Raw genomic sequence first — 112,771 nt, forward strand, 5'->3', positions numbered from 1 at the left:
GATCAGACAGGCATTCTCCGCTTAACGCGCCGACACCACCCCACGCTCAATCGGTGGATCCAGGCTAAGCGTCGCCCGCCCGTTCCGGATGGTGAACGCCGCTCAATATCGACCACGGAGCGATCAAATTCGGCACCGCGCGTGCGCTCCCGTGCGCGCGTCGTCGAAACGTTCAGGTGGGAAGCGCGTGAGTGGCGGCGAACACCCATGGCCAGTGCGCCTACCGGGTGAAGGTGTTCAACCAGTCGAGGACCACGTCCGGATGGCGCTGGAATTGGAGGTACCCGTCCCAGCGCCGCGTCGTGCCGTCGATCCACACCAGCTTCTTCTTCGTGTCGGGTTGAGGAATGGCGTCGAAGATTGCCTGCACGTCCACGGGCCGCGTCATGAGGTCATCGCGCACCTGATAGACCAGGGCGGGCACCTGAACGATACTGGCGGCGCGAAGTGGCGACATGTCGTCAAGACCGAAACTGGTCCGAAGGCGGATCTGCTGGTCCACCGCGTGGATGACCGAACGGGGGACGCCGGTGCGTTCGAGGCTCCGCTCGAGGACGTAGCGCGGTGACAGCGGCTGGCACGCCACCAGGCACCGCACGGCCTCGAATTCACGCGGCGCCCGTTCCATGGCGAAAAGGGTTGCGTTCGCTCCGAGGCACCGGCTGAAGAGCGCGATTTTCAGCTCGTGAAGGTCGGGCCGAGAGTCGACGTAACGCAGTGAGCCGATGACGTCGCGGGCCTCGTGGATACCGCCGCTAGTCAGACCACCGTTGGCGCCGGAGCTGAGGCCGAAGTTTCGGAGGTCGTAGGCGAGAACGTGGTAGCCGGCGTCATGGAGAAGGACAATGTCCGGAGTGAGGTCGACATCGATGTTGTTGCCCGTGTCGATTGTCATCGATCTCCACGGTTCGACGCTGGCGGGCAGTCCGGATCGGCTGAACCACCGCGGGTGGTTGACGATGACGATGGTGTCGGCGGATTCGGCCGGGACGAACCACCCCTCGAGAGGGAGTCCGTCCTCGGAGGCAAACGTGACGTTCTCGAAGGCGAGACCATGGTCCGCAGGCGTTCGGAGCACAGGTGATCTCGGCGACGTGCTGAAGTTGTCTGCGATCCTGGCAACACTGTCGGAGTTGTCTTCACGACCCGCGTGCGAGTCGGAAGCCTTCTCGGTCGAGACGGCCACGCTCAGGCTCCCGTTCTGGTCAGGCCGCCGTCGACATGAAGGATTTGGCCGGTAATGAAGCCGGCCTGGTCGGAGACAAGGAATCCGAGCATATGAGCGAGATCCTCTGGAGCGGACGGACGCTTTATCGTCTGCATCGAGGTGACGCGCGAGAAGATCTCCTCTGCGGTAGGGCCGCTCGTGCGAGCCCGGTCGATGAAACCGCCTGTGGCCACGACGCTCGGGGCGATCGCGTTGACGGTGATGCCACCGTCTCCGAGTTCGTTCGCGAGAGCCCGGGTCAAACCGTGGACCGCGGCCTTGCTGGTCAGGTAGGCAAGGTCCTTTTGACCGAGGAGTGTGTTCGCGGAACCAGTGTTGACGATACGACCCCATCCGTTTTCGGCCATCCCGGGCGCAAACTCTTGAGAAAACCGGAGGATCGGTTCGACGTTGACCGCCTGAACTCGCCGCCAGACGTCGAGGGTCACGGAATCAAGAGTTCCGGTGGGGAAGATTCCGGCATTGTTGACCAGGATGTCAACGCGGCCGAAGCGGTCGAGGACCTTTGCGACGGTGCGGCCGACTTGGTCGGGATCGCTGATGTCGCAACTGAGGCCCAATCGCTCTGCTTCTCCGGGAAGGTCAGCGAGAGCCTCACTCGGATCGTGCAGATCGACTCCGACGACGGTGGCGCCATCGGCGAGGAGCCGTTCGACGTACGCCAGCCCGATGCCGCGCGCGGCCCCGGTGACAAAGGCCGTTTTCCCATTCAGACTCATGAATCGGTCCGCCCAGTCTCGGTGGCATCCGGCGAAAGTGCCGGGGCGAAAGACAGTCCCAACTGAAGAGCGATGCCGAAATAGTCCTCAAGGTGCCACGTCTGAACGATGAGGCCATCCTCGAAGCGGTGCACGTCGGACGCGCGGAACTCGATCAGCTTTCCGGTCGCGGCCACCCCGAGGAGTTCCCCGGCATGTGTGCCGCGATTGGTTGTTCGAACGGCCACGAGATCCCCCGAGGCGACGACGTCGTCAATGGTGACGGTGAGACCGGTGAAGACTCCGCGGAGATGGCTGATGCTTGCCTTCCACCCGTCCGGGCCACCACCGGTTCGCAAAGCAGGAATCGATTCCCACTGAGCACCGAGGGTAACGTCGACAAGGGACAGGTCCCCGGTACCGAGGGCGTCGTAGAACCTGCGAGCGACTGCCGCAGGATCGGAGCAAGTTTTGTCGGACATACAGTGCCTCTTTCATCTGGTTAGAAATCCGGTGTCTCACAGCGGCAATGGCATGCAAGATCATTCGCAATACATCTAAATATACTCTACCGTACCGTTTACTTAGGAGGTTGCCGGTGCCGGACCCATCCGCCACCGTCGTTGCGGAGCCGCGGAACTCTCGGCAGCGCCGCGGCGATGAGCTTCGGCTGCACATCCTGCTGTCAGCGAAAGACGTGTTCCTCGATGCGGGTTACGAGCGCGCTTCGATGGATGCGGTCGCGCTGAAAGCCAGCACTTCGAAAAGGTCCCTCTACGCGCATTTCGAGAGCAAGGATGTGCTCTTCGGCGCGGTTCTGGAGGTCATCCGAGGCCTGTTTCTTTCCAAACTCGGCACGCCCGAGGACTACGCGCCGGAGAGCGCCGACGCGGTCACGCTGTTCTGCGCACGGTTCCTGCAACTGATGACCTGGGAGGCGCAGGTGCGAACCTGTCGTCTCTGCGTCGCCGAGGCTGATCGGGCTCCAGAAATCGCGACGACGTACTTCGACGCCATGTTCACGACCACCGCCCGTCGGCTCGCCTCCTTCCTTCGCGCCCGCTACGGATTCGATTTCGAACGAGCAGACGCAGTCGCACTCGACCTCCTCGGCCGAACCGCGCTGCCACGCATCATGAGGACACTTCTCCGAGTCGATCCGCCGATCGCCGGTCACGACTCTCCCCGGCCCGACGCCATCAGTTCGGATGTCGACATCCAAATCGTCAGGAGTGTCGTCGAAAGCGCACTCCCGAACTGAAGCCGGCACAGGGTCCGCCCGCAACGACATCGCCCCCGCGAACTTCACCTTCGATGACGGCGGCGGGCGGTCAGGCCGGTCGGCAAATGGTGAGGATCTGCTCCGGCTGGTAGCCACGCGGAAGGAGGCGTAGGTGAGCGGTTGTTCCCGGCCCGAGGGAGAGCGCACCCGTTTGGCGCCCGCCTGGCTGGTGGCGATGTCGTACCGGGGCCACCGCGCCACGGCTTTGGTGCTGACGGTGCGTAGCTCGTGTTCGAGATGCTGGAATCGTGGTGAGCCGGGGTGATTGCCGGCGTTGGTTCGAAGGCGTGCGAGCAGCCCTTGCGCCACGACAGCCCAGTCGGGCAGTGCGTCGCGCGCGGCTGGATCGGCGGACAACCCCGAACGCCTCGGCACCCGGGCCAGCTTCGTTGCTCCCTCCGGCGTCGCACCGATCCCCGCCTCGTCAGGGCAACGCACCCGGCACCGACTCTCCCGCGGTGGAAACCGGCACGCGAACGCCGTCACCCTCGGTGAGGCTGATCGGTAGCGGCCGTGTCAGGGTCACGTCGATGCCGTGGTTGATAGACCTCGTTTGGCTCGATGCACGAATGCGCTGCGTATCGGGGAAACCCCTCGATGGTGATCAGCACGGAGGTAGAGCAATGAGCGGAACAGAGAACGCCGATATCGTCGGCGAGTACATGGTGCCGATCGAACCGACGTCCGATCTAGAGTGTCGCAGCTTCCAGTAGGGCGGCTCGGGCGTGACCGGCAAATAGTTGGGTGTTCAGCTGGGCGTGTTGAACGTGCTGCACCACACCTGAAGCCGGTGAAGGCACTCCGCGCCTACGCAGAGCCAGCATGACCCTTCCTGCCGCCCAGCGCCAAGGGTCGTGGACTTCCTGCTGATGCATGAGGCGCAGGAGTGCATCGATATAGTGCTTTGCGAGTTCACTCGAGGCGGTTGTCGCGGCCGATAGAGCAACCGGAGCGAGGAGTCCCTGGATCGACCGCACGACTCGGGCAAGGCTATGGGGCTGTTGGTCGGGGTCGTTGGCGAGTTCAACGGCATGCTCGACCTCGCTCGCCAGGGTCGTCGCTTCATCGTCCGCGAGGCCAAGCTCATCCTTCGTGGCGACGATCTCACTCAACACGCGGAGCAACTCCGAGTTGTCAGTTCCAGGGGATAGGGACTGCTTCTGCCTCACGTCGCCAGTAGCGCTCGCGGCGACCATGTTCCCGTGGCCGCTGACATGCTGAGTGACGCTGTTGTCGTTGTAGACCACGGGATTTCCTCCACTAAGACCCTTGTGCCAGTTGGATTCGCCTCGAGATTTCGCTGTGGATCCGAGTGTCCGCCACTTGTGTGCAATCCGCCATCTTCGATAAGAAGTTGCAGCGGGTCCATGAATGCCGGACCCGCATTATGCGACAGCTGAACACGTGACCGAGCCTGGCACCCCGCGCGGGACCGGCCGCGGCAGGATCGCGCATGCCGCCATCCAGAGGGTGCCAGCACGGTCGGCCGTCACGGTGGCGGAACGCCCGTGCGACCGAGCACCGCGATCAGCTGGCCGTACGCCTGATGCGGATCGAGTCCACTCGTATCGAGACGGATCGTGGCCGGGCGATCGGCCAGATACATTTCAAGGTGCAGCCGGATTCGATCGAGCAGCTCGCCATCGGATGCGGAGACGGTCTGCTGCGTGTACGCGTCGACCGCATGTTCCGGATGCTTCGCTCTCAGCCTGCGTTCGTACTCGTCGCGGTCGACTAGCAGGGCCACCTCGATGTACTCCGCTCCGGCTTCGACAGCGACATCGTCGGCCCACGCATGCTCGTCAAGACACCACTCCACGCTGCTGAGCTGCACCCGTAACGCGGCCCGGGCCGGGCATCCGCTCCATTTAGGATGGAACGCATGTCCGACGGCGCCTCGTTCTACATCACCACGCCCATTTTCTACGTGAATGATGTTCCGCACATCGGGCACGCCTACACCGAGGTCGCCGCGGATGTTCTCGCCCGCTGGCACCGTCAGGCCGGCGACGACACGTGGCTGCTGACCGGCACTGACGAGCACGGTCAGAAGATTCTGCGCACGGCCACGGCGAACGGGCTGGAGCCACGGGAGTGGGCTGACCGGCTCGTGGCATCCGCTTGGAAGCCACTGCTGGAGACCGTCGACATCGCCAACGACGACTTCATCCGCACCACCGACGAGCGGCACGAAGAGGCCGTGACCCGGTTCCTGCAGAAGCTGCACGACGACGGCCACATCTATGCCGGCGAGTACGAGGGCTACTACTGCGTCGGCTGCGAGGAGTACAAGCAGCGTGACGAGCTCGACGAGCCGCTCAGCGGTGAGTACCAGGGGCAGCTGGTGTGCAAGATCCATTCGCGGCCGATCGAGATTCTCAAGGAGAAGAACTACTTCTTCCGTATGAGTGCGTTCGCTCAGCAGCTGCTCGACCTGTACGAGTCGCGTCCCGATTTCGTGCAGCCGGAGAGCGTGCGCAACGAGATCGTGCAGTTCGTGCGGCAGGGGCTCTCCGACCTCTCCATCTCGCGGTCGAGCTTCGACTGGGGCATCAAGGTGCCGTGGGATGAATCGCACGTCGTCTACGTCTGGTTCGACGCCCTGCTCAACTACACCACCGCGGTCGGTTACGGCACAGACCAGGAGCTGTTCGACCGCCGCTGGCCCGCATACCACCTGGTCGGCAAAGACATCGCGCGGTTCCACGCCGTCATCTGGCCGGCCATGCTGATGGCCGCCGGCGTCGACGTGCCGCACAAGGTGTTCGGCCACGGCTGGCTGCTCGTCGGCGGCGAGAAGATGTCGAAGTCCAAGCTGACCGGTATCGCGCCGTCGCAGATCACCGACACGTTCGGGTCGGATGCCTTCCGCTACTACTTCATGCGCGCCATCACCTTCGGACAAGACGGCTCGTTCAGCTGGGAAGACCTTTCGGCCCGCTACCAGTCGGAACTCGCCAACGGCTTCGGCAACCTCGCCTCGCGCGTAGTCGCCATGCTGCAGCGCTACTTCGACGGCGAGGTGCCCGAGTCGCTGGAGAGCGCCGCGACGGATGCCGACCGCATGATTCGGCGCACGGTCGCGGATGCCGCAGCGAATGCCGATGCCGCCATCGCGCGCTTCGCGATCCACGACGCGCTCGCCGCGATCTGGACCATCGTCGATGAGTTGAACGGCTACATCACGGAGCAGGAGCCGTGGGCTCTGGCCAAGGACGATGCCGACCGTGAACGCCTTCAGACCGTGCTCTACACGGCCGTGGAGGGGCTGCGCGCGCTCTCCGTGCTGCTGTCGCCCGTGATTCCGAAGGCGACGGAGCTGCTGTGGCGTGCGCTCGGTGCCGAAGAGGCGCTGGGCGAGTTGACCGCGCAACCGCTTCGCGACGCGGGGAGGTGGGGGCAGTTGCCTGCCGGCATCCGCGTCTCCGCGCTCGATGCCCTTTTCCCGCGCATCGAGCAGGCCGTGGTCGCGTAGCGGATCGGCGCCAGCCTCATGCCCAGCGATCCGACGTATCCGCCGCTGCCGACGCCCCTGACGGTGCCGGTGTACGACAACCACACGCACATCGATCCGTCGGCGCGCCCCGGGCGTATCGAGGAGGGCCACGCGCTGGACTATCGCGAACAGCTCGACCGAGCGTCGTCGGTAGGCGTTCGCGGCGTCGTGCAGGTGGGAACAGACGTGGCCTCCTCCATCTGGGCTGCGGAGACCGCTGCGATCGAGCCGCGCATGCTGGCCGCGGTGGCCATCCACCCGAATGATGCCCCCGAGTTGGATGCCGCGGGCGAGCTTGACGACGCCCTGGCCGTGATCGACTCACTCGCCTCGCGCCCTCGGGTGCGCGCCATCGGCGAGACCGGCCTCGACTTCTTCCGAACGGATGAGAATGGTCGGGCCGCGCAGTTCCGGTCGTTCGAGGCCCACATCGAGATGGCCAAGCGTCACGATCTCGCGCTGCAGATCCACGACCGTGACGCTCACGACGACGTGATCGCGGCACTGAGGCGGGTCGGAGCACCCGAGCGGGTGGTTTTCCACTGCTTCTCCGGCGACACCGGGCTGGCGGAGATCTGCGCAGACAACGGCTGGTATCTCTCGTTCGCAGGCACCGTCACGTTCAAGAATGCGCAGAATCTGCGCGACGCGCTTGAGATCGTGCCGCGTTCGCTGCTGCTGGTGGAGACGGATGCCCCCTACCTCACGCCGTCCCCGTTCCGCGGGCGCCCGAATGCGCCGTACCTCATTCCGCACACCGTTCGCGGCATGGCCTCGGTGACCGGCACCGATGTGTCCGTGCTCGCGGCGCAGCTCGTGTCGAACACGGAACTCGTCTACGGCAAGTGGGACTCGGAACCGGTGGCTGCGCCCCCGACGACGCCGATCGGAATCATCGCGTGATCAAGCACGGGCCATGCAACTCCTAGGACCGGCGGAGATCCGCAACCTCGCCGAGCTGCTCGATGTGACGCCGACGAAGAAGCTCGGGCAGAACTTCGTGATCGACGCGAACACCGTGCGGCGCATCGTGCGGGTCGCGCACGTGCAGCCGCACGACGTTGTGATCGAGGTCGGACCGGGGCTCGGGTCGCTGACACTGGGGCTGCTGGAGGCAGAGGCATCCGTCGTCGCGGTCGAGATCGATGGAAGGCTGGCGCGGCAGCTGCCGGTGACGGTCGGCCAGCTCGCACCGGAGGCATCCGATCAGCTGCATGTTCTGCATCAGGACGCCCTTGCGCTCGAGGGCGCGGCCCTGACCGCGCTGCCCGCCCCACCGCTGCGCCTTGTGGCGAACCTGCCGTACAACGTGTCGGTGCCCGTGCTGCTGCACCTTCTGCAGACCGTGCCCACGCTGGAATCGGGCGTGGTGATGGTGCAGGCCGAGGTGGGGCAGCGGCTGGCCGCTCATCCTGGGTCGAAGGTGTACGGCTCACCGAGTGTGAAGGCCGCATGGTACGGCTCATGGCGCACTGCGGGGCACGTCTCCCGGCAGGTGTTCTGGCCGGTTCCCAACGTGGACTCGATCCTGGTCGCGTTCGAACGGCACGAGCATCCGGGCGACGAGGAGTTGCGGCAACGGATGTTCGCCATCGTGGATGCCGCCTTCGGCCAGCGCCGCAAGATGCTGCGGCAGTCGCTGGCCGGCGTCTTCGGCGACTCGGCGACCGCTTCCGCCACATTGGAGGCGGCGGGACTTGCTCCGACGGCCCGTGGCGAGGAACTGACGGCCGACCAGTTCGTAGCCCTCGCGCAAATACCGCGCATTCCGCCGGGCTGAGTAGCCGGCGCAGCCGGCGTATCGAAACCAGCCCCGCGATACCGCGCATACCGCCCGGATAGTGGCGGCCGGACGCCCCGCCCTTTCCGCTGGTTGAGTAGCGGCCGGAGGCCGCGCCCTTTCCGCTGGTTGAGTAGCGGCCGGAGGCCGCGTATCGAAACCAGACCTGTCGACGCGATCGGGTTTCGATAAGCCCGCTGCGCGGGCTACTCAACCAGCGGGACCGGCTGGTGTCGTGGCTACCGCCGGAGTAGCCGGTCGCAGCCGGCATATCGAAATCAGCCCCCGCCATTAGGTTGGAACCATGATGTCCGCCGGCCTGGGTCTGCCTGTCCACGCTCGCGCCCCTGGCAAGGTGAACCTCTACCTCGGTGTGGGCGCTGTCGGCGACGACGGATACCACGACGTCGCGAGCGTCTACCAGGCCGTCTCGCTCTATGAGGACGTGCGCGTCTGGGCGGCCGACGACATCACCCTGAGCTTCAGCGGCCCGATCGACGGCTCCGGCCTGCCGACGGATGAGCGCAACATCGCCGTGCGGGCCGCCCAACTCGTGGCAGACGTGGCCGGCGTGAGCGCCGGGGTGCGGATCGAGATCGAGAAGAACGTTCCCATCGCAGGCGGCATGGGCGGGGGGTCGGCGGATGCGGCGGCCACGCTGGTCGCGTGCGACACGCTGTGGAACGCCGGGCTTCCGCGGGAGCAGCTCCACGATCTGGCGGCGCAGCTCGGGGCAGACGTGCCGTTCGCTCTCGCCGGCGGTACAGCCATCGGGCTGGGTCGCGGCGACGAATTGAGTCCCGTGCTCACACAGGGGCGATTCGACTGGGTACTCGTGCTGCCACGCGGCGAACTCTCCACTCCGGCCGTCTACCGAGAGCTGGATGCTCATCGCAAGCGCCACGCGAGCGAGCTCGGGTCGGTGGGCGAGCATCCGTCGGTGAGTACCGAGCTCCTTCAGGCATTGCGCGCAGGCGATCCGACACTGCTCGCCGAGAACCTCGCGAACGACCTGCAGGCGCCGGCCATTCACCTCTCCGACGAACTCGCCGGTGTGCTGGAGCTGGGGGAGAACAACGGAGCGCTTGCCGGCCTCGTCTCCGGGTCGGGGCCGACGGTCGCCTTCCTCGCGGAGGATCGGGAGTCGGCGATCGACCTGCAGATCGCTCTCAGTGCGGGGCAGCTGCGGGCAGTGCGTGTCTCCGCTCCGGTGCACGGCGCCCGCGTGATGCAGCTCGGAGAATGATCGCCGGCAGCCTTCTTCCAGCCGGGCGGCATCGCAGTGAGGCTCCCGTGCGGATTCGGCGTCCCGCGCGGCGCGACAGCGCGCTCCGAGCGTCGCAGCGGCGTGAGGAAGAGCGAGCGGATGCTCAGCCGATCGCCTCGGTCACTTCGAACCAGCGTGCTTCGAGTGCTTCGGCCTCCCGCTCGAGCTCGCCGATGGCATGCGTCTTCGCGGTCAGTCCTGTGTAGTCGGATTGGTCGTGCTCGGCAAGCGCCGTGCGTTCGGCGTCGATGCGGCCGGTCAGCTTTCCGAGGCGCCGCTCGATCGACGCCACCTCCTTCTGCGCGTCGCGCAGCGCCGCACCGGTCAGCCCGCCAGTCCGACCCGTCCCGCCGGCTCCGCCCGTCCCGCCGGCTCCGCCCGTCCCGCCGGCTCCGCCCGTCCCGCCGGCTCCGCCCGTCCCGCCGGTTGAGCTTGTCGAAACCGAGCTGCTCCCGCCGGCCCCGCCCCTACCGCCGGTTGAGCTTGTCGAAACCGTCCCGCCCGCACCGGCATCCCGCCGTTCCTCCAGCGCTCGCAGCCGCAGGTACTCGTCCACCCCTCCCGGAAGGTGCCGCAACCGGCGGTCGAGAATCGCGAACTGCTGATCGGTGACCCGCTCGATGAAGTACCTGTCGTGCGATACGACGAGCAGGGTGCCGGGCCAGGAGTCCAGCAGGTCTTCGATCGCGGCGAGCATGTCGGTGTCGAGGTCGTTGGTCGGCTCGTCGAGGATGAGCACGTTCGGCGCGTCGAGCAGGATGAGCAGCAGCTGGAGCCGCCGTTTCTGCCCTCCGGAGAGGTCCTTCACCGGCGTCGACAGCTGGGCGGACGAGAAGCCGAGTCGCTCGAGCATCTGACCGGGCGTGAGCTCCTGCGCCTTCGGCCCGCTGCCGATGGTGTACGTCGTGCGCAGCCTTCCGAGAACGATCCGCACCGGGTCGTTCAGGTGCTCGTCGAGCTCGTCCATGCGCTGCGTGAGGGAGGCGACCTTGACCGTCTTGCCGTGTTTGACCCGGCCGCGGGTCGGTTCGACCGTGCCGGCGATCAGGCCGAGCAGGGTCGACTTTCCCGCGCCGTTGACGCCGAGGATGCCCGTTCGCTCACCCGGCGCGATCCGCCACTCCACACCGTGCAGCACCTCGTGGTCGCCTTCGGCGCTCGAGTCGCCCTCGCGTGCCGGGTACGACACCGAAGCACCGACGAGATCGACCACCTCCTTGCCGAGCCGTGCCACTGCGAGCGACTTCAGCGACACCGCGTCGCGGATCGGCGGCACGTCCTCGATCAGCACGTTGGCCGCATCGATGCGGAACTTCGGCTTCGACGTTCTCGCAGGCGCGCCGCGCCGCAACCAGGCGAGTTCCTTGCGGGCTAGATTCTGCCGTTTCGCCTCGGATGCCGCGGCCATCCGATCGCGCTCGACCCTCTGCAGGATGTATGCCGCATATCCGCCCTCGAACGGTTCCACGACGCGGTCGTGCACCTCCCAGGTCGCTGTGCACACCTCGTCGAGGAACCAGCGATCGTGTGTCACCACCAGAAGGCCGGCCGCGTTCGCCGACCACCGCCGCTTCAGGTGCTCGGCGAGCCACGTGATCGCTTCGACGTCGAGGTGGTTCGTGGGCTCGTCGAGTGCGAGCACGTCCCATTCGTCGGCGAGAAGCGCCGCCAGTGCCACACGCCGACGCTGGCCTCCGCTCAGAGAGCCGATCATGGCATCCCACTGGATGTCCCGCAGCAGCCCCGAGATCACGTCGCGCACGCGCGCATCGCCCGCCCATTCGTGCTCGGGCGTATCGCCGACGACGACGTGCGACACGGTGTGCGCATCCTCGAGCGTGTCGGCCTGATCGAGCACCCCGATCCGGATTCCTCGCCGCACCGTGACTCGCCCGCTGTCCGGACGCAGACGGCCGGACAGCATCGCCAGGAGCGACGATTTGCCGTCGCCGTTGCGGCCGACGATGCCGATGCGATCGCCCTCGTTGACGCCGAGCGAGACGGAGTCGAAGACGACCTTGGTGGGGAACTCGAGATGCAGGGCCTCGGCCCCGAGAAGATGCGCCATGTCGCGTTCCAGGGTACGGGAGGGCCCGCCCTCCAACGTCCCGGGTGGCTCAATTCCCCATGCTCGGACTCCGCCCGGCCGCGAACGGTAAGAGTGTCCGGGCGACCCGTTCCGGGTCCTCGAGATTCGGCGAGTGTCCGAGCCCGTCCAGCAACTCGATGCGAGCGTCGGGAACGATTCGAAAGTCGTTGGCCGATGCCGGGTTCCAGCGAGAATCCTGCTCCCCGAAGATCACCATGAGAGGCTTGCCGATCGGCGCCAGACGGTCGGGCAGAGAGCGATCGCCGAGGTAACGACGGATCGCGACCGATACTGCGCCGAAAACGGCGAAGTCGAGCTGCCGGAACTGGTCGACATAGTCCTGCGGGATGGCGAAGCCGGGATGGAAGCCATCGCTCATTGCCTGCCGCAGTTGGTCGTCTGTCAGCTGAGCCCAGGAGGCGCCGCGTAGATCGACAACCTCGGCGATGTAGGAACCCATGCTCGGTCCCGTGTCGATCAGTGCCAGCGCCGAGACCGCATCGGGGCGTTCCTCGGCCAGACCGGTGGCGAAGACCCCGCCGCTGGAGTGTCCGACCGCCGTGACGGGACCGACACCAAGTCGGTCGAGCACCGTGCCGATCTGCCGGGCCACGGTGGCGACTTCATAGTCCAGCGTCTCTGGCATGGCCGAGCGACCACAGCCCGGAAGATCGATGCGGATGACCCGATGGGCCGACGCCGCGAGCGGGAGTAACGGCTCCCACGATCGTGACGACGCTGCCGTCCCGTGAATGAGGAGCAGGGGGTCACCGTCGCGCGGTCCGTCTTCGAACACGGCGAACCCGACACCGTCAGCGGTCATGATGCGGTCCTCGGCGGGTACCGAGGGTCCGAAGTGATGAACGGTTGCGGGAGAGCCGGGCCGAACGGCAGCGGAAGATGTCATACCGGGAGCCTGGCTTCCTGCGGCGGCCCTGGCTTGTACGAATGTTCCCGCATACGCTTTTCGGTATGGCGGGCGTTCGAGCCGACTCGAAGCGCGGGGGTGGCAGCGGTGACAGCCGCCGGCCCGCAGACGGATTCTTGTGGGACGTCAGCTCCCCGTCGCGGCCGATCTCACTCCCGGGCGTACGGGCGGCGGGCTTCACGGATCGCGGTCTCACGCCGCCGCAGTTGCGGCTGATCCCGCATCCCGCTCTGACGTTGATCCTCGTGTTCGATGGCAGCATCTCCGTGGAGAACGAAGCCGGGCAGCGGTTGCGTGGCAGTCTCGTGTTGGCGCCGGGGTTCGGCCAGGTGCTCCGCTCTGCCCAACTGCAGACGTTCGGATGCTTGCAGCTACGACTGTCTCCCCCTGTGGCCAGAGCTGTCCTGGGTGGTGTGGCTGCCGAGATCGACGGCGTTCTCGAACTCGAGGACCTGTGGGGGCGACACGCTGCAGGGCTCATCGACGAACTCGCCGGTCACACGTCATGGGCTTCCCGGTTCGCTCTCACCGAGCGATGGCTGATCGAGCGGCTCTCGGCAGGCGGCCCCATGACCCCCGAGATCGCCTGGGCGTGGAAACGTGTCACGCAGTCCCGTGGCACCATCCGGATCGAACAGTTGGCTGCCGACCTGGGGTGGAGTCGTCGCCGGCTATGGGAGCGCTTCCGGTCGGAGGTCGGAATGACGCCGAAGCGTGCGACGAAGCTCGTGCGCTTCGACCACGCAGTACATCGGCTGGCTGTCGGGCAACCACCGGCAAGCGTGGCTGCCGAGGTCGGTTTCAGCGATCAGTCCCATCTCCATCGCGATGTCGCAGCGTTCACCGGGCGGACGCCGTCGACCGTCGGAGCTGAACCGTTCCTGGCCGTTGACGGCATCGCCTGGGGTTGGCCAGGTCGGGCCTCCGGTGGGAGGGACTCGAATCGATGATGCGTGCACCCGCCCGCAGGCGGGGACCAGGCATCGGTGGCGTCCGGCCCTACGTGAGCGCGCGCTCGATGCGCACGACCACCGACTTCGACGCGGGAGTGTTGCTCACCTCCGCCGTCGCATCCAGTGGAACAAGCGGGTTCGCCTCCGGGAAGTATGCGGCGGCGCAGCCCCGAGCGGTCGGATACGAGACCAGCCGGAATCCCCGGATCACCCGGTCGACACCGTCGTCGTACTCGCTGTGCACATCGACGCGCTGCCCGTCCTGCAGCCCCAGCTCGGCGATGTCGAGCGGGTTCACGAAAACCACGTCCCGACCCTTCTTCACGCCGCGGTACCTGTCGTTCAGGCTGTAGATCGTCGTGTTGAACTGGTCGTGGGCCCTGATGGTCTGCAGCAGCAGACGGCCGGCGGGGCACTGCACGTACCGCAGTTCGTTGGTCGTGAACTTCGCCTTGCCGGTGTCGGTGGGGAACGTGCGCGAGTCGCGCGGCCCGTGCGGAAGCACGAATCCGCCCTCTCGCCGGATCTTCACGTTGTAGTCGTCACATCCGCTGCAGACGTTCGCGATGTGGTCGCGGATGCGGTCGTAGTCGCTCTCGAACCCGGCCCAGTCGACCTCCACCTTGTCGCCGAGTGTCGCGCGGGCCAGCCGCGTGATGATCGAGATCTCCGACAGCAGGTTCGACGACACCGGGTCGACCTTGCCCCACGACGGATGCACGGCGCACACCGTGTCTTCCACGGAGACGAACTGTTCGCCGGATGCCTGCAGGTCGATCTCGGTGCGCCCCATCGTCGGCAGGATGATCGCCTCGCGCCCCACGACGGCGTGCGACCGGTTGAGTTTGGTCGAAACCTGCACGGTCAGTTCCGCCTTCTGCACGGCGGATTCGGCGGCATCCGTGTCGGAGATCGCGGCGACCAGGTTGCCGCCGAGCGCGAACCACACCTTGATGCGCCCGTCGGCGAGCGCACGGATGCCGTCGACACTGTCGACACCGTTCTCTCGCGGCGGCTCGAAATGGAACTCATTCTGCAGCTTGTCGAGGAACGCGGGCGGCATCTTCTCCCAGATGCCCATCGTGCGGTCGCCCTGCACGTTGCTGTGACCGCGGATCGGGGAGGCCCCCGCCCCGGGCTTGCCGATGTTCCCGCGCAGGAACAGCAGGTTCATGATGTCCTTGATCGTCGCCACGGCGCGCTTGTGCTGCGTGAGGCCCATGGCCCAGGTGATGATCACGCGATCGGCGTGAATGTAGCGATCGGCGAGCCCGCCGATCTCGCCCGAGGTGAGCCCCGTCGCGCGCAGCACCTCCACCTCGTCGAGCGAGCGCAGGCTCTCGGCGAACTCCTCGTACCCCTGGCAGTAGCGGTCGATGAAGTCGTGGTCGAGCACGGTGCCCGGGGCGGCATCCTCCGCCTCTATGACGCGCTTGGCCACGGCCTGCGCGAGTGCCTGATCGCCGCTCAGCCTGATCTGCAGGAAGTCGTCGGCCAGACCGGTGCCCTCGCCGATCCATCCGCTGACCTTCTGCGGGTTCTTGTACCGCATCAGACCCGCCTCCGGCAGGGGGTTCACGGCGACGATCTTCGCGCCCGCGTCCTTCGCCTCCTCGAGGGCGGTCAGCATCCGCGGATGATTCGTGCCAGGGTTCTGCCCCATGATCACGATCAGGTCGGCCTTGGCGAAGTCGTCATAGGTCACCGTGCACTTTCCGACACCGATCACCTCGCCGAGCGCGGCACCGGTGGACTCGTGGCACATGTTCGAGCAGTCCGGCAGGTTGTTGGTGCCATATGCCCGGGCGAACAGCTGGTACGCGAATGCCGCCTCGTTCGAGGTGCGCCCGCTGGTGTAGAACGCCGCCTGGTCGGGGCTTTCGAGCGAGTTCAGCTTCTGAGCGATCTTCCGGAACGCGTCGTCCCAGCCGATCGGCACATAGTGATCGCTGTCGGCCGCCTTGTAGACGGGTTCGACCAGACGCCCCTGCATCCCCAGCCAGTACTCCGACTTCTGCAGCAGTACGGGAATCGGATGCTCCTGCCAGAACGAGCTCGGAACGGTGACGGGTGTCGCCTCCCAGGTGACCGCCTTCGCCCCGTTCTCGCAGAACTCGGCGATCTTGCGGTGCGAGGGATCCGGCCACGCACAGCTCATGCAGTCGAAGCCGTCCTTGTGGTTCATCGACGTCAGCAGCTTCGCGGCGCGCGACGGGCCCATCTCGCGAACGGCGGGTCCGACCGAGTGCATGATGCCGGGGATGCCCGCCGCCCAGTGTTTGGGATGCGAGATCTCCAGGTGCTCGGAGTCGTCGACCTTGCGCTCGCTGGGCTCGTCCTTGTGCGCCGTCTTGCGCTCACTGGGGGCTTCGTGGATCGTCATGCCGCACTTCCTTCCGCCTGCATCGGCCCTGTTTCCTGCGCCGGCCCTGTTTCCTGCACTGGCATGATCCGCTGGGCGCCGGCGTAGACCACCATGGACTCCCCGCGCAAAAATCCGACCACGCTCATGCCCGTTTCGAGCGCGAGCTCGACGGCGAGTGACGAAGGTGCCGACACAGCTGCAAGCATCGGGATGCCCGCCATGAGGGCCTTCTGCGTCAGCTCGAAGCTCGCGCGGCCGGAGACCATGAGCACGGTTCCGGTCAGCGGGAGCAGGTCGTGGGTGAGCGCCCAGCCGACGACCTTGTCGACGGCGTTGTGCCTGCCGACGTCTTCACGCACCACGACCAGTTCGTCGTCGGTCACCCGATACAACCCTGCGGCGTGCAGCCCTCCGGTCTTCTCGAACACATCCTGCGCGGCTCGCAACCGACCGGGCAGCCCCGCGAGTGTCTCCGCGGTGATGCGGAGCGGGTCATCCTGCACCGAAAAGGCGGATGTCGTTCGCACCGCATCGATGCTCGCCTTGCCGCAGAGTCCGCACGAACTCGTCGTGAAGAACTCTCTGGCCAGTTCGGGAGCGGGGGGCGCGACGCCCGGCGCGAGCGTCACGTCGAGCACGTTGTACGTGTTGTCGACACCCGCGTCGCCCGCGCAGAATCTCGCTGAGGCGAACTGCTCGCCACGGCTGACGACGCCTTCCGAGACGAGGAATCCGGCGGCCAGTTCGACATCGTGCCCTGGCGTGCGCATCGTGACCGCGAGCGAGCGTCCGCCCACGCGGATCTCGAGCGGCTCCTCGACCACGAGTGTGTCTTCGCGCCTTGTGATGCCGGCGCCGAGCGTCAGCCGGGCGACTGGACGTCGGGTCGTGACTCTGCCCATCTTTCAGGAATACGCCCGTGCCCCCGGTATCGCAACAGAGCACAACGTGACGAGGGCACACCGTGTCGAGGGGACACCGTGTCGAGGGCTCAGCGTCCCCGGCGCTCATCGTGTCGGGGCCCGCGTCGGACGCCAGATGGTCAGCCGCCGATGTACGACATCTCGACCTTGCGGCCGTGCCCCGCGATGCCCGGGGTGGAGGACGAGCGCAATTGCGAGTACCGGTCGTCACGGGTCGACCAGATGCCGGCCAGTGCAGAGGTCAGTTCGCCGTCGTCCGCTCCGCTTCGCAGCAGGGCGCGCAGATCCGTGCCCTCGCTGGCGAAAAGGCAGGTGTAAAGCCGTCCGTCGGCGGAGATCCGTGCCCGGTTGCACGTCGAGCAGAACGGCTGCGTCACCGAGGAGATCACGCCGAACTCGCCCGACCCGTCGAGGTAGCGCCAGCGTGCCGCGGTCTCCCCTGGTGCGGTCGGCGCCAAGGGTTCGATCGGATGCGCAGCGCCGATGCGCTCCACGATCTCGCGCGAGGGGACCACCTCGTCGAGCCGCCAGCCGTTCGTCGCGCCCACATCCATGTACTCGATGAAGCGCAGCACGTAACCGGTTCCACGGAAGTGCTCCGCCATCGGCAGCACGTCTTCATCGTTCTGACCCCGTTTGACGACCATGTTGATCTTGATCGGGCCCAGCCCGACCTCATGCGCCGCCTCGAGGCCGTGCAGCACCCGTTCGAGCGGGAAGTCGACGTCGTTCATGCGCCGGAACGTCGCGTCGTCGAGCGAGTCGAGCGAGACCGTGATCCGGTGCAGGCCGGCATCCTTCAGCGACTGCGCCTTCACCGCCAGTGCCGAGCCGTTCGTTGTCATGGCGATGTCGAGCGGCGCGTCGTCTCTCGTGCGCAGCTCGGAGAGCATGCCGATCAGATCCTCGATGCCCCGACGCAGCAGCGGCTCGCCGCCGGTGAGACGCACCTTGCGAACGCCGAGCCGTGTGCCGATCCGCGTGATGCGTACGATCTCCTCGAACGTGAGCAGTTCTGCGCGGGGCATGAACACGTAGTCGCGGCCGAAGATCTCGCGCGGCATGCAGTACACGCAACGGAAGTTGCAGCGATCGGTGACGGAGATGCGCAAGTCGGTGAGGGGACGGCCGAGGCGATCGGCGGGAAGCCCTGTCGAGGCGAGGCGCAGCGCGCGCGGAGCGCCGTCGCGATGAAGCGTGTTCGTCACGGCCTGCTCCTTCGCGTCGAACGTGTCCCGATCTGCATGAACGATCCGGGGTCCGGATCCTCCGATTCGAGATTAGCCGTGCCGCCGCGTGCCGAGACGCCGATGGCTCGTCTTCGTCGGGCCGGCTGATCGCCGAACGCGTCCCGTGCGCTCGCATACGCACGCATGAACCGAACCCTTGAAGTTGTCTGGGAACAGGGTCACTATGAGATCGAGGGGAACTGAGTAGAAGAAGGTTCACCATGCATTTCGCAGTGTCGATGTTCCCACCTCTGGCACTCGGATTCTTCGGCCTCGGCACCGGCTACCTGATCTACGGACCACAGGAGCTGTTCGGATGGCCCAAGCGCGACGAACGCGTCGACCGAGCGACAGGCGTGTGGGGAATCTGGATGCCCGGCTTCTGTCAGCTCGTGACCGGGATCATCCTCTTCATCGGATTGAGCTGGTTCCAAGTGTTCAAGGGCGCGCCGCTCTACATGGCCGCGCTCGCGTTCTCCGCATACGGCATCCACTGGTTCGCGATCGGCTACAACCGCTACCGCGGAAACGACCCGAGGCCGAACGCCGGTATGTGCGTGGCGTTCTTCATCATCTCGGTCACCGGCCTGATCGTGTTCTTCGCCGCCGGTGACTGGGCCGTCGGCCTGCTGTTCGTCGGCCTTGCACTGATCTACGCGTCGGACTTCTTCGCGGCGATCGGCGTGAAGCTGGGCGAGCGCGCGCTCGGGTTCTGGCACCTTGCTACGGGGCTGTGGCTGATGTACCTGATGATCTCGGTGGCGCTCGACCTCTCTCTGGGCTGGCACCTCGTCAACTGAACAACGACTTTACGAACCCGGTCACCCGAAACGGGTCAACCCGAACGGGCCGTCCGAACAGGGCCACCGTCCGCCGTCGGCACAGATTCCCCTCGTGCCGACGACGGCGGCGCGCCATGTCGTGGAGGCCCGCCGGGGCGATGCAGGTCGGCGACGCGGATCGGCGCCGCAGATACGCCCGATTCAGATGAGTCCGAGCGCCAGCATCGCGTCGGCCACCTGGGTGAAGCCGGCGATGTTCGCCCCCACCACGTAGTTGCCCGGTGCGCCGTATTCGTCGGCCGTCGCCAGGCACCTGTCGTGGATGGATCGCATGATCTCGGCGAGCCGTTCCTCCGTGTAGTCGAACGTCCACGAGTCCCGCGACGCGTTCTGCTGCATCTCGAGCGCGCTGGTTGCGACACCGCCCGCGTTTGCGGCCTTGCCGGGGGCGAACGCGACGCCGGCCTCGCGCAGCAAGCGGATGGCATCCGGAGTCGTGGGCATGTTGGCGCCCTCGGCGACGATACGGCATCCACCGGCGATCAGGCTCGCTGCTGCGGCGGCGTCGAGTTCGTTCTGCGTGGCGCACGGCAGCGCGATGTCGCAGGCGACGTCCCAGATCGAGCCGCCCGCAACGTAGTGCACCGAAGAACCACGCCGCTGCGCGTATTCGCTCACCCTGCCCCGGTGGCCGTTCTTGATCTCCTTGAGCAGGTCGAGATCGATTCCGGCCGCGTCGACGATGTAACCGTCGGAGTCCGAGCAGGCGATCGCGATGCCGCCGAGCTCGTGCACCTTCTCGATGGCGTAGATGGCCACGTTGCCTGAGCCGGAGACGACGACCCGCTTGCCCTCGAAGGAGTCGCCGGATGCCTTCAGCATCTCGTCGACGAAGAACACGGCACCGTAGCCGGTCGCCTCGGTGCGCACCTGCGATCCGCCCCACGTGAGGCCCTTACCGGTCAGCGTGCCGGACTCGTATCTGTTGGTGATGCGCTTGTACTGGCCGAACAGGTAGCCGAGCTCGCGTCCGCCGACGCCGATGTCGCCGGCCGGAACATCCGTGTGCTCGCCGATGTGGCGGTACAGCTCGGTCATGAACGACTGGCAGAACCGCATCACCTCGGCGTCGGACTTGCCCTTCGGATCGAAGTCGCTGCCGCCCTTTCCGCCGCCGATCGGCAGCCCGGTGAGCGAGTTCTTGAAGATCTGCTCGAAACCGAGGAACTTCACGATGCCGAGGTAGACGCTCGGATGGAAGCGCAGGCCGCCCTTGTACGGCCCGAGCGCCGAGTTGAACTCGACACGGAACCCGCGGTTGAGTTGCACGTGACCGGCGTCGTCGGTCCACGGCACGCGGAAGATGATCTGGCGCTCCGGTTCGCAGAGCCGTCGGATGACCTCGGCGTCGGCGTACTCGGAATGCTTCGCCACCACCGGCCCCAGGCTCTCGAGCACTTCGCGCACTGCCTGGTGGAACTCGCGCTCTCCGGGGTTGCGGCGCGCGACCTCGTCGAAGACCGTCAGCAGGTTCGGGTCGAGTTCGGGCACGGGTGTCTCCAATCAACGTGGGAGCGGGATACGACCGACGCGGGCGAGTGCCGGCGCGGGGACGACGTCGGTGGCGACCACGACAGCCTACCGCGGCCTGTGAAGGCTCTCAGATTACGATCAGGCTACGCGGCTCGTTCCGCCCGTGCCCTGGCGACGACGCGCCCTCTGGCCGAGTCGGGGAAGGTCGAGAGCAGGTAGCGCACCTGGTCGGCGTCGACATCCGCTCCGAAGAGCTCGGTGTTGGGCTCCATGCGGATGCCCTCGGCGAGCGGCCCCGCCACGACGGCGTCGAACCCGAGGGCGTCGACGATCGCGACGACGGCGGAGACGTCCTCCTCGCGGTCGCCGGCGACGGCGATCGCCTTGCGTCCCTCTGCGCCGCGGGGGCGCGTCTCCTCCTCGAGGTCGTGGTAGCCCATATGGTTGAACGCCTTCACCACCCGCGAGCCGGGCATGAACCGCTGCACGATCTCGCTCGTCGAGGTGAGCGGATCGTTGAGGTCGTCGCGGATGCCGTCGACCTCCCACCAGTAGTTCATGGCGTCGATGACGAGCTTGCCGTTCAAGGCCTCGACCGGCAGCGACTCGTGCTTGCCCAGCGGCAGGGCCAGGATGACGGCATCCGCTCGTTCCGCAGCCTCCGCCGCACTGGCGGCACGTGCGCCCGGCACGAGAACGTCGACGATGAGGGTGATCTTCGACGGGTCGCCGGAACCGGCTACCAGCACGTCGTATCCGGCAGCCACGGCGAGCCGTGCCAGCACGGTGCCGAGCTTGCCTGCACCGACGACGCCGATCGTGCGGATGCCGGTGTTCGTCTCCTCGCCCTCGCTCACGCCCCCTATTGTCGCTCGCCGTGCACTGTCGCGCGGTCGGTGGCCGCGGCGTCGGCCGTCATCGTCACGCGGCGTTTGCGCATCCGGTCCACGCACGCGCCGACCAGCAGCCGGTCAGAGGGAGCGCGACGCGACGGCTTCATCGGCGGAGTAGTGCCGACCCCGCGGGGTCGCACATCCGATCACTCGAACGGCGTGCCCGGGTCGCCCGAGGGCGGGGACGCCGTGGCGAACGCCTGGGTTCCCAGCACGGAGAGCAGTCGCAGCTTCTCCTCGGCTTCGGCACCCGACGCCGTGAGCACGAGCAGTGCCTGCCCCTGGTCTTCGGTGAAGAGCACCTGGCAGTCCAGCTCGATCGCACCCACCTCGGGATGCACCAGTACCTTGCGGTCCTCGAATCGCTTCGCGACCTCGTGGCGGTCCCACAGTTCGGCGAACTCGTCGCTCATCCGCTGCAACTCCCGCACGAGCTCGCCCGCCCTCGATCGCGTGCCCATCGCGCCGTACGCCGCTCGCAGGTTGGCGACCAGAGCACGGCTCTGCCGGTCCCGGTCATCGGCGGGGTAGAGCATCCGCTCCGTCTCCGGATGCGCGAACCACCGGAACACGTCGCTGCGCTCCCAGCCGGTGAGCGCGCTGCGATCGCCGAAGAGGGCATCGGCCATGCGGTTCTGCGCCAGCGTCTCGCCCACGGCGGAGATGACGAGTGCGGGGGAGTCGTCGAGCCGATCGAGTACCCGCAGCAGCGCCGGAGCAACGCGAGCTCCGGTGGAGATCTGATCCGGGATGCCGTGCCCCGACAGGCGGTACAGGTAGTCCCGTTCGTCGCGGCTGAGTCGCAGCGCACGGGTCAGGGATGCCAGGATCTGCTCGCTCGGCTGCGGCCCGCGATGCTGCTCGAGGCGGGTGTAGTAGTCCACCGACATCGCGGCCAGCTGAGCGACCTCCTCGCGGCGAAGCCCGGGCGTGCGCCTCCTGGGACCGAGCGGGAGGCCGACGTCGCCAGGCGTCAGCTCACCGCGACGGCGGCGGAGGAATTCGGCGAGTGCTGCGGCATCCATGCGTCCATCTTGCTCGGCGGTGCGCACGGGCAACCAGGGATCGGGGATCCCCCGATAACCGCTCTCTGCCGCCCGGGGCGTCACAACCGCACGCTGGAGCCATGAACATCTCAGGGAACACCGTCTTCATCCCCGGCGCGACCAGCGGCATCGGGCTCGCGCTCGCGCTCGCCCTGCACGAGCGCGGCAACGCGGTCATCGTCGGCGGCCGCAGAGTCGAGCTGCTGGAGCGCATCCGTGCGGAGCATCCCGGAATCGACACCGTCCAACTGGACACCGCCGACCCCCAGAGCATCCTGGCAGCCGCCGATCAGGTCCTGAGCGCGCACCCCGACCTGAACGTTCTCGTCATGATGGCGGGCATCATGCGCACCGAGGACTGGCACTCGCCCGCAGCCCTCCTCGCTACCGCGGAGGCTACGGTCACGACGAACCTGCTCGGGCCGATCCGGCTGATCGGGGCCTTCGTCGAACACCTGCAGACCAGGCCGGATGCCGTCATCATGACCGTCTCGTCGGGCCTCGCGTTCGTGCCCCTCATGGCCACACCGACCTACAACGCCACCAAGGCGGCGATCCACAGTCTCAGCGAGGGCATCAGGCTGCAGCTGGCCGACACCAGCGTGCAGATCATGGAACTGGTGCCTCCGGCCGTGCGCACGGCGCTGATGCCGGGGCAGGAGACGAGCGAGTTCGCCATGCCGCTCGACGCATACGTCGCCGAGGTGATGCAGCTCATCGAATCGCAGCCGGATGCCCGTGAGGTCCTGGTGCGGAACGTCGAGTTCCTGCGCAACGCGGAGGCGCGCGGCGAGTACGACGAGGTCGTCGCGACGCTGAATCGTCTCGATCCGCACGCAAAACCCGAGGCGGCCTAGCCTTCTGCGGTTCAGCGCGGCGCTTCCACGTCCGCGAGCGGCCCAGCCGGCCGCCAGCGGCACGTCAGGGGCCAGCGGCACGGCGGGGGCGTGCGGCGTCTCGGGAGCCAGCGTCGCGTCGGCGTTCGCACCACGCATCCGTTCACCTCATCCGCCTCCCGTCGCCTAGACGGTCGACTTGGCGGCCCGAACTGTCGCTTCAGCGAGGAATAGCGACACTTCGGGCCATGATTTCCGGGCTTCGGTCCACGTGGCGACCCAACCACCTCGCAGCGTCACACGCGCCCGGCCGCGATTGGTATACCGCGGCCGGGGGTGATACGGTGACCGGCATGAGAACCCGCTGGTATGCGTATTTCGCGTTGGCTCTGGAGGAGCCGACGGTCGGAATGCACTGACCAGCACACTTCTCCAGAGCCAACGGGCAGGATCCTTCAGGATCCTGCCTTTCGTCTTAACCGGCGAGTTGGCCTGGCAGGGGCCTCTCGCTGAGAACCGGGAGGACCAGCCATGAATCCGCCAGTATCGACAGCACCTCCGACGGTCGACAGGCACGAGCCCGACAGGCACGAGCCCGACAGGCACGAGCCCGACGGACACGAGCCGCCGGCGGCGGTCACGACGCAGACGCACATTGCTCCGACGCAGACGCACATTGCTCCGACGCAGACGCACACCGCCGCGCCGGAGTCCGCACCGAGCACCTCGAACACGAGGGTCGCCGCACTGGAACCGTTGCCCACACCCGCTGAGGTTCGCGCCGAGGCGCCGCTGAGTGCGGATGCCGCGGCCCTCGTCGCACGGAGCCGTCGCGAGATCGAGGCCGTGCTGCGCGGCGATGATCCGCGGCTGCTCGCAGTCGTCGGCCCGTGCTCTGTGCACGACCCCGATGCCGCTATCGACTACGCGCGCCGGCTCGCGTCCGTCGCCCGCGAGCACCGCGACGACCTCGTCGTCGTCATGCGCGTCTACTTCGAGAAGCCGCGGTCGACCGGCGGCTGGAAGGGCCTCATCAACGACCCCCACCTCGACGGCACGCACCGTGTCGCCGACGGGCTGCGCATGGCACGGCGGCTGCTCATCGACATCCTCGAACTCGGGCTGCCCGTCGGCTGCGAGTTCCTGGAGCCCACGAGCCCGCAATACATCGCGGATGCCGTCAGCTGGGGAGCCATCGGCGCCCGCACGACCGAAAGCCAGATCCACCGGCAGCTCGCCAGCGGCCTCTCCATGCCGATCGGTTTCAAGAACGCGACCGACGGCGACGTCCAGGTCGCGGTCGACGGATGCACGGTCGCCGCCCAGCGGCACGTGTTCTTCGGGGTCGACGACGACGGGCGTGCCGCCCTCGTGTCCACGAGTGGCAACGACGCGGGACACGTCATCCTGCGCGGCGGCCGCGGCGCCCCCAACTACGACAGGCAGAGCGTGGAGCATGCCGCAGCCCTGCTCGCAGGGGCCGGGCACACGCCGCGCGTGGTCGTCGACGCCAGTCACGGCAACAGCGGCAAGAGCCATGTGCGGCAGGCATCCGTGCTGCGCGAGCTCGCCGACCAGGTTCGCACCGGCGACACGATCGCCGGCGTCATGGCGGAGAGCTTCCTCGTACCCGGCAAGCAGCCGCTCACCGAGGCGGGACGTGAGGGGCTCGTCTACGGGCAGAGCGTCACGGATGCCTGCATCGGCTGGCCCGAGACCGCTGAACTGCTCGAGGTGCTCGCGCTCGCCTCACGCGACCGTCGCCGAACAGGAGCCGTCGCCTGAGGAGGACCAGGTCGGAGGGGAAAGCGGTCAGATCGCGACGGCAGGCCCCGGCGGCTGATAGCCGCGCACCTGAAGGTGCAGCCGCTCCATCGTCGCGTCGAGATGTGCGGCGGTCTCGGCCGCCTCGGTGAGTCCGTCGATCAGCTGCTGAGGCACCTGCGCGTCGTACTTGTAGTAGGTCTTGTGTTCGAGGCTGGCCCAGAAGTCCATCGCGATGGTGCGGAACTGCACCTCCACGCGCACCTGCTCGGGCCCGCCGGAGAGGAACACGGGCACTTCGAGGATGACGTGCAGGCTGCGGTACCCGTTCGGTTTCGGATGGGCGATGTAGTCCTTCACCTCGAGCACGGTGATGTCGTCCTGCGAGGTCAGCAGCTCGACGATGCGGTACACGTCGCTGACGAAGCTGCAGATCACACGCACACCCGCGATGTCGGAGAGGCCATCGCGAATGGAGTCGAGGTCGAAGTCGACGCCCTTGCGGGCGGCCTTCTCCAGTACGCCCTCCATCGTCTTGACCCGACACGAGATGCTCTCGATCGGGTTGTAGCCGGCGGTGAGGTTGAACTCCTCGCGCAGGATGTCGAGCTTGGTCTCCACCTCCGAGACGCCGAACTTGTACCGCATCAGGAACCGGGTGATCTCATCGCGCAGGGCGGTGAGGTCGGAGAGCGTCCCGCTGTCGGCGCGTTCGAGCAGCTCCAGCGTGCGAGGGCTGAGCAACGGGCGCGCGACGTGCTGTGGTTCCACGGCGGTCATGCATCCGACGTTATCCGCGCCGACTTGGGGAGTCGTGTGAACCGCGTCGTCGCAGGCTGTGTCGGCGGCCGTGTGACGGCGCGCTTCACGAGCGGCGGTGCGAAGCGATCGACGGAACAGGTGGCGGCGATCACCCGCGTCGGCATCAATCGAAGTCGAGGCTGAGCTTGCGCAGCAGACCGGCCAACCGCGTCTGCTCGTTCGCCGGCAGCGTTCGCAGCAGCTCCGCCTCGGCGTCCACGAGCCGGGTGATGGCGGCATCCACCCTCGTCAATCCCTGCGGCGACATCCGCACGAGAATGCCGCGGCCGTCATGCGGGTCGGTCTGCCTCTCCACGAGACCGCGCTCGACGAGTCGGTCGATGCGGTTCGTCATGGTGCCCGACGAGACCAGCGTCTGGGTCAGTAGCGATTTCGGGCTCAGCTGGTACGGCGAACCGGCTCTACGCAGAGCGGAGAGCACGTCGAACTCCCACAGCTGCAGCTCGGAACGGCCGAAGGTGCCACGGCGGGCACGATCCAGGTGTTTCGAGAGTCGATCCACACGAGACAGCACTTGAAGCGGAGCGAAGTCGAGATCAGGGCGCTCACGCTCCCAGGCATCCACGATCCGGTCGACCTCGTCAGCGTTCTCCGCCATCTCTCCATTATCGAGCGCACGGATGCCGGCCATCGCACGCTGAGCCGCGTCCCGAACGTGACACCCACCGAAATCGTGGACGCGCGATGCCGCTGTTCGCCGGCGCAACGACATCTCGGGTCCACGAGTTCGCGGCCCGTCGTGCATCGGGCAGTTTCGGAGAAGCCCGTGCCGACCGTCGCTGCCTAGCATGAGGGCATCCGCGGTTCCCAAGAGGACCGGAAACAGGTGCATCGAGGAGCGTAGGCGACATGGCCACACAGAAGACGACGACCACGAAGACATCGTCGAAACCGCAGTTCAGCGCGGAGGAGCGCGCGGCGATGAAGGAGTACGCCGAGGAGCTGAAGACCAGCGCCCGCCGGGGCGGTAAGGCGACCCAGGAGGACGGCGAGCGCGACCTGCTGGAGAAGATCGCCGCGATGCCCGAGCCCGACCGATCGGTCGCGACCAGGGTGCATGAGATCATCACCGAGGCGGCGCCGGAGCTCATCCTGAAGACCTGGTACGGCATGCCGGCGTATGCGATCGGCAAGGACACGATCTGCTTCTTCCAGCCGGCGAGCAAGTTCAAAGCGCGGTTCTCCACGCTCGGCTTCAGCGACAAGGCGAAGCTCGACGACGGCGACATGTGGCCGATCTACTACGCGCTGAACGAGCTGACGCCCGAGGTGGAGCAGCGTATCGCCGAGCTCGTGCGCAAGGCGGCAGGATGAGCCGTCGCGGCCTGCGGAACCCCACGTCTCTGGCAGACTGGAGGTCGCGATCCGCCGTGGTGTAATGGCAGCACGACAGCCTTTGGAGCTGTTAAGTCTAGGTTCGAGTCCTGGCGGCGGAGCTCGCGAGCCCCTCTTCTCCGTCTCTGCCGCATCCAGCTCGGCCGGCACGACCAGCCCTACTCGTGTTGCCGCACGGCCACCGCCACCCCTGACCCGAAAACAGGCAGGGAACCGCTTACCGCGCGGCAACAGGCAAGATCTGCCTGTTGCCGCGTGATTTGCCTGTACTCGTGAGGGTGTCGGTTGCCCGCCGCGCCGCAGCGTGGCGGATCCCGCCCGGTATACAGCGTGGCGGAGCCCGGTACGCAGAGCCGCGGAGCGGAGTCGGGAATACTTGTACGGTGACTGATCCGAACCTCGCCATCATCGTGCTCGCCGCAGGGCAGGGCACGCGCATGAAGTCCGCGACGCCGAAACTGCTGCACGAACTGGCAGGGGTGCCCATCGTCAGCCACGTGCTCGCCACCGCGGGCGCTCTCGACCCGGCCGTGGTGCTCGCCGTGGTTCGGCACGAGCGCGACCGCATCGCCGGGGTGATCTCCGCCGACCTGCCCTCCGCCGTCATCGTCGACCAGGACGAGACCCCGGGCACCGGCCGTGCCGTGGAGCAGGCGATCGCAGCCCTTCCTGCCGACTTCTCCGGTGAGGTGCTGGTGCTGAACGGCGACGTTCCGCTCCTGGATGCCGACACCCTTCACGACCTCGTCGCCCGCCACCGTACGAGCGGCGCAGGCGCCACGGTGCTCAGCAGCATCGTTCCGGATGCCGCCGGCTACGGCCGCATCGTGCGCACGGGCGGCGGCTCGCTCGACCGCATCGTGGAGCACAAGGATGCCACGCCCGAGGAGCACGCGATCGGCGAGATCAACGCGGGCATCTACGTGTTCGGGCTGAACGCGCTACGCGATCAACTGGCGAACCTCAGCACCGACAACGCGCAGGGCGAGAAGTACCTCACCGACGTGATCGAGTTGCTGCGCACCGCCGGCAGCGAGGTGGAGGCCGTGCCAGTCGACGAGTCGTGGAAGGCCGAGGGCATCAACGACCGCGCCCAGCTGAGCGAGGCTGCGGCGCGCCTGAACGCGCTGATCGTGCGCGGATGGCAGCTGAACGGCGTGACCGTGCAAGACCCGGCGACGACGTGGATCGACCTGAAGGTGAAGCTCGAGAACGACGTCACCATTCTGCCGGGAACCCAGCTCAAGGGCGCGACGACCGTGGCCAGCGGTGCCGTCGTCGGACCGGACACGACACTCGTGGACTGCGAGGTCGGCGAAGGGGCGACTGTGAAGCGCGCGGACGCGACGCTTGCGGTGATCGGAGAACGGGCATCCGTCGGTCCCTTCGCCTATCTGCGGCCGGGCACCGTGCTCGATGAGAACGGCAAGATCGGCACCTTCGTCGAGACGAAGAACACGCGGATCGGTGCCGGCAGCAAGGTGCCGCACCTCAGCTATGTCGGCGACGCGACTGTGGGCAGCGGGGTGAACCTCGGCGCGGGGACCATCACGGCGAACTACGACGACATCCTCAAGCATCACACCGAGTTCGGCGACCACGTGCACACCGGTGCTCACAACGTGTTCGTGGCGCCCGTTAGGATCGGAGACGGCGCGAAGACCGGTGCGGGGGCCGTCGTCCGTAAGGATGTCCCGGCCGGAGCACTGGCCTTGAGCGTCGCCCCTCAGCGCAACATCGAGGGGTGGGTCGAGAGGAACCGATCGGGCACGGCCGCCGCGGAGGTGGCGCAGAGTGCTCGATCCGCACAGGAAGCGGACGATGGGTCGCAAAGACAAGACGGTTGATCTCGACCGGGAACGCGGAATAGCGCCAGGCATCGTCGCCAAGACGAAGAAGCGTCTCGTCGTGGCATCGGGCAGGTCGCACCGCAAGCTCGCGCACGACGTGGCGGTCGCGCTCGGAACAGAACTGGTTCCCACCGAGTACCGCACGTTCGCCTCGGGGGAGATCCTGACCCGGTTCGAGGTGTCGATCCGGGGTTGCGACGTCTTCCTCATCCAGTCGTTCGGGCCGCCTGTGAACGAGTGGCTCATGGAGCTCCTGATCATGCTGGATGCCGCCAAGCGGGCATCCGCCAAGCGCATCACGGTAGTGGCGCCCTACTACCCGTACTCGAGACAAGACAAGAAGGGTCGCGGTCGCGAGCCGATCAGCGCCAGGCTCGTCGCCGATCTGCTGAAGACCGCGGGCGCCGACCGGGTGATGAGCGTCGACCTGCACGCCGCGCAGATCCAGGGCTTCTTCGACGGACCCGTCGACCACCTGTTCGCCAAGCCGGTACTGTTGGATCACTTCAAGCAGAACCTGTCGCCCGAAGACCGTGAGCAGCTCACTGTCGTCTCACCCGACACCGGACGTGTGCGAGTGGCCGACCAGTGGTCGGACAGTCTCGGGGCGCCGCTGGCGATCATCCACAAGCGCCGCGACCCCAACGTGGCCAACCAGGTCACCGTGAACGAGATCGTCGGACGTGTCAACGGGCGGGTGTGCCTGATCGTCGATGACATGATCGACACCGGCGGCACCATCGTGAAGGCCGCGCAAGCGCTGAAGGAGAGCGGTGCCGAGCGCGTCATCGTCGCCGCCACGCACGCCGTGTTCAGCCACCCGGCGTCCGAGCGGCTTCAAGATGCCTCGATCGACGAGGTCGTCGTCACCGACACCATTCCGGTGCCGGAGGAGAAGCACTTCCCCGGGTTGACCATCCTTCCGATCGCTCCGCTGCTGGCGCGAGCGATCCACGAGGTCTTCGAGGACGGCTCCGTCACCTCGATGTTCGACGGTGCTGCCTGAGACGCGAGGGCACGCAGCACAGGTGAGGCTGTGGTGAGCGCAGCACGGGTCACGCGGTGGTGAGCCCGTTCTGGGCGACCACGCGCGGGTGGCTGCTGAAGCTGTCGGTGGTGACCGTGCTCGCCGGAATCGGTGCGGGACTCGGCGGTGCCTTCCTGACGCTCGTGCTGCACGTTACAGAGCATCTCGCCTTCGGGTACGAAGAGGGCACACTGCTGGCGGCATCCTCCCGCCTCGAACCGTGGCAGCGGTTCCTTCCGCTCGTGATCGCCGGCTTCGTGGGCGCAGCAGGGTGGTACAGCCTGCGGCGCTGGGGCCCGAAGGTGCGCTCCGTCGTCGAAGCCGTCAAGGGCAAGCGGATGCCCGGGCTGGTCACCGTGCTCAACACCGTGCTGCAGATGGTGGTGGTCGGACTCGGCGCGTCGGTCGGCCGCGAGGTTGCGCCACGCGAGCTCGCCGCTCTGATCTCGCAATGGATCAGCGACGCGGCTCGTCTGAGTCCGCGCGAGCGACGGGTCATCATCGCCTGCGGCGCGGGCGCCGGACTCGCCGCCGTGTACAACGTGCCTTTGGGAGGCGCGCTCTTCGCCGTCGAGGTGCTGTTGTCCGAACTCAGCATCGGCACGGTCATACCGGCGCTGGTCGCCTCAGGGGTGGCGACACTCGTGGCGAGTCCGTTCGTGCAGCAGACGCCGTGGTACCGGGTGCCGGACTTCGGAACCACCTGGTCCATCGTGGTGTGGTCCATCATCTGCGGGCCGATCATCGGGCTCGCCGGCGCCGGGTTCACGTGGCTGGTGAAACGGGCGAAGACGCTTCGTCCGAAGGGGTGGACGATCTTCATCGTGATGCCCGTCGCCTTCGCGATCGTCGGGCTGCTCGCCGCCTACACACCGACCGTGTTGGGGAACGGACGTGCGCTCGCTCAGACCGCGTTCGATGGAACACTCGGACTCGGCATCCTCGCCCTGCTCACTCTGATCAAGGTGTATGCCACGACATCGACCATCGGATCGGGCGCAGCGGGCGGAACGCTCACTCCGTCGATCGCGATCGGCGCCGGCCTCGGAGCGGTGACCGGTGGCCTCTGGCTGATGCTCTGGCCGGACGGGCACCTCGGCGCTTTCGCCTTGATCGGTGCGGCGGCATTCCTCGCGAGCACCATGCGTGCGCCGTTCACCGGGCTCGTTCTCGTGCTCGAGTTCACGAGATCGGGAACAGGGCTCATGATCCCGCTCGTGATCGCCGTAGCCGGCGCGGTCGCCATCGAGTACGTCCTCGGCCGTCGTCGGGTGATCGGAATTCCCTGAGCAGCCGGTCGTCGGTGCACCGCGTCGCCGGTCCACGGCCGATGTCACCCGGTCTCGCTACGCTGTCCCGATGACTGCACAACCTGCGGCCGTTCCCGACGACGACACGACTCAGCGCGCCACCTCACAGCGAGACACCTCACAGCGAGACGGTCCGCGCGGCGACGGCCGGCGCGCCGGCGACAGCGTGCTCTGGCTCCTGCTCGTGGCGACCTTCGTCGTCATCCTCAACGAGACGATCATGTCGGTCGCGATCACCGACATCATGCGCGACTTCCACGTGGATGCCAGAGCCGGCCAGTGGCTGACCACGGCCTTCATGCTCACGCTCGCCATCGTCATCCCGATCACCGGCATCCTGCTGCAGAGGTTCAGCACGCGAGCGATGTTCATCGCCGCCATGACGCTGTTCAGCGCTGGCACGCTCATCGCGGCAACGGCTCCCGTGTTCGGGGTGCTGCTTGCAGCCCGGGTGGTGCAGGCATCCGGAACCGCGATCATGATGCCGCTCCTGATGACAACGATCATGACGGTCGTCGCGCCCTCCAAACGCGGCCGCACGATGGGCAATGTGTCGATCGTGATCTCGGTCGCCCCCGCCATCGGGCCGACGATCGCCGGCGTCATCCTCAGCGCGCTCGCCTGGCGCTGGATCTTCTGGTTCGTGCTGCCCATCGCGGTCGTCATGCTGCTGGTCGGCGCGTGGCGGGTGCGCAACGTGTCCGCGACGGGCCAGGTGCCCATCGACGTGCTCTCCGTCATATTGTCGGTCTTCGGATTCGGCGGAATCGTCTACGGGTTGAGCCGAATCGGCGCAACGGATCAGTCGGCGTCGGGCGGTTCCATGCCGATGGTCGCCGCATTCGTCGTAGGCGGAGTCGCGCTGATCGGCTTCGTGCTTCGCCAGCTCTTCCTGCAGAAGCACGATCGCGCCCTCCTCGATCTGCGCACGTTCGGCTCGTCCGTCTTCTCGGTGGCCGTCGTGCTGATGGCGGTGAGCATGGCGGCGCTGCTGGGCACGGTCATCCTTCTCCCCATCTTCATGCAGCAGGTTCTGGGGCTCGATCCGCTCTACATCGGCCTGCTGCTGCTGCCCGGCGGCCTGATCATGGGATTGCTCGCCCCCATCGTCGGCCGGTTGTACGACCGGTTCGGTGCCAAGTGGCTCGTGGTGCCCGGCGCCGTTCTGATGAGTGCAGCACTCTGGATGCTCGCCTTCGTCGGAGCGCACACCTCGCCCTGGTATCTGCTCGCGGCGCACATCGTGCTCAGCGTCGGGCTGGCATTCCTGTTCACACCGCTCTTCACCGCGGGGCTCGGGGCTGTGCCCGAGAGGTTCTACTCGCACGGAAGCGCGATCATCGGAACGATCCAGCAGGTGGCGGGCGCTGCAGGCACAGCCCTGTTCGTGGCCGTCATGTCGGTGCGTGCCGCGTCGCTGACCAGCGCGGGATCGAGCACGACAGATGCGACGGCATCCGGGATCGGGCTCGCGTTCCTCGTCGGCGCGGCCATCTCATTGGGCGCGGTCGTGGTGGCGTTCTTCGTGCGCACCCCACCGGCGGCTGCCGCGTCTCCTGCCAGTTGACTCGGGTGCGAGTTGATTCGGGTGCCGGATGACTCGGGTGCCGGATGCCTCCGTCCGAAGGCACTCTCCGCCCGGTCGAGTAGCAGCCGCGGGCGGCGTATCGAACCTCCGGCCTCAGTGCGAAGACGGCTGCGTCGCCACCTCGCTGCGGTCGCCCGACCACAGCGTGTGGAACACGCCTTCCTTGTCGACGCGCTTGTAGGTGTGCGCGCCGAAGAAGTCGCGCTGTCCCTGCACGAGGGCCGCGGGCAGCCGGTCGGCGCGCAGGCCGTCGTAGTAGGCCAGGCTCGAGCTGAACGCGGGGGAGGGGATGCCGCCTTGCGCCGCCGCGACGACCACGCGCCGCCATGCCTCCTGGGTGCGCTCGAGCGCGTCGCGGAAGTACGGCGCTGTGAGCAGCGCGACCAGGCCGGAGTCGTCGGCATACGCCTCGGTGATGCGGTTCAGGAACTGGGCACGAATGATGCATCCGCCCCGCCAGATGGCGGCGATGTCGCCCTTCTTGATGTCCCAGCCGTACTGTTCCGCTCCGGCGACGATCTCGTCGAAACCTTGGGAGTAGGCGATGATCTTCGACGCGTAGAGCGCCTTGCGCACGTCTTCGACGAACGCGTCCGGGTCGGCGACCGTCCACGCCTGCGACGGCCCCGGCAGGTCGTCGGCCGCCTTCCGCTGCGCCGGCTTGCTCGACAGCGAGCGGGCGAACACCGCCTCGGCGATGCCCGAGACCGGGATGCCGAGGTCGAGCGCCGTCTGCACCGTCCAGGCTCCCGTGCCCTTTGCGCCGGCCTGGTCGAGGATGACGTCGACGAGCGGCTTCCCCGTCTCCGCGTCGACCTGTCGCAGCACCTCGGCCGTGATCTCGATGAGGTAGCTCTCCAGCTCGCCCTTGTTCCACTGCGCGAAGATGTCGGCGATCTCGGCGGGGGACTTGCCCGTGCCGCGGCGGATGAGGTCGTAGCCTTCGGCGATCAGCTGCATGTCGGCGTACTCGATGCCGTTGTGCACCATCTTCACGAAGTGCCCGGCGCCGTCGTGCCCGACGTGCGTCACGCACGGCTCGCCCTCGGCGACGGCGGCGATGGACCGCAGGATCGGGCCGAGCGTCACCCACGATTCGTCCGAGCCGCCCGGCATGATCGAGGGCCCGAGCAGTGCGCCCTCCTCACCGCCGGAGATGCCGGCGCCGACGAAGTTGATACCGGTGGAGCGCACCGCCTTCTCACGGCGGATCGTGTCGGTGAACAGCGCGTTCCCGCCGTCGACGATGATGTCGCCCGGCTCGAACACCTTGACGAGTTCGTCGATCACTGCGTCCGTTCCGCGGCCGGCCTGCACCATGATGATCGCCGTGCGCGGCTTCGACAGCGTCGCGGCGAATTCCTCGTAGCTGGATGCAGGCAGGAAGCCCGCCTCCGGGTGCTCGTCGAGCAGCGTCTGAGTCTTCTCGTACGTGCGGTTGAACACCGCCACCGTGTTGCCCTCGCGGCTGGCGAGGTTGCGGGCGAGGTTGGAACCCATCACCGCCAGGCCGACGACACCGATGTTCGCCACGGACTTCTCTGCGTTCGACTCGTCGGACACGGCAATTCTCCTAGAAGGGCTCGGGGTGGGTGCGTGATCCGGTGGTATCCCGCGCACCGGATCTCTCACTCTATTGGAATGCCTGTTCTCGGCGCGGTTCGTGACGTCACGTGATGGGCGTCTGGGCGACCCGGGAGAACGTGAGGGACATCCGGAAGAATAGGCGCCATGAGCGTCGTGCCTCCCGTCCAGCTTCCCGCCATCGTGCTGATGGGGGTGTCGGGTGCGGGCAAGAGCGTGGTCGGCAACGCGCTCGCCGATGTCTCGGGCCGAGTATTCATCGACGGCGACGACCTGCATCCTGCCGCGAACAAGGAGAAGATGCGGGCGGGCATCCCACTGACGGATGCCGACCGTGAACCCTGGTTGCGGATCATCGGCGAACGTCTCGCGGTGGGAGACGGCGTGATCGTCGCGTGCAGCGCACTGCGGCGCCGTTACCGCGACCTGCTACGGTCGTACGCTCCCGACACGTTCTTCGCCCACCTCGATCCGCAGCCCGAGACGCTGCAACAACGGCTTGCGGTGCGGGTGCATGAGTACATGCCCGCCGACCTGCTCGGTTCGCAGCTGGCAACACTCGAGCCGCTGCAGCCGGACGAATTCGGTGCCGTGTTCCGCTCCGACGAGTCGATCGACGCGACGGTCGCAGACATCCGTGGGGCCCTCGCGTCCGATCTCGAGGAGCCGCCCACCGCTCGCTAGGCGCGCGGCAGGCGGACGGCACCGCGATCAGGCCGGCTCCATCGAGGCGTCCTGGTCGGGCTCGAGCGGAAAGACGCCGATGAACTCGACGTCCTCGTCGAGCGCGTCGAAGTGCAGTATGCGCGCACCCTCGGGCTCGTAGAACACGTCGCCCGACTGCAGAGTGCGCTCCGGTTCGCCGTCGACCTGGAACAGCACACGGCCGCGCAGAATCGTGCCGAAGACGGGACCGTTGTGCGAATGCGCGCTGGAGCCTGGAGCGGAGGCCATTTCCGGCCTCCGCCGCGACGCCAGCGCCGACGTCCGTCCCGGGCGTCGGTCGTGTGAAGACCGTTCGATTCGAATGCGCCGCACCTCGACGCGGCCCACGGTCTTCGCTCGAGGAAGGGTGATGTCGGACTCGATAACGCGCGTCACGCGCTGCGAAAGGTCTGCCATGGCATCCAGCTCTATCAGGACATGGATGCTCGGCCCGGTATCCCGGCACCGGCGCATGCCCAGCCGCGCCCTGAGAGAATGGCCGGGTGAGTGAGACGACCCTGCCCGAGAGACGCACCGCGGAGGTGGAGGCCGAGGCCGCGAGCACAGGCGTGCGCGCAGCAGGGCGACGCCAGGTGCGTCCGGCGACCGAGGGCTGGAAGCAGCAGCTCGCCGCAGACGGCCGGCCGGCGCTGCAGTTCGCCTCGCCGCGACGCAAGCAGCCCGAGACGCACCTCGCCGATCTGACTCCGGCCGAGCGCAAGACGAGGGTCGAGGAACTCGGCCTGCCCGGTTTCCGCGCCAGGCAGCTGTCGACCCACTACTTCACCCACTGCACGACGGATGCCTCGACCATGACCGACCTGCCGGCATCCGGTCGCGAGGAACTCGTGTCGAGCCTGCTGCCGCCGCTGCTCACGGAGGTCCGGCGCTTCCGCACCGACGACGGACGCACGATCAAGTTCCTCTGGCGTCTGTTCGACGGCGCCCTGGTCGAGTCGGTTCTCATGCGGTACCCGGGTCGAATCACCCTGTGCATCTCATCGCAGGCCGGCTGCGGCATGAACTGCCCGTTCTGCGCCACCGGGCAGCAGGGGCTCACACGCAACCTGTCGGCGGCGGAGATCGTCGATCAGGTGGTGGCGGCCAACCGTGCGATCGCTCAGGGCGAGCTCGGGCACCGGGCTTCGGGCGCAGCGGAACGAGTCCACAACATCGTGTTCATGGGCATGGGGGAGCCGCTGGCGAACTACAAGCGTCTGATGAGCGCCGTGCGCACGCTGCTGGCCCCGCAGCCCGACGGCCTCGGAATGTCGGCGCGCGGCATCACCGTGTCGTCGGTCGGGCTCGTGCCGGCCATCCGCAAGCTGGCCGATGAAGACATCCCGCTGACGTTCGCGCTGTCGCTGCACGCGCCGGACGACGGCCTGCGTGACGAACTGATCCCGGTGAACTCCCGGTGGAAGGTCGACGAGGCGCTGGATGCCGCCCGCTACTACTTCGAGAAGACCGGCCGCCGCGTCTCCATCGAGTACGCGTTGATCAAAGACATGAACGACCACGGCTGGCGGGCCGACCTGCTGGCGGCCAAGCTCAATGAGCGGGGCCGCGGCTGGGTGCACGTGAACCCGATCCCTCTGAACCCGACGCCAGGCTCCATCTGGACCGCGAGCGAGGCTGATGTCACGGCGGAGTTCGTGCACCGCCTCGAGTCGGCGGGCATTCCGACCACGCTCCGCGACACGCGCGGCAAGGAGATCGACGGCGCTTGCGGCCAGCTCGCCGCGGCGGAGTAGCGGGTAGCATCCCGTATCGAACCTGCCCGGAACGACCCTGAGGAGACTCATGCCCCATTTCGACGTCGTCGTGCTCGGTGCCGGCCCTGGCGGCTACGTTGCCGCTGTGCGTGCCGCGCAACTCGGCCTGCAGGTGGCCATCGTCGAGCAGCAGTACTGGGGCGGGGTGTGCCTGAACATCGGCTGTGTTCCCGCGAAGACGCTCATCCGCAACGCCGAGGTGCTCGGGCTGGTCACGCGTGAAGGCGCGGAGTTCGGCATTTCGGGCGACATCCACGCCGATTACGGTGTCGGCTGGGATCGCAGTCGCAAGGTGGCGGATGCCCGCGCCAAAGGCGTCAACTTTCTCATGCGCAAGAACAAGATCACCCAGTTCGACGGGCACGGGTTCTTCACCGGTCCGAAGTCGATGGATGTCGCGCTCGCCGAAGGCGGTACCGAGCAGCTCACGTTCGAGAACGCGATCATCGCGACCGGATCCACTGTGCGTCTGTTGCCGGGCGTGGAGCTCAGCGACAACGTGATGACATACAAGGAGCTCATCCTCTCCCGCGATCTGCCGAAGTCGATGGTGATCGTCGGCGCCGGTGCGATCGGTCTGGAGTTCGCGTACGTGCTGGCGAACTACGGCGTGCAGGCCACCGTCGTGGAATTCCTGGATCGTGCGCTCCCGAACGAAGACGTCGACGTCTCGAAGGAGATCACGAAGCATTTCAAGGCACTGGGTGTGCCGATCCTGACCTCGACGAAGGTGCAGTCCGTCGTCGACGATGGCAACCAGGTCACGGTCACCTACACGGGAGCGGACGGCGCACAGGGCAGCATCACGGCCGACAAGGCGCTCATCTCGGTCGGCTTCGCCGCGAACGTCACCGGTTACGGGCTGGAGAACACCGGCGTGGAACTCACCGATCGCGGTGCGATCGCCATCGACGAGTACATGCGCACGAACGTTGAAGGCATCTACGCCATCGGCGACGTCACCGCCAAGCTGCAGTTGGCGCACGTCGCTGAGGCGCAGGGGGTCGTCGCCGCCGAGACGATCGGCGGAGCCGAGACCATGACGCTCGGCGACTATCGAAACATGCCCCGAGCGACATATATGCAGCCGCAGGTGGCGAGCTTCGGCCTCACCGAGCAGCAGGCGCGCGACGAGGGCTACGACGTCGAGGTGTCGACGTTCCCGATGCTGGCGAACGCGAAGGCGCATGCGCTCGGCGACGCCCGCGGCTTCGTGAAGCTCGTGGCCGACAAGAAGTACCACGAACTACTCGGTGGTCACCTGGTCGGATTGGACGTCTCCGAGCTGCTGCCCGAACTCACTCTGGCGCAGAAGTGGGATCTCGGAGCGCTCGAGCTGGCACGCAATGTTCATCCTCATCCGTCGCTCTCCGAATCGATGCAGGATGCCTTCCACGGCCTCGTCGGCCACATGATCAACCTGTAGGCCGCGCGGACCGCGGAGACGCGGCATCCGGCAACCCGTACGTGAGCATCGTCAAGCACGCGCCGTGCCGGGAGCCGCACCCGTCGAGTCGCGCACCGTGAGGTGCGTGGCGAGCACGATCTCATGGCTCAGCGCCGCATCGGCGGAATCCTCGGCGATGGCGGCCGGGCCGGCCTCGATGCGCTGCAGAAGCGAACGAATCGCCACTCGCCCGGCCTGCTCGATGGGAGAAGTCAGGGTGGTGAGCGGGGGATGGCAGAATGCCGCGCCGAAGATGTCGTCACAGCCGACGACGCTCATGTCTTGCGGCACCCGCACGCCGCGTTCCCGGAACCGCTCGAGCATTCCGATGGCGAGCAGGTCGTTGAACGCGACGCATGCTGTGGCGTTCGTGTTCAGTGCCGCGTCGGCCGCTGCCGCGCCGGAATCGACGAACGGCACGTGAGGGCCGATCCTGGTCAGGTTGAGGCGGAGCCGCTTGGCCGCAGTGTTCAGGGCGCCGTACCGCCGTTCGTTCGACCATGAGCTGTCTGGACCGGCCACATAGACGATGCTCCTGTGCCCGAGCGAGACCAGATGCTGCAATGCCTGCTCCATGCCTCCCGGGGTGTCGATGAGCACAGAGGGCACACCGTCTGGTTTCCGGTTGATCACGACGAGCGGAAGGGTCTCAGCGATCTCGGCGATCCGCTGATCCGACAGCCGCGATGCGGAGATCACCACACCGTCGACACGCCCGGCAATGGCGTTGAGCGCTTGCAACTCGCTACTGGCCGACTCCTCGGTGTCCACGAGCAGCTGTATCCATCCCGCTGCGGTGAGCTGATGCTGCGTGCCCCTGATGATCCCGAAGTAGAACGGATTGGTGACATCGGAGACGACGACGGCGACGGCGTGCTTGCGATGTGCCTGTGGTTCCGACCGCGAGCGCTGGTATCCGAGTTGCGCTGCTATGCGTTCGATGTGCTGGCGGGTCGCCTGGTTCACACGCTGCGGCATCGAGAGCGCGCGCGAGACCGTGGAAGGTGCCACACCTGCTTCCCGTGCGACATCTCGGATCGACACCCGTTTGTAGGATTCCTCGGCGCTCGTTGTCGTGTCTCCCGTTCAGGTCGTCTACCTGGACCTCGGTCTTGAATCTAAGCCTGGATGGCAACCGGCGACAACATGTTGCCGCAGGTTGTCGCAGGCTGCTGCGGCACGGATACGGGGATGAAGCTCGACTTCTTCACGAATGCGTTGCACTTGATGGCAACGAAAGGCAACAGCTTGCCGTCGGTGCGTCGCGCATCTAGCTTGCGATTACCAGCAAATCGAGTACTCAACGGAGAGGACCGACCTATGCACAGAAGACGCGCGATCGGCGCGATTGCCGGCCTGCTCGTGGCAGGGCTCGCTCTGGCGGGTTGCAGCGCAGGCGGCGGCAGTCCATCCGCCAGCAGCAGCGGTGGCGCCATCAATGGGAAAGGCAAGACCATCACGGTCTTCACCCTCGCGAACACGCAGTACCCCCAGCAGCAGAAGCAGTTCAACGACTCGGTGGCGGCCGCCTTCCAGAAGCAGACGGGCGCCAAGCTCGTCTGGGACGTGGGCGCAACCGCAAACGATGAACAGACGAAGATCCAGACATCGGCCGTGTCCGGCCAGGGCCCGGATATCTACGACATCGGTACGACCTTCACCCCGACGGCGTACTCGACCGGCAACTTCGTCACGATGACCACCGCCGACTGGAACGCGATCGGAGGAAAGGCCAAGTTCGTTCCGGCATCGTTGGGCATCTCCGGGCCGAATTCCAGCAGCCAGGTCGGCATCCCTTACGAGTCTCGGCCGTTCGTGATGGTGTACAACACCAAGCTCTTCCAGCAGGCGGGCCTCACCGCACCGGCCACGACGTGGGACGGCCTGATCGCCCAGGCGAAGAAGCTCACCGGCAACGGTGTCTACGGCATGGCGATGGACTACAAAGACAGCTTCAGCCCGTGGAAGTACATCTGGATGTACGACATGCAGATGGGCAACCCTCTGCTTTCGGGCAAGAAGGCCACCCTGAACGACCCGAAGACGCTCAAGGCGTATCAGGACTACTTCGGCCTGTTGACGCAGGACCATGTGATCGACCCGGCCTCGGTCGGCTGGACGAACGTCCAAGCCTTGGCGGCATTCGCCGAAGGCAAGGCGGCCATGCTGAACTGGACCACCGCGACGGCGCAGAACACGCTGAACGCCTCGCCGGTGAAGGGCGACTACAAGTTCGCGGTGATGCCGACGGTGCCGCCGGGCTATTCGTCGCTCCCGAAGGGCGGGAACGCCGCGGCGAGCATCATCTCCGGCGACAACCTCGTCATCGCGAAATACTCGAAGAACCAGGCGCTCGACCTGGCGCTGGTCAAGTACCTCACGAGTGACGAGGTGCAGGCCAATCTCTACACCAACTTCGGCGATCTGCCGGTGACGGCTTCGGAGTCGAAGAAGCTGGAGAGCAATCAGGCCGCGCTGGCCCCGCTCCTTCAGGCCGGGGCCAAGTCGGTGACCACACCGTTCTCCGGCGCGTGGGGCGCAACGGAGGTGGGGCTGCTGAACGTGGTGACGCAGGCCATCCCCTCGCTGAACAACGGTGCCGTCAGCACGAGTCAGTTGCAGGGCTGGCTCAACACGCTGCAGAACACCGCGACGCAGGCGCTGCAGTCTCAGTAATGGCCGAGCCGACCATCGCGAGCCATCCGGCGGCCATCCGGCCGGGTGGCTCGCCGTCCGGGCAGCGCAGGAGATCCGTGTCCAAGCGCGACAGACCGCTCTGGATGCTGATCCCCGGGGGCGTGCTCCTTGTGGTGATCATCCTCATCCCGTTGGCCATCGGGATCTGGATGTCGCTGCTCGACCTGAGCCAGTACACGATTCGGCAGTGGCTCGCGGCACCGTTCGTGGCACTCGAGAACTACGTCGTCGTGATCACGCAGACCCAGTTCTTCCAGTCGCTCGCCGTCAGTATCGGATTCGCGGTCATCGCCACAGTGTGCAGCATTCCGCTCGGAGTCGCGGCCGCGGTGGTCACCCATAACGCGTTCCGGGGTCGGGCGGCTGTGCGCTCGCTGTTCCTCGTTCCCTACGTGATCCCGTCGTTCGTGGTGGCCACGATCTGGCGCACGATCATGCAGCCAGGCGGGGTCTGGACCGGCATGCTTTCCAGCTTCGGCATCAAGTCGAGCCTGTGGCTGAACGGGCCCAACGCGTTCTGGACGCTCGTGATCGTGGAGATCTGGGCGTCATGGCCATTCATCTACCTCTTGACGTTGGCAGGCATGCAGACCATCGAGCACCAGGTGTTCGAAGCGGCCGCGATCGACGGCGTCACGTGGCGAAGACAGCTGTGGTCCATCGTCTTCCCGAACATCGGCGGTCCGCTGGCCTTGGCGTGTGTCGTATCCGTGCTCAACCACATCAACAACTTCACGCTTCCGTACGTGCTGTTCGGGATCCCGGCGCCCGACAACGTTCAGACGCTTCCGTTCCTGACCTACATCCAGAGCTTCACGATCTTCCGCTTCGGCCTCGGCGCGGCGACCGCCGTGCTCTCCCTCGTTCTGCTGGCGATCCCTCTGATCGTGTACCTGCGTATGGTGCGGCTCGACGTCGGCAAGGAGGCATGACGATGACATCGACCGTCTCTGGGAGGAAGCGACGACGCGCTACCGCCGGGATCGGCGTGCTCGTGCCGATCTGGCTCCGCACCGTCGTCATCGTGGTGATCCTGGGCATCATCGCGCTGCCCATGATGTTCGTGGTGTTCGGATCGGTCAATTCCGATCTCGGCGTGGCGAGCGGCGAGTACTTTCCCTCCTCATTCACGCTCGTCAACTACGCGAAGATCTGGACGACCGTCGGCCTGGCCAATGGAATGGTCAACAGCATCATCGTCGCGGGATCGACGGCGGTCGTCGCAACTGCCATTGCCACGGTCTCCGCCTACGTGCTCGTCCGGTTCACGTTCCTCGGTCGTCGAACGGTTCTGCGATCCATGCTGATCCTGCAGTCGATCCCCGGTACTCTGCTCGTGCTTCCGCTCTTCGTGGTGTTCTCGTCGTTCACCACCTACGTGGGGGTTCAGGTGATCGGTACCAGGTGGGGCCTGTTCGTGACCTACCTCACGTTTGCTCTGCCGTTCGCCACCTGGGTGATGGTGACATATCTGCGAGGGCTTCCTCGAGAACTGGAAGAGGCTGCCCGCATGGACGGTGCATCCAACGTGCGTGTCGTGCGTCAGATCGTCGTGCCTTTGAGCTGGCCGGGGATCGTGGTCGCCGGCATCTTCTCGTTCCTGCTGGGCTGGAACGATGTGCTCTTCGCCTCGGTGATGACCAACTCAGACACGCAGACCGTCTCGATTGCGCTCAACATCTTCAGTGCTTCGCAGGCGGGAGGCTCCTTGCCGCTGTATGGACAGCTCATGGCCGCGTCGTTGATCTGCGCGGCTCCCGTCGTGATCCTCTACTTGTGTCTGCAGCGCTGGCTGGTCGGTGGCCTCACCGCGGGAAGCGTGAAGTGAAATCGGGTCTCGTGCGTGTGTCGAGCAGGGCATCCGCTGCCGCACCTGCCGCGCTGTAGCCCGCGAGACTGCACGCCCGCTCCGAGACATCGGGCGACACCCGCTGGCTCGGGGTGGCCGTGCAGTCTCGCGAGAACGCCTGCGGCGGTCAGTGCTGAACAGGGCCCGCGACCGACTCGACGATCGCGAGGGCCGTGCGCTCGAGGAAGGTCACGAACGCGGCTGCGTCGTCATCGTGCTCCGGCCCGGCGCCCAGCTCCCCATCGACCAGCGCCTGTTCGGCGAAGGCGACCCATGCGCGCAGAGCCACGGTGAGCAGCGGCGACTGCGGCACGCCCAACTCGGAGAAGACGGCGATGACACGCTGTGTCTGAATCTGCTCCGCCTCATCGACGACCGCGCGCACCTCCTTGTCGCCGCTGGCGACGCCGTGCACGAGCGAGACGAACGTGCTGCGATGCTCGCGCACGAACGCCACGATCTTCTCCAGCGTCGTGTGCAGCCGCTCGAGCGGAGGAAGGTCGAGCTGCGGCTCGGTCGCATTGAGCATGCCATCGCGTGCGGCGCGCACGACCTCGCGGTGGAATCCCTGCTTCGAGTCGAAGTAATAGAACAGCAGGCCGCGTGAGACGCCCGCCTTCGCCGAGAGGTCTTCGACGTTCAGCTGATCCAGTGGCCGGTCGGCCAGTGCGGCCACCCCGAGAGCGACGAGCTGCGCGCGGCGTTCGTCGGGCGTCATGCGAATGCGGCGCTCGGGGGGCATGGTTTCGAGGATATGGGCGATCGTGGGCCGCTGGCGCGAGCTCGGCCGGAACGGCGGCTCCACCGAGCCCGTGAGTGGCGGTGCCGCGATATGGGGCAGCGGCGGCAGCCGACTGGGCGGTCTCGATTCCCGTCGGGTGAATCCGCTGATCTGCCGTGTGCCCCGTCCGCGGGTCGACAACTTCGACTGGCGAATGCTGTTGACTCATGGTAAATAGTTACTGACACGGCGTCAGTAAGCGTCGGCATCCAGGCGCCGCACGGATCGAGGAGGATCTATGAAGCTACGTTCCCTGACGGCGAAGCGTGCTGGGCGCGTCGCTCTTGCCGCCATACCGGTCGGCATCGCCGCGAGCCTTCTGATGACAGGTGTTGCCAACGGTGCGGTTCCTGTCGCGTTCACGGTCTCGGGTTCGACGTTCCAGGTCGCGGCCTCGCAGCTGGACGGCACGGGCTTCTCGCAGTACGCCGGAACGGTGACGCAGAAGGATGGCACGTCGCATCCGGTCTCGGTCGCCAACATCGCCACAGCGAAGTTGTACGACCTGTGCCAGTCGGTGGTGGTTCCGGGCATGCCGGTGGGCTTGAAGATCACCGCGGGCGGTGGCGGCACACCGGCCACAGCGACGAACATGCAGATCGGCATGACCGACCTGCAGGGCGACGCGACGTTCAACAACATCCGCATCGGCGTTGACGCATCGACCGTGAACACCAGCGCCAAGGGATCGGTAGGCGACTTCGCGCAGGATGCCGACTCGGTGGAGATCAAGAACCTCAAGCAGACGGCGTGGAGCACTCAGGCATCCGTCTTCAATCTCGCCGGGCTGCACCTGCAATTGACCGACGGCAAGACGACCTGCTTCTGAACGAGCACGAGACGATGCAGAGACTCGACGATGGGTGGCACGCGTTCGTCGCGTGGTCCCGGCAGCGGACGTTCATCGGCGGATTGCTGACGGTGCTCGGCGGCGTCGAGATGTTCTTCTCCGGTCAGCTGTCGGTGGGCGCGATGCGTGTGCAGGTCGGGATCGAGGGATTCCAGGCCATGCTCATCCCGATCGTGCTCGTGGTTCTCGGCGTGCTCGCGGTGCTCATGCCGCAGCACCGCATCTTCTATGGCGTCATCGCGCTCGTAGTGGCGGTGTACTCACTCGTCGGTGTGAACCTCGGCGGCTTCTTCGTCGGCATGATCCTCGCCAGTGTCGGGGGCGTGCTGATCGTCTCGTGGATGCCCAAGGGTGCTGACGGCGCCGCGAACGCAGTTGCCGACGACCGCGACCGCGGTGACGATGATGCCGCGCCGTCGGCGGAGGTGGCGAAGACGCGTCCCGAGAATTCAGCTGCCCCTGGCGCATCCTCGCAGCCAGCCTCTGGACCTTCCGCGAAGCGGGGGCGACGTCGGCGAGGCGGTGACACCACGCGACGGGCCGCCGGCGGAGCACTCGCCGTGGCGCTCGCAGCCGTGATGAGCCTCGGGCTTGTCGCGGAGCATCCGCAGTCTGCCGCCGCCGCCGAGGCGAGCGGCGTCTGCATCCTCGGCGTCATCGGGGACTGCTCGAAGCCGGCGCCCGCCCCGTCGCCGACGCCCACATCGACGGCCACGCCCGGCTCGCCATCGACTCCCGCCCCGTTGCCGACCTCTGGCAATGGTGGCGGCAACGGCGACGTCGCCACGCCTTCCACTCCGACCGGACCGACGCTGATCGCACCGGCATCCCAGTCGCCGGTCTTCACCGGAAAGCCCGCACTCCTGCAGGGCTCGTCGCTGTCGTTCTCAGGGTTGCGCTACCTCGGTCTCGCCACTGTGCGGTTTTCCGACGGCGGCACGGCGACCGTGCTGAAGCTGTCGATGAGCAGCGTGACCATCCCGGGATTCCGGCTCGACACACGCGATGCGAACGGGGCGGGCACCGACACCGTGGCGACATCCATGGCGTTCAGCGGCGGTGTGAATACGTACCTCGCGTCGTTCAAGGCTGTGCTCGACAACGGGAAGGCCGTGCAATACGACATTCAGCATCCGCCGTCGTCGGACGGTTCGGTGCCGGTGTCGCGCATCCTCTCGCTCGAGGTCTTCGGCATCACCGGCGGCAGTTCGGTGCTGACCGGATTTCACGAGATGATCAGCTGACAACTCTCTCGAGACCCGACCATCTCCGCCGCCGATGTCGCCTCGCCAGGCCCCGTCTTGGCAACGACTGGCAAACGATTGCAACGTTTCGCGGGTGCTGCCTAATGTCGAAGACATGAGTTCTTCCTCCCCGGGCGACGACATCACCTGGAGCCTTTCCGGATTCGGCGACGAGATCGACGAGTCGCCACAGGTGCAACTGGCCGTGCTGGAAGCGCTCGGCGCCCGGCACATCGAGGTGCGCAGCGCCTGGGGCGTGAACATCGTCGAGCTCGACGACGAGAGGCTCACGGCCCTCAAAGCGACGATCGACGCCGCGGGCTTCGGCGTCTCCGCCATCGCATCGCCGATCGGCAAAGTGGATGTCTCGCTGCCCGTCGAGCACGAGGTGGAACGCCTCTCGCGAGCGATCGGCGCAGCCCACGTGCTCGGCGCGCGCTACGTGCGCATCTTCTCGTTCTACCGGGGCGAGGGCATTCCGGCGGAGGCGATCCGCGACGACGTGATCGTGCGAATTCGTGCGCTCGCCGACCTCGCCGAACGGGAGGGTGTCGTGCTGCTGCACGAGAACGAGAAGGAGATCTACGGCGACGTGCCCGAACGGGTGCTCGACATCGTCGAGTCGGTGGGATCCGACGCTCTGCGCCTGGCCTGGGACAACGCCAACTTCGTGCAGTGCGGCGTACGACCGTTCACGGATGCCTGGCCCCTGCTTCACGAGCACGTCGAGTACCTGCAGGTGAAGGATGCGTTGTTCGCCGACGGCACGGTTGTGCCGGCCGGCCAGGGTGACGGTGAGCTTCTGGAAACAGTGACAGCGTTGCGGGATGAGGGTTACCGCGGCTTCGCCTCCCTCGAGCCGCACCTCGCAGATGGGTTCGCGCTCGGCGGCTTCTCCGGTCCACGTGCATTCGGTACTGCCGCCCGGGCATTCGACCGTCTGCTCACCGAGATCGGGGTCAACCCAGCATGAACGTCGAAGCAGGTCAGGGCGCCACAGCCATGCTCACCGCCATGATCGTCGGCTGCGGCGTCATCGCCGAGAACCACGTGCGAGCCTTCGCGACCCGTGACGACGTGACGATCGTCGCGCTCGTCGACCCCGTCACGCCCGCCGTCGAACGCGTCGCCACCCTCGTCGAAGAGGTCGGGATGCCCCGGCCCGCGCTGTTCGCCGATCTCGAGGAGGCGCTGGCGGAACATGCGGTCGACATCGTCGTCGTGCTCACGCCGAGCGGGCTGCACGTTCGCCTGGCGGAAATCGCGCTGCGCGCCGGAAGCAACGTCGTCATCGAGAAACCGCTCGACGTCTCCGTGCCGCGCGCCAGGCGCTTCTGCGATCTCGCCGAGGAGGCCGCGAAGCGCGGACTCGTCGCCACCGTGATCAGCCAGCACCGGTTCGACCCGGCCTCGGTGATCGTGGCGCGCGCGGCGCACTCCGGCGGACTCGGCGTGCTGACCAGTGCCGTGGCATCCGTCGCGTGGTGGCGCACCCAGGAGTACTACGACTCCGGCCAGTGGCGCGGCACGTGGGAGCTCGACGGCGGCGGGGCCGTCATGAATCAGGGTGTGCACACCGTCGATCTGCTGGTGTGGTTCATGGGTCGACCGGTGGCCGTCTACGCGCACACCGCCCGTCTCGCCCACGAGCGCATCGAGGTGGAAGACACCGCCGTGGCCACCGTGCGCTTCGAGAACGGCGCCATCGCGGTGCTGCACGCCACGACGGCCGCGTATCCAGGACTGACCGTCCGGGTGCAGGTGCACGGCTCGAGCGGCTCTGCGGTGATCGAGAACGACCAGCTCGCCTACTTCGCATCCGGGGGCATGGCAGACGCGCACAGCAACGCCGACCCCACCCGCGACGCGGGCGAGAACCGGGCCGCCGAGCTGGTGGAGGCATCCGAACTGTACGGCAGTCCGCGCGGAGCGGACGCTTTCGTCGTGGGACACCGCAGGCAGTACGACGACATCGTCGACGCCATCCGCAACCGTCGTGCGCCGGGTGTCACCGTCGCCGACGCGCTGCTGTCGCTCGCCGTCGTGCGCGCGGTGTACCTCTCGGCAACGCTCGGCCGCGAGGTGCTCGTCGACGACGTGCTCGAGGGGACATACGACGATGAGGACGTGCACACCGAGACGACGATTGCCGAAGTCATCGCATGAAATCCTCGGTCTTCGCCGCCTCGACTCCGCGGTGGACTCCCGCTGAGGTGGCCGCGACGCTCGCCTCCCCGAGCTGGGACGATCGGGCGATGGCCGAAGTTGCAGACGGGCGCACCATTTCAGACGCCGAGGCGGAAGGCGCGGATGCCGTCCGTCGCTGAGGCGCGCACATTCCGACCCCCCGTGCGTCTCGCACACCTGGGGCTGGGGCACTTCCATCGCGCGCATCAGGCCTGGTACACGCAGCACGTGAACGCGCTGCCCGACACCGATTCCGGTGCTTCCGACGGCTGGGGCATCGCGGCTTTCACGGGTCGTTCGCCGCGCGCGGCAGAAATGCTCGCCGCGCAGGACTGCGTCTACGGCCTCATCACCAGGGCTGCAGACGGCGACACCGCCGAAATCGTGCAGTCGATCGTGCGCGCCCACGACGGTGCGAGCGCCGAGTGGGAAGCCACGCTGGCAGAGTCGGCCGTGGCCGTGCTCACCGTGACTGTGACGGAACGCGGGTACGAGACTGCTCACGACACCGGCGCCGTGACCGTCGGCGAGAGCGCGGGCGCGCGGATCGTGCGCGGCCTCGCCGCCCGGGCGCGGGCATCCGCCGGCCCGATCGCGCTCGTCAGCTGCGACAACCTGAGTGGCAACGGCGAGGCGCTGCGTCGCGCCGTGCTGACCGAGGTCGATGACGAGGAGTTGGCGAGCTGGATCGGCGACAACGTCTCGTTCGTCTCCACCATGGTCGACCGCATCACCCCCGACACCACGGATGCCGACCGCGCGATGATGCGCGACCTCACGGGATACGACGACACGGCTCCGGTCGTCGCGGAGCCGTTCAGCGAGTGGATGGTCAGCGGTGCCTTCCCCGCCGGCCGCCCGGAATGGGAGCGCGTCGGAACGCATTTCGTCGACGACATCGAGCCGTACGAGCGTCGCAAGCTCTGGCTGCTCAACGCAGGCCACACGATGCTGGCCGCCATGGGGATCCCGCGCGGCCATGAGACCGTGGCCGAGGCCTTCGCCGACCCTGAGTGCCGCATGCTTCTCGAAGCCCTGTGGGCCGAAGCAAGGGTTGTACTCCCGTTCGACGACGAGACGACGGATGCCTTCCTCTGCGCCCTGCGCACCCGGTTCTCCAACCCGCGGATCGCGCACCGGCTGACCCAGATCGATGACGGGAGCCTGCAGAAGCTGCGCCAGCGGCAGGCGGCGATCGTGGCCGCCAGGCTGGCGGTCGGGAACGACCCGGGGCGAGCCTGCCTCGCCACGGTCGAGTCGTGGGGGAGCGCTCGCGGCCTCGACCTGGCCGAGGCACTCGATGCGCTGCAACCGGGCCTCGCCTGGCGAGTTGCCGCAAGTTGAAGCCCCGCATCCGTTGGTCGAGCCTGTCGCAACGAGACCACGAATGCCCTCGGATAGCCTGCGAAAGACCTTCGAGTAGGAGTTCTCAATGCTGATCCAGTCCGCCGAGGTGCTCGTCGCGAGCCCTGGCCGCAACTTCGTCACCCTCCGCATCACCACCGACGACGGGCTCACGGGACTCGGCGATGCCACGCTGAACGGCCGCGAACTCGCGGTGGACGCTTACCTGAAAGAGCATGTCGTCCCGCTCCTCATCGGGCGCGACGCGAGTCGCATCGAAGACACCTGGCAGTACCTCTACCGCGGCGCGTACTGGCGCCGAGGACCGGTCACGATGGCCGCCATCGCCGCCGTCGACACCGCTCTCTGGGACATCAAGGCGAAGACTGCGGGAATGCCGCTCTACCAACTGCTCGGCGGGCGGAGCCGCGACGGACTACTGGTGTACGGGCACGCATCCGGGCTCGAGCTGCCCGAGTTGTTCGACTCGATCCGCGAGCATCTCGATGAGGGATATCGCGCGATACGCATCCAGACCGGCGTCCCTGGCCTGCCTTCGGTGTACGGCGTCGCGCACAGTCGCAACGCCCAAGCGGGTACTGAAGCCGGTACGGATGCCCGCTACGACTACGAGCCGGCGCGGCGAAGCGCCCTGCCTGTCGAGGAGACCTGGGACACGCGCGCCTACCTCCGGCACATTCCAGGTGTGTTCGAGGCGGTGCGGAGCGAGTTCGGGCCCGAGCTCCCTCTGCTGCACGATGCGCATCATCGGCTCACGCCCATCCAGGCGGCGAAGCTCGGCAAGTCGCTGGAACCGTATGACCTGTTCTGGCTCGAAGATGTCACACCCGCCGAGAACCAGGCGGTGCTGCGCCGGGTGCGCGAGCACACCACGACGCCGCTCGCGATCGGCGAGGTCTTCAACACCATCTGGGACTACCGCGAGCTGTTCGAGGAGCAGCTCATCGACTACGTGCGCAGCCCCGTCACTCACGCGGGCGGCATCACCGGCCTGCGTCGCATCTTCGACTACGCCGCGGTCTACCAGATCAAGTCCGGTGCGCACGGTCCGACCGACATCTCACCGGTCGGGCTGGCGGCAGCGATCCATCTGGGTCTGGCGATCCCGAACTTCGGCATCCAGGAGTACATGCGGCATGCACCCGTCACGCACGAGGTGTTCCGCACCACCTACTCCTTCCAGAATGGCATGCTGAACCCATCGGATGCCCCGGGGCTCGGCGTCGACTACGACGACGAGGTCGCGGTGGCGTATCCCTATTCCGGTGCATACCTCCCGGTGAACCGTCTGCTCGACGGCTCGATGCACGACTGGTGATCCGCGTTTTCCGACGCGACGTGCGGAACGTGTGCACCTGGTTCGCGCGGCGCGGGCTCGACAGCGGCCCTGAGGCGATCCTCCCCGAACTCTGCGCGGATGCCTTCGGCCCAAAGAGTACCGCCGGCTGAGCTCGTCGAAACCCGTTCCTCGCCGCGACGGCTTCGACACGCTCGACGAGCGGCATGTAGACTGGTGCACCGAACTTCGGCGAGGGATTCCCGCGGCCTTAGGCGCAGGAATCCGTGATCGACGCGGTGGACCAGGCTCACGTCTGTCCTCACGCTGACATGCAGCACGAGTTGACAACGAATCCCTTCAAATTGATGTGGGCCGCTGTAGCCCACCGAAAGCGAGACATCACCATGGCTGACGACAGCAACAAGGTGGTCGCGGAAGCCCGCGACCGATTCGGCAAGGGCGCAGCGCGCAAGATCCGTGCGGCGGGCAAGATCCCCGCCGTGCTGTACGGGCACGGCAGCGACCCTCAGCACCTCACCCTGCCCGCGCACCAGCTCGGGCTGATCCTGCGCAAGGCGAACGCCGTGCTCGATCTCGACATCGCAGGCACGTCCCAGCTCGCCCTCGTGAAGGACGTGCAGAAGGACCCGGTGCACCAGATCATCGAGCACATCGACCTCATCATCGTGCGTCGCGGCGAGAAGGTCCAGGTCGAGGTTCCGGTGCACGTGGAGGGCGAGCCGTTCTCCGGCACCATCGTCGTGCAAGACCTCTCGACCATCCACATCGAGGCCGAGGCGACGCACATTCCCGAGCGCCTGGTCGTCGACGTCGAGGGTCTTGAAGAGGGCACGCACATCACCGCGGGTGATGTCACGCTCCCCAGCGGTGCCACGCTGCTGACCGACGCCGAAGTTCTCGTCGTGGCGATCACGGTGCCGTCCGCGCCGGCCGCGGAGGCGACGGAGGAGGCCGCCGCGGCCGCCGAGGCCGGGGCCGCCGAGACCGAGGCATCCGCCGAGTCCGCAGAGTAGTTCAGGCCGGACAGAACACGCATGGCGGAACAGCCTTGGCTCGTCGTCGGCCTCGGCAACCCCGGCGCGCAGTACGAGCACACCCGCCACAACATCGGAGCGATGGTGGTGGACGAGCTCGCACGCCGCGCATCCGCCGTGTTCAAGTCGCACAAGACCAACTCGAGGGTCGCCGAGGGGCGCATCGTCCCCGGCGGCCCTCGCCTGGTTCTGGCCAAGCCGAACACGTTCATGAACGTGTCGGGCGGGCCGGTCGCACAGCTCGTGCGGTTCTACTCCCTTGAGCCGGATCGGTTGATCGTGGTGCACGACGAGCTCGACATCCCGTTCGACACGATCAAGCTGAAGTCCGGCGGCGGTCATGGCGGCCACAACGGGGTGCGCGACATCGCGAGTGCGTTGCGCAGTGTCGACTTCACCCGGGTGCGGGTCGGTGTCGGCCGGCCGCCGGGACGCACCGATGCCGCAGACCACGTGCTCAGCCCCTTCACGAGCACCCAACGGCAGGTGCTGCCGAGCCTCATCTCCGATGCTGCGGATGCTGTCGAGCTCGTGGCGACTGACGGCCTGATCGTGGCGCAGCAGAAGTTCCATTCGCCGGCCTGACACCGGCTCTTTCGGGAGCGCACCGCGTTCAAGCGCCGCAGCAACCGCGTTCACGGCGAGCTCCTAGCGCGCGTCATGCTATTCCGCGGCATCCGCACAATACAGTGGCATAGCTTCTTGAGTCATGCAGCTCTTCACGCGCGAGTGGGGCACGGGCGACCGGGTCGCGGTTCTCGTGCACGGACTGTTCAGCAGTTCGCGCACCTGGCACAGGCTCGGACCCGCTCTCGCCGATGAGGGGTACCGTGTGGTGGCAGTCGATCTTGCCGGACACGGCCAGAGCCCGCGATCGGAGACCTATTCGCTCGCCGGCCTCGTGCGGAGCATCGCCGAAAGCGTGCCGTTGAAGCCGGAGCTCGCGATCGGGCACTCGCTGGGCGGGCTCACATTGTCGCGTCTGATCCGGCGGCTGCAGCCCGGTCGCGCCGTCTACATCGACCCGGCCTTCCTCGGCACTCGACTGCCGTGGTGGCAGCGTGCGGGGGCGCCGGTGCTGTTCCACGGCCTTCTCAACCGGCCTGCGAAAGCCGTGGCACGCAGCAATCCGCGTTGGCACAAGGACGACGTCGAGATCGAGGTGTCGGACTACGCCGCCTTCGATCGACGCTTCTTCCGCAGGTTCGGTGACGGTCGGGCGATGCCGTTGAACGCACCCGACCGCATGAGCGTGCCGTCGTTGATGATGCTCGCCGACCGCTCGCGCCTCGTCAGTGAGACCGTGGCCGAGCGGATGCGTCTGCTCGGCTTCGAAGTGCGCGTCGTCGCCGGCGCCGGGCACACCGTGCACCGGGACGACTTCGACGGGTTCCGGCGCGCGCTGAACGGCTGGGTCTGACGCTCGATCGCCTCTATCACGGCTTCGCCGTTCAGAGACTCAATCGGGCCGCCCGTGCGAGCAAGCTCGCCCGTGCGACCCTCAATCGCCTCTATCACGGCTTCGCCGTTCAGAGACTCGATCGGGCCGCCCGTTCGAGCAAGCTCGCCCGTGCGACCCTCAATCGCCTCTAGGCTTTCTCAATGGTGACGATCACGCCCGTACGCGCTGAAGACCGTGCCGAGTGGCTCGAACTGCTGCACGGCTACCTCGTGTTCTACGAAGAAGATCTGGATGAGGCAACGATCGACTCGCTGTTCAGCCGGGTGCTCGAGTCCGAGATCCACGGTGCACTGGCTCGCGATGCGGAAGGGCGGGCGATCGGACTGGTGCACTGGCTGACCCACGCCGCGACCTGGACGAGAAGGGACTACTGCTATCTCGAGGATCTCTTCGTCGCGCCGGGCGCTCGTCGCATGGGAGCGGGTGCTGCCTTGATCGAGCATGTGCGGGCGTGGGCGGAGGAACACGGCTCGGCGAAGGTGTACTGGCTGACGGCCGAAACGAACGCGACCGCCCGCTCCCTCTACGACCGGGTGGCACAGCGGAGCGGATTCATCCACTACGAGGTCGCCCTCTGAACCGTCGGCCGGGCTGATTCGACGACGAAAGTGCAGCGTGTGCACAGTCGACTCGGGTACCGTGTCCGAGGATCGGCGCCCTCGTCGCCCCCCGGACGAGATGCGCCGTACCCGGACCCGACGACGACGCTCGGGAGAGCATCGTGGGAATCCTCATCCAGGTCGTCGGCTCGCTACTCGTGCTGGCCGGATTCGCACTCGCCCAATGGGGTGTTCTGAATCCGAAGTCGGCGACCTATCTCGTGCTGAACGTGGTGGGCTCTAGCATCCTCGCCGCCGACGCTGTGGTCGAAGCGCAGTGGGGGTTCTTGCTGCTGGAAGGCGTGTGGGCGATCGTCTCGCTCGTGTCGCTCGTGGGCGTGATGCGGGCGCGGCGGAACGTTGTCAGCGGCGTCGGAGCAGACGACGATGCCGAGCACCGCTCACCGCGACGATGACCATCGTGGTGTTCGTCTCTTTCGTGGGCGGTGTCGGCCGACAAGGATCGTGTTGCCACTCCCCATTCACGGAGCAGGTCGGTGAGCTCAGGCGGGGCCCGTCGTCGCAACGGCGACAAGCGCGGTTTCAGCGCCCGTGGGCGGCGAGAATCTGGTCGAGGTCGATGTGGCCGAGAAGCTGGGTCCAGTCGAGCTCGCGGGCGACACCCTCGACGTCCTTCTCCGCGTACACCCTGCCATTGCGCTGCACGACGACGCCCTCGGGGACGATCGCGTTCAGCTCCGCCAGCACGGCGTCGTTCACTGCTTCGGTATCGAAGTCGGCTCCGTAGCGCGCGTACACGTCGGCAGGAACGGTGTAGTCGATGGTCGTGATCTCGGTCGCCATGTGCCGAGCCTAATCACGCCGCCTCGCACCCACACCGGGGTTGCGCACCTCGGTTCGGGTGCGAGACGTGTGCCCGAGTCAGGCCTGGAGGGCTGCCTGCAGGTCGATCGTGATGGTCACGGTGTCGCCGAGCAGCATGCCGCCGGTCTCCAGTGCCGCGTTCCAGGTGAGGCCGAAGTCCTCGCGGTTGACGACCGTCTTGGCGCTCGCGCCGGCCTTGTAGTTGCCGTAGGCATCCGCCCCGAAACCGCCGAAGTCGAACTCGAACGTGACCGGCTTGGTGACGCCCTTGATGGTCAGGTCGCCGTCGACGAGGAAGTCGCCGTTCTCCACGCGCACCCCGGTGGAGACGAAGTCGATCGTCGGGTGCGTGTCGGCCTCGAAGAAGTCGCCGGTGCGCAGGTGGCCGTCGCGGTTCGGGTCGCCGGTGGAGATGGATGCCACCTCGGCACTGGCGCTCACGCTCGCCTCGAACGGGTCGGCCGGCGTGACGAACGTCGCCTGGAACCTCTCGAACTTGCCCTTCACCTTGCTGATCATCAGGTGACGGATGCTGAAACCCACCTCGCTGTGGGCGGGGTCGATCACCCAGGTGCCTTCGCGGTAGCCGGGAATCTCGAGTGCGGTCGTGGCGGTGTCGGTCATGGTTCTCCTCGTGAACGGATGAAGGAAGTGTGCGAGCCGGTGCCGCACACGTATGCAAACGCATTGGATCGGGAGGTATTCCCGTGCCGCCGAGGAAGTTCGTCGGGCCCTGTCTCTACACTGGGCCGAGTGATCCTCGAGGGCTTGACCGGGGCGCTTTCGCGCGCCCAGACATTCGCTGACGCGCTCGCCTACGCGAATCGCGATGCGGACTTCTCGGTGACGAGCGGCCTCCGGGTTCCCCTCGTGGCCGCGCTGCTCGGCACTCGTTCCGTCGACAGGCAGGTGCTGCTCGTCGTCACCGCAACGGGGCGTGAATCGGAGGCACTGCGTTCGGCGCTCGGTTCCGTGGCGCCACACGCCGAGGTGGTGGAGTTCCCGTCGTGGGAGACGCTGCCGCACGAGCGATTGAGCCCGAGCGCCGAGATCGTGGGCAGACGACTGGCTGCGCTGCGCAGGCTGGCGACGTGGAGTGCGGATGCCGGGCATCCGCTCGTCGTCGTCGCCTCCGTTCGCGCCGCGCTGCAGCCGCTCGCCGCAGGCCTCGACCAGTTGGAGCCCATCGTGCTCGCCGAAGGCAGCAGGGGCAACGATCTCACCGGCATCGTCGTGCGGCTCGTCGACCTCGCGTACGCCCGCGTCGACATGGTCACCCGGCGCGGTGAGTTCGCCGTGCGGGGCGGCATCCTCGACGTGTTCCCGCCGACGGCGGAGCATCCGTTGCGGGCGGACTTCTTCGGCGACGAGGTCGAGCAGATCCGCGCGTTCTCGGTCGCCGACCAGCGGTCGCTGCCGCACGACGTGACCGAGGTGCAGCTGGCGCCGGCGCGTGAACTGCTGCTGACCGACGCCGTTCGGCAGCGCGCCGCGGAGATGGCGCACGAGTTCCCCGGGCTTGAGCAGCTGCTGACGAAGGTGGCGGAGGGCATTCCGGTCGAGGGCATGGAGTCACTTGCCCCCGCCCTCGTGGACCGGCTGGTGCCCCTCACCGACTACCTGCCCGACGGTGCCGCGGTGGCCGTGATGGGGCCGGAGCGCGTGGCCGCGCGTGCCGTGAGCCTGGCGGAGACGAACCGTGAGTTCCTCGAGGCGGCGTGGAGTGCGGCCACCGTGGGTGCGGCGACGCCGATCGACCTGGCTTCTGGCGACTTTCTCTCGCTGCGGCAGCTGAGAGACGCCGCGCAGCTCAGCCGACCGGGGGAGCAGGCGCTCGATCACCCGTGGTGGACGTTCTCCAGCTTCGACACGGGCAGAGCGGAATCCGTCGTGTCCACATCGTCGGTTGAGCCCGTCGAAACCCCGTCCATCCATGACCTCGTCGAGTCGGCCGGCGACTACGTGCGCGTGGCGGCCGAAGCCGTGCCGAGCTTCGCCGGGAACGTGGACGGCGCGCTCAGCCACGTGGCGCGGCGGCTGTCAGAGGGCTGGCGGGTTGCCATCGTGGCCGAGGGCCACGGCCTGGTAGAGCGTGCCGTCGACGTGCTCTCCGAGCACGGTGTGGCGGCGCGGCAGGTCGAGGACTACCCGGCAGATGCTGAAAGCGGCGTCGCGTACGTGCTGGCGGCATCCGTCGAGCAGGGCTTCGAGCTGCCGTCGGCGAAGCTCGCGCTGATCGGCGAGACCGAGTTCTACGGTCGCACGATCGGCTATGACTCCAGGCAGGTCAAGAAGCTCGGCGTTCGGCGTAAGAACGTGGTGGACCCGCTGCAGCTCAAGGCGGGCGACTTCGTTGTGCACGAGACGCACGGCATCGGCAAGTTCGTGGAGCTCGTGCAGCGCGAGGTCTCATCCGGTGGCCGGAACGCGGTGAAATCGAAGCGCGAATACCTGGTGCTGGAGTACGCGCCGTCGAAGCGCGGGTACCCGGGCGACAAGTTGTATGTTCCGACCGATCAGCTCGACCTGCTCAGTCGTTACGTCGGCGGCGAGGCGCCGCAGCTTTCGAAGATGGGCGGCAGCGACTGGTCGCAGGCGAAGGGTCGCGCCCGCAAGGCGGTGCGCGACATCGCGGTCGAGCTCGTCAAGCTGTATTCGGCGCGCATGGCCTCGAAGGGTCACGCGTTCGGGGCGGATACGCCGTGGCAGCGCGAACTGGAGGAGGCGTTCCCGTTCGTGGAGACGCCCGATCAGTTGCAGACCATCGACGAGGTCAAGGCCGACATGGAGCGGCCGATCCCGATGGATCGACTGATCTCCGGCGATGTCGGCTTCGGCAAGACCGAGATCGCGGTGCGCGCGGCGTTCAAGGCTGTGCAGGACGGCAAACAGGTGCTCATGCTCGTGCCCACGACGCTGCTCGTGCGACAGCATTTCGAGACGTTCCAGGAGAGATTCGCCGGTTTTCCGGTTCATCTGCGAGCGTTGAGCCGGTTCCAGACCGACCGCGAGGCGAAGGAAGTCATGGACGGCCTTGCCGACGGAACCGTCGACGTGGTGATCGGCACCCACAGGCTGCTGTCGAAGAACCTGTCCATGAAAGACCTCGGCCTGGTCGTGATCGACGAGGAGCAGCGCTTCGGCGTCGAGCACAAGGATGCCCTCAAGAAGCTGAAGACGAACGTCGACGTGCTCGCGATGAGTGCGACGCCCATTCCGCGAACGCTGGAGATGGCGGTGACCGGAATCCGCGAGATGTCGACGCTGGCGACGCCGCCGGAAGACAGGCATCCGATCCTCACGTTCGTCGGGCCCTACTCCGACAAGCAGGTGGCGGCCGCCATTCGACGCGAGCTGCTGCGCGAGGGACAGGTGTTCTTCGTGCACAACCGGGTGTCGAGCATCCAGCGCGTCGCTTCACAGCTTGCGGAGCTCGTGCCGGAAGCGCGGATCGCGGTGGCGCACGGGCAGATGAACGAGCACGTGCTGGAGCAGATGGTCGTCGACTTCTGGGAGCGCAAGTTCGACGTGCTCGTCTCGACCACGATCATCGAGACCGGACTCGACATCGCCAACGCCAACACGATCATCATCGACCGTGCCGACAAGTACGGCCTGTCGCAGCTGCACCAGCTGCGCGGCCGTGTGGGCCGCGGTCGTGAGCGCGCGTACGCGTACTTTCTGTGGGATGCCGACAAGCCGCTGTCCGAGACCGCGCACGATCGGCTCTCCACCATTGCGGCCAACAACGAGCTGGGCAGCGGCATGCAGGTGGCGTTGAAAGACCTCGAGATCCGCGGTGCGGGGAATCTTCTGGGCGGCGAGCAGTCAGGGCACATCGCCGGCGTCGGCTTCGACCTCTACCTGCGCATGATCGGTGAGGCGGTCGGCACGTTCCGCGGTGAGGTGGCAGAGGGCCAGACCGAGCTGCGACTGGAGTTGCCGGTGGATGCACACATCCCCGAGGAGTACGTCGACTCCGAGCGGCTGAGGCTCGAGGCGTACCAGAAGCTGTCGGCGGCATCCGGTCCGAACGCGAAGCCGGATGCCGTCGATCTCGTGCTCGAGGAGCTGACGGATCGTTACGGCGAACCGCCCGCTGCCGTGACGAACCTCATGTCGGTGTCGCGCCTTCGTCGTCGTGCACAGCAGGCCGGACTCTCGGATGTCGTCGCCATGGGGTCGAACCTGCGCATCGCGCCCGCCGAACTGCTGGACTCGCTGCAGGTGCGGCTGCAGCGCCTGTACCCGAAGTCCCGCATCGTGGCGGCGCAGAAGGTGCTTCTGGTGCCACTGCCGGTCGTGGACGGGGAGCCGCTGCCGGATTCCGACCTGATCGCCTGGGTGCGCGGGCTGCTCGACGCGATCTTCCCGCAGCCCGAGGCCGCCAAGACGGAGGACGCCGCCGCGCGCTAGCCGCCGCGCACGGCGCGCCGATCGCTATCGCGACAGCGATCGGCATCCGCTACTGAAAGTTCTGGTGGCTGATGCCGATCCCTGTAGCGCGTTCGGTTTCGGTTCGAGCATCCGCTTGTCGACGGAACACGATGGCGAACACTACTGCTGCGGCGTATCCGACCATGAGGGGCGCCAATAGCGTCAGCTCGCCGACGTAGGCGCCTTCGGTGAGGCTCACGACGCGTGTGACGCTGATGAAAGACCACGGAATGGTGGCAAGCACGATGACTGCGCCTGTAGTGGGCCGTCGTGCGAGCGCGAACGCGAGTGCAGCGACAAGGGCGATGACGGAGCCGGCGTTCGCCAGCATGGGCTGCACGACTCCGGAGAAGAATTCCCTTACAGGAACCTCACCGGTGAAGAAATGCGCCGGTGTCCACGGACCGAAGGCGATGCTTGACGTGCAGAACGCGGCGATCCAGATAGCGGCGGATGCCAGAGAGCGAGGTGGTCGCGGACGGCGCGCCGGCAAAGCCATCAGTGCGATTAGCGCAGTGAACGCGCACGTCGGACTACTCAGCCACGGCTGGTCGCCGAGTAATCCGGAATGCCCGACGCCGGCGATTGTGATGCCGGCGATTGCCGTCGCCGCGAGGAGGCAGCGGTAGAGCCACGTCGGTCCGAACAGAGACGACACCCACGTGGCCATCGCGAAGCCCACGACGATGGCGAACGCGCTGAGGAAGGGCCCGAATGCGGGCGGTTCTGAATTGCCGAATGGATCCAGCCACTGTGTCCGAGCCGCCGTCGCCCACGGGGCCCACTCGAAGATCACCCCCGTGATCAGTCCGAATGCGCCGAGCAGCCCGATCATCACGGCGGCAAGATGATCGCGCACGGCACCCGGCACAGTCCGGTCCAGATGCGCCGCGAGTCCTCCGGCGACCATCGCGATCTTCTCCGTGCCGGTCAGTCGTTCCCGACCTTCGGCATCCGCGAGATCGAGATACGTGCCGAGCATGGCGGCTGCATTCTGCTCCCGCCATCGAACCGGATACCACGCGGACCAGCGATGCACGTCGCGCTTCAACTGAAGGCTCATGCGGCGCCTCCTGCCAGACGAGCGGCCCCTCGAGAGGCCAGGCGCTCGCGCGCAACCCGAGCCTGCGCCTCGAGGTGATCCGCTTCCGATCGGAGTTCCGCCTCGCCGGCATCCGTCAGGGCGAAGTAACGGCGTAGCCGGCCGTCCACGGTCTCGTCGCCGGCGCGGCACACCAGCCCGTCGGTGGAGAGACGGTCGAGCGCCGCATAGAGCGAGCTCACTTTCAGCCGCACGCGTCCGTCACTCAATCGCTCAGCCTCCCGGATGATCGCGTAGCCGTGCCGCCGTCCGCCGGCGAGAACGGTCAGGATCGACAGTGCCGGATCTCGCAGTTGGTTCGGGCTCATGCTTCGGACAATAGTCCGTAGAGTGGAATATGACAAAGAATGGAATGACATTCGTGGACCATGGCGGCTGGTTCGGCTGGGCGGATGCGCTGTGATCGAAAGGTCCGTGCGTTCCGCCGGTCACCGTCGCTACCGTTGACCGCGTGACCTTCCCGTCCGCCCCCGCGTTCAGCACTCGTCCGACGCTGCGCGGCACCTTCGGCATGTCGGCCTCCACGCATTGGCTCGCCACGGCGACCGCGCAGTCGGTGCTCGAACGTGGTGGCAACGCATTCGACGCGGCAGTGGCCGCCGGGTTCGTGCTGCATATCGTCGAGCCGCACCTGAACGGGCCAGGCGGTGACCTCACGGGCTTGTTCCGTGCGGCGGGCGGCGAGGTTCGGGTGCTCATGGGGCAGGGGCCGGCGCCGGCCGGCGCCACGCTCGAGTACTACCGCGATGTAAGGGGCTCGCCGAGGTGCCGGGCGCTGGTGCGCTCGCCGCGGCCGTTCCAGGATCCGTGGATGCCTGGCTATGGCTGCTCGCCGAGCACGGCTCCTGGGAACTGCCAGACGTGCTCTCGTACGCGATCGACTATGCCGAGCACGGGCATCCGGTGCACCAGAACGTGGTGACGACGATCGAGCGAGTCCGGGAACACTTCGTTCAGCACTGGCCGACGTCCGCCGCGCTCTGGCTCGACGCCGAAGGCAGGGCGCCGGCCGCGGGCGCGCTGATCGTGAACCCGGTGTACGCCGGAGTGCTGCGGCGGCTGGTCGCGGCGGCCGAGCAAGCGGGGGAGCGCGGCGCAGCCCGCACCGATCGGATCTCGGCCGCGCGGCGGGAGTGGAAGACCGGCTTCGTCGCGCAGGCCGTCGAACAATTCGTGCGGCAACCCCACCGCCACAGCGACGACCGCGATCATGCCGGGGTGATGCGGGCATCCGATCTTGCGGCCTTCGATGCGGGAGACGAGGATGCCGTGACGTACGACTTCCGCGGATGGCGCGTGCACAAGACCGGGCCGTGGGGTCAGGGCCCGGTGCTGTTGCAGATGCTCGCGATTCTCGACGCCTACGGACGGCTGCACGGCCTCGATGACGAGCACCTCGACCCATCGACAGCGTTCGGCATCCATGTGATCGCGGAGGCGGAGAAGCTGGCGCTCGCCGATCGTGACGCCTGGTACGGCGATCCGGCGTTCGTCGACGTGCCGTTGCCGACGTTGCTCTCGGCGCAGTACGCGGAGTCCCGTGCAGCCCTGATCGGAGAGTCCGCCGGCGCCGAGCTGCGGCCCGGGTCACCCGGCGGCCGCCTGCCGCACCTGCCGCCCCTCGCGACCGGCGCCGGCAAAGGCGGGCTCGAGGAGTCCGATGCTGTGGTGAGCGAGACTGACGACCACACCACAGGCATCGGCGAGCCGACCGTCGACCGGCATGGTCAGACCCGCGGCGACACGTGCCACCTCGACGTGCTCGACCGATGGGGCAACATCGTCACTGTGACGCCGTCCGGCGGATGGCTGCAGTCATCCCCGACGATCCCCGGACTCGGGTTCTGCCTCGGCACCCGGTTGCAGATGGCGTGGCTCGACGAAAGCGTCCCCACGGTCCTGCGGCCCGGGGCGCGTCCGCGCACGACGCTCTCGGCGACGCTGATCACGTCACGCGCGCCGGGAGAGGATCAGCGCGTGTCGACCCTCGGCACACCCGGCGGCGACCAGCAGGATCAGTGGCAGCTGCCCGCACTGCTCCGGATGCTCGTGGGCGGCTGGAGCGCACAAGCCGCCATCGACGCTCCCATGTTTCACACCACCAGTCACATCTCCAGCTTCTGGCCGCGGGACTGGGAGCCTGCCGGCCTCGTCGTGGAGGAGCGGCTCGGGGAGAGCGTGATCGACGAGTTGCGGCGGCGCGGACACCGGGTCACCGTCTCGGGCTCGTGGACGCTGGGTCGGCTGAGCGCGGTCGGCATGGAACTGGCGACTGCCGATTCAGTGCCGTCGGGGGTTCTCTGGGCGGCCGCGAACCCTCGTGGCATGCAGGGCTACGCCGCCGGTCGCTGAACCGTACCCGCTGATCGACTTGGATCCCGGTGCCGGAGGCTCCGAGCGCCGCGCAGCGGTGTGTGGAGGCGTGGCAGGGAGCGAAGTCGGCATCGACCGGGGCCGGGCTTCGACGAGCTCGCCGCGCAGTGCCCGTACCCGTCTCGCGGCGTAGCGTCGTAGCATGCCAGACATCGAATACCGCGCTCTCGGGCCCTCCGGCCTCATCGTCTCCACGGTCGGCCTCGGCTGTAACAACTTCGGCCGTGCCGACACGCGCACCGAGACGCAGGAGGGCACCAACGCGGTGATCGACGCCGCGATCGACGCAGGCATCACATTCTTCGATACGGCGGATATCTACGGCAGGGAACCGGGGCTCAGCGAGGTGCTGATGGGCAACGCCTTGCGCGGCCGGCGCGACCGCGTCGTGGTCGCCACGAAGTTCGGCATGGACATGCGCGGCGCGAACGGCCCGGACTGGAGCGCGCGCGGCTCTCGGCGCTATGTGCGGCTCGCGGTGGAGGCATCCCTCACGCGACTGAAGACCGACTGGATCGACCTCTACCAGCTTCACGCTCCCGACCCCGTGACACCGATCGAGGAGACTCTCGACGTGCTCGACGACCTCATCGCCGAGGGCAAGGTGCGCTACATCGGGCACTCGAACCTCGCGGGCTGGCAGGTGGCCGACGCGGAGTACCAGGCCGTGCTTCACGGGCATCCGCGATTCGTCTCCGCCCAGAACGAGTACAACCTGCTGCACCGCGGTGTGGAGGGCGAGGTGCTCCCCGCGGTACGGCACTTCGGACTCGGATTCCTGCCGTTCTTTCCGCTCTACAACGGACTCTTCACGGGCAAGTTCGCCCGGACGGGTGGTCCGGACGACAGTCGCATCATGCGGCAGAGGCGGCACATCCTCGACGAGGCGCCGTGGGATGCCCTGGATGCCTACCAGAGGTTCTGCGACGAGCGCGGCGTCACGATGCTGCAGTCCACGTTCGGGTGGCTGCTCGCACAGCCCGCGCTGACGAGCGTGATCGCCGGTGCGACCACCCCGGAACAGGTGATCGCGAACGTGGGAGCCGGCGCCTGGCATCCGTCCGAGGACGATGTGGCGGCGATCGCGGAGCTGTTCCCGGCCTAGCCCCCTCGACTCCGACATGACAGATCGCGCTCTCCTGCCGAGAGCATGCCGTTCTGGCATGTTCCGGGACCGATGTCCTGTTGACGCCGCTGCCGATGTCCTGTTGACGCCTCTGCAATGCCCCGTTGACCTCGGCGTAAACTGTACTATTATGTGTGATACAGCTGGTACAGATCGGGCGTGAACGGAGGCGCGGATGATGCAGATCGCTATCGATCCGCTGTCGGACGTGCCGCTCTACCAGCAGTTGCGCGACCGCATCGTCGAGGGCATCGCCACGCGAGAACTCGAACCCGGCGCCCCGCTGGCCTCGGTTCGTCAACTCGCCGTGGAGTTCGGCATCAACCCGGCGACCGTGGCCAAGGGATACGACCTGCTGCGCGCCGAGGGACTGCTCACCACGCATCGCAGTTCCGGGTCCATCGTCGCCCCCGACGCGCTCGAAGGCTGGAACGACGACCTCGAGCAGGCCTGGCGCTCGCGTCTGCGCACTCTCGTGGCCGAGGCGATCGCCCATGGCGCACGCACCGCCGGCCTGTCCGTGCTGGTCGAGGCGGTGCTGGGCGAGTTCGAGCATCCTGGACGCCCGCGGAACGACACCGAAAGGGGCGCGTCATCGTGACGGTCTTCGCCATTGTGTTCACCATCGCCGTCACGGCGGTGATCGGCGCGCTCCTGTTGGCGATGCCGTCGATCGTGCGTCCCACGCTGCCGCTCGGCGTGAGCGTACCGACCGATCGGGTCTCCGATCCCGCGGTGCGATCGGCGGTGCGCCTCTACCGATGGTTCATCGTGATCGCGTGGCTGATCTGCATCATCGTCGGTGTGCCCGGCGCACTCGTCATCCCCGCTCTCGTCGTGGCGCTCCTGCCGCTGCTGTTCCTGGCGCTCGCGTTCGTCGCCTACGTCACGATGAGACGGCGGATCGTCACAGCCAAACGCGACGGCTCGTGGTATCAGGGCAAGCCCACGCGGCTGGTGGCGGATGCCTCGCCGCGCGCCCCCGGGCATCCGCCGACCGGCTGGCTGCTCGCCTCGCTTGCCGTGGTCTGCGCCGTCGTCGCGCTCGGCATCACGGTCTACGCGTCGTTGCCCGACACAGTGGCCGTGCACTGGGGAGCCGGCGGGCACGTCGACCGCACCGCGCCGAAGTCCGTCTGGACCGTTTTCAGCCTCCCGATCGTCGCAGGCGCACTCTCGATCGGGCTGTACGGGATGTCGTGGATCACGAGGTCGAACGGCGGGCGCCGGGTCGCGTCCGACACCCCCGAGCAGGCGACGATGCGGGCGGATGCCCAGCGGCACCTGGCGTCCACCGGTCTCGGGATCCTGTCGTTGGCTCTCACGCTCGGGCTCGGCGTCTTGGCCGCGACGTCGTGGCTCGCCCCATCGTCTCCCGGCATCATGCTCGCATCGATCGGACTGACTCTGGTGCTCACGCTCGGTGCGACCGTCGTCGTCGTCGCCACCTATGCCAGGGCCGTGTCACGTGCGAACGCCGTGGTGACGTCTGCCGCGACGGCCGGCGGAGGAGCCGTGGCAGTGAACGGATCACACGGCGTGCATCCGTCGTCGCCGAGCGCGCACCCGTCGTCGCCGAGGGCGGAGGCCCCCGATGACGATCGCTACTGGAAGCTCGGTGTGCTCTACGTCAACCGGGACGACCCGGCTACCTTCGTGCCCAAACGCTTCGGTGTGGGCTGGACCATCAACCTGGGCAGCCCTGGTGGCATCGCGTTCGGCGTCATCGCTGTCGTCGTCGTGGTGGGATCGCTGGTCGCATCCATGGTCGCCGGCGCAACGCACTGAGCTCGAAACCCCCGAACCGAATCCCGCGCAGCGAAAGGTCGTTCGTCGTGAGTTCTCCCCTCCCATCCTCTCCGTTCCCCGCGCGCGTGCCGTGGGCCTCCGTCGCGGCGTTCGTCGTGATCGCGTTCGGGCTCGCCTGGCTGATCGCGCTGCCGCTGTGGCTGAGCGGAAGGGGCCTGGCGACACCGGGCGCGACCCTCTTCATCGGTGGCATGATGTACGCGCCGGCCGCTGCAGCATTGGTCGTCGCATTCTTCATTCAACGGCCCAGACCGCGCCCGCTCCCCGAATACCTCGGCCTGTGGCCGTTGCGGCCGGCGAAACGAGTGATCGGCATGACCCTCATCGGGCTGTTCGGCAGCATTCTGCTGGTCATCGTGGGCGTTTTCGTCTCCGCGGCATTCGGCCTGGTGCACCTGGACCTCGTGCACTTCTCCGGGTTCCAGCGACTGCTCGAAGTCTCCGCCCATGGCCAATCGATCCCGCTGCCGGTCGGTCTGCTGGTGCTGATCCAACTCGTCGCGCTCCCGTTCGGAGCGCTCTTCAACGCGTTCGCGACCATAGGTGAGGAGCTCGGCTGGCGCGGCTGGCTGTTGCCCAGTCTGAGACCGCTCGGCACGTGGCCTGCGCTCGTCATCACGGGTGCCGTGTGGGGACTGTGGCATTCACCGGTCATCCTGCTCGGCTACAACTTCGCTCAGCCGAACATCATCGGCGTGCTGATGATGATCGGTGGATGCGTGTTCACCGGCATCCTGTTCGGCTGGCTGCGTCTGCGCAGCGGGTCGATCTGGCCCTCCGTCTTCGCGCATGCGGGGTTCAACGCGGCCGGCGGATTCCTCGCCCTCGTCGCCGCGGCGGGCACCACCGCGAGCCCGCTGATCGTCGGCCCGCTCGGATTCGTACCGTGGGCCGTGATGGCCGTGATTATCGTCGTGCTCGCTCTCACCGGGCAGTTCCGCAAACAACCGCATCTGAGCCGGAAGACGCCGCTCCCCGAGTGGGCGCCGCCGACCGGGGCACCCACTGCTCGCTGAGCCGGCCGCGGCGCTGATGCGTGCCTCAGGCGTGCGGATGCAGCCGTCGGTAGCGTCGGGCCAGGGCGGCAACGGCGATACCGCCGGCGATGATCGAGACGGATGACCCGAGCAGCACCGCGAGCACACCCTCGTCGCGCACTTCTGGGGCGTTCTCGAACGCGAGCTCGTTCATCAGCAGCGACACAGTGAATCCGATCCCGCCGAGCGCGGCCACCACCAGGCCGTCCACGATCCCTGTGGATTGCCGGTTGGCGCGTGGGCCGATTCGCGCTCCGATCCAATCGCCGATCGTGATGCCGACGAGTTTTCCGACCGGGAGCGCAACGAGGATGCCCCAGAACGCAGGCGACAGCTGGTCGACGGGTACGGCGGGAACCGCCACCAGCGCCGCCGAGAACGCGAACAGCGGGAGCACCAGTCCGTTCGACCACGGTTCCAATGCGTGCGCTGTTCGGCGCGCCGGCTCTCGCGACATGACGAGGCCGAGCGCGACGCCCGCGATCGTGGCGTGTACTCCTGACGCGTGCACGAGCATCCAGGTCAGGATGCCCACGAGCACCATCAGTACCGCCACCGGGCGTCTCAGGCGGCCTCGGAGCAGCCGGCTCAAGAGACCGAACGCGACGATGCACACGACGGCGAGTCCGAGGTCGGCGAGGTTGGGGTCGGATGTGAAGAACACGGCGATGATCACGATCGCGATCAGGTCGTCGAGCACGGCGAGCGCGAGCAGAAAGACCCGGATGCGACGGGGAAGTCCGCGCCCGAAGACCGCGAGCACTCCGAGAGCGAACGCGATGTCGGTCGCCGTCGGCACCGGCCATCCGGCCTCGTATCCGCTGCCAGCGGTGAACGCGAGGTACACGAGGGCCGGCGCTATCACGCCGAAGACGGCCGCGATGGCCGGATGCAACGCCTTCTGCCACGAGCTCAACTCGCCGACGGTCAGCTCGTGCCGCAGCTCGATCGCGACGATGAAGAAGAACACGGCGAGCAGACCGTCGCTGATCCATCCGCCGACGCTCAGGTCGAGATGCAACGAAGCCGGTCCGAATGAAGCGGTTTTCACCTCCTGCAGCACCGGGCCGAACGCCGTGTTGGCGAGCACGAGCCCGAGCACGGCGGCGCCGAGCAGCATGCCTGCTGCGGCACGCTCCGACCGGATCAGGCTCATGCCGCGCTGATCGGCGTGACGAGGCAGAACACGTGGCCGTCCGGATCGTGCAGCACCGTCTGACGTTCGCCCCACGGCTCGTCGTTCGGACCGTGCACGACCCGCGATCCCGCAGCCACCGCGGCGGCGGTCGCCGCGTCGACGTCGTCGACGGCGAACGTCGCCGCCACGCCGAACTCGGACGGCGCCGGGGTGCGCTTGTGCAGCATGAGCTCGACGTCGCCCCCGCTGAGCCGTGCGACCTCGTCGTTCGACCAGAGCCGCGACAGCCCGAGGGCGTGCTCGTACACGGCCAGCGATCGCTGAAGATCCGACACCGACACGATGATGCGCCGCACGGTCGTTCCAGGCTGCACAGTCGTCCCAAGCTGAGCAGTCGTCCCGTCAAGAGCAGTGGTCACACGAATAGCGTAGGGGGCGCCGGCGGGTTGGCCGCAGCCGGAACGACGACAGGAGAGCCGATGACCTACGCGCAGTCGCGACTGGACACGTTCGCGGATGCCATGGCATCCGTTCTCGACAAGTGCGTCTGGTCGCAGACCATGACTCACGAGACGCTCGTGCCCTACCTCATCGAGGAGACATACGAACTCGTGGACGCGATCGAGGCGGGAACCACTGATGAGATCGTCGAGGAACTCGGCGACGTGCTGTGGCAGGTGGCTTTCCACTCCGAGATCGCGTCGCGAGCGGCCGGCGAGCGGTTCGACATTCAGGATGTCGCAGCTCATGTCACCGAGAAGATGGTGCGACGGCATCCCCACGTGTTCGGCGACGAGGTGGCGGAGACCCCCGAGGAGGTGCTCCGGCTCTGGACCGCGGCGAAGGCGGCGGAGAAGCGTCAGCGCGACAGTGTGCTCGACGGCATCCCGCAGGGGATGCCCGCCCTCGCGCTGGCGGACAAGGTGATCGGCCGTGCCGCCGGGATCGGCGTCGAGGTGGTGGCCGCGACCGACGAGGCGATGAAGGGCATCGACGATGAGCCGGGGCTCGGGGATCTGCTCCTCGGCGTAGCTGCCGCAGCCCGCGCCCGTGGACTCGATGGGGAGCGCGCCCTCCGCATGGCGATCAGGTCGCTGCAGGACGACATCCGCGCCGCCGAGCGTTCAGCCCGCTGAGCGAGTCGTGCCCTGTCAGAGCACGAACGACGGCAGCATGGGCCCGCCCTCCGAGCCGCCGCTCTGCAGAGCTTCCTTCCCGAGTCATGAACGGCGCGAGGCGCCGAGGGCCCTGAAAGAATGGATGCCATGGCCCAACCCGTGAACCCGCCGCGCGGCATGCGCGACTTCCTCCCCGCCGACAAGGCGCGCCGCGAACACGCGCTGGGGGTCATCCGTTCCAGTTACGCCGCACAAGGCTTCGACGAGATCGAGACGCCCGTCATGGAGGATTCCACGCGACTGCACTCGGGACTCGGCGGCGACAACGAGAAGCTTGCGTTCGGCATCCTGCGACGTGGTCTCACGGCCGAGGCCGTGGTCGAGCTTGCCACCGTGGGCGACCTCGACGCGCTCACCGACCTCGGGCTGCGGTTCGACCTCACCGTGCCGCTCGCCCGGTTCTATGCCAGCCACCGGGCGGCGCTGCCGAGCGTCTTCAAGGCCATCCAGATCGCACCGGTGTGGCGGGCCGAACGCCCCCAGAAGGGCAGGTACCGGCAGTTCGTGCAGTGCGACATCGACATCATCGGCGAGCAGAGCGTGATCGCCGAGATCGAGCTGATCACGGCGACGATCGCCACGCTCGACGCGCTCGGGCTCACCGGATTCGCCATCCGCATCAACCACCGTGCCATCCTGCGCGGGCTGATCGCGTCGTGGGGCGTTGCAGAGGCCGACTACGAGCGCGCCATGATCACGATCGACAAGGAGGACAAGATCGGCGTCGACGGCGTGGTCGCCGAGCTGGTCGGCCTCGGTCTGGTGCCGGCATCGGCGTCGGACGCGGTCGCCGAAAGCCTCTCAGGTCTCCCGGACGACGGCTGGAACCTCGATCGTGGCGTGGTGCCGCCGCCCGCCTGGCTCGACACGGATTCCTACCGCGGACTGCATGAGATCCGCGACGCGGTCGCCGCCCTCTCGCCCGGCACGCCGTTGGTCTTCTCGCACAACCTGGTGCGCGGTATGGGCTATTACACGGGCGCGATCTTCGAGATCCAGCACCCCGAGTTCGGGTACTCACTGGGCGGGGGAGGTCGCTACGACGGGATGATAGGCCGATTCCTCGGCACCGACGTGCCGGCGGTGGGCTTCTCGCTGGGGTTCGAGCGCATTGTCGACCTCGTGGCCGTGCCGGAGCAGAACGCGGGCGATGCGGTGGTGCTCGTCTACGATCGCGACGTCGACGCGCGGACACTCTTCGGGCTCAAGGCGCAACTGGTCGGCTCCGGCGCCCGAGTGCGTGTGGAGCGCCGCGTGAAGAACCTCAAACCGCTGCTGGCCCGGTTGGCGGATGCCGGCTACTCACGATTCGCCCCCGTCACCCTCGCGACGACCGAGGCCGCCGACCTGCAGTTCCGCGACCTCGTCTGAGTCCCGCCGGTTGGGCGTCCCGCTGGTCGAGCGTCCCGCTGGTTGAGCCTCCCGCTGGTTGAGCCTCCCGCTGGTTGAGCCTCCCGCCGGTTGAGCCTCCCGCCGGTTGAGCCTCCCGCTGGTTGAGTCTGTCGAAACCAGGAGTCCGTTGGTTTCGGCAAGCTCTCTCGGTGTTTCCTATCCGCGCAGCCCGCCCAGAGTCTCCCGCACGCGCTCGAACACCGAGCGACCGACCATGACGCCATTGTTCCGCAGTGCGAGCACTGCACCGCCAACGGCGCCGTCGGTCACGGAACGCACTTCAGTCACCCCGAAGAGTCCCTCGACGGGCAGCCCGAGCGCCCCGAGCACTCCTCCGCCGCACACGACGGGTCCGCGTACGGCGGCCGTGTCGATCGCAGCGAGCGTCGTGTGCAGGGCGGCACGGGCATCCGTCACGATCCGTGTCGCCACCTCGTCGTCGCCTGCGCGGAACACGAGCGGCGCGAACCCCGCGAGCTCGATCGGCCGCAGCGCGTACACGGCGTCCAGAAGCAGTCGAAGCGACTCCGGTCGACCGTCGTAGCCGGGCGTGTTCGACGCGTCAGCAGGCACATTCAGCACCCCCAATAGTAGGGGAGTCAGAGATGTATCAGGACCGCGTCCGTCCAGCTGCGCGGCGACCGAGCGAACCACCTGCTGGCCCAGCCAGAACCCGGAGCCGTCGTCGCCCAGCAGCCACCCCAGCCCGTCCGCCGAGAGCTCCTGCTGTCCGGCCCGTACGCGGATCGCGGCCGCGCCCGTGCCGGCGACGACGGCGTACCCGTCCGGCTCCCAGGCGCCGGAGCAGAACGTCGCCAGCAGGTCGGACTCCAGCACCACACGGCCCCGTACATCCACGGCGTTCAGCGCCGTGGTGATCCAGTCCGTGGAGACGTAGGTGCGCGACCCGGCCATGGCCAGCACGGCGGTGTCGTCGATGCCGGGCACGGCCGCCTGTGCCAGCGCTGACCGCACGGCGGCCACCACTTCTCGTGCGGCGTGTTCGGTGCCCGACGAGATCGGATTCCCCGATCCCGCAGCGCCGTAGCCGAGGCATTCGCCTGTGGTCGTGAGAACCACCGCACGGGTGGAGGTGCCGCCTGCGTCGACGGCCAAGAGATTTCCCATTGGTTGCATTTCGATTTCGGAACTTGATAAGCGGGCCAGATGTCCTGATAATACTTTTCAGCCAACCCCCGACGAAGTGAGACGGATTTTCACATGACAACTTCCCCCGGAGTCACCGGCGACCAGGGTGCCGTCCCGGCCGCCGCGGGCCCGGGAGTCGGCATGCGCATCCAGTCTCGCCTTCCCCAGATGTCGCAGGCAATGGCGAAGATCGCCGCTCTGCTGCTGGAGTCTCCGGATGCCCCGTTGCGGCTCTCGATCACCGAGCTCGCCGAATCGGCGGGTACCTCGCCCGCCACGGTGACACGGTTCTGCCGCACCATCGGGTTCTCCGGCTACGTGCCGCTGCGCGTCGCCGTCGCATCGGATGTCGGCCGTGAGCGCGCGCGCGAGACCTGGAGCGAAGACATCGGCAGGGCGTTCGGCCCGGACGACTCGCCCACGCAGGTGATGAGCACGCTGCTGACCGCGCACATGCGCTCGCTGCACGAGACCGCCGAACTGATCGACCTCGCCCGCCTGCAGCGCGTCGCCACCCGCATCGCAGCCAGCCACCACGTCGACCTCTACGGCATCGGCGGAAGCGCGGTCATGGCCGAGGAGATGCAGTCCAGGCTCTATCGCATCGGCATCGACTCGCACTACTGGCCGGAGGTGCACTCCGGACTGACGAGCGCGGCGCTGCAAGACGAGCACTCCGTCGCGATCGGCATCTCGAACACCGGTCTCACCGAAGAGACCATCCAGATGCTCGAGTGCGCCAAGTCGACCGGCGCGCTCACGATCGCCATCACGAATTCTCCGGACTCCCCCCTGGCCCAGTTGGCCCACGAACACATCGTCACGCTTGCGCACGAGCAGTTCCTGCAGCCCGACGACCTTTCGGCCAAGCACTCCCAGCTGTTCGTGCTCGACCTGCTCTACCTGCTCGTCGCGCAGCGCAACTTCGGACGCACGACGACCACGCTGGCGGCGTCCGCGCTGGCGGTGTCCCCCCATCGCCGCTCGGCACGGGGGCGCAGGCCGCGTGACCTGGAGAAGTCCGGCCTCACCACCTCCGAACGCCGCGAGGACTCACACGACAAGGAGCACGCATGACCCGCCTCTTCGACGACTTCCGACACGAGGCCGACACGCGCATCGCCGCGTTGACGGCCGAGGCGGATGCCGGCGCCCTCGACCCCGCGATCGACCTGCTGGTCGAGGCGGTGGCGGCCGGCGGCGTGCTCCAGGCCTTCGGCACGGGGCATTCGGAGGCGTTCGCGATGGAGATCGCGGGCCGGGCGGGCGGACTCATCCCGACGAACCGCATCGCTCTGCGCGACGTCGTGCTGCGCGGTTCGCGCGAGGTGGAGATCCTGAGTGGGAGCAGCCTGGAACGCGATCCGGCAATCGTCGAGGAACTCTTCGAACTGACACCGGTGGGGGAGCACGACGTCTTCCTCATCGCGTCGAACTCCGGAGTGAACGGCTCCATCGTCGGGATGGCGTTGAAGGCGAAGGAGACCGGCCACAAGCTGATCGCCGTCACCAGCCTGCAGCACACAGACGCGGTCGAGCCCAAGCACCCGAGCGGCAAGAAGCTGCGCGACATCGCGGATGTCGTCATCGACAACAAGGCTCCTTACGGCGACGCCACGCTCGAGCTGTCCGGCGGCATCAAGGCGGGCGCGATCTCGTCGATCACGGCGGCGTTCATCGCTCAGCTGCTCACCATCGCCGTCGCCGAACGTATCGCCGAATCCGGGCAGACCCCGCCCGTCTACATCTCGGCGAACATCCCGGGCGGGGACGAGCACAACCAGGCATTGGAGGACCTCTATCGAGACCGAATCAGCCGGACCGCCTAGCAGCCCGACGATCCGGTCGTACCTGACGCACCACCTACACATTCGAGAACACGGAAAGGCAACATACCTACCATGACCACAGAAAACAGAGGACTGGACCGGCGCATGTTCCTGCGCGGCGCGCTTGCCGCCGCGGTCGCCGTCCCGATCACTGTCTCGCTCGCGTCCTGCTCCAGCAGCGGTGGCAGTGGCGGTGGCAGCACGGGCGCGGCGTCGTCGTCGAACCCGTTCGGCATCAAGGAGAGCTCGAGCATCGAAGCCGTGATCTTCAACGGCGGCTACGGCTACGACTACGTCACCTTCGCGGCGAACCTCGTCGACAAGAAGTGGAAGACGAAGTCGAAGGTCACCCCGCAGACGAACATCGCGCAGTCGCTGCAGCCTCGCTTCGTCGGTGGCACCCCGCCGGACCTGATCGACAACTCGGGTGCGAACCAGATCGGCTTCAACACGATCCTGAAGAGCCTCGAGACCCTCGATGACGTGTTCGCTGCGAACAACTACGAGGGCAAGAAGATCTCCGACACGCTGTACCCGAACGTGAAGACGCCGGGTACGTTCAGCAACAAGTTCGTCGCGATGAACTACGTGATGACCGTGTACGCCATCTGGTACTCGGCCACCCTGTTCGAGGAGAACGGCTGGACCCCGCCGAAGACGTGGGACGAGGCCACCGAGCTGGGCGCCAAGGCGAAGGCGAAGGGCAAGTACCTCTTCGTCTGGGGCAAGGAGGCTGCGACCTACTGGCTGACGCTCGCTCTGGACTCGGCCATCAAGGAGGGCGGCATGGACGTGCTGAACTCGGTCAACAACCTGGAGAAGAACGCCTGGTCGCAGAAGCCGATCCAGGATGTCTTCAACGCGCTGGGTAAGATCGTCTCGCTGGGCTACTTCATCCCCGGTGGCGCCGGAACGCAGTTCACGGCGGCGCAGGCGAAGTGGAGCAACGACCAGCAGGCCATCCTGTACGCATCCGGCGGCTGGATCGAGAACGAGATGAAGAAGGCGACCGCGCCGAACTTCAAGATGACGGGTGCTCCGGCCCCGACGGTGACGTCGAGCCCGAAGATGCCGTACGAGGCGCTGCGCGCCGCGGCCGGCGAGCCGTACATCGTTCCCTCGCAGGGCAAGAACGTCGCGGGCGGCAAGGAGATCATGCGTGCCATGCTCTCCAAGGACGCTGCGACGAACTTCTCCAAGACGCGTCTCGCCCCGACCATCGTCAAGGGTCTCGTTCCCTCTGACGGCTTCGGTTCGACCGCGCTCGTGTCCCAGACCAAGATGCTCGACGCCGCAGGCTCGAACATCTTCGACTGGGAGTTCGCCAGCCTGTACGGTCTCAACACCGATCAGCTCGTGATCTGGAACTCGTTCCTGTCCGGGCAGGCCACCGTTGCGCAGCTGACACAGCAGATGCAGGCGATCTCGGACAAGGCCGCGGCATCCAAGTGACAACACCTGACAGCACCACGACGACCGGGGGGCGGATCGCTCCGCCCCCCGGGCGGCGCCGCGCGAAGAAGTGGACCTTCGACAAGGTCAGCTTCATGGCGGTGTTCCTGATTCTTCCCCTGGCGATCTTCCTGATCTTCGTGATCCTGCCGTTCGTTCAGGCGCTGTACTACTCGCTCACTGACTGGGGCGGGTTCTCGCCGACGATGAATTTCATCGGCTTCACGAACTTCGTCAACCTCGCGCAGGACTCGACGTTCATGCACGCGGTGCTGAACTGCGTTCTGCTCGGCATCGTGGTTCCGTTCGTCACGATCGCGGTGGCGCTCATCATCGCCAGCGTGGTCACCGTCGCCGGTCCGAGCAAGGGACAGATCCGCGGTGTCAAGGGCGCCGGCTTCTACCGCACCATCTCGTTCTTCCCGTACTGCATCCCCGCCATCGTGATCGGCCTGATCTGGGCGGAGGTGTACGACCCTAGCGCCGGCCTGCTGAACGGATTCCTGACCGCGATCGGTCTGCACGGTTTCACCAACTTCGCCTGGCTCGGCGAGATCGCCACGGCGCTACCCGCATCGATGTTCGTCATCATCTGGGGCTTCATCGGCTTCTACACCGTGTTGTTCGTTGCCGCGATCAAGGCCGTCCCTGCCGAGATCTACGAGGCGGTACGGCTGGATGGCGCAAGCCGTTTCCGCACCGCGATCTCGATCACGATCCCTTCGATCCGCGACAACATCCAGACCGCGTACATCTACTTGGGGATCGCCGCCCTCGATTCGTTCGTCTACATGTCGGCACTGTTCCCGAACGCCGGCGGTCCGGCCAACACGACGCTGGTAATCAGCCAAGATCTGTTCAACACGGCATTCCGCAAGGGCCAGTTCGGCTACGCGACCGCCATGGGTGTGGTACTGGCTGCGATCACGCTGCTGTTCGCGGCGATCGTGTTCTTCATCGTTCGATTGACCAAGGGCCGGGAAGAGAAGGGCCGAGCATGACCGCCACAGCCTCGAACGTGAAGGCGGGTACGTCGGGCCTCAAACCCGCTCGCAACAGGACGAAGCTCACCGGCGGCGACATCGCCGTCGGCACCACCTCGCACATCCTGCTGATCGCCTGGTCGCTGATCGTGGGCATCCCGCTGCTTTGGGTGTTCATGTCGTCGTTCAAGACGACGAAGCAGATCCTCGACAGCCCGTTCAGCCTGCCGCAGAAGCTCGACTTCACGAACTACGTCAACGCGTGGAACGGCTCGGGCATCGGCAGCTACTTCGCCAACACCCTGATCGTGGTCGTCAGCGCACTGATCATCGTCATGATCCTGGGCGCCATGTGCGCCTACGTGCTCGCACGGTTCAAGTTCTTCGGCGCGCGGGCGATCTACTACCTGATGCTCGCCGGTCTCACGTTCCCACCATTCCTGGCGATCGTGCCGCTGTTCAAGATCCTGCAGGGCATCGGCCTGCTGAACACTCTGCCGGGTCTGATCCTCACCTACGTAGCCTTCGCGCTGCCGTTCACGGTGTTCTTCCTGTACTCCTTCTTCCAGGGACTGCCGGATGAGATCTACGAGGCCGCGCAGGTCGACGGAGCCAGCGAGTGGCGCACCTTCTTCCAGGTGATGCTGCCAATGGCCACCCCGGGCATGGCAGCGGTCGCGATCTTCAACTTCCTCGGCCTGTGGAACCAGTTCCTCCTGCCGGTGGCGTTGAACTCGAACCAGAGCAACTACGTGCTCACCCAGGGCATGGCCCAGTTCGCCTCCCAGGCCGGCTACTCCGTCGACTTCGGTGCGCTGTATGCAGCCGTCGTCATCACCGTCATCCCCGTGCTCATCGTGTACGTCTTCTTCCAGCGCCAGCTGCAGGGGTCGGTGTCGCAGGGCACCAGCAAGTAGCAGTCAACGCAACGCTAAGCAGCGGTCAGCCGTCGGATGGCGGCCGGCCGCTGCTTCGCGTTTCACACCACTCATCGCTTGCGAGGGCGGGATGATCCGGCGACTGGAGATGCTGGAGGTCTCGGTAGACCGCGCTTACCCTTTGGACATATAGCACCGTGATGATGACGCCTGGACAGAAAGCGATCACGCAGGCGAGAGTTATCAGACTAAAAACTGCTCCGACTACGTCGTAGAGCACCGGATTGGCGGCACTGGGACGCAGAGGCCCAATAAGCTCCGACGTCGCCTGCGCGACGAGAGCAGAGCACCAGGAGATCAGAGCCCACCAGCGGAACCCTCTCCGTTTCACGGTCCAGCCAGCTCGCGCGATGGCACGGTATTTCTGAACCCACTCGACTGCGGCCATGACGAGCCCGCCGAACGCGACGCTAAGGACCGTCAACATCCCGCCGAGCAGTATCCAGCGCGCGCTCGTAACCGGAAGGTTGAGGAGGAACGAGACGATGAGCACCGCCAGAAGGAGCAAGAAGAGGAGTGCTGTGGCGGACTGGATCCTGTTGCTGAGCTTGACCGTACGGTTTCGAACCCAGGCCCAGGCATTGTGGATGTTGTAGCCGGTGAAGGCGAGCAGGAGAATCCCGCCGATCCAATGGGATTCTTGGGTGCTGAAATGGAGATGCTGCGTACCAACGGTGAGCGCTTCAGTCCGCTGGCCGAAGACTCCTGAGAGGTCGAGGTACAGGAACGAGCCGACGAACACGACAAGGACGACGCTCGACGTGATTCCTTTTCGTGTCCACTGCCGGACAGCACCGAACCTGGTGGTGAGGAACGCCTTGAATAGTCCAAACGTGGCGGTTACCAGCGCCGCCAACAAGCTGATCATCGCGGTGCCACCAGCGATACCGGCCCAATCTGTCGAAGAGCCGTTCGGAGACCCGGCGACGGTGAAACCCGCGACGAGTACGCCGAGTAACGCGCCCCCGATCGTGGCTCCGGCAAGGTGCTTGCCATGGACCCTCACGAGGAACGGAACCGTATGGGGCAGAAACCAGATCAAGCCGCAGAGTGAGAACTCCAAAGCGTTGGCCGTTCGTAGGGCGCTCCACAGATAGCTGGCGATCGCAAAGTTCGAGATACGAGCTACGAGGCGTACCTGACGTCTCAGCGCCGTCACTTCGAGTTGAACCCGTCTTGCTTGAAGTTCAGCGCTGAGGCGAGCCCGGTCCTCCGCGTTTGTCATCACACTTACGGCAGCGAGGATCGTCGTCTCTCGGTCGTAATCACCCCAGACCGGTCTCGGCTTGTGTCCGAGAAGCCGTCGGGCAGCGATGTGATCGACCTGGGGCAGTGCCCGGTAATCGGCGAATCGTCGGCTGATCTCCGCTTCGCCAGCCGCATAGAGTTTCCGATCCCACTGCGCAGGCCAGAGGGATGTGGCTCCAACCGTCAGCGTCAGCGTTAGAAACAGCAAGGCCGTGATGAAAATGGGCCATAGCATCCACGACAAGATCTCCATGCGCCGCACGGTATTGCCGACCACTGACGGTCTCGTCAGATAGGCGACGCAGCCGCTGGCCCACTTCTTCGGTCCTCGGCGCAGATCACGCTGATGTCGTTGGAGCCACTGACGATCGCCGGCCAGGCTCGGCGCCTACCGCAAGGTCGCACCTACGGGGAGCTGCAAAAGGCGCATTCTGCAACTCTTCGGGGTGCGAGTCTTGGCGCACAACCGTGGTCGACGGAGCCCGCCGTAGACTGAGCGGCGGACGTTCGTCCCCATCACCCCTTTCTGAAACAAGGAGACCGTTGTGGCTTTGATCGAGGCTGTAGGCGCTCGCGAGATTCTGGACTCCCGCGGCAACCCGACCGTCGAGGTCGAGGTCCTTCTCGAAGACGGCACGGTGTCGCGTGCGGCGGTGCCCTCCGGTGCGTCCACGGGAGCCTTCGAGGCGTACGAGCTTCGTGACGGCGACAAGTCGCGATACGGCGGCAAGGGCGTGGAGAAGGCCGTCGACGCGGTGCTCGATGAACTGGGGCCGGCGATCGAGGGATTCGAGGCATCCGATCAGCGTGCCGTCGACGCGGCACTCATCGAGGTGGACGGCACAGAGAACAAGAGCCGAGTCGGAGCCAACGCCACATTGGGTGTGAGCCTCGCCGTAGCGCGTGCCGCGGCCGACGCCGCCGACCTGCCGCTGTTCCGTTACGTGGGCGGCCCGAACGCGCATGTCCTCCCGGTGCCCCTCTTCAACGTCATCAACGGCGGCGAGCACGCCGACAACGGCATCGACATGCAGGAGTTCTTCCTCGCTCCGATCGGCGCGTCCACGTTCCGCGAGGCACTTCGCTGGGGTGCCGAGACCTACCACGTGCTCAAGTCGGAGCTCAAGGCCGCCGGATTCAGCACAGGCCTCGGCGACGAAGGCGGCTTCGCGCCCGACCTGCCGAGCAACCGCGAAGGCCTCGACTTTCTGGTCAAGGCGATCGAGAAGGCGGGCTTCACCCCGGGCAGTGACATCGCTCTCGGACTGGATGCCGCCGCCACCGAGTTCTTCGACGACGGCGTGTACACGCTCGACAAGAAGGAGTGGTCGGCACCCGAGCTCATCGACTACTACTCCGACCTCGTCGACTCGTACCCGATCGTGACGATCGAGGACGGGCTCGCCGAAGACGACTGGGAGAACTGGGAGCTGCTCACCGAGAAGCTCGGTCAGAAGATCCAGCTCGTCGGCGACGACCTGTTCGTCACCAACCCGAAGCGCCTGGCGAAGGGCATCGAGCTCGGAGTCGCCAATTCGCTGCTGGTCAAGGTCAACCAGATCGGCACTCTCACGGAGACGCTCGACGCAGTCGCGCTCGCCCACCGCTCCGGCTACACGACGATGTTCTCGCACCGCTCCGGTGAGACCGAGGACACCACCATCGCCGACCTCGTCGTCGCGGTGAACTCCGGCCAGATCAAGAGCGGTGCCCCGGCCCGTAGCGAGCGCGTCGCCAAGTACAACCAACTGCTGCGCATCGAGGAGGAGCTCGACACGGCCGCCGTCTACGCCGGTCGCAGCGCCTTCCCGCGCTTCACGGCGTAGCTCACGGCGTTCGAGGCGGGTGTGCGACAGACTGGACGCATGCCCGCCTCGAACGTTCGCGTCTCCGCGAAGTGGTTGCGCGGCATCCGTTTCTCGTGGTTCAGTCTCGTGATGCTGGGCCTCGTCGTACTGGGCGTGCTGGTCGTGGCACCCACGCTGCACCTCTACGTCGACCAGCAGCACCAGATCGCCAGGCTCGAGCAGGGCAACGCGGACACGGCGAAGAACGTGACCGACCTGAACAAACAGATCGCGGACTGGAGCGATCCCGACTACATCAAGGCGCAGGCCAGGCAGCGGCTGCTCTTCGTGATGCCGGGGGAGACCAGCTACCTTGTGATCGACGATCGGCCGCCGACCCCGAAGAAAGATGATGCGCCGGTGAGTTCGAGCATCCAGGCGACCAAGTCGGACTGGCTCAAGGCCATCGCCGGATCGTTTCTGACGGCCGGGCTGACCGACCGGTCCGCCGCGCAGCTCACCCGATGACCTCCCGAGAATGATTCGATGACAACACCCCCGTTCGACGCGGTGTCACAGCGTGACATCGAGATCGTCTCCGCGCAGCTGGGACGTCCTGCCCGCGGCGTGATCGGCGTCGCGGCGCGCTGTGCGTGCGGTGCCCCGACCGTTGTGGCCACCGCGCCACGGCTGCCCGACGGTTCGCCGTTTCCCACGCTCTACTACCTGAGTCATCCGGCGGCGACGGCTGCGATGTCGAGGCTGGAGGCATCAGGAGTCATGACCGAATTCGGTCGCTTGCTGGAAGATGACGAAGAGTTGCGGGCCGCCTACGAGCGGGCTCACGTCGCTTATCTCGCAGACCGCGACCGCGTCGAGCACGTCGAGGAGATCGCGGGCTTCTCGGCCGGCGGCATGCCCGCCCGCGTCAAATGCCTGCACGCGCTTGCGGCGCACGCACTGGCGGCAGGACCGGGCCTGAACCCGATCGGCGATCTCGCCCTGTCGCGTGGTGATTGGTCGCCGGATGTCTGCGAATGTGCCGACTACCCCGTGCGGTAGATTGGATTCATACTTTTCGTTTCAAGGAGACGCTGTACTGTGCCCAAAATCCTGATCGTCGGCGGCGGTTACGCCGGTTTCTACACGGCCTGGAAACTCGAGAAGTGGCTGCGCAAGGGCGAGGCCGAGGTCACACTTGTCGACCCACTGCCTTACATGACCTACCAGCCCTTCCTTCCCGAGGTTGCAGCGGGTGAGATCGAGCCGCGGCACGCGGTCGTCTCCCACCGTCGTCACCTGAAGAAGACGAATGTGATCACGGCGAAGGTCACGTACGTGAACCATGCCGAGAAGAAGGCGACGATCACGCCGGCCATCGGTGAGCCGTGGGAGTTCGAGTACGACCAGGTCGTGGTCACCGCCGGTGCCGTGAGCCGCACGTTCCCGATCCCGGGCGTGGCCGACCAGGCCATCGGACTGAAGAACATCGAGGAGGCGGTCGCGATCCGCGATCGCATCCTCGGCAACTTCGACAAGGCCTCCGCGCTCCCCGCCGGGCCGGAGCGGGAGCGACTGCTCACGTTCGTCGTCGTCGGCGGTGGGTTCGCCGGCATCGAGGCGTTCGCCGAGATGAGGGCGTTCGCGAGCGCGCTGCTCAAGCAGTATCCGCAGATCACGTTCGAGGAGACCCACTTCCACCTCATCGAGGCGATGGGGCGGATCATGCCGGAGGTCTCGCTGCCGACGAGCCACTGGGTGATCAAGAACCTGGCCGAGCGCGGTGCGCAGATCCACCTCGAGACCCAGCTCTCGAGCGCGGTCGACGGTCACATCGAGTTGTCAACGGGCGAGAGCTTCGACTCCGACCTGATCGTGTGGACTGCTGGTGTCATGGCGAACCCGCAGATCGTGCGGCACACCGACCTGCCGATCGAGGAACGCGGACGCCTTCGGGTGCGCGCCGACCTGCGTATCGGTACGGATGACGAGGCCGTCGCGGACGCCTGGGGCTGCGGCGATGTGGCCGCCGTTCCCGACCTGACGGGCTTCGGCGTCGGCGGCTACTGCGTGCCGAACGCCCAGCACGCCGTGCGCCAGGCGAAGCTGCTCGCGAAGAACATCGTCGCCACGCTGCGCGGTGAGGGCGTCCGGGACTACTTCCACAAGCCGATGGGCGCGGTCGCCGGGCTCGGTCTCGGCATCGGCGTGTACCAGTACAAGAACCTGGCCATCAAGGGTCTCATCGCATGGTTCATGCACCGGGGATACCACGGCCTGGCGATGCCGAGCTGGGAGCGCAAGTGGCGCGTGCTGGGCGACTGGTGGCTGGACTTCTGGCTCGGTCGCGACAATGTGTCGCTGGCCGCGGTGCAGAACCCGCGCGGTGTCTTCGAGGAGTTCGCGTCGCGTCCGAAGCCTGCGGTGGAGGCCTCAGCGCCGAAGCCCGACGCGGCACCGGCGGGTGACAAGAAGCCGGCGACCAAGAAGGAACCGGCGAAGGCATCCGTCGCCGGCTGAGCGACGGCCCCTCGCCGGCTACCCGTGCATCGTCGAGCCACCCCGGACCCACGCGATTCCGGGGTGTCTTGACGACGATGTGCGCCTTCGACGCATGCCGCCGAAGGGAGAGCGGATGCGTGTCGGCTAGCCTGCGTTTAGTCGCGGGTGAGCCGCGCCCCCGTAGCCCAATAGGCAGAGGCAGGCGACTTAAAATCGCTTCAGTCTGGGTTCGAGTCCCAGCGGGGGCACGATTGAGGTCGGCATTCCTAATCCCGCAGGTACCCGCAGAGCACGGGCACGTGCCATCCGATGGTCTCTTTGAGGGTGATGGTTTTGAGGTCGGGGGCGTCGGAGCAGGCGTCTTGGGCGGCGGGGATCTGCTGTGACCAGCTCGGTCCGGATGAGCGTCGTGTCCAGGTGGGGACGTAGTTCGCGGTCAGGCAGGCGGCGATGCACCCGATCGTCACCACACCGGTCACGAAGCGAAGCCGGTGCCGGCCCGATCGTCGGGGGCGTGCCTTGCGGGTGGATGGGAGCTGCCCTGGGCGGAGTAACGCGTCGGCGGCGATGAGGGCGACGGCGAGCAGCAGCATGCCGGGGACGACGCCGTATCTGGTCAGCCAGACGTGCACCAGCTGGCTGTGCGTCATGGTCGCGTAGTCGTAGAACGGTGCGGGATTGTCTACGACGGATGCCGTCCAGATCACGACGGAGAGGGTTGCGGCGGCGACGATGGCGAGGCGTTGCCGCGGGCCGGTGTGGCGCCAGGCGATGATGACGAGCCCGAGCAGCAGCGCGAGGATGACCACGGCGAGGAGCAGTCCTCCGCCTGCTACGAATGGTCCGACCAGATTCTGCGGCATGAGGTCGGGCACGATCGTGTTGATCAGGTAGCCGTCGGCGATCGATAGTGGTGAGTCCTGGGCTGCGGAGGGCAGGCTGCGTGGCGCCAGGAGGGTGACCGCGAGTTGGGTGGTGATTCCGATCGCGGGCCCGGTGACGAGCATCCACCCGTGTCGTCGGCGTGCTGCGGGGATCAGCAGGGGGAGGAGGAAGACGGCTTGGATCTCGCTGAGCGCGGCGGCTGCGCCGAGCAGGCTCATCGCTACGGCGCCGCGTCGGGTGCGTGGTGAGAACAGCAGCAGCCAGAACAGCATCCACATGAGGAGGGAGTGCAGGTTCGTCGGAGTGCACAGCACGTCGCGGGGTCCGAGCGGGATCAGCACGACGACGGAGGCGAGAATCACGCGGACGGTCCTGCTGGTCAGCACGTCGCGGGAGGCGATGAAGACCACGCAGGCGATGATGCCGGTGACCAGGCAGGCGCCGGCGGTCATCCCGAGCGCCCAATCGGCTGCCGGGAGCCACTGCACCACCGCTCCGGCGATCAGGCGCGGCATGAACTGCAGGTAGCCGGCATACGGGAGGAACGTCGCGCCGAAGAGTCCATGCTGTTCGGCACCGAAAAGGAACAGCCTGCCGTCTTCGGCCCAGAGAGTGTCGTGTGCCACCGGGGGCAGACGGAACCACACCAGCAGCGCTGCGCAGAGCGCCGCAGCAGGGAACCCGAGAAGGCACAGCAGTGTGCGGTGCCGAAGACGATGGTGGGGTGTCTCGGGCGGGCTCTCACTCACGCGAGTCGGCACACCGACACTCCGCGGAACGAGAACCGTCATGAACCCATCGCACCCGCACCACGCACAGGAACGATCAAGAGTCCGCGACTCGATGAGGGCTCCCAGCGCTCTCGTCACCGGTTCTCACGTGATGCATATGCGTGAGCGGCGCCGAGCCTGACGGCGGAGCCGCCCGCGCCCGACCATCGAGCGGTGCGAATGAGCGTCGTTCGTCCAGTAGGTTAGGTATGCCTAAGTTTCTACGTCGGAAGAGAGTGTGCGTGACCACAGGGACCGTCATTGCGATGGGCATCATCGCGGGTGGGACGATCTTCATCGGTCTACCGATCGGACGACTTCCGGCCCGTGGCGCAGGCTTGCGGGCGCTCCTCAACGCCATCACGATCGGAGTCCTGCTCTTCCTGCTCTGGGACGTGCTCGCGCACGCTGTCGACCCGGTGGATGCCGCGCTCACGGCCGCGTCGGGCGGCCGGTCCTGGTGGCCGTTCGTCGGGCTTGCCGCGCTGTTGTTCGCCGGACTCGCCGTCGGCCTTCTCGGCCTCGTGGCCTACGACCGCTGGATCGCACGGCGGCCCCGCGATCTGCACGTGCCGACCCACGGCGTGCTCCGGCTCGGCGATCCGGCAAGCAGGCTCGCCTTTCTCATCGCGGTCGGCATCGGACTGCACAACTTCTCCGAAGGCCTCGCGATCGGACAATCGGCCGCCTCGGGACAATTGCAGCTGGCGGTCACTCTCGTCGTCGGATTCGCCCTGCACAACGCAACGGAGGGCTTCGGCATCACCGCCCCGATGGCGGCGTCGTCAGTGCGGCCGCGCTGGCGGCAGCTGGCGGTTCTCGGCGTGATCGGCGGGGGTCCCACCCTGGTGGGAACCCTGCTCGGCAGCGTCGTCGTCAACGCGGCGCTGGGCCTGGTCTTTCTCGCGCTGGCAGCCGGATCGATCATCTACGTGCTCGTGCAGCTGATCGGAGTCGCGCTCAAGATAGGCCGGGGATACACCCTCTACGTCGGTGTCATGATCGGTCTGATCGCAGGCTTCGTGACCGACTTCATCGTCACCGCGGGGGGCGCGTAGGAGCGGCCCGCCAAGCGACGGGAGCACCGAACCCTAGGGGACGGTCGCGTTCCGCCCGCGGTGCGGAGCCTCACATGCCCGAGGTGTGGAAGATCCGTCCGATGATGAAGGTGGCCGCCAGTGCGATCGCGCCGCCGATCACGACGCGGAGTGCCGCCTTCCCGCGCGGGCTTCCGCCGATGGCCGCTGCCGCGTATCCGGTGATCCCGAGCGCCACGATCACCGCGGCGAAAGTGACAGGGATGCGGTACGCCTGCGGGAGGAGGATGGTCAGCATCGGGAGCGCTCCGCCGACGAAGAACGACAGTGCCGACGCCAGTGCCGCGTGCCAGGGACTGACCACGTCGTCGGGATCGATGTCGAGCTCTGCAGACAGGTGCGCACGGAGGGCGTCGTGCTCGGTCAGCTCGGTCGCCACGAGGTACGCGGTCTTCTCCGAGAGCCCCTTTTCCCGGTAAAGACCGGCGAGCTCCTCGAACTCCTCCTCCGGCATCGTGGCGAGTTCCTCGGACTCCTTGGCGATCAGCGCCCGCTCGCTGTCCCGCTGGCTGCTGACCGACACGTACTCCCCGAGCGCCATCGAAACGGCTCCGCCGACGAGGGCCGCAAGGCCCGCCACCACGATGGCGTCGATTCCGGACGTCGCGCCCGCGACTCCGACGACGATCGCCGCGACCGATACGATTCCATCGTTAGCGCCCAGTACACCGGCGCGGAGCCAGTTCAGTCGCTGCGCGATTCCGCCGCGATGCGGCTCGTCCGGGTGCTGGCCATGAACCGGAGCATTCTCTTCGGACATGTCGAAAGCTCATCACACGACGAGCGCTGTATCCAGCAAGGGTTGCCACACCTGTATCGGCGCGTTCGAAGGTGCGGTTCCGCCGCGCATCATGCATACTTGGTCAATTGACCCAGTTCGGCCGACGGATGTTCCGTCGAACCCGTCCATTCTGTTCGACGAGGAGCAGGAGCATCACCGTGCATCACCCCACAGTCCGATCCGTACGGCTCAGCGCATGACGCGCATGTCGGTTGTCGAGCGACGAGCGGCTCTCGTCGCCGCCGCACTCCGGGTGATCGCCCGCGAGGGTGTGTCGGCCGCCACGACGCGAGCGATCTCCGCGGATGCGGGCATGCCCCAGGCATCCTTCCACTACGCGTTCGAGTCCCGCGATGAGTTGATGCGCGAGGTGGTGCAGCACGTCGTGGAGCAGGAGGAGCGTTCGATCCTGCCCGCGATGGCACCGGCATCCGTTCCCGCCGACATGCGAGAGGCGCTGCGCGTCGGTCTGCAGCACTACTTCGCCGGAGTGGTCGCCGACCCCGATCACGAGCGAGCGATGTACGAACTGGCGCAGTACTCGCAGCGCACCCCGGGCGCCGAGCATCTCGCCCGGCTGCAGTACGAGAGCTACTTCGCGCTCGCGGTGGCCTCGCTCGAAGCGGCAGCCGACCTGGTCGGGGCGCGCTGGCTTCGGCCGGTCGAAGAGATCGGGCGGCTGCTGATCGGTCTCACTGATGGACTCACGTCCACCTGGCTGGCCACACGCGACGATGCGGCCGCCCACAGGCTCATCGACTTCGCGGCGGATGCCGTCGCGCGACTGAGCGAGCCGAGCGACGCGCTCGCCCAGGCATCCGCGGGTGAGCTGCGGCCCCGTGTCGACCGCACAGGAACGACGGGAGCACGCGCATGACCGCGGACAACGCGACGACGGGCGACGCCCCGATGACGGTCGCCGTCTTCGCCGAGCCCGTTCGTCGCGTCGGCGGCCGGTGGATCGCCGCCTTCGCGCTCGCCTGGTTCGGTGTCTGGATGGCGCAACTCACGCCCATCCAATTGCTGCTGCCCGCGCAGATCCAGAACCAGCTGAAGACGGATGACTGGGTGCAGAACGTGATCGCGTTCGGCGTCATCTCCGGCATCTCGGCACTGTGCGCCATCCTCGCCTTCCCGGTGACGGGCGCCCTCTCCGACCGCACCACGAGCCGGTTCGGTCGCCGTCGCCCCTGGATCGCCGCGGGAGCGTTGATCTTCGCCATCTCTCTGCTGCTGCTCGGCGTTCAGAACACCATGGTCGGCATCGGCGTCTTCTGGTGCTTCGCCCTGATCGGATTCTGTGTGCTCACGGCGGCGCTCACGGCGACGATCAGCGACCAGGTCCCGGTCGGCCAACGCGGGTACGTCTCCGGCTGGCTGTCCGCACCGCAGGCGATCGGCATCATCGCAGGCATCCTGCTCGTCACGATGCTCGCTCTCGGCACCTTCCTCGGGTATGCCGCGATGGCCGTGCTGCTGCTCGTCTTCGTGATCCCGTTCCTCTTCATCCCCGACGCGGTGCTGCTGCGCAGCCAGCGGGCGCCGTGGTCGCTGACGGCCATGATCGACTCGCTGTGGATCAGCCCGAGGCGCTATCCGGACTTCGGCTGGACCCTGCTCAGTCGCATCCTTGTCAACTTCGGCAACGCCTTCGGCACCACGCTCCTGCTGTACTTTCTCGAGTTCGGGCTGCACGACAAGCATGCGCAGGACGACCTCGTCGTGCTCACGCTCATCTACATGGTGTTCGTGATCGTCGCAGCGCTCGGGCTCGGCAAGCTCTCCGATGTGCTGGGCAGACGCAAGGCGTTCGTGTTCCTCTCCTCGGCGCTGCAGGCGCTGGCCGCGCTCATCCTGGCGTTCGTGCCGACGTTCGGCGTCACGATGGTCGCGGCCGGCCTGCTCGGGCTCGGCTACGGATGCTTCCTCGCGGTCGACCAGGCGCTGGCCACCCAGGTGCTCCCCGACCCCGAGACACGCGGCAAGGATCTCGGCATCATGAACATCGCCACCGCCGTGCCGCAGGCGGCCGCACCGTTGCTCGGAGCGCTGCTGGTGTTCATCGCCGGTTTCGCCGGGTTGTTCGTCATGGGCGCGGTCTTCGCGTTCGCCGGCGCGCTGGCCGTCTCCCGGGTGAAGTCGGTGCGCTGATGACCCGCTCCGCCCCAGTCCACACGCACGAAAGCTCCACGATGCAGAATTCGCCGACGGCCATCGACCTCACGTTCCCGCCGCAGGTGTCCCGTCGGCGCTGGGGAAACCCCGCGCTGTACTGGCCGTCGCTGACGGCAGCGACCGCTCACCTCGACGCGCCGGTCGCGGTGCTCGAGCTCGACGCGTTGCGGGCCAACGCGCACGACATGCTGCGCCGTGCGGGCGGAACGCCGATCCGTGTCGCCTCGAAGTCCGTTCGCGTGCGCGCCGTGATCGACGCAGCGCTCGCGCTGCCCGGATTCCGCGGTGTGCTCGCCTACACGCTGCCCGAGGCGCTGTGGCTGGCCGAGGGTGACGACGCGCACGCGCCGATCGACGACATCGTCGTCGGGTACCCGACGACTGCCCGTTCCGCCCTCCGTCGGCTCGTGACGTCGCCCGAGCCGGCGGCACGGGTGACACTCATGGTCGATTCGGTCGATCACCTCGACCTCATCGACAGCGTCGTGGCGCCCGGCGACCGCGAGAACGTCCGTGTCGCCCTCGAGCTGGATGCCTCCTGGCTCGGCCCCGTCGGCCGCATCGGCGTCTACCGCTCGCCGGTGCACACTCCGCACGAGGCGGCGGATCTGGCAGCACATATCGCAGAACGACCCGGCTTCACGCTCGTCGGCATGATGGCGTACGAGGCGCAGATCGCGGGACAGGGCGACGCACCGGCCGGTCGACCCGGCTATGCGGCTACCGTGCGCTGGATGCAGCGCAACTCGAAGGCGGAGCTTCTCGAACGCAGAGCGGCCGCCGTGGCCGCTGTGCGTCGCCTCGCCGAGCTCGAGTTCGTCAACGGCGGCGGAACCGGCTCGCTCGAGTTCACCTCCGCAGACCCCTCGGTCACCGAGATCGGTGCGGGAAGCGGTCTGCTCGGCGGCCACCTGTTCGACAACTATCGATCGTTCTCGCCCGCCCCGGCCGCGGCGTTCGCACTCGACGTCGTGCGCATCGCGGAGCAGGGGAGCGCGACCATCCTCGGCGGCGGATGGGTGGCATCCGGGCCGCCCGCCACCGACAGGCTGCCGGCCATCGCCTGGCCGACCGGCTTGAGGATGGCGCCACGCGAGATGGCGGGCGAGGTGCAGACGCCGGTGAGCGGACCGAACGCCGCGGGGCTGCGCACAGGCGACAGGGTGTGGTTCCGACACACGAAGTCGGGCGAGCTGAGCGAGCACGTCAACAAGTTCGCCGTCGTCGAAGGGGGAGCGGTCGTCGGCGCCGTGCCCAGCTATCGCGGCGAGAGGCAGGCCTTCCTGTGAGCGGAGCATCGGCGACGGGAGCCCTGTGGCGCAATTGGGGCCGCAGCGAGAAGATCCGTCCCGCCCGCGTCGAGCGGCCGAAGGATGCCGGCGCCGTGCAGCGGGCGGTCGTCGCGGCCGCCGATCGCGGCCTGCACGTCAAGCCCGTGGGTGCCGGCCACAGCTTCTCCGGTATTGCGGTCGCGCCGGGCGTGCAGCTGGACCTGCAGGAGCTGAGCGGCATGATCGCCGTGGATACGGCATCCGCTCGCGTCACGCTCGGCGCAGGCACGAACCTGTACCAGCTCCCCGAGCTGCTTGCGCCGTACCGGCTCGCGCTGGAGAACATGGGCGACATCGACCGGCAGACCATCGCGGGCGCCACCTCCACCGGAACGCACGGCACGGGCGGTCGCTTCGGCGGCCTGGCCACGCAGATCGTGGGTGCAACGCTCGTTGCAGGCGACGGATCGTTGCTGCGCGTGAACGAGGCCGAGAACGCCGAGCTGCTGCCCGCGGTGCGGCTCGGGCTTGGCGCGCTCGGCGTGCTGGTCGACGTGACGATTCAGTGCGTGCCGGCATTCCTGCTGCACGCCGTGGAGCGTTCCGAGCCGCTCGAGGAGGTTCTGGATGCCTATCTCGACCGGTCGGCGAGCGAGGACCACTTCGAGTTCTACTGGTTCCCGCACACCGCCACAGCAGTCACGAAGACGAACACCCGGCTGCCGGCCGACGCGGAACGGCATCCGCGGTCTCGATTCGGTTCCTGGGTCGACGACGAGCTGATCGCGAACGGCGCCTACCGGGCGATCTGTGCGCTCGGCTCGGTCGTTCCCGCCATGGTGCCGCCGGTGAACCGTCTCGCCGGTCGTCTGATGGGCAACGGCGACTTCACCGACGCCTCACCCCGTGTCTTCATCAGCGACCGGGCGGTGCGGTTCCGCGAGATGGAATACGCACTGCCGCGCGCGGCGGTGCCGCACGCCGTGCGCGAGGTGGATGCCCTCATCCGCTCCAGGGGCTGGCGTATCTCGTTCCCGGTCGAGGTGCGCTCAGCGGCGTCCGACGACAACTGGATGTCCACCGCCTACGGACGCGACACCGGCTACATCGCCGTGCATCGCTACCACCGGGAGGACCCCACGGAGTACTTCGCCGCGGTCGAGGCGATCATGCGGTCCCACGACGGACGACCGCACTGGGGCAAGATGCACACCCGCACCGCCGAGAGTCTGCGCCCGGCGTACCCGCGCTTCGATGACTTCGTCGCCGTGCGTGATCGTCTCGACCCTGCCGGAGTGTTCGAGAACCGCTACCTGCGCTCCGTGCTGGGCCCGGTACGTGTGTCATCGGACAGCGCCGGCTGAGCATCTCGCCGTTTGAACGTCGTCCGCCGTTTGAAATTCGCCTGCCCTGAGCTTGTCGACGCGTCGATGCCACCGGTCCAGGGCTCTCGTTTCGGCAAGCCCAACCGGCGGCCGTGCGCCCTTGGCTGTGCACCACCCACGGTGTAGCTCCGAGAGTCGTGGGAACCCGCAGAGCGTGGACCGGCGCCGGGTAGGATGACCGGGTGTCGCACTGAATTACGCGCACTTCAGACACGAAGCACCTCGACACGCAGCATCAATGTCCCGGCGCTGACACGCCCGCTCTCGCCCCAAGGAGTAGCCCGCCATGGAATGGCTGATCCCCGTCATCATCATCGTCGTGATTCTGGTGATCATCGGCATCTACTTCTGGGCGACGTACAACTCGCTCGTCACCCTGAACGTGCGCGTCGACGAGGCGTGGAGCGACATCACCGTACAGCTCAAGCGCCGTGCGGATCTGATCCCCAACCTGATCGAAACCGTCAAGGGCTACGCCGCACACGAGAAGACGGTCTTCGAAGACGTCACCAAAGCGCGGGCCGAGACGCTTTCCGCTCAGGGACCGGCCGAGGCATCCGCAGCCGAGAACCACATCCAGCAGGCGCTGAAAAGCATCTTCGCCGTCGCTGAGGCGTACCCGCAGCTGCAGGCCAGTCAGAATTTCCTGCGTCTGCAGTCCGACCTGGTCGATACCGAAGACAAGATCCAGGCGGCCCGCCGTTTCTACAACGGCGGTGTGCGCGAGTTCAACACGAAGATCCGGGTCTTCCCGAACAACATCTTCGCCAAGCGTCTCGGGTTCACCTCCCGCGACTTCTTCGAGGTCGCCGATGCGAACGCGATCGCCGAGCCGCCGCGGGTGCAGTTCTGACCCTCAACGTCAGCCGATCCCGTAACTCGCCACTCACCACTCACTGGACTGCAGGACACCCGTCTATGTACAGGGCGATCGCCGCGAACAAGCGGAATACCGTCTTCATCATCATCTTCTTCCTGGTGATCATCGGCCTGCTCGGCTGGCTCGCCAGCTACCTGTTCCACAGCTGGGCGATCCTCATCGTCGTGATGATCGTGGCGGTCGGGTATGCCTTGATCCAATACTTCGCAGCCTCCGGGCAGGCGATCGTGACCTCGGGTGCCGTGGAGATCCAGAAGGCCGACAACCCGCGGCTGTGGAACACCGTGGAAAACCTGTCCATCGCCACTGGCATGCCGATGCCGAAGGTGTACATCATCAACGACCCGGCGCCGAACGCGTTCGCCACCGGCCGTGACCCGCAGCACGCCGTGGTCGCCGCGACCACCGGGCTGCTGGACATCATGGACGACTCCGAACTCGAGGGCGTCATGGCGCATGAGCTCGGCCACGTGCGCAACTACGACATCCGGGTGTCGATGATCGTGTTCGGACTCGTGGTCGCGGTGGGCCTCGTCGCCGACATCCTGCTGCGCATGAGCATGTTCGGCGCATTCGCCGGGGGTAACAACCGCAACAACAACAACGGCGGAGGGGGCGGCGGCAACCCGATCCTGCTGATCGTGGGCATCGTCGCGCTGATCCTGGCACCGCTGATGGCATCGCTCGTGCAACTGGCCATCTCCCGCCAGCGCGAGTACCTGGCCGACGCCACCAGCGCCATGACCACGCGGAACCCCGACGAGCTCGCCAGCGCCCTCGCCAAGCTCGAGCAGTACGGACGCCCACTGCGACGTCAGAATTCCTCGATGTCGCACCTGTGGATCGCGAACCCGCTCAAGCCGTCGCTGATGAGCAAGCTGTTCTCAACCCACCCGCCTCTCGAAGATCGCATCGCACGCCTGAAGAAGATCGGCACCAGCTTCTGAGCTCGTCTTGCACGCCTGGTCCGTCCAGGCGTGCCGCAGCCGACTACGCAAGTCGCTGAGTGGAGGTCGGGCGCCGTACACGACGCCGCCTCGCAGAGCGTCCCGCGTCGGGAAAGTCACGACGTGTCCCTCCGAACGGCTGGCCGGCAACACTCACCGATCGGGCTCTTGACGTGGACTGACCGCTGGGTGAATGGTTGTCTCTGCGCTGGCCCGCGCTGGAGCTTGGAGCGGGGGCCATTTCTGGCCTCCGCCGCGACGCTCCCTATCGCACGGCCGTCACGCCGCAAGCGGCGTGACGGAACCGGCGATGGGGGCCCAACGCCGACCGCCGTCTCGGCGGTCGGTTCTTTGAACCACTGCCAAGGAGACGATGGTGTCTGAACCCGATATGCCCACGCGCGGACCGGCGAGGCCGGTTCCGTACGTGATCGCGGGCATCCTGATCGCGATCGCGATCATCATGCCGTTGATCGTGCCGCTCTACGCGTTCGCGAAGCCGACGCTGTGGGGAATGCCGTTCTTCTACTGGTACCAGTTGCTGTGGGTGTTCATCGCTGCCGGGCTGCTGGGCATCGCGTATCTCGTCATGCGCAAGGAGGACAGGCGGCGCCGCGACGCGGTGCGCGGTACTCGTGCCTCGGGCGCGACGACGTCGCTGCCCACGGATGCCGGTGACCGGCACCCGGGCACCGGCACCGACGCCTCGAGCGCGGCCGACGACGAGGAGGGCGACCGATGACGCACCTGCTCTCCATCGCCGCAAACGTAGCCGCGACCACCGGACCGGATGCGCACGGCAACCGACCGGTCAACTGGGTCGCGCTCATCGTCGTGATCGTGATCTTCGTCGCCGTGGCGGTGATCGGCTTCCTGGCCTCCCGCTGGCGCACGGATCCGAGCACGCGCGGACTGAACTCGCTCGACGAATGGGGTCTGGGCGGCCGCGGATTCGGCACCTGGGTCACCTGGTTCCTGCTCGGCGGCGACCTGTACACGGCGTACACGTTCGTGGCGGTGCCGGCGGCGATGTGGGCATCCGGTGCAGTCAGCGGATTCTTCGCAGTGCCCTACACGATCGTGCTGTATCCGATCGTGTTCCTGCTGATGAGCAGACTCTGGTCCGTTTCACATCGGCACGGCTACGTCACCCCTGCGGACTTCGTCGGCGGCCGTTACGGCAGCCGCTGGCTGTCGGTGGCGGTGGCCCTCACCGGCATCATCGCCACCATGCCGTACATCGCGCTGCAGCTCGTCGGGATCAAATCAGTGCTGACCGTACTCGGCCTGGGGTCCAACACGAACCCGTTCATGGCCGATCTGCCGCTGATCATCGCCTTCATCGTGCTCGCCGCCTACACGTACGCGGGCGGCCTTCGTGCCCCGGCCCTGATCGCGATCGTGAAGGATGTGCTGATCTACATCGCGATCATCGTCGCGATCGCCTACCTGCCGGCGCATTTCGGTGGCTGGGAGGGCATCTTCGGTGCAGCGGAGAAGAAGCTCAGCACGGTGAACCCGGCGACGGGCAATCCCTTCGGTGCGGTGATACCGGGCGCAGGAAGCTTCAACGCGTACTGGACCCTGGCGCTGGGGAGCGCGATGGCGCTCTTCATGTATCCGCATTCGATCACCGGAGTCCTGGCGACCAAGAGCCGCAACACCATCCGTCGCAATGCCATGGTTCTGCCGTTGTACTCGCTGATGCTCGGCTTTCTCGCGCTGCTCGGCTATGTGGCGATCAAGGCGGGCACGCATCCGATCGACACGAACGGTGCCATCAACGCACAGCTGGTCGTGCCTCAGCTGTTCCTCGACTCGTTCCCGTCGTGGTTCAGTGGCATCGCGCTGGCGGCCATCGCCATCGGTGCGCTGGTGCCTGCGGCGATCATGTCGATCGCGGCGTCAAACCTCTTCACCCGAAACATCTACAAGGACCTGTTCAAGAAGAACGCCACTGCGAAGCAGGAAGCGGGTGTGTCCAAGCTGGTGTCGCTGATCGTCAAGCTGGGAGCCCTCGTGTTCGTGCTGGGCATGGACCAGTCGTCGGCGATCAATCTGCAGTTACTCGGCGGCATCTGGATTCTGCAGACGTTCCCGTCGATCGTCGCCGGTCTGTACACGCGTTGGTTCAATAAATGGGCGTTGTTCGCCGGCTGGGCGGTCGGAATCGCGTACGGCACCTGGGCTGCATACAACGTGGTCAACCCGGTCACGCACGCGCACTTCGGCGGCTCCATCGCCGCGTTCCCGTTCACCACGGTCCCGGTGTACATCGGGGTCTCCGCGTTCGTGCTGAACGCTGTCGTCGCCACGGTGGTGACGCTTGTGCTTCGCCTGCTCAAGGTGAAGGACACGACGGATGCGACGCGCTCCTCGGACTACGGCGCCGACGAGAACGACCCCAAGGTGGTCGCGATCGAGCAGACGCAGCCGCCGCTGGAACCCGAACTCGACGGCCGCGGCTCCTGACGCGTAGGCGGTGGCGGCTTTCAGCCGGCCGCCACCGCCGATGCCAGCTCGCGTGCGAGCGTTCCGCGATCGCGCACGTCGACAGCCGAGAGTCCCTGCCATTCTGCCGCCTCGCGGAGCAGCGCCGCGAGGCGCGAGGGGGTCTCGGCATCCGCTTCGGCCTCCGCCCAAGCGAACTGCACGATGAGCACGCCCGCTTTTCGGTCGCTCTTGACGTCGACGCGGGCGACGATGCGATCGTCCTGCAGCACCGGCAGCACGTAGTAGCCATAGACCCGCTTCGGTGCCGGCGTGTAGATCTCGATGCGATAGTCCAGGCCGAACATCCGCAGCGCTCGTGCGCGTTCCCACACGATCGGATCGAACGGCGACAGCAGAGCGGATGTCGGCATCCGGCGAGGCAGGCGAGCATCCGTCGCGAGCCATACCGGTGCGGGGCGGCCCGCGCGTTCCCAGCCCGGCACCGTGACACGGTGCACCTCGCCGGCCTCCTCGAGCTCGGTCAGCGCAGCCTGGGTGGGAACGGACTTCAGCCGGTAGTAGTCGGCGATGTCGCCCAGGGTGCCGATGCCCAGCGCACGCACCGAGCGGCGCACGAGCTCGCGCACGGCATCCGCGGTCTCGACCGTCGTCTCCAGAACGGAGGCCTGGAACACCTGCTCGGGCAAGGCGTAGCGGCGCTCGAACCTGTTGCGGCCGGCGATGGCGACGTCTCCGAATCGGAACAGCATCTCGAGGGTGCGTTTCACTTCGGACCAACCCCACCACGGCCCCTTGCGCACGTTCTCCTCGTGCTCGATGTCGCTGGCCGCCATCGGACCGTTCGCCGCCAGCTCATCCAACAACCACCGGGCGGTACGGCTGTGGGCCGCGTTCCAGGCCTCGGTTCCCGAGCCGTGACGTTGGCGCATCGCGTCCATCCGCCACTGGAAGAGCGGCCGGTCCTCGCGTCGCAGGAAGGCCGCCTCGTGCGCCACGTACTCCGTGTATGGTGCGCGCGAACGCATCGTGAGGGCGTCCAGCAGCCCCTTGTCGTACGCGCCGAGCCTGGCGAACACAGGAAGGTAGTGGCTGCGCTCGAAGACGTTGACCGAATCGATCTGCAGCAGCCCGATGCGGTCGATGAGACCGTTCAACTGACGAGTCCCCACCGTCGCAGGTCGCGGCCTGCCGAAGCCCTGTGCCGCGAGTGCGATGCGCCGTGCGAGTGCGGGAGAGATCGTCGGCGTCGCTGTTGCAATGGATGCCACGGCACGACGCTATCCGCACCCCCTGACATGGTGATGGCGATGAACGCTCAGCAAACACAAATAGACTGAAGCGATGGCCCGACCACCTGCGCCGAACCATCCCGCTTCCGAATCCGCCGAAGAGACCGTCGAGTCATCCCTTCCCCGAGGGGTGCGCATTTCCGCGGCGTGGTCGTGGCGTCTCCTGTTGATCGGCGCCGTGATCGCGGTCGTGGTCTTCCTCATCGTGCAGTTGAGGCTCATCGTGGTGCCCGTGCTCGTCGCGGTGCTGCTCGCGGCGCTTCTGGTGCCGTTCGTCGACTGGCTCGCGAACCATCGATGGCCGCGCTGGCTGGCGATCGTCGTGGCGCTGGTGGCCGTGCTTGTCGTGGTCGGCGGTCTCGTGGTGCTCGTCGTGTGGCAGATCCGCGGAGAGGCGCAGGCGCTTCAGCACAGCAGTACACAGGCGTTCGACGACTTCAAGGCGTGGCTGCAGGGACCGCCGCTCGAGTTGACCGACAAGCAGATCGACAGCTACGTAGCGCAGGCTCTGAAGGCATTGCAGCAGGACAGTCAGGTGCTCATCTCCGGCGCGCTGTCCATCGGTTCGACGCTCGGGCACGTGCTCACCGGCGCGGTGCTCACCGCGTTCAGCACGCTGTTCATCCTCATCGACGGCAAGGGCATCTGGTCGTGGATCGTGCGCATCTTTCCCCGGCGCGCCCGGGCCGCGACGGATGGCGCCGGTCACGCAGGTTGGATCACGCTGACCAGCTTCGCCCGCGTGCAGGTTCTCGTCGCTTCGATCGACGCTCTCGGCATCGGCCTGGTCGCCTTCTTCCTCGGCCTGCCGCTGGTGGTGCCGATCGCGGTGCTGGTCTTCCTGGGATCGTTCATCCCCATCGTCGGAGCAGTGATCACCGGTGCGCTCGCGGTCGTCGTCGCCCTGGTCTACAACGGCTGGGTAGCCGCGATCATCATGCTGGCGGGGGTGCTCGCCGTGCAGCAACTCGAGGGTCACGTGCTGCAACCGCTCATCATGGGATCGGCCGTGAAGGTGCATCCGCTGGCAGTGGTGCTGGTCGTGGCGGCGGGGTCGCTGTTGGCGGGCATCCCAGGGGCGCTTTTCGCGGTTCCGTTCGCAGCCGTGCTGAACGTCATGGTCAAGTACGTGTCGTCCGGAGCCTGGCGTGCCGGGCCTGACGCTCCCTACACCGGTCCTCCCGACGCACTGTGGAAGACGGTGCCGCGACCGCGCCGGCGGCGCGACCGCCGTGACGGGGCCTCGTCCTGAGGGCGTTCAGTGCGTGCCGGCCCGCCGAGTGCACGATCCTTCTGGGCGGAAGACCCATGGCCGGCAGGGAATGAGCGGGAACGTAAACTGTGCCGGTGACGTCCGTGAGTGAAACTCCTCGTGAATCGACCGTCGGCCCCGCTCTGGATGAGATCGAGCACGCCCATGAGATCGTCTCGCGTGTGGCGAAGAAGACGCCGGTCGAGACCTCGAACCACCTCACCGAGTTGCTCGGATCAGATGTGCTGTTGAAGTGCGAGAACCTGCAACGCACAGGCTCGTACAAGATCCGCGGTGCCTACTACATGATGTCCAAGCTGACTGCGGAGCAGCGCGCCCACGGCGTGGTCGCAGCCTCGGCGGGGAATCATGCGCAGGGCGTCGCGTTCGCCGCTCGTCAGCTGGGTGTCAAGTCGACCATCTTCATGCCGCTGGGCGTCGCGCTGCCGAAGCTGCAAGCGACGCGCGACTATGGCGCGCACGTGGTACTGGGCGGCGCGACCGTCGAGGAGCCGCTGCGGGCCGCCGCGGAGTTCGCGCGCGACACCGGGGCGATCCTGGTTCCGCCGTTCGACCATCCGGATGTCATCACCGGGCAGGCCGCGCTCGGACTGGACATCCTCGACGACGTCCCCGACGTCGAGACGATCGTGGTTCCGATCGGAGGAGGCGGGCTGATCGCTGGAGTCGCATCCGCCGTCAAGCAGAGAGCCAGGATCGAGGGGCGTAACATCCGCATCATCGGCGTGCAGGCCGAGAACGCTGCTGCATTCCCGGTCTCGTTGAAGGCGGGTGCGCCGACTGACATCGCGGTCGGGCCCACCATTGCCGACGGCATCGCCGTCGGCCGGCCGGGCACGTTGAACTTCGAGATCGTACGGCAACTGGTCGACGACGTCGTCACGGTGAGCGACGACGACACCGCGCGCGCCATCCTCGTGCTGCTGGAGCGGTCCAAGCTCGTGGTCGAGCCGGCCGGAGCGGTCGGCGTCGCGGCGTTGCTCTCCGGCGCTGTGCAGGCATCCGCCGGCGTGCTCGGACGCACGGTCGTCGTGCTCTCCGGAGGCAACATCGACCCGCTGCTCATGCAGCGTGTCGTCGATGCGGGCCTCGCTGTCTCGGACCGCTACCTCAAGCTGCGGCTCATGCTGCCGGACCGGCCGGGTCAGCTCGCCCGCACGTCCGAACTGATCGCGGCAGCGAACGCCAACGTCGTGGAGGTGCTGCACACGCGACACGGCAACGGACTGCAGATCAGCCAGGTCGAACTCGAGGTCAGCGTTGAGACGCGCGGTCCCGAGCACAAGGCCGAGGTGGTGCGTATCCTGCGCGAGGCGGGCTACGATCCGATCGTCGACTGAGGGTTGCCGGCTGGCGGTCGCCGGCTGAGGCTCATCGGCTGCGGTTCGCCGACTGAGGTTCGCCGACTGGGGCCTACTGCCCCGTCCAGGTTTGAACGTTCGTGACCTCGACCTGGATCTCGCGGCCGTTGGGTGCCGTGTATGAGGTCTTCTCGCCTACGCTGAGGCCGAGGATGGCTGCACCGAGAGGGCTTGCCTCGCTGTACACGGACAGTTCGCTGCCGTCGCCGATCTCACGGTTGCCGATGATGAACGAGTCCTCGTCGCCCGCGATGACCGCGGTGACGACAGTTCCTGGCTCGACAACTCCACGGCTTTGCGGTGCCTCGCCGACCTTGGCGTGGCGCAGCAGCTCGGTGAGCTGGGCGATGCGGGCCTCCTGAACGCCCTGGGCGTCCTTGGCCGCGTGGTAGCCCCCGTTCTCCTTGAGATCGCCCTCCTCACGAGCAGCCTCGATGCGCTTGGCGATCTCGCTGCGGCCGACGGTGCTGAGGTGTTCGAGTTCAGCGAAGAGACGGTCGTGCGCCTCCTGGGTCAGGAAGGTGACCTGCGTGTCCTGGGACATGTGAACTCCTACGGATGGGGGACGAGAACGGGGCATATCAACATGTACGCCCCGACGTGTCCGTCAGGGCGTATCAGATGATCCTACGTCAGCGGGTCGCCGAAGACCAGCAGGAGTCGACTGATCCACTCACGCTGGGTTGCATCGTACGCAGGGTCGTGGTGAACGACCGGGTGGTCTGAGACGACCGCGGAAGCTGCACCACCTTCCAGCCGGTGACCGTGAAATCGATGTCCTGGGCTTCGATGGCACAGGCGACGGATGCGCCGGCTTCTGCCGACACCGTGTACGACACCTTCACATGCTGGCCATCGAGCACCTGGGTCGCACCGGTGCCGACGGTGATCCCCGATCCGCTCACCCAGCCGAAACCCGCCCACACGGCCCAGCACGCCACCAGGACCACCACGACGACCCCGAGCAAGGCGAGCAGCCAGCGATCCCGCCGTCTCGTGCGCGTCGTGCGGCCGTATCGCGTGCCGACGGCCTGCACCCCGGATGCCGTGGGTTCGGGCACGAGGCAACCTCCGATATCGAACGATTAGGCTGGGCGTCAAGCCTACGTGCTTCCGCTGTGAAGGCCCGTTCGGCTCCATCCCGTTCGCCTACATCACTCGTATCCTTCGTGCGACGCTTCAGCGTCGCACGACTCGCACAGATTGCCGGATGCCTGCCATGACTCTCCGACTCCTCGCGGTGCACGCCCACCCTGACGACGAGTCCAGCAAGGGTGCTGCCACGTACGCCTACTATGCGCACCACGGCGTGGACGTGATGGTGCTGAGCTGCACGGGGGGAGAGCGTGGAGACATCCTCAACGAGGGACTCGCCGCCCGTGCGATGGCCGAGCGTGATCTCCCCGGACTGCGCAGGGGTGAGATGGATGCCGCGGCGCGCGTTCTCGGCATCCGTCATCGCTGGCTGGGATACGTGGACTCCGGCATGCCCAGCGACGACGGCCGGGTGCCTCCGAACTCCTTCGCCGATATCCCGCTGGAGATCTCGGCCGAGCCGCTGGTCGCGATCATCCGCGAGTTCCGGCCGCACGTGCTTCTCACCTACGACGAGAACGGCGGATATCCGCACCCCGATCACATCCGCTGCCACGATGTCTCGGTCGCGGCGTACGACTGGGCTGCAGACCCGGAGAAGTATCGGAATGCCGGCGAGCCATGGCAGATCGCGAAGCTCTACTACGACCGCATCTTCAACGCGAAGCGAATGGCCAGCGTCTTCGGGCAGGTCCGTGCCGACGACCCTGAATCACCGCTGCTGAAGCACTTCGAGGGCATGATGGAACGGTTCGGCGAGCAGCCCGACCTCGCCACCACCCGCGTTCCTGCCGGCGACTTCTTCGAAGCCAGGGACGCCGCCTTGCTGGCGCACGCCAGTCAGGTGTCTCCCGACAGCTCTTTCTTCTTCTGGCCCAACGACGTTCAGCGTAAGGCATGGCCGTACGAGGACTACCAACTCATCGACTCGAAGGTGGAGACCACAGTGCCCGAGAACGATCTCTTCGCCGGGATCGAGGACGACCCGGTCGTTCCCGATGCGCGGATCGAGGCACGCTGAGTGCTCGCCACACTGCTGCTGGCCGTGACCCCCACGCCCACGCCGAAGACCCCGAACGCCGACCTCGTCACGCCGGGCGTGTGGGGCTTCGTCATCACGCTGCTGATCGCGGTTGCGACGATCGTGTTGATCTGGGACATGATGCGCCGGATTCGGCGCACTCGTTACCGCGCCGAAGTCAACGCGAAGCTCGACGCCGAGGAGGCGGCAGGCGGGACCGACATCGTCAAGACGGACGGGAACGCACGGGGTGGCACGGATGCCGTACGCCGCCCCGACCACGACTGACCGCCGTCTGAGGATGCGCACGTGCGCAGCCTGATCATCGGCGCGGCGCTGCTCGTCGTGGGCGGCCTGGCCATCCTCGTCGGCGTGTATCCGGCGCAGGATGCCCTCGCTCTCGTCGACCGCGTCTGGCCGGTGCTGCTCTTCGTGCTGGCCATCACCGTCGTGGCCGAACTGGCCGCCGAGGCGGGTCTGTTCGACGTCGTCGCCGCGTGGAGCACTGGGGCTGCGCGCGGCAGCGCGTGGACGCTCTGGCTGCTGACGGTCGCGGTCGCCACGGTCAGCACGATCTTCCTGTCGCTGGACACCACGGCCGTTCTGCTCACCCCGATCGTCGTCACCATGGCGCGGCATGTGCGGCTGAATCCGCTGCCGTTCGCGCTCACCACCGTCATGCTCGCGAACTGCGCGTCGCTTCTGCTGCCGGTCTCCAACCTCACGAACCTGCTCGCCGAGCAGAAGCTCGGGGGAGTGGGCGCGGCCGGCTTCGTCGCGCTGAGCTGGGCGCCCGCCATCGTGGCGGTGCTGCTGCCGGTGATCGCGATCGCCGTGATCGGGCGCCGCACGCTCGCCGCGCGGTACGTCGTGCCGTCACCGCAGAAGGTGATGGATCGGCGTCTCACGCTCGCTGCCGCGATCGTCGTCGTTGCGCTGCTTCCAGTGCTCGTCTCCGGCGTTCCCGTGTGGATCCCGGCCTGCACCGCCGCGCTCGTGCTCGTCATCGTGTTCGCAGCACTACGCCGCGATGCACTGCACTTCCGGCTCATCCCGTGGTCGACCGTCATCTTCGCCGGCGGCCTGTTCCTCGCGATGGGAGCGCTCGAGGCCGTCGGCTCGAGAGCAGTCCTCTCCGCGATCGCGGCGCCGGGTGTCTCAACGGGTGACCTGCTCAGGATCGCCGGAGCCGGGCTCGTCGCGTCGAACGCGGTGAACAACCTGCCGGCGTACCTGGCGCTGGAGCCTGTGGCGCAGCATCCGCTCCAGCTCATGGCACTGCTAGTCGGTGTGAACGTCGGTCCGCTCATCACGCCGTGGGCATCGCTGGCGACGCTTCTGTGGCACTCACGGCTGAAGCGGCTCGGCGTGGACGTACCGTGGGGGCGCTACATGCTCATCGGTCTTGTCGTGGCACCGGTGACGGTAGTCGTCGCGACGCTCGCGCTCGCCGCCGTGCACTGAACGGGACGCCGGTCACTGAACGGGATGCCAGGCATCCTCGCGGCACTACCCGTTGTATGCGGGGTGCAGAACGATCAGCAGCGAAGCGGTCCAGTGGCAGAGGAATGCGAGCACGGTCAGGGTGTGGAAGATCTCGTGAAAGCCGAAGCGGCCGGGAAACGGGTTGGGCCGCTTCAGGCCGTACACGAGGGCACCGATCGTGTACAGGCCGCCGCCGACGAAGACGAGCACCATCATCGCCGCGTTCGCGTCGACGAGGTCGACGACATACATGATCGCGGCCCAGCCGAGCAACACGTAGAGCGGAACGTAGAGCCACCGCGGCGCGGTGATCCAGAACACGTGGAATGCGATGCCCAGCAGAGCGCCACCCCACACGATCGACAGCAGGATGGCACCCTTCTGCGGTGGGAGCGCGAGCACACCGAGCGGTGTGTAGGTTCCGGCGATCAGCAGAAAGATGTTCGCGTGATCGATGCGCTTGAGCACGAGCTTCGTGCGGGGCTTCCAGTTGAACCGGTGGTACAGCGCGGAGTTGCCGAACAGCAGCATCGACGTCACCATGAACACCGCAGACGCCCACTTCGCGGGTGCACCGTGCGCCAGAGCGATCAATACGATGCCGGCAGCGATCGTGGCAGGGAACGTTCCAGCGTGGATCCAGCCGCGCCAGGTGGGTTTGAGTTCTGATGGATGCGCCGCCGAGGCATCCACGAGCGGCAGGTTCGGCAAGCCCTTCTCACGCTCGTCATCCGCTTTCACGCGCGCGTCGGCAGCGGAGAGCGTGCCGGCGGGCTGGGCCAGATCGTCGGCGACATCGACGTAGTCGCGGGAGGCGCGTCGGGGCATGTGGCAAGGATAGGTGAGCGCGCATGGCAATCGTCTGACCGCAACCGAGCCGGCATAGCCGGCTCGGCGCTGGGCCCCCATCGCCGGTTCCGGCGCGCTGCGCGCCGCGCGACGGCCGAGCGATAGGGACGGTCGCGGCGGCGGTTCAGTGGACCGGCCCGCGGCTCCTGGCTCCACCGCGCGATAACGTAATCGGGTGACCTCTAGCCGGATACCGAAGCCCGGCCCAGGATTCCTCTACGGGCTGTACCAGAACCGGCTTCGGCGCAGCATCGAGCCGGCGTCAGTGCCCGAGCACGTAGCGATGATCATCGACGGCAATCGTCGCTGGGCGCGGCAGCTCGGGCTGGAGACGGTCGCGCACGGTCACAGGGCAGGCGCAGCCAAGATGCTGGAATTCCTCACCTGGTGCGACGAACTCGGGGTCAAGGTCGTCACGCTCTACCTGCTCTCGGCCGACAACCTGAGCAATCGCGATCGCAGCGAGCTCGCCGACCTGATCGAGATCATCGCGGACCTGGCGCATGCCGTGTCGGCGGCAGGAGATTGGCGCGTGCAGCACGTCGGCACGACGGCAGGGCTGCCCAAGCGGCTCGTGCAGGCGCTCGGCGACGCCGAGCAGAGCACCAACGAGAACCCCGGCATGCACGTGAACCTGGCGGTCGGCTATGGCGGACGCAAGGAGATCGTGGATGCCATGCGCAGCATCGTCGCCGAGCATCACGCCGAGGGCCGCAGTCTGGAGGATCTTGCCGAGCGTCTCACACCCGACCTGATCGGCGCTCACCTGTACACCGTCGGGCAACCCGATCCTGACCTGGTCATCCGCACCTCCGGCGAGCAACGCCTCAGCGACTTCATGCTGTGGCAGAGCGCGCACAGCGAGTTCTACTTCGTGGAGGCGCTCGGACCCGACCTGCGCGAGGTCGACTTCCTTCGGGCCGTGCGCGACTACTCCCGCCGCAACCGCCGCTACGGCGGATGAGGCGGCGCCGCGCGGACGACTGCGGTCCCGCCAGTGCCGATGCACTGACCCTGTTGTCTACTGTCTACGACACAGCAGAATGGCTCTGGGAGGTCGCGTGACAACGGTTGAAGAGTTCGCCGAAGGTTTCCTGGAAGAACCCGGCTATCTGGATTTCGCCAGGGTCGGGCCGCTCTCGGCATCCGTGGTCGCTGAGGTGCAGGGCATCAACGAGGTGTTCTCCCGCGGCAGGTTCGGCTCGCTCGCACCGCTGCGCAACGAGGACGAGCGGATGCGCGTGGCGGCATCGGCCCTCACCGGCTTCCCAGCCGACCAGATCGTCTTCCAGCCCAACGTCGGCACCGGGCTCATGCATGCGATGTTCGGGCTCACCGGGGCGGTACTGCTCTCGGGTGCCGAGTTCCCATCGCTCACATTCTCTGCGGCACGGGCATCCGAGGCTCTGCACGCGGTGCAGGCGGTGTGGCTGGAGACGGATCACGGCAGGGTCACACCGGGAACCGTGCGCGAGCAGCTGTCCGACTCGGTCACGGCCGTCGCCGTGAGTCTGGTGGACTCGCGCACCGGCTACGTTGCCGATATCGACGGCATCCGGCAGGTCATCGGTGATCGGCTGCTCGTCGTCGACGCCGTGCAGGGCTTCGGCGTGGTGGATGCTCCGTACGAAGTCGCCGACGTCGTCGTGGTCGGCGCGGAGAAGTGGCTGCGTGCCGGCTGGGGTGCGGCATTCATGGCGCTGTCCGACCGTGCCATCGACAATCTCACCCCGGTCTGGAGCGGCCATACCGGAGCCGGTGTGATCGACCCGTTCGACGAGGTGCTGCCGCCTGAGCGTGGTGCGGGAGCCTTCACCGTGGCACGAGCCGACAGCGTCGCCCAGGCACGGATGTCCGCAGCAATGGAAGACGTGGCATCCGTCGGCGTCGACGTGCTCGAGGCTGCGGTGGCGGATCGTGTCGACCACATCATCGACCTCGCCGATGAATACGCCATCCCGGTCACCTCTGCCCGCGAGACGCCGGAGCGCGCCGGGATCGTCGTGATCGAGCCGTCGAACGAGCGGCTTACGGCGCTCAGCGCGTCGCTGTTCAACCACGGCGTCACCGCCACGACCCGGGCAGGCGCCGTGCGGCTGAGCGCCCATGTCTCGTTCGGCGAGGAGGCCCTTGAGATGCTGCGTGGCGCGTTCACGTCGTACTCCACGGCGTAGCGCCTCCGGCGAGAGGCTGCCCCACGACCGAGCCGGCGCAATCGGCTGGGCGCTGGACCCCCATCGCCGGTTCCGGCGCGCCGCCGGCGGCGCGTCGGCCGTGCGATAGGGATGGTCGCGGCGAAGGCGCACTGGGCCTCCGCTCTCAGTTCCACCGCGCGTGTCACCGACGTGATGTCGGCGGCGGGGCCTAGCGTCGAGGTGTCGGGCATCCGGCCCGACCGAGGCGCCCGTCACGGAATCGTCTTGAAAGGTGCGGCCGCTTCGTCGACAGGATCCGCGCAGAGTCCCACATCGTGGGGCGCGCGGGGTGGGAGTGGTTGTGACCGCGATGCAGACCCAGGTTCCGGCAGCCAAGAGCACGGCGCAGTCGAGTGTCGACGCACGAGCGCACCAGACAGAGCGCACCTATGTGCTCGACACGTCGGTGCTGCTGTCGGACCCACGTGCGCTGTTCCGGTTCGCCGAGCACGCCGTCGTGATCCCGGTGGTCGTGATCAGTGAACTCGAGGGCAAGCGCAATGATCCTGAGATCGGGTACTTCGCCCGCCAGGCGCTGCGGCTGCTCGACGAGATGCGCGTGCAGCACGGGCGTCTGGACTTTCCTGTGGCGGTCGGCGAAGGGGGATCGCTGCGTGTTGAACTGAACCACTCGAGCATGTCGGTGCTGCCGAGCGGCCTGCAGCTGGGCGACAACGACTCCCGCATCCTCGCCGTGGCGCAGAACCTGGCGAACGACGGACTGGCGGTGACCGTGGTGTCGAAGGACCTGCCGCTGCGTGTCAAGGCCGCCTCGATCGGACTGCTGGCGGAGGAGTACCGTGCGGAGCTCGCGCCGGAGTCCGGGTGGACCGGGGTGGCCGACGTCGACCTCGGGTCGGTCGACATGGCCAAGCTGTACGAGCGTGAGGAACTGGAGTCGGCTGCCATCGACGGCCTGCCTGTCAACACCGGGCTCATCGTGCACTCCGATCGTGGCTCGGCGCTCGGCCGGGTGATCGGTGACGGAACCATGAAGCTCGTACGGGGGGACCGCGACGTGTTCGGTCTACACGGGCGTTCGGCGGAGCAGCGCCTCGCCATCGACATGCTGCTCGATCCGGAGATCGGCATTCTGTCACTCGGTGGCCGCGCAGGAACGGGCAAGTCCGCGCTCGCACTGTGCGCCGGCCTCGAGTCGGTCCTCGAACGGCAGCAGCACAAGAAGATCATGGTGTTCCGACCGCTGTACGCGGTCGGCGGTCAAGAGCTCGGCTACCTTCCAGGCGACCAGGGCGAGAAGATGACGCCCTGGGGTGAGGCCGTGTACGACACACTCGGCGCGGTCGTGTCGCAGAACGTGATCGACGAGGTCGTCGAGCGCGGCATCCTCGAGGTGCTGCCGCTCACGCACATCCGAGGGCGTTCGCTGCACGACGCGTTCGTCATCGTCGACGAGGCGCAGTCGCTGGAGCGCAACGTTCTGCTCACCGTGCTGAGCCGCATCGGCCAGGGCTCGAAGGTGGTCCTCACCCACGACGTCGCCCAGCGCGACAACCTTCGGGTGGGGCGGCACGACGGTGTCGCCTCCGTGATCGAGACACTGAAAGGGCATCCGCTCTTCGGGCACGTGACGCTGACACGCTCGGAGCGTTCGGCGATCGCGGCGCTGGTCACCGAGCTCCTGGAGTTCGGCGAAATCGCCTGAGGGCTTGAACTGCCGCGCGCCGGAGAGGGGCCGGCGCGCGGCTCGGTCGTCGGCCGGAACGCCGTCGGCCCGAACACCGTCAGACGACAACCGTCGCTCGGCAGGCCGCGCTCGGCGTTCAAGCCGGACGGTAAGGCGATCCGCCTGTGGACAGTTCGGTGGCTCGTCTTCGCACTCCCGCTAGCGTCGAGCCGTGTACGTCACGCTCCCCGACCTCGACCACAGGCAGGCCACCCATCGGCCACGCAGTCGACGTGCGCGACTCGTGTGGCAGCTCTCCCTCACCGCCGTGCTCCTGGTGATCGCGAGCTTCGCCATCGGCGTGCGATACGAACTGGTCGGATGCCTGTATCTCGCATTCGCCACGCCCGAACTGTGCCGAGTCGATCTGGCACACCATCGCCTTCCGAACGCACTCGTGCTGCCCGGCCTCGCCTTCGCGGCGATCGGCGCCGTCTTCGGTTGGCTTGCCACAGGGAGACCGCCCACAGCGGCCGCACTGGCCACGGTGGCGGTCGGTGGATTCTTCGCTCTCCTCGCGCTCACCGGTGGAGTCGGCATGGGCGACGTGAAGCTCGCGGTCGCGCTGGCGCTCGCCGGCGGTGCGGCATCCGTACTGGTGCCCGTGGGAACGGTCATGCTGGGCTTCATCGCGGCCGGGGTCGGTGCCCTGACGATGCTCGCCGCACGGGGCGGAACCGGAAACGTCGCGTTCGGCCCGTTCCTGCTCGGTGGCTTCTGGACATCCGTCGCGGCGCTGCCGCTCATCGTCTGAGAACGGCGGCCTACTCGATCGGAACGTCGATCGGGCAGGCCACCGGTGCTCGCGGAGCCGAGTTACTCGGCGCTTGGCGGAGTGGTCATGCTGAGCACGTCGAGCGCCGTGTCCAGCTGTTCGAGCGTGACCTCGCCGCGCTCGACGAAGCCGAGGTCGATGACCGCCTCGCGCACCGTGATGCCCTGTGCCACCGAGTGCTTCGCGATCTTCGCTGCCGCTTCGTACCCGATGATCTTGTTCAGCGGGGTCACGATCGAAGGCGACGACTCTGCAAGCGAGCGTGCCCGTTCGATGTTCGCTTGGAGGCCGCGCACGGTCTTGTCGGCGAGGGCCCTGGTCGCGTTGGAGAGCAGCCGGATGGACTCGAGCAGCGCCGTGCCCATCACCGGAATCGCGACGTTGAGCTCGAACGCGCCCGACGCGCCGCTGACCGCGATCGTGGCGTCGTTGCCGATGACACGCGCGGCGACCATCAGCGTCGCCTCCGGGATGACCGGGTTGACCTTGCCCGGCATGATCGACGATCCCGGCTGCAGGTCGGGGATGTGCAGCTCGCCGAGTCCCGTGTTCGGGCCGGAGCCCATCCAGCGCAGGTCGTTGCAGATCTTCGTGAGGCTCACGGCGATCGTCCGCAGCGCTCCGGATGCCTCGACAAGGCCGTCGCGGTTCGCCTGAGCCTCGAAGTGGTTGCGGGCCTCCGTGACCGGCAGCTCCGTCTCCTGCGTGAGCAGCCGGATCACCAGCTGCGGAAAGCCGGCTGGCGTGTTGATGCCGGTGCCGACTGCCGTGCCGCCGAGCGGTACCTCGGCGACACGGGGGAGTGCCGCCTGAACGCGTTCGATGCCCAGCCGCATCTGCGCCGCGTAGCCCCCGAACTCCTGGCCCAAGGTGACCGGTGTGGCATCCATGAGGTGCGTGCGGCCGGACTTGACGGCATCCTTCCAGAGCTCGGCCTTCTCCTCGAATGCGACCGCGAGGTGGTCGAGCGCGGGGATCAGGTCGTCGATGAGTGCGCCGGTGACCGCGATGTGCACCGAGGTCGGGAACACGTCGTTCGAGGACTGAGAGGCGTTGACGTGATCGTTCGGATGCACCGGCCGGCCGAGGCGGCGAGATGCCAGCGTCGCCAGCACCTCGTTCATGTTCATGTTCGACGAGGTGCCGCTGCCGGTCTGGTAGACGTCGATCGGGAACTCGCCGTCGTGCGCTCCGGTGATCACCTCGTCGGCGCTGGCGGCGATGGCGTCGGCCACGTCACGATCGAGAACACCGAGCTCGGCGTTCGCCAGCGCCGCGGACTTCTTGATGCGGGCCAGCGCCGCGATCTGCGTGGACTCGAGTGTCGAACCCGAGATCGGGAAATTCTCCACGGCCCGCTGCGTCTGGGCGCTGTACAGGGCGTCGCGCGGCACCCGCACCTCGCCCATCGTGTCGTGCTCGATGCGGAACCCGGCGGCCTCGCCGGGAGTCTGGCTGTTCATTCCTTGGGATCCCTTGATCGCGTGCATTCGTGGTGGTCGTGTGCATCGTGGATGCTGCCGGCTGCGCCGCCGTCGGCGCCGAGCGGGTCTATGCGGCGATGACGTCCTCGCCTATCGCGAAGTCCGCCTCTACGGCGCCGCTGGTCAGCCGGTAGTTCGCACCTACTATGGCGAGCTCGCCGTCCGCAACGGCCTGTGCGACGATCTCGCTGCGGCGCAACAACTCGGCGACGGTGTCGCGTAGATGTTCGCGACCGGCACGGGCAGCGTCGACTGCAGCCGGGTCCGTCGCCTCACCGGCGACGCGACGCACGGCCGGGACGATCGGTGCGATGAGGCCGGCGATGTTGGGCGGCAGTGGGGCGGCTCCCGGTGCGGAGGAATCGATGGCCGCGCGCACCGCTCCGCACGACTCGTGGCCGAGTACCACGAGCAGGGGCGTGTGTAGAAGAGCGACGGCGTACTCGATCGTGCCGAGCGCGGCCTGCGTGACGACCTGGCCCGCGTTGCGCATCACGAAGACGTCGCCGAGTCCCTGGTCGAAGACCACCTCGGGCGCCACGCGGGAGTCGCTGCATCCGAGGATCACCGCCACAGGCGCTTGCGATGCCGAGGTCTCGGCTCGACGGGCGGCATCCTGGTGTTCGTGACGGGAGGCGGATGCGACGAATCGCGCGTTGCCCTCGATCAGCTGCTTCCAGGCATCCGCGGGTCTGCTGTCGGTCATCCGTGTTCCTTCGCGTCGGTGGCGAGTTGCCGGCTCACGGCATCCGCCAGTTGGGTGAATTCCTGAGTGTCGGCCGTGCCGTAGAGCACCACGGTGCTCGCGCCCCTGGTGGCCGAAAGCGCGTACTGCACGTCGCCCACATCGCGGCTGGACTGCCGGTTGTCGTAGATGCTCCACGTCACGCCGTCGACGGTGGTACTGCTGACCGGGTTCGAGTTCGCCACTTGGCCGGCCAGCCAGGTGGCATTCGCGTGGAAACCCTGAACCATGCCGATGTACTGCTGCGACGGCGTGATCAGCCCGACGTACCACTCGTCCACACGGTCGTCCGTCTGCTGGCGCAACTGCGCGGAGTTCGACTTCCAGTCCGACGGAAGCTTCGGGGTGATGAGCGGGTCTGGCTCGGTGCCGGCGCCCTGCTGCGCGATCTTGATGTAGTCCACGTTCTTCACCGCGTCGGGTGTCGGCCGTGGCACCATGAGCACGATCACGACGACGAGCGCGAGCGTGGCCAGCAGGGAGTAGATCAGATTGTTGACGGTCTGCCGTCGCCGGTGATCGGCGGAGGTCTGCGCCTTGCGTCTCGCCGTCTCGCCCGGCGTCTCCGGCCGGCCGAGCTCGGCGACGATCGGATGTTCGTTCCTTGCCATGGCCGCTAGACGGGATCCTCTCGAGGTGCGTCGGCGTTTGCCGCGCGATCCACTCCGGCCCGCGCGGCGTCGAGCCTCGCCTTGGCCCCGATGAGCCACTCCTCGCAGCGCCGTGCGAGTGCTTCACCGCGCTCCCAGAGCGATAGGGACTCCTCGAGGGTCGAAGTGCCCTGCTCCAGACGTGACACCACACCGATCAGCTCGTCGCGCGCCTGCTCGTAGCTGAGGTCGGACGTGCTGGCATCGCTGCCGGACACCGGAGAACCCGATGCCGGAGAGTCGAGTGCGGTGGGGTCGGAGGGCATGTCTTCCATCCTAGGAGCGGGTCGCCGCAGACGGGCTGGGTGTCGATGAGGCTGGGGAACGCTGGGCGGAGGGTGCGCCTGTGGACGCATCCTCCGGCGACTCCTCGCCAGGTGAAGGAAGCTCGCCCATCGAGGTCGCCCGCATCCGTCCTTTCGCGAGTGCCACCAGAAGTGACGACCCGTTCGGCGCATCCTCCGGGCTCCGCACGATGCCGTCGGGGCCCTGCACGATCGCGTACCCGCGGTCGAGGGTGCTCCGCGGCGACAGTGCACGCAGGCGAACGGACAACTCGCGCGTCGTGTTCTCCGCGCGCTCGACGCAACGCTCGACCAGCTCTGCTCCGCGGGCCACATACCGAGTGAGCTCCTCGGCCCGGGAGGCGACGATCCACTCATGGGACGCCAGCGCCGGGCGAGATCGCAGCTGGGCGATGCGGTCGACCTCGTGGGAGAGCAATGCCGTCACCCTGGTGGTCATGCGCATCGACGCCTGCTGAACCCGAAGCAGCTCCTCCGCCACGTCGGGGACCACGCGTTTGGCGGCGTCTGTCGGCGTCGAGGCTCGAAGGTCGGCGACATCGTCGAGGATCGGCCGGTCGTTCTCGTGCCCGATCGCACTCACCAGCGGCGTGGTGCAGGCGGCCGCGGCGCGCACGAGGCTCTCGTCGCTGAACGGAAGCAGATTCTGGAAGTCGCCGCCGCCGCGCGCGACGATGATGACGTCGACCTCGGGGTCGGCATCCAGTTCGCGGATGCCGGCTGTCACATCGCCCGCGGACCGGTCGCCCTGTACAGCGGCATGCCGCACCCGGAACCGCACAGCGGGCCAGCGTAGTTGCGCATTGCGCAGAACATCCTTCTCGGCGTCGGAGTCCTTGCCGGTGACCAGTCCGATGCAGCGGGGGAGGAAGGGGAGCGGCTTCTTGCGGGTCTGCTCGAAGAGGCCCTCCCGACGGAGCTGCGCTCGCAGTCGCTCCAGCCGTTCCAGCAGGTCGCCGAGCCCGACGTGACGCATGTCGAAGACCTGCATCGTGAGCGTGCCGCCCTTGAACCAGTAGTTCGGCTTGATCAGCGCGACGACGCGGTCACCCTGCTTCAGGTCGGCCGGGATGCGGGAGCGGGTGGACGACCAGAGCGTGAACGATATCGTCGCATCGGCGTCGCAGTCCTTGAGCTTGCCGTAGACGTTGCCGCCCGAGACGCCCCACTGCGTGATCTCTCCCTCGACCCAGACGCTTCCGAGCCGGTCGATGTAGTCGCGCAGCTTGCCGGCCAGAATGGCGACCGGCCACGGCGCCTCGACCGTGGGCAGGGCATCCGGCACGCTCAGTTCCCTCCACTGTTGTCAACTTAGAATCACACGTGTGAGCGACACGACGATCGACCTGGCGATGCCGCGCGTTCCCGGCGTTCGGGGCAGGCTCAAGAATAACCCGGTGGTCGGACGCAAACGGGTGTTGCTGGCCGCCCCCCGTGGATACTGCGCGGGTGTGGATAGAGCCGTCATCGCCGTCGAGAAGGCGCTCGAGCGCTTTGGGGCACCGGTTTATGTGCGCAAGCAGATCGTGCACAACGTCCACGTCGTCTCGACGCTCGAGAAGCGGGGTGCGATCTTCGTCGACGACGTCGATCAGGTTCCCGAAGGTGCGCACGTCGTTTTCAGCGCGCACGGAGTCGCGCCCTCCGTCGTGCAGGCAGCGGCCGATCGTGGACTGCGTGCCATCGACGCCACCTGCCCGCTCG

At 67.0% G+C, this 112,771-nt stretch carries 106 protein-coding genes, 2 tRNA genes, 2 pseudogenes and 1 riboswitch (1 of these 111 cut by a window edge); of the genes and pseudogenes, 71 read left to right on the forward strand and 39 right to left on the reverse strand.

The genetic code is table 11. The features are described 5' to 3' along the window. Positions 1–220: 220 nt before the first annotated feature. From ACYVDK_RS10740 to ACYVDK_RS10750, 3 genes are all read right to left on the reverse strand, one after another. Positions 221–895: an alpha/beta hydrolase family protein gene (locus ACYVDK_RS10740; protein WP_460521516.1), complete on the reverse strand. Its 675-nt coding sequence runs from the start codon at positions 893–895 to the stop codon at positions 221–223. Between the two features lie 293 nt (positions 896–1,188). Next, positions 1,189–1,947: an SDR family NAD(P)-dependent oxidoreductase gene (locus ACYVDK_RS10745; RefSeq protein ID WP_460521518.1), complete on the reverse strand. Its 759-nt coding sequence runs from the start codon at positions 1,945–1,947 to the stop codon at positions 1,189–1,191. Further along, positions 1,944–2,408, reverse strand: a complete 465-nt coding sequence (locus ACYVDK_RS10750; protein ID WP_460521520.1) for an ester cyclase — start codon at positions 2,406–2,408, stop codon at positions 1,944–1,946. Before ACYVDK_RS10750 ends, ACYVDK_RS10745 begins: the two co-directional genes overlap by 4 nt. Before the next feature lie 116 nt (positions 2,409–2,524). Here ACYVDK_RS10750 and ACYVDK_RS10755 point away from each other — a divergent pair, with 116 nt between their 5' ends. After that, the gene (locus ACYVDK_RS10755; protein ID WP_460521522.1) at positions 2,525–3,187 is read left to right on the forward strand and encodes a TetR/AcrR family transcriptional regulator; all 663 of its coding nucleotides are present in this window, start codon (positions 2,525–2,527) and stop codon (positions 3,185–3,187) included. 117 nt (positions 3,188–3,304) lie between these two features. On the opposite strand, the pseudogene ACYVDK_RS10760 reads toward ACYVDK_RS10755, so the two are convergent. Then, positions 3,305–3,583: pseudogene (locus ACYVDK_RS10760) on the reverse strand (MmyB family transcriptional regulator); the annotation flags it as partial. Here ACYVDK_RS10760 and ACYVDK_RS10765 point away from each other — a divergent pair. Continuing rightward, positions 3,483–3,716 (forward strand): transposase, encoded by a 234-nt coding sequence (locus ACYVDK_RS10765; RefSeq protein ID WP_460521524.1) that lies wholly within the window; start codon positions 3,483–3,485, stop codon positions 3,714–3,716. The pseudogene ACYVDK_RS10760 and the gene ACYVDK_RS10765 sit on opposite strands and share 101 nt — an antisense overlap. 181 nt (positions 3,717–3,897) lie before the next feature. On the opposite strand, the gene ACYVDK_RS10770 is transcribed toward ACYVDK_RS10765, so the two are convergent. Continuing rightward, on the reverse strand, positions 3,898–4,455 hold the full coding sequence (locus tag ACYVDK_RS10770; protein ID WP_460521526.1) for a hypothetical protein: 558 nt from the start codon (positions 4,453–4,455) through the stop codon (positions 3,898–3,900). A 242-nt stretch (positions 4,456–4,697) separates the two neighbouring features. Continuing rightward, positions 4,698–5,027 carry a hypothetical protein gene (locus ACYVDK_RS10775; protein WP_460521528.1) on the reverse strand — a complete coding sequence of 110 codons (330 nt, stop codon included), beginning with the start codon at positions 5,025–5,027 and terminating at the stop codon, positions 4,698–4,700. Between the two features lie 63 nt (positions 5,028–5,090). On the opposite strand from ACYVDK_RS10775, the gene metG reads away from it, so the two are divergent. The 4 genes from metG (at position 5,091) to ACYVDK_RS10795 (ending at position 9,730) form a co-directional block, all read left to right on the forward strand. After that, positions 5,091–6,683: a methionine--tRNA ligase gene (gene metG, locus ACYVDK_RS10780; protein WP_460521530.1), complete on the forward strand. Its 1,593-nt coding sequence runs from the start codon at positions 5,091–5,093 to the stop codon at positions 6,681–6,683. Positions 6,684–6,701: 18 nt separating this feature from the next. Continuing rightward, positions 6,702–7,607: a TatD family hydrolase gene (locus ACYVDK_RS10785; RefSeq protein WP_460521532.1), complete on the forward strand. Its 906-nt coding sequence runs from the start codon at positions 6,702–6,704 to the stop codon at positions 7,605–7,607. 13 nt (positions 7,608–7,620) lie between these two features. Further along, positions 7,621–8,484 (forward strand): ribosomal RNA small subunit methyltransferase A, encoded by an 864-nt coding sequence (gene rsmA / locus ACYVDK_RS10790; protein WP_460521534.1) that lies wholly within the window; start codon positions 7,621–7,623, stop codon positions 8,482–8,484. 304 nt (positions 8,485–8,788) lie between these two features. Next, positions 8,789–9,730 carry a 4-(cytidine 5'-diphospho)-2-C-methyl-D-erythritol kinase gene (locus ACYVDK_RS10795; RefSeq protein ID WP_460521536.1) on the forward strand — a complete coding sequence of 314 codons (942 nt, stop codon included), beginning with the start codon at positions 8,789–8,791 and terminating at the stop codon, positions 9,728–9,730. A 124-nt stretch (positions 9,731–9,854) separates the two neighbouring features. Here the strand turns inward: ACYVDK_RS10795 and ACYVDK_RS10800 are convergent, their stop codons facing one another. Both ACYVDK_RS10800 and ACYVDK_RS10805 read right to left on the reverse strand, forming a co-directional pair. Next, positions 9,855–11,819 carry an ABC-F family ATP-binding cassette domain-containing protein gene (locus ACYVDK_RS10800; RefSeq protein WP_460521538.1) on the reverse strand — a complete coding sequence of 655 codons (1,965 nt, stop codon included), beginning with the start codon at positions 11,817–11,819 and terminating at the stop codon, positions 9,855–9,857. Positions 11,820–11,868: 49 nt separating this feature from the next. Continuing rightward, the gene (locus ACYVDK_RS10805) at positions 11,869–12,663 is read right to left on the reverse strand and encodes an alpha/beta fold hydrolase (RefSeq protein WP_460521540.1); all 795 of its coding nucleotides are present in this window, start codon (positions 12,661–12,663) and stop codon (positions 11,869–11,871) included. A 149-nt stretch (positions 12,664–12,812) separates the two neighbouring features. Between ACYVDK_RS10805 and ACYVDK_RS10810 the strand changes: the two genes are divergently transcribed. After that, positions 12,813–13,718: a helix-turn-helix domain-containing protein gene (locus tag ACYVDK_RS10810; protein WP_460521542.1), complete on the forward strand. Its 906-nt coding sequence runs from the start codon at positions 12,813–12,815 to the stop codon at positions 13,716–13,718. Between the two features lie 49 nt (positions 13,719–13,767). On the opposite strand, the gene ACYVDK_RS10815 is transcribed toward ACYVDK_RS10810, so the two are convergent. From ACYVDK_RS10815 to moaA, 3 genes are all read right to left on the reverse strand, one after another. Next, positions 13,768–16,104, reverse strand: a complete 2,337-nt coding sequence (locus ACYVDK_RS10815) for an FdhF/YdeP family oxidoreductase (protein WP_460521544.1) — start codon at positions 16,102–16,104, stop codon at positions 13,768–13,770. After that, positions 16,101–16,988 (reverse strand): formate dehydrogenase accessory sulfurtransferase FdhD, encoded by an 888-nt coding sequence (fdhD, locus tag ACYVDK_RS10820; RefSeq protein ID WP_460521546.1) that lies wholly within the window; start codon positions 16,986–16,988, stop codon positions 16,101–16,103. Before fdhD ends, ACYVDK_RS10815 begins: the two co-directional genes overlap by 4 nt. 140 nt (positions 16,989–17,128) lie before the next feature. Then, entirely contained in the window at positions 17,129–18,217 is a 1,089-nt protein-coding gene (gene moaA / locus ACYVDK_RS10825) for a GTP 3',8-cyclase MoaA (protein ID WP_460521548.1), read from the reverse strand. A gap of 242 nt (positions 18,218–18,459) precedes the next feature. Here moaA and ACYVDK_RS10830 point away from each other — a divergent pair, with 242 nt between their 5' ends. Next, positions 18,460–19,038 carry a hypothetical protein gene (locus ACYVDK_RS10830; RefSeq protein WP_460521550.1) on the forward strand — a complete coding sequence of 193 codons (579 nt, stop codon included), beginning with the start codon at positions 18,460–18,462 and terminating at the stop codon, positions 19,036–19,038. 183 nt (positions 19,039–19,221) lie between these two features. Here the strand turns inward: ACYVDK_RS10830 and gdhA are convergent, their stop codons facing one another. From gdhA to ACYVDK_RS10845, 3 genes are all read right to left on the reverse strand, one after another. Next, the gene (gene gdhA / locus ACYVDK_RS10835) at positions 19,222–20,571 is read right to left on the reverse strand and encodes a glutamate dehydrogenase (RefSeq protein WP_460521552.1); all 1,350 of its coding nucleotides are present in this window, start codon (positions 20,569–20,571) and stop codon (positions 19,222–19,224) included. A 125-nt stretch (positions 20,572–20,696) separates the two neighbouring features. After that, positions 20,697–21,410: an NADPH-dependent F420 reductase gene (locus ACYVDK_RS10840; protein ID WP_460521554.1), complete on the reverse strand. Its 714-nt coding sequence runs from the start codon at positions 21,408–21,410 to the stop codon at positions 20,697–20,699. Positions 21,411–21,592: 182 nt separating this feature from the next. Beyond that, a complete protein-coding gene (locus tag ACYVDK_RS10845; RefSeq protein ID WP_460521556.1) occupies positions 21,593–22,471 on the reverse strand; it encodes a helix-turn-helix transcriptional regulator in 879 nt (292 codons plus the stop codon). A 101-nt stretch (positions 22,472–22,572) separates the two neighbouring features. Between ACYVDK_RS10845 and ACYVDK_RS10850 the strand changes: the two genes are divergently transcribed. Next, the gene (locus ACYVDK_RS10850; RefSeq protein ID WP_460521558.1) at positions 22,573–23,349 is read left to right on the forward strand and encodes an SDR family oxidoreductase; all 777 of its coding nucleotides are present in this window, start codon (positions 22,573–22,575) and stop codon (positions 23,347–23,349) included. A 510-nt stretch (positions 23,350–23,859) separates the two neighbouring features. After that, positions 23,860–25,113: a 3-deoxy-7-phosphoheptulonate synthase gene (locus ACYVDK_RS10855; RefSeq protein WP_460521560.1), complete on the forward strand. Its 1,254-nt coding sequence runs from the start codon at positions 23,860–23,862 to the stop codon at positions 25,111–25,113. A gap of 27 nt (positions 25,114–25,140) precedes the next feature. Here ACYVDK_RS10855 and ACYVDK_RS10860 read toward each other — a convergent pair whose 3' ends face one another. Together ACYVDK_RS10860 and ACYVDK_RS10865 are read right to left on the reverse strand one after the other, a co-directional pair. Next, positions 25,141–25,872: a GTP pyrophosphokinase gene (locus ACYVDK_RS10860; protein WP_460521562.1), complete on the reverse strand. Its 732-nt coding sequence runs from the start codon at positions 25,870–25,872 to the stop codon at positions 25,141–25,143. A 145-nt stretch (positions 25,873–26,017) separates the two neighbouring features. Then, positions 26,018–26,512 (reverse strand): MarR family winged helix-turn-helix transcriptional regulator, encoded by a 495-nt coding sequence (locus tag ACYVDK_RS10865; RefSeq protein WP_460521564.1) that lies wholly within the window; start codon positions 26,510–26,512, stop codon positions 26,018–26,020. Positions 26,513–26,763: 251 nt separating this feature from the next. On the opposite strand from ACYVDK_RS10865, the gene ACYVDK_RS10870 reads away from it, so the two are divergent. From ACYVDK_RS10870 to ACYVDK_RS10895, 6 genes are all read left to right on the forward strand, one after another. After that, positions 26,764–27,228 carry an iron chaperone gene (locus ACYVDK_RS10870; RefSeq protein ID WP_460521566.1) on the forward strand — a complete coding sequence of 155 codons (465 nt, stop codon included), beginning with the start codon at positions 26,764–26,766 and terminating at the stop codon, positions 27,226–27,228. A gap of 50 nt (positions 27,229–27,278) precedes the next feature. Next, positions 27,279–27,350 (forward strand) — tRNA-Gln (locus tag ACYVDK_RS10875). 282 nt (positions 27,351–27,632) lie between these two features. After that, positions 27,633–29,096 carry a bifunctional UDP-N-acetylglucosamine diphosphorylase/glucosamine-1-phosphate N-acetyltransferase GlmU gene (glmU, locus tag ACYVDK_RS10880; RefSeq protein WP_460521568.1) on the forward strand — a complete coding sequence of 488 codons (1,464 nt, stop codon included), beginning with the start codon at positions 27,633–27,635 and terminating at the stop codon, positions 29,094–29,096. Next, on the forward strand, positions 29,071–30,105 hold the full coding sequence (locus tag ACYVDK_RS10885) for a ribose-phosphate pyrophosphokinase (RefSeq protein ID WP_460521570.1): 1,035 nt from the start codon (positions 29,071–29,073) through the stop codon (positions 30,103–30,105). The genes glmU and ACYVDK_RS10885 overlap by 26 nt, the downstream gene beginning before the upstream one ends. A 56-nt stretch (positions 30,106–30,161) precedes the next feature. After that, positions 30,162–31,415, forward strand: a complete 1,254-nt coding sequence (locus ACYVDK_RS10890) for a chloride channel protein (protein WP_460521572.1) — start codon at positions 30,162–30,164, stop codon at positions 31,413–31,415. 70 nt (positions 31,416–31,485) lie between these two features. Continuing rightward, on the forward strand, positions 31,486–33,003 hold the full coding sequence (locus ACYVDK_RS10895; protein ID WP_460521574.1) for an MFS transporter: 1,518 nt from the start codon (positions 31,486–31,488) through the stop codon (positions 33,001–33,003). Positions 33,004–33,117: 114 nt separating this feature from the next. On the opposite strand, the gene gndA is transcribed toward ACYVDK_RS10895, so the two are convergent. Further along, positions 33,118–34,587, reverse strand: coding sequence for an NADP(+)-dependent, decarboxylating phosphogluconate dehydrogenase (gndA, locus tag ACYVDK_RS10900; protein WP_460521576.1), 1,470 nt, complete (start codon positions 34,585–34,587; stop codon positions 33,118–33,120). Positions 34,588–34,755: 168 nt separating this feature from the next. Between gndA and ACYVDK_RS10905 the strand changes: the two genes are divergently transcribed. Further along, the gene (locus tag ACYVDK_RS10905) at positions 34,756–35,292 is read left to right on the forward strand and encodes a gluconokinase (RefSeq protein WP_460521577.1); all 537 of its coding nucleotides are present in this window, start codon (positions 34,756–34,758) and stop codon (positions 35,290–35,292) included. A 27-nt stretch (positions 35,293–35,319) separates the two neighbouring features. On the opposite strand, the gene ACYVDK_RS10910 is transcribed toward ACYVDK_RS10905, so the two are convergent. After that, positions 35,320–35,562, reverse strand: coding sequence for a cupin domain-containing protein (locus ACYVDK_RS10910; RefSeq protein ID WP_460521579.1), 243 nt, complete (start codon positions 35,560–35,562; stop codon positions 35,320–35,322). A gap of 293 nt (positions 35,563–35,855) precedes the next feature. On the opposite strand from ACYVDK_RS10910, the gene rlmN reads away from it, so the two are divergent. Both rlmN and lpdA read left to right on the forward strand, forming a co-directional pair. Continuing rightward, positions 35,856–37,067 (forward strand): dual-specificity RNA methyltransferase RlmN, encoded by a 1,212-nt coding sequence (rlmN, locus tag ACYVDK_RS10915; protein WP_460521799.1) that lies wholly within the window; start codon positions 35,856–35,858, stop codon positions 37,065–37,067. A gap of 49 nt (positions 37,068–37,116) precedes the next feature. After that, a complete protein-coding gene (gene lpdA, locus ACYVDK_RS10920) occupies positions 37,117–38,514 on the forward strand; it encodes a dihydrolipoyl dehydrogenase family protein (RefSeq protein ID WP_460521581.1) in 1,398 nt (465 codons plus the stop codon). 51 nt (positions 38,515–38,565) lie between these two features. Here lpdA and ACYVDK_RS10925 read toward each other — a convergent pair whose 3' ends face one another. Beyond that, positions 38,566–39,579, reverse strand: coding sequence for a LacI family DNA-binding transcriptional regulator (locus ACYVDK_RS10925; RefSeq protein WP_460521583.1), 1,014 nt, complete (start codon positions 39,577–39,579; stop codon positions 38,566–38,568). Positions 39,580–39,855: 276 nt separating this feature from the next. Here ACYVDK_RS10925 and ACYVDK_RS10930 point away from each other — a divergent pair, with 276 nt between their 5' ends. The 3 genes from ACYVDK_RS10930 (at position 39,856) to ACYVDK_RS10940 (ending at position 43,060) form a co-directional block, all read left to right on the forward strand. Beyond that, positions 39,856–41,211, forward strand: a complete 1,356-nt coding sequence (locus ACYVDK_RS10930; protein WP_460521585.1) for an ABC transporter substrate-binding protein — start codon at positions 39,856–39,858, stop codon at positions 41,209–41,211. A gap of 77 nt (positions 41,212–41,288) precedes the next feature. Further along, positions 41,289–42,164: a carbohydrate ABC transporter permease gene (locus ACYVDK_RS10935; protein WP_460521587.1), complete on the forward strand. Its 876-nt coding sequence runs from the start codon at positions 41,289–41,291 to the stop codon at positions 42,162–42,164. Between the two features lie 2 nt (positions 42,165–42,166). Then, complete coding sequence (locus tag ACYVDK_RS10940; protein ID WP_460521589.1) at positions 42,167–43,060, forward strand: carbohydrate ABC transporter permease; 894 nt, start codon at positions 42,167–42,169, stop codon at positions 43,058–43,060. A 148-nt stretch (positions 43,061–43,208) separates the two neighbouring features. Here the strand turns inward: ACYVDK_RS10940 and ACYVDK_RS10945 are convergent, their stop codons facing one another. Next, on the reverse strand, positions 43,209–43,823 hold the full coding sequence (locus tag ACYVDK_RS10945) for a TetR/AcrR family transcriptional regulator (protein ID WP_460521591.1): 615 nt from the start codon (positions 43,821–43,823) through the stop codon (positions 43,209–43,211). Positions 43,824–44,100: 277 nt separating this feature from the next. On the opposite strand from ACYVDK_RS10945, the gene ACYVDK_RS10950 reads away from it, so the two are divergent. The 12 genes from ACYVDK_RS10950 to ACYVDK_RS11005 all read left to right on the forward strand — a co-directional run bounded on the left by ACYVDK_RS10950 (position 44,101) and on the right by ACYVDK_RS11005 (position 54,319). Next, entirely contained in the window at positions 44,101–44,691 is a 591-nt protein-coding gene (locus ACYVDK_RS10950) for a DUF6230 family protein (protein WP_460521593.1), read from the forward strand. Positions 44,692–44,705: 14 nt separating this feature from the next. Further along, positions 44,706–45,956 carry a DUF6114 domain-containing protein gene (locus ACYVDK_RS10955; RefSeq protein ID WP_460521595.1) on the forward strand — a complete coding sequence of 417 codons (1,251 nt, stop codon included), beginning with the start codon at positions 44,706–44,708 and terminating at the stop codon, positions 45,954–45,956. A gap of 115 nt (positions 45,957–46,071) precedes the next feature. After that, a complete protein-coding gene (locus ACYVDK_RS10960) occupies positions 46,072–46,929 on the forward strand; it encodes a sugar phosphate isomerase/epimerase family protein (RefSeq protein ID WP_460521597.1) in 858 nt (285 codons plus the stop codon). Further along, positions 46,926–48,122 carry a Gfo/Idh/MocA family protein gene (locus tag ACYVDK_RS10965; protein WP_460521599.1) on the forward strand — a complete coding sequence of 399 codons (1,197 nt, stop codon included), beginning with the start codon at positions 46,926–46,928 and terminating at the stop codon, positions 48,120–48,122. Before ACYVDK_RS10960 ends, ACYVDK_RS10965 begins: the two co-directional genes overlap by 4 nt. After that, positions 48,119–48,283, forward strand: a complete 165-nt coding sequence (locus ACYVDK_RS10970; protein WP_460521601.1) for a hypothetical protein — start codon at positions 48,119–48,121, stop codon at positions 48,281–48,283. Before ACYVDK_RS10965 ends, ACYVDK_RS10970 begins: the two co-directional genes overlap by 4 nt. Before the next feature lie 22 nt (positions 48,284–48,305). Next, positions 48,306–49,487, forward strand: a complete 1,182-nt coding sequence (locus tag ACYVDK_RS10975) for a mannitol dehydrogenase family protein (protein WP_460521603.1) — start codon at positions 48,306–48,308, stop codon at positions 49,485–49,487. 88 nt (positions 49,488–49,575) lie between these two features. Continuing rightward, complete coding sequence (manD, locus tag ACYVDK_RS10980; RefSeq protein WP_460521605.1) at positions 49,576–50,826, forward strand: D-galactonate dehydratase family protein; 1,251 nt, start codon at positions 49,576–49,578, stop codon at positions 50,824–50,826. A 365-nt stretch (positions 50,827–51,191) separates the two neighbouring features. Next, positions 51,192–51,821, forward strand: coding sequence for a 50S ribosomal protein L25/general stress protein Ctc (locus ACYVDK_RS10985; protein WP_460521607.1), 630 nt, complete (start codon positions 51,192–51,194; stop codon positions 51,819–51,821). Positions 51,822–51,842: 21 nt separating this feature from the next. Beyond that, the gene (pth, locus tag ACYVDK_RS10990) at positions 51,843–52,427 is read left to right on the forward strand and encodes an aminoacyl-tRNA hydrolase (RefSeq protein ID WP_460521609.1); all 585 of its coding nucleotides are present in this window, start codon (positions 51,843–51,845) and stop codon (positions 52,425–52,427) included. Between the two features lie 124 nt (positions 52,428–52,551). Then, a complete protein-coding gene (locus tag ACYVDK_RS10995) occupies positions 52,552–53,262 on the forward strand; it encodes an alpha/beta fold hydrolase (RefSeq protein WP_460521611.1) in 711 nt (236 codons plus the stop codon). A 182-nt stretch (positions 53,263–53,444) separates the two neighbouring features. Further along, entirely contained in the window at positions 53,445–53,882 is a 438-nt protein-coding gene (locus tag ACYVDK_RS11000) for a GNAT family N-acetyltransferase (protein ID WP_460521613.1), read from the forward strand. 69 nt (positions 53,883–53,951) lie between these two features. Beyond that, a riboswitch (guanidine-III (ykkC-III) riboswitch) is annotated at positions 53,952–54,015 on the forward strand. 10 nt (positions 54,016–54,025) lie between these two features. Continuing rightward, the gene (locus ACYVDK_RS11005) at positions 54,026–54,319 is read left to right on the forward strand and encodes a CBU_0592 family membrane protein (RefSeq protein WP_460521615.1); all 294 of its coding nucleotides are present in this window, start codon (positions 54,026–54,028) and stop codon (positions 54,317–54,319) included. Between the two features lie 127 nt (positions 54,320–54,446). Here ACYVDK_RS11005 and ACYVDK_RS11010 read toward each other — a convergent pair whose 3' ends face one another. Both ACYVDK_RS11010 and ACYVDK_RS11015 read right to left on the reverse strand, forming a co-directional pair. Next, on the reverse strand, positions 54,447–54,707 hold the full coding sequence (locus ACYVDK_RS11010) for a hypothetical protein (protein WP_460521617.1): 261 nt from the start codon (positions 54,705–54,707) through the stop codon (positions 54,447–54,449). 78 nt (positions 54,708–54,785) lie between these two features. Further along, on the reverse strand, positions 54,786–55,352 hold the full coding sequence (locus ACYVDK_RS11015) for a YceI family protein (protein ID WP_460521619.1): 567 nt from the start codon (positions 55,350–55,352) through the stop codon (positions 54,786–54,788). A 129-nt stretch (positions 55,353–55,481) separates the two neighbouring features. On the opposite strand from ACYVDK_RS11015, the gene mfd reads away from it, so the two are divergent. Beyond that, complete coding sequence (mfd, locus tag ACYVDK_RS11020) at positions 55,482–59,144, forward strand: transcription-repair coupling factor (RefSeq protein WP_460521621.1); 3,663 nt, start codon at positions 55,482–55,484, stop codon at positions 59,142–59,144. 49 nt (positions 59,145–59,193) lie between these two features. Here mfd and ACYVDK_RS11025 read toward each other — a convergent pair whose 3' ends face one another. Beyond that, positions 59,194–60,228 (reverse strand): hypothetical protein, encoded by a 1,035-nt coding sequence (locus ACYVDK_RS11025; protein WP_460521623.1) that lies wholly within the window; start codon positions 60,226–60,228, stop codon positions 59,194–59,196. Further along, positions 60,225–60,575: a PadR family transcriptional regulator gene (locus tag ACYVDK_RS11030; protein ID WP_460521625.1), complete on the reverse strand. Its 351-nt coding sequence runs from the start codon at positions 60,573–60,575 to the stop codon at positions 60,225–60,227. The genes ACYVDK_RS11025 and ACYVDK_RS11030 overlap by 4 nt, the downstream gene beginning before the upstream one ends. Positions 60,576–60,778: 203 nt before the next feature. Between ACYVDK_RS11030 and ACYVDK_RS11035 the strand changes: the two are divergent. The 5 genes and pseudogenes from ACYVDK_RS11035 to ACYVDK_RS11055 all read left to right on the forward strand — a co-directional run bounded on the left by ACYVDK_RS11035 (position 60,779) and on the right by ACYVDK_RS11055 (position 66,591). Beyond that, a pseudogene (locus tag ACYVDK_RS11035) lies at positions 60,779–62,619 on the forward strand (gamma-glutamyltransferase family protein). Positions 62,620–62,782: 163 nt separating this feature from the next. Continuing rightward, a complete protein-coding gene (locus ACYVDK_RS11040; RefSeq protein WP_460521627.1) occupies positions 62,783–63,745 on the forward strand; it encodes an aldo/keto reductase in 963 nt (320 codons plus the stop codon). 196 nt (positions 63,746–63,941) lie between these two features. Further along, positions 63,942–64,367, forward strand: a complete 426-nt coding sequence (locus tag ACYVDK_RS11045; RefSeq protein WP_460521629.1) for a GntR family transcriptional regulator — start codon at positions 63,942–63,944, stop codon at positions 64,365–64,367. Then, on the forward strand, positions 64,364–65,554 hold the full coding sequence (locus ACYVDK_RS11050) for a DUF1648 domain-containing protein (RefSeq protein ID WP_460521631.1): 1,191 nt from the start codon (positions 64,364–64,366) through the stop codon (positions 65,552–65,554). The genes ACYVDK_RS11045 and ACYVDK_RS11050 overlap by 4 nt, the downstream gene beginning before the upstream one ends. Positions 65,555–65,601: 47 nt before the next feature. Beyond that, entirely contained in the window at positions 65,602–66,591 is a 990-nt protein-coding gene (locus ACYVDK_RS11055; protein ID WP_460521633.1) for a CPBP family intramembrane glutamic endopeptidase, read from the forward strand. Positions 66,592–66,616: 25 nt separating this feature from the next. On the opposite strand, the gene nhaA is transcribed toward ACYVDK_RS11055, so the two are convergent. Beyond that, a complete protein-coding gene (gene nhaA, locus ACYVDK_RS11060) occupies positions 66,617–67,768 on the reverse strand; it encodes a Na+/H+ antiporter NhaA (protein ID WP_460521635.1) in 1,152 nt (383 codons plus the stop codon). After that, complete coding sequence (locus ACYVDK_RS11065; RefSeq protein ID WP_460521637.1) at positions 67,765–68,169, reverse strand: VOC family protein; 405 nt, start codon at positions 68,167–68,169, stop codon at positions 67,765–67,767. The genes nhaA and ACYVDK_RS11065 overlap by 4 nt, the downstream gene beginning before the upstream one ends. 60 nt (positions 68,170–68,229) lie before the next feature. On the opposite strand from ACYVDK_RS11065, the gene ACYVDK_RS11070 reads away from it, so the two are divergent. Together ACYVDK_RS11070 and ACYVDK_RS11075 are read left to right on the forward strand one after the other, a co-directional pair. Next, positions 68,230–68,886 carry a nucleoside triphosphate pyrophosphohydrolase gene (locus ACYVDK_RS11070; protein WP_460521639.1) on the forward strand — a complete coding sequence of 219 codons (657 nt, stop codon included), beginning with the start codon at positions 68,230–68,232 and terminating at the stop codon, positions 68,884–68,886. Positions 68,887–69,015: 129 nt separating this feature from the next. Next, positions 69,016–70,299: a histidine--tRNA ligase gene (locus ACYVDK_RS11075; protein WP_460521641.1), complete on the forward strand. Its 1,284-nt coding sequence runs from the start codon at positions 69,016–69,018 to the stop codon at positions 70,297–70,299. 177 nt (positions 70,300–70,476) lie between these two features. On the opposite strand, the gene ACYVDK_RS11080 is transcribed toward ACYVDK_RS11075, so the two are convergent. Beyond that, on the reverse strand, positions 70,477–71,448 hold the full coding sequence (locus ACYVDK_RS11080) for an N-acetylglucosamine kinase (protein ID WP_460521643.1): 972 nt from the start codon (positions 71,446–71,448) through the stop codon (positions 70,477–70,479). Between the two features lie 93 nt (positions 71,449–71,541). Between ACYVDK_RS11080 and ACYVDK_RS11085 the strand changes: the two genes are divergently transcribed. From ACYVDK_RS11085 to ACYVDK_RS11105, 5 genes are all read left to right on the forward strand, one after another. After that, positions 71,542–72,546 carry a MurR/RpiR family transcriptional regulator gene (locus ACYVDK_RS11085; protein WP_460521645.1) on the forward strand — a complete coding sequence of 335 codons (1,005 nt, stop codon included), beginning with the start codon at positions 71,542–71,544 and terminating at the stop codon, positions 72,544–72,546. Beyond that, on the forward strand, positions 72,543–73,298 hold the full coding sequence (locus ACYVDK_RS11090) for a sugar isomerase domain-containing protein (protein ID WP_460521647.1): 756 nt from the start codon (positions 72,543–72,545) through the stop codon (positions 73,296–73,298). Before ACYVDK_RS11085 ends, ACYVDK_RS11090 begins: the two co-directional genes overlap by 4 nt. Positions 73,299–73,370: 72 nt before the next feature. Further along, a complete protein-coding gene (gene ngcE / locus ACYVDK_RS11095; protein WP_460521649.1) occupies positions 73,371–74,750 on the forward strand; it encodes an N-acetylglucosamine/diacetylchitobiose ABC transporter substrate-binding protein in 1,380 nt (459 codons plus the stop codon). Then, the gene (locus tag ACYVDK_RS11100; protein WP_460521650.1) at positions 74,747–75,751 is read left to right on the forward strand and encodes a carbohydrate ABC transporter permease; all 1,005 of its coding nucleotides are present in this window, start codon (positions 74,747–74,749) and stop codon (positions 75,749–75,751) included. Before ngcE ends, ACYVDK_RS11100 begins: the two co-directional genes overlap by 4 nt. Continuing rightward, complete coding sequence (locus ACYVDK_RS11105) at positions 75,748–76,650, forward strand: carbohydrate ABC transporter permease (protein WP_460521651.1); 903 nt, start codon at positions 75,748–75,750, stop codon at positions 76,648–76,650. Before ACYVDK_RS11100 ends, ACYVDK_RS11105 begins: the two co-directional genes overlap by 4 nt. A gap of 25 nt (positions 76,651–76,675) precedes the next feature. On the opposite strand, the gene ACYVDK_RS11110 is transcribed toward ACYVDK_RS11105, so the two are convergent. Continuing rightward, on the reverse strand, positions 76,676–78,172 hold the full coding sequence (locus ACYVDK_RS11110; RefSeq protein ID WP_460521652.1) for a hypothetical protein: 1,497 nt from the start codon (positions 78,170–78,172) through the stop codon (positions 76,676–76,678). 292 nt (positions 78,173–78,464) lie between these two features. Here ACYVDK_RS11110 and eno point away from each other — a divergent pair, with 292 nt between their 5' ends. The 5 genes from eno to ACYVDK_RS11135 all read left to right on the forward strand — a co-directional run bounded on the left by eno (position 78,465) and on the right by ACYVDK_RS11135 (position 82,456). Beyond that, positions 78,465–79,745 (forward strand): phosphopyruvate hydratase, encoded by a 1,281-nt coding sequence (gene eno, locus ACYVDK_RS11115; protein ID WP_460521653.1) that lies wholly within the window; start codon positions 78,465–78,467, stop codon positions 79,743–79,745. A gap of 39 nt (positions 79,746–79,784) precedes the next feature. Continuing rightward, a complete protein-coding gene (locus ACYVDK_RS11120; protein WP_460521654.1) occupies positions 79,785–80,234 on the forward strand; it encodes an FtsB family cell division protein in 450 nt (149 codons plus the stop codon). 18 nt (positions 80,235–80,252) lie between these two features. Beyond that, on the forward strand, positions 80,253–80,768 hold the full coding sequence (locus ACYVDK_RS11125) for a DUF501 domain-containing protein (RefSeq protein ID WP_460521655.1): 516 nt from the start codon (positions 80,253–80,255) through the stop codon (positions 80,766–80,768). A gap of 39 nt (positions 80,769–80,807) precedes the next feature. Next, complete coding sequence (locus tag ACYVDK_RS11130) at positions 80,808–82,226, forward strand: NAD(P)/FAD-dependent oxidoreductase (protein WP_460521657.1); 1,419 nt, start codon at positions 80,808–80,810, stop codon at positions 82,224–82,226. Between the two features lie 156 nt (positions 82,227–82,382). Next, positions 82,383–82,456 (forward strand) — tRNA-Leu (locus ACYVDK_RS11135). Positions 82,457–82,474: 18 nt separating this feature from the next. Here ACYVDK_RS11135 and ACYVDK_RS11140 read toward each other — a convergent pair. After that, on the reverse strand, positions 82,475–83,884 hold the full coding sequence (locus ACYVDK_RS11140) for a hypothetical protein (protein ID WP_460521659.1): 1,410 nt from the start codon (positions 83,882–83,884) through the stop codon (positions 82,475–82,477). Between the two features lie 221 nt (positions 83,885–84,105). Here ACYVDK_RS11140 and ACYVDK_RS11145 point away from each other — a divergent pair, with 221 nt between their 5' ends. Next, entirely contained in the window at positions 84,106–84,921 is an 816-nt protein-coding gene (locus tag ACYVDK_RS11145; RefSeq protein WP_460521661.1) for a ZIP family metal transporter, read from the forward strand. 70 nt (positions 84,922–84,991) lie between these two features. Here ACYVDK_RS11145 and ACYVDK_RS11150 read toward each other — a convergent pair whose 3' ends face one another. Next, positions 84,992–85,720, reverse strand: a complete 729-nt coding sequence (locus ACYVDK_RS11150) for a VIT1/CCC1 transporter family protein (protein ID WP_460521663.1) — start codon at positions 85,718–85,720, stop codon at positions 84,992–84,994. Between the two features lie 217 nt (positions 85,721–85,937). On the opposite strand from ACYVDK_RS11150, the gene ACYVDK_RS11155 reads away from it, so the two are divergent. From ACYVDK_RS11155 to mctP, 8 genes are all read left to right on the forward strand, one after another. Beyond that, positions 85,938–86,618, forward strand: coding sequence for a TetR/AcrR family transcriptional regulator (locus ACYVDK_RS11155; protein WP_460521665.1), 681 nt, complete (start codon positions 85,938–85,940; stop codon positions 86,616–86,618). Further along, on the forward strand, positions 86,615–87,892 hold the full coding sequence (locus ACYVDK_RS11160) for an MFS transporter (protein WP_460521667.1): 1,278 nt from the start codon (positions 86,615–86,617) through the stop codon (positions 87,890–87,892). The genes ACYVDK_RS11155 and ACYVDK_RS11160 overlap by 4 nt, the downstream gene beginning before the upstream one ends. Positions 87,893–87,933: 41 nt before the next feature. Continuing rightward, positions 87,934–89,205: a type III PLP-dependent enzyme domain-containing protein gene (locus ACYVDK_RS11165; protein WP_460521669.1), complete on the forward strand. Its 1,272-nt coding sequence runs from the start codon at positions 87,934–87,936 to the stop codon at positions 89,203–89,205. After that, on the forward strand, positions 89,202–90,551 hold the full coding sequence (locus ACYVDK_RS11170) for an FAD-binding oxidoreductase (protein ID WP_460521671.1): 1,350 nt from the start codon (positions 89,202–89,204) through the stop codon (positions 90,549–90,551). Before ACYVDK_RS11165 ends, ACYVDK_RS11170 begins: the two co-directional genes overlap by 4 nt. Before the next feature lie 307 nt (positions 90,552–90,858). Then, on the forward strand, positions 90,859–91,425 hold the full coding sequence (locus ACYVDK_RS11175) for a LemA family protein (RefSeq protein ID WP_460521673.1): 567 nt from the start codon (positions 90,859–90,861) through the stop codon (positions 91,423–91,425). A 65-nt stretch (positions 91,426–91,490) separates the two neighbouring features. Next, positions 91,491–92,399: a M48 family metallopeptidase gene (locus tag ACYVDK_RS11180; RefSeq protein WP_460521675.1), complete on the forward strand. Its 909-nt coding sequence runs from the start codon at positions 91,491–91,493 to the stop codon at positions 92,397–92,399. A 376-nt stretch (positions 92,400–92,775) separates the two neighbouring features. Further along, positions 92,776–93,141 carry a DUF3311 domain-containing protein gene (locus tag ACYVDK_RS11185; RefSeq protein WP_460521677.1) on the forward strand — a complete coding sequence of 122 codons (366 nt, stop codon included), beginning with the start codon at positions 92,776–92,778 and terminating at the stop codon, positions 93,139–93,141. Next, positions 93,138–94,871, forward strand: a complete 1,734-nt coding sequence (mctP, locus tag ACYVDK_RS11190) for a sodium:solute symporter family protein (RefSeq protein WP_460521679.1) — start codon at positions 93,138–93,140, stop codon at positions 94,869–94,871. Before ACYVDK_RS11185 ends, mctP begins: the two co-directional genes overlap by 4 nt. Before the next feature lie 20 nt (positions 94,872–94,891). Here mctP and ACYVDK_RS11195 read toward each other — a convergent pair whose 3' ends face one another. Beyond that, complete coding sequence (locus tag ACYVDK_RS11195; protein ID WP_460521681.1) at positions 94,892–96,121, reverse strand: winged helix-turn-helix domain-containing protein; 1,230 nt, start codon at positions 96,119–96,121, stop codon at positions 94,892–94,894. Positions 96,122–96,194: 73 nt separating this feature from the next. On the opposite strand from ACYVDK_RS11195, the gene ACYVDK_RS11200 reads away from it, so the two are divergent. Together ACYVDK_RS11200 and ilvA are read left to right on the forward strand one after the other, a co-directional pair. Further along, a complete protein-coding gene (locus ACYVDK_RS11200; protein ID WP_460521683.1) occupies positions 96,195–97,394 on the forward strand; it encodes an AI-2E family transporter in 1,200 nt (399 codons plus the stop codon). 95 nt (positions 97,395–97,489) lie between these two features. Beyond that, positions 97,490–98,755: a threonine ammonia-lyase gene (gene ilvA / locus ACYVDK_RS11205; RefSeq protein WP_460521685.1), complete on the forward strand. Its 1,266-nt coding sequence runs from the start codon at positions 97,490–97,492 to the stop codon at positions 98,753–98,755. 73 nt (positions 98,756–98,828) lie between these two features. Here the strand turns inward: ilvA and greA are convergent, their stop codons facing one another. Together greA and ACYVDK_RS11215 are read right to left on the reverse strand one after the other, a co-directional pair. Next, entirely contained in the window at positions 98,829–99,320 is a 492-nt protein-coding gene (greA, locus tag ACYVDK_RS11210) for a GreA/GreB family elongation factor (RefSeq protein ID WP_460521687.1), read from the reverse strand. Positions 99,321–99,408: 88 nt separating this feature from the next. Next, positions 99,409–99,837, reverse strand: coding sequence for a DUF4307 domain-containing protein (locus ACYVDK_RS11215; RefSeq protein WP_460521689.1), 429 nt, complete (start codon positions 99,835–99,837; stop codon positions 99,409–99,411). 158 nt (positions 99,838–99,995) lie between these two features. Between ACYVDK_RS11215 and mca the strand changes: the two genes are divergently transcribed. Genes mca through ACYVDK_RS11230 form a run of 3 tightly spaced genes read left to right on the forward strand, consistent with a single transcriptional unit; the run spans position 99,996 to position 102,356 of the window. Then, positions 99,996–100,892 carry a mycothiol conjugate amidase Mca gene (mca, locus tag ACYVDK_RS11220; protein ID WP_460521691.1) on the forward strand — a complete coding sequence of 299 codons (897 nt, stop codon included), beginning with the start codon at positions 99,996–99,998 and terminating at the stop codon, positions 100,890–100,892. Beyond that, positions 100,893–101,180 carry a hypothetical protein gene (locus ACYVDK_RS11225; protein WP_460521693.1) on the forward strand — a complete coding sequence of 96 codons (288 nt, stop codon included), beginning with the start codon at positions 100,893–100,895 and terminating at the stop codon, positions 101,178–101,180. It begins immediately after the preceding gene. A gap of 21 nt (positions 101,181–101,201) precedes the next feature. Then, complete coding sequence (locus ACYVDK_RS11230; protein ID WP_460521695.1) at positions 101,202–102,356, forward strand: ArsB/NhaD family transporter; 1,155 nt, start codon at positions 101,202–101,204, stop codon at positions 102,354–102,356. Positions 102,357–102,401: 45 nt separating this feature from the next. Here ACYVDK_RS11230 and trhA read toward each other — a convergent pair whose 3' ends face one another. Then, the gene (gene trhA / locus ACYVDK_RS11235; protein ID WP_460521697.1) at positions 102,402–103,205 is read right to left on the reverse strand and encodes a PAQR family membrane homeostasis protein; all 804 of its coding nucleotides are present in this window, start codon (positions 103,203–103,205) and stop codon (positions 102,402–102,404) included. A gap of 196 nt (positions 103,206–103,401) precedes the next feature. Here trhA and ACYVDK_RS11240 point away from each other — a divergent pair, with 196 nt between their 5' ends. From ACYVDK_RS11240 to ACYVDK_RS11255, 4 genes are all read left to right on the forward strand, one after another. Further along, positions 103,402–104,190 carry an undecaprenyl diphosphate synthase family protein gene (locus ACYVDK_RS11240; RefSeq protein WP_460521699.1) on the forward strand — a complete coding sequence of 263 codons (789 nt, stop codon included), beginning with the start codon at positions 103,402–103,404 and terminating at the stop codon, positions 104,188–104,190. Between the two features lie 97 nt (positions 104,191–104,287). After that, a complete protein-coding gene (locus ACYVDK_RS11245) occupies positions 104,288–105,400 on the forward strand; it encodes an aminotransferase class V-fold PLP-dependent enzyme (protein ID WP_460521701.1) in 1,113 nt (370 codons plus the stop codon). 331 nt (positions 105,401–105,731) lie between these two features. Beyond that, positions 105,732–107,087, forward strand: coding sequence for a PhoH family protein (locus ACYVDK_RS11250; RefSeq protein ID WP_460521801.1), 1,356 nt, complete (start codon positions 105,732–105,734; stop codon positions 107,085–107,087). Between the two features lie 193 nt (positions 107,088–107,280). Next, the gene (locus tag ACYVDK_RS11255; protein ID WP_460521703.1) at positions 107,281–107,862 is read left to right on the forward strand and encodes an A24 family peptidase; all 582 of its coding nucleotides are present in this window, start codon (positions 107,281–107,283) and stop codon (positions 107,860–107,862) included. A 62-nt stretch (positions 107,863–107,924) separates the two neighbouring features. On the opposite strand, the gene ACYVDK_RS11260 is transcribed toward ACYVDK_RS11255, so the two are convergent. The 5 genes from ACYVDK_RS11260 to xseA form a co-directional block, all read right to left on the reverse strand. After that, complete coding sequence (locus ACYVDK_RS11260) at positions 107,925–109,346, reverse strand: class II fumarate hydratase (RefSeq protein WP_460521705.1); 1,422 nt, start codon at positions 109,344–109,346, stop codon at positions 107,925–107,927. A gap of 88 nt (positions 109,347–109,434) precedes the next feature. Continuing rightward, a complete protein-coding gene (locus ACYVDK_RS11265) occupies positions 109,435–110,073 on the reverse strand; it encodes a carbonic anhydrase (RefSeq protein WP_460521707.1) in 639 nt (212 codons plus the stop codon). Next, complete coding sequence (locus ACYVDK_RS11270; protein ID WP_460521709.1) at positions 110,070–110,723, reverse strand: DUF4245 domain-containing protein; 654 nt, start codon at positions 110,721–110,723, stop codon at positions 110,070–110,072. The genes ACYVDK_RS11265 and ACYVDK_RS11270 overlap by 4 nt, the downstream gene beginning before the upstream one ends. Before the next feature lie 5 nt (positions 110,724–110,728). Continuing rightward, positions 110,729–111,028, reverse strand: coding sequence for an exodeoxyribonuclease VII small subunit (locus tag ACYVDK_RS11275; RefSeq protein ID WP_460521711.1), 300 nt, complete (start codon positions 111,026–111,028; stop codon positions 110,729–110,731). A gap of 10 nt (positions 111,029–111,038) precedes the next feature. Beyond that, entirely contained in the window at positions 111,039–112,358 is a 1,320-nt protein-coding gene (gene xseA, locus ACYVDK_RS11280; RefSeq protein WP_460521803.1) for an exodeoxyribonuclease VII large subunit, read from the reverse strand. 61 nt (positions 112,359–112,419) lie between these two features. On the opposite strand from xseA, the gene ACYVDK_RS11285 reads away from it, so the two are divergent. Continuing rightward, positions 112,420–112,771, forward strand: the beginning of a protein-coding gene (locus ACYVDK_RS11285; protein WP_460521805.1) for a 4-hydroxy-3-methylbut-2-enyl diphosphate reductase. 740 nt of this gene lie beyond the right edge of the window; the window shows 352 of its 1,092 coding nt (coding positions 1–352); it begins with the start codon at positions 112,420–112,422; its stop codon lies beyond the right edge, outside the window.

This window comes from Humibacter antri (genome assembly GCF_054777235.1).

What these genes read in the sequence shown, in the direction of transcription:
- ACYVDK_RS11075 (WP_460521641.1), top strand. Translation starts at nt 69,016, where the DNA reads ATGGCCCAACCCGTGAACCCGCCGCGCGGCATGCGCGACTTCCTCCCC.
- ACYVDK_RS10905 (WP_460521577.1), top strand. Translation starts at nt 34,756, where the DNA reads ATGAGCGTCGTGCCTCCCGTCCAGCTTCCCGCCATCGTGCTGATGGGG.
- ACYVDK_RS10805 (WP_460521540.1), bottom strand. Translation starts at nt 12,663, where the DNA reads ATGACCGCTGACGGTGTCGGGTTCGCCGTGTTCGAAGACGGACCGCGC.
- ACYVDK_RS11000 (WP_460521613.1), top strand. Translation starts at nt 53,445, where the DNA reads ATGGTGACGATCACGCCCGTACGCGCTGAAGACCGTGCCGAGTGGCTC.
- ACYVDK_RS11105 (WP_460521651.1), top strand. Translation starts at nt 75,748, where the DNA reads ATGACCGCCACAGCCTCGAACGTGAAGGCGGGTACGTCGGGCCTCAAA.
- manD (WP_460521605.1), top strand. Translation starts at nt 49,576, where the DNA reads ATGCTGATCCAGTCCGCCGAGGTGCTCGTCGCGAGCCCTGGCCGCAAC.
- ACYVDK_RS11070 (WP_460521639.1), top strand. Translation starts at nt 68,230, where the DNA reads ATGACCTACGCGCAGTCGCGACTGGACACGTTCGCGGATGCCATGGCA.
- fdhD (WP_460521546.1), bottom strand. Translation starts at nt 16,988, where the DNA reads ATGGGCAGAGTCACGACCCGACGTCCAGTCGCCCGGCTGACGCTCGGC.
- ACYVDK_RS10945 (WP_460521591.1), bottom strand. Translation starts at nt 43,823, where the DNA reads ATGCCCCCCGAGCGCCGCATTCGCATGACGCCCGACGAACGCCGCGCG.
- ACYVDK_RS11125 (WP_460521655.1), top strand. Translation starts at nt 80,253, where the DNA reads ATGACAACACCCCCGTTCGACGCGGTGTCACAGCGTGACATCGAGATC.
- greA (WP_460521687.1), bottom strand. Translation starts at nt 99,320, where the DNA reads ATGTCCCAGGACACGCAGGTCACCTTCCTGACCCAGGAGGCGCACGAC.
- ACYVDK_RS10855 (WP_460521560.1), top strand. Translation starts at nt 23,860, where the DNA reads ATGAATCCGCCAGTATCGACAGCACCTCCGACGGTCGACAGGCACGAG.
- ACYVDK_RS11250 (WP_460521801.1), top strand. Translation starts at nt 105,732, where the DNA reads ATGCAGACCCAGGTTCCGGCAGCCAAGAGCACGGCGCAGTCGAGTGTC.
- ACYVDK_RS11155 (WP_460521665.1), top strand. Translation starts at nt 85,938, where the DNA reads ATGACGCGCATGTCGGTTGTCGAGCGACGAGCGGCTCTCGTCGCCGCC.
- ACYVDK_RS10750 (WP_460521520.1), bottom strand. Translation starts at nt 2,408, where the DNA reads ATGTCCGACAAAACTTGCTCCGATCCTGCGGCAGTCGCTCGCAGGTTC.
- ACYVDK_RS11045 (WP_460521629.1), top strand. Translation starts at nt 63,942, where the DNA reads ATGATGCAGATCGCTATCGATCCGCTGTCGGACGTGCCGCTCTACCAG.
- ACYVDK_RS10865 (WP_460521564.1), bottom strand. Translation starts at nt 26,512, where the DNA reads ATGGCGGAGAACGCTGACGAGGTCGACCGGATCGTGGATGCCTGGGAG.
- ACYVDK_RS10970 (WP_460521601.1), top strand. Translation starts at nt 48,119, where the DNA reads ATGAAATCCTCGGTCTTCGCCGCCTCGACTCCGCGGTGGACTCCCGCT.
- ACYVDK_RS10955 (WP_460521595.1), top strand. Translation starts at nt 44,706, where the DNA reads ATGCAGAGACTCGACGATGGGTGGCACGCGTTCGTCGCGTGGTCCCGG.
- ACYVDK_RS11265 (WP_460521707.1), bottom strand. Translation starts at nt 110,073, where the DNA reads ATGACCGACAGCAGACCCGCGGATGCCTGGAAGCAGCTGATCGAGGGC.
- ACYVDK_RS10965 (WP_460521599.1), top strand. Translation starts at nt 46,926, where the DNA reads ATGAACGTCGAAGCAGGTCAGGGCGCCACAGCCATGCTCACCGCCATG.
- ACYVDK_RS11140 (WP_460521659.1), bottom strand. Translation starts at nt 83,884, where the DNA reads ATGACGGTTCTCGTTCCGCGGAGTGTCGGTGTGCCGACTCGCGTGAGT.
- metG (WP_460521530.1), top strand. Translation starts at nt 5,091, where the DNA reads ATGTCCGACGGCGCCTCGTTCTACATCACCACGCCCATTTTCTACGTG.
- ACYVDK_RS11010 (WP_460521617.1), bottom strand. Translation starts at nt 54,707, where the DNA reads ATGGCGACCGAGATCACGACCATCGACTACACCGTTCCTGCCGACGTG.
- ACYVDK_RS10985 (WP_460521607.1), top strand. Translation starts at nt 51,192, where the DNA reads ATGGCTGACGACAGCAACAAGGTGGTCGCGGAAGCCCGCGACCGATTC.
- ACYVDK_RS10870 (WP_460521566.1), top strand. Translation starts at nt 26,764, where the DNA reads ATGGCCACACAGAAGACGACGACCACGAAGACATCGTCGAAACCGCAG.
- ACYVDK_RS11150 (WP_460521663.1), bottom strand. Translation starts at nt 85,720, where the DNA reads ATGTCCGAAGAGAATGCTCCGGTTCATGGCCAGCACCCGGACGAGCCG.
- ACYVDK_RS11080 (WP_460521643.1), bottom strand. Translation starts at nt 71,448, where the DNA reads ATGGGAAATCTCTTGGCCGTCGACGCAGGCGGCACCTCCACCCGTGCG.
- ACYVDK_RS10800 (WP_460521538.1), bottom strand. Translation starts at nt 11,819, where the DNA reads ATGGCGCATCTTCTCGGGGCCGAGGCCCTGCATCTCGAGTTCCCCACC.
- ACYVDK_RS10895 (WP_460521574.1), top strand. Translation starts at nt 31,486, where the DNA reads ATGACTGCACAACCTGCGGCCGTTCCCGACGACGACACGACTCAGCGC.
- ACYVDK_RS11175 (WP_460521673.1), top strand. Translation starts at nt 90,859, where the DNA reads ATGGAATGGCTGATCCCCGTCATCATCATCGTCGTGATTCTGGTGATC.
- ACYVDK_RS11270 (WP_460521709.1), bottom strand. Translation starts at nt 110,723, where the DNA reads ATGGCAAGGAACGAACATCCGATCGTCGCCGAGCTCGGCCGGCCGGAG.
- ACYVDK_RS10885 (WP_460521570.1), top strand. Translation starts at nt 29,071, where the DNA reads ATGGGTCGCAAAGACAAGACGGTTGATCTCGACCGGGAACGCGGAATA.
- ACYVDK_RS10940 (WP_460521589.1), top strand. Translation starts at nt 42,167, where the DNA reads ATGACATCGACCGTCTCTGGGAGGAAGCGACGACGCGCTACCGCCGGG.
- ACYVDK_RS11260 (WP_460521705.1), bottom strand. Translation starts at nt 109,346, where the DNA reads ATGAACAGCCAGACTCCCGGCGAGGCCGCCGGGTTCCGCATCGAGCAC.
- lpdA (WP_460521581.1), top strand. Translation starts at nt 37,117, where the DNA reads ATGCCCCATTTCGACGTCGTCGTGCTCGGTGCCGGCCCTGGCGGCTAC.
- rsmA (WP_460521534.1), top strand. Translation starts at nt 7,621, where the DNA reads ATGCAACTCCTAGGACCGGCGGAGATCCGCAACCTCGCCGAGCTGCTC.
- ACYVDK_RS11275 (WP_460521711.1), bottom strand. Translation starts at nt 111,028, where the DNA reads ATGCCCTCCGACCCCACCGCACTCGACTCTCCGGCATCGGGTTCTCCG.
- ACYVDK_RS11090 (WP_460521647.1), top strand. Translation starts at nt 72,543, where the DNA reads ATGACCCGCCTCTTCGACGACTTCCGACACGAGGCCGACACGCGCATC.
- ACYVDK_RS11200 (WP_460521683.1), top strand. Translation starts at nt 96,195, where the DNA reads ATGGCCCGACCACCTGCGCCGAACCATCCCGCTTCCGAATCCGCCGAA.
- ACYVDK_RS10815 (WP_460521544.1), bottom strand. Translation starts at nt 16,104, where the DNA reads ATGACGATCCACGAAGCCCCCAGTGAGCGCAAGACGGCGCACAAGGAC.
- ACYVDK_RS10785 (WP_460521532.1), top strand. Translation starts at nt 6,702, where the DNA reads ATGCCCAGCGATCCGACGTATCCGCCGCTGCCGACGCCCCTGACGGTG.
- ACYVDK_RS11040 (WP_460521627.1), top strand. Translation starts at nt 62,783, where the DNA reads ATGCCAGACATCGAATACCGCGCTCTCGGGCCCTCCGGCCTCATCGTC.
- ACYVDK_RS11180 (WP_460521675.1), top strand. Translation starts at nt 91,491, where the DNA reads ATGTACAGGGCGATCGCCGCGAACAAGCGGAATACCGTCTTCATCATC.
- ACYVDK_RS10995 (WP_460521611.1), top strand. Translation starts at nt 52,552, where the DNA reads ATGCAGCTCTTCACGCGCGAGTGGGGCACGGGCGACCGGGTCGCGGTT.
- ACYVDK_RS11025 (WP_460521623.1), bottom strand. Translation starts at nt 60,228, where the DNA reads ATGAGCCTTCAGTTGAAGCGCGACGTGCATCGCTGGTCCGCGTGGTAT.
- ACYVDK_RS10740 (WP_460521516.1), bottom strand. Translation starts at nt 895, where the DNA reads ATGACAATCGACACGGGCAACAACATCGATGTCGACCTCACTCCGGAC.
- ACYVDK_RS11030 (WP_460521625.1), bottom strand. Translation starts at nt 60,575, where the DNA reads ATGAGCCCGAACCAACTGCGAGATCCGGCACTGTCGATCCTGACCGTT.
- ACYVDK_RS10950 (WP_460521593.1), top strand. Translation starts at nt 44,101, where the DNA reads ATGAAGCTACGTTCCCTGACGGCGAAGCGTGCTGGGCGCGTCGCTCTT.
- mca (WP_460521691.1), top strand. Translation starts at nt 99,996, where the DNA reads ATGACTCTCCGACTCCTCGCGGTGCACGCCCACCCTGACGACGAGTCC.
- ACYVDK_RS10930 (WP_460521585.1), top strand. Translation starts at nt 39,856, where the DNA reads ATGCACAGAAGACGCGCGATCGGCGCGATTGCCGGCCTGCTCGTGGCA.
- ACYVDK_RS10795 (WP_460521536.1), top strand. Translation starts at nt 8,789, where the DNA reads ATGATGTCCGCCGGCCTGGGTCTGCCTGTCCACGCTCGCGCCCCTGGC.
- nhaA (WP_460521635.1), bottom strand. Translation starts at nt 67,768, where the DNA reads ATGAGCCTGATCCGGTCGGAGCGTGCCGCAGCAGGCATGCTGCTCGGC.
- trhA (WP_460521697.1), bottom strand. Translation starts at nt 103,205, where the DNA reads ATGCCCCGACGCGCCTCCCGCGACTACGTCGATGTCGCCGACGATCTG.
- pth (WP_460521609.1), top strand. Translation starts at nt 51,843, where the DNA reads ATGGCGGAACAGCCTTGGCTCGTCGTCGGCCTCGGCAACCCCGGCGCG.
- ACYVDK_RS10960 (WP_460521597.1), top strand. Translation starts at nt 46,072, where the DNA reads ATGAGTTCTTCCTCCCCGGGCGACGACATCACCTGGAGCCTTTCCGGA.
- ACYVDK_RS10910 (WP_460521579.1), bottom strand. Translation starts at nt 35,562, where the DNA reads ATGGCCTCCGCTCCAGGCTCCAGCGCGCATTCGCACAACGGTCCCGTC.
- ACYVDK_RS10830 (WP_460521550.1), top strand. Translation starts at nt 18,460, where the DNA reads ATGCATTTCGCAGTGTCGATGTTCCCACCTCTGGCACTCGGATTCTTC.
- ACYVDK_RS10810 (WP_460521542.1), top strand. Translation starts at nt 12,813, where the DNA reads ATGGCGGGCGTTCGAGCCGACTCGAAGCGCGGGGGTGGCAGCGGTGAC.
- ACYVDK_RS10845 (WP_460521556.1), bottom strand. Translation starts at nt 22,471, where the DNA reads ATGGATGCCGCAGCACTCGCCGAATTCCTCCGCCGCCGTCGCGGTGAG.
- ACYVDK_RS10745 (WP_460521518.1), bottom strand. Translation starts at nt 1,947, where the DNA reads ATGAGTCTGAATGGGAAAACGGCCTTTGTCACCGGGGCCGCGCGCGGC.
- ACYVDK_RS11165 (WP_460521669.1), top strand. Translation starts at nt 87,934, where the DNA reads ATGCAGAATTCGCCGACGGCCATCGACCTCACGTTCCCGCCGCAGGTG.
- ACYVDK_RS11160 (WP_460521667.1), top strand. Translation starts at nt 86,615, where the DNA reads ATGACCGCGGACAACGCGACGACGGGCGACGCCCCGATGACGGTCGCC.
- ACYVDK_RS11015 (WP_460521619.1), bottom strand. Translation starts at nt 55,352, where the DNA reads ATGACCGACACCGCCACGACCGCACTCGAGATTCCCGGCTACCGCGAA.
- mctP (WP_460521679.1), top strand. Translation starts at nt 93,138, where the DNA reads ATGACGCACCTGCTCTCCATCGCCGCAAACGTAGCCGCGACCACCGGA.
- ACYVDK_RS11120 (WP_460521654.1), top strand. Translation starts at nt 79,785, where the DNA reads ATGCCCGCCTCGAACGTTCGCGTCTCCGCGAAGTGGTTGCGCGGCATC.
- ACYVDK_RS10850 (WP_460521558.1), top strand. Translation starts at nt 22,573, where the DNA reads ATGAACATCTCAGGGAACACCGTCTTCATCCCCGGCGCGACCAGCGGC.
- ACYVDK_RS11110 (WP_460521652.1), bottom strand. Translation starts at nt 78,172, where the DNA reads ATGGAGATCTTGTCGTGGATGCTATGGCCCATTTTCATCACGGCCTTG.
- ngcE (WP_460521649.1), top strand. Translation starts at nt 73,371, where the DNA reads ATGACCACAGAAAACAGAGGACTGGACCGGCGCATGTTCCTGCGCGGC.
- ACYVDK_RS10860 (WP_460521562.1), bottom strand. Translation starts at nt 25,872, where the DNA reads ATGACCGCCGTGGAACCACAGCACGTCGCGCGCCCGTTGCTCAGCCCT.
- ACYVDK_RS11085 (WP_460521645.1), top strand. Translation starts at nt 71,542, where the DNA reads ATGACAACTTCCCCCGGAGTCACCGGCGACCAGGGTGCCGTCCCGGCC.